At 72.9% G+C, this 113933-nt stretch carries 108 protein-coding genes and 1 pseudogene (2 of these 109 only partly in view); 36 read left to right on the top strand and 73 right to left on the bottom strand.

The window, feature by feature from the left end:
• A protein-coding gene (locus J2X64_RS14120) for a glycosyltransferase family 2 protein (RefSeq protein ID WP_310155671.1) crosses the window boundary here: on the top strand, nt 1-644 show its 3' portion. It extends 451 nt beyond the left edge of the window; the window shows 644 of its 1095 coding nt (coding positions 452-1095); its start codon lies off the left edge, out of view; the stop codon is at nt 642-644.
• On the opposite strand, the gene J2X64_RS14115 is transcribed toward J2X64_RS14120, so the two are convergent.
• Nucleotides 598-1293 carry a class I SAM-dependent methyltransferase gene (locus tag J2X64_RS14115; protein WP_310155668.1) on the bottom strand — a complete coding sequence of 232 codons (696 nt, stop codon included), beginning with the start codon at nt 1291-1293 and terminating at the stop codon, nt 598-600. The genes J2X64_RS14120 and J2X64_RS14115 overlap by 47 nt on opposite strands.
• Nucleotides 1294-1320: 27 nt before the next feature.
• Nucleotides 1321-2601 carry a glutamate-5-semialdehyde dehydrogenase gene (locus J2X64_RS14110; protein ID WP_310155666.1) on the bottom strand — a complete coding sequence of 427 codons (1281 nt, stop codon included), beginning with the start codon at nt 2599-2601 and terminating at the stop codon, nt 1321-1323.
• A 95-nt stretch (nt 2602-2696) separates the two neighbouring features.
• On the opposite strand from J2X64_RS14110, the gene pdxY reads away from it, so the two are divergent.
• Together pdxY and J2X64_RS14100 are read left to right on the top strand one after the other, a co-directional pair.
• Nucleotides 2697-3548, top strand: coding sequence for a pyridoxal kinase PdxY (pdxY, locus tag J2X64_RS14105; RefSeq protein WP_310155663.1), 852 nt, complete (start codon nt 2697-2699; stop codon nt 3546-3548).
• A 13-nt stretch (nt 3549-3561) separates the two neighbouring features.
• Complete coding sequence (locus J2X64_RS14100) at nt 3562-3987, top strand: hypothetical protein (protein ID WP_310155660.1); 426 nt, start codon at nt 3562-3564, stop codon at nt 3985-3987.
• A 21-nt stretch (nt 3988-4008) separates the two neighbouring features.
• Here the strand turns inward: J2X64_RS14100 and proB are convergent, their stop codons facing one another.
• The 6 genes from proB to J2X64_RS14070 form a co-directional block, all read right to left on the bottom strand.
• On the bottom strand, nt 4009-5136 hold the full coding sequence (proB, locus tag J2X64_RS14095) for a glutamate 5-kinase (protein ID WP_310155657.1): 1128 nt from the start codon (nt 5134-5136) through the stop codon (nt 4009-4011).
• Complete coding sequence (gene obgE / locus J2X64_RS14090; RefSeq protein ID WP_310155655.1) at nt 5133-6662, bottom strand: GTPase ObgE; 1530 nt, start codon at nt 6660-6662, stop codon at nt 5133-5135. Before obgE ends, proB begins: the two co-directional genes overlap by 4 nt.
• 130 nt (nt 6663-6792) lie before the next feature.
• Nucleotides 6793-7062 carry a 50S ribosomal protein L27 gene (gene rpmA, locus J2X64_RS14085; RefSeq protein ID WP_310155650.1) on the bottom strand — a complete coding sequence of 90 codons (270 nt, stop codon included), beginning with the start codon at nt 7060-7062 and terminating at the stop codon, nt 6793-6795.
• Between the two features lie 43 nt (nt 7063-7105).
• On the bottom strand, nt 7106-7414 hold the full coding sequence (gene rplU / locus J2X64_RS14080; protein ID WP_310155648.1) for a 50S ribosomal protein L21: 309 nt from the start codon (nt 7412-7414) through the stop codon (nt 7106-7108).
• Between the two features lie 211 nt (nt 7415-7625).
• Nucleotides 7626-10658: an Rne/Rng family ribonuclease gene (locus J2X64_RS14075; RefSeq protein WP_310155645.1), complete on the bottom strand. Its 3033-nt coding sequence runs from the start codon at nt 10656-10658 to the stop codon at nt 7626-7628.
• A 175-nt stretch (nt 10659-10833) separates the two neighbouring features.
• Nucleotides 10834-11586, bottom strand: a complete 753-nt coding sequence (locus J2X64_RS14070) for a TIGR03936 family radical SAM-associated protein (RefSeq protein ID WP_310155644.1) — start codon at nt 11584-11586, stop codon at nt 10834-10836.
• 178 nt (nt 11587-11764) lie between these two features.
• On the opposite strand from J2X64_RS14070, the gene J2X64_RS14065 reads away from it, so the two are divergent.
• Together J2X64_RS14065 and J2X64_RS14060 are read left to right on the top strand one after the other, a co-directional pair.
• Entirely contained in the window at nt 11765-13132 is a 1368-nt protein-coding gene (locus J2X64_RS14065; protein WP_310155641.1) for a transaminase, read from the top strand.
• Nucleotides 13133-13300: 168 nt separating this feature from the next.
• The gene (locus J2X64_RS14060; RefSeq protein WP_310155638.1) at nt 13301-13930 is read left to right on the top strand and encodes a hypothetical protein; all 630 of its coding nucleotides are present in this window, start codon (nt 13301-13303) and stop codon (nt 13928-13930) included.
• A 105-nt stretch (nt 13931-14035) separates the two neighbouring features.
• On the opposite strand, the gene J2X64_RS14055 is transcribed toward J2X64_RS14060, so the two are convergent.
• A complete protein-coding gene (locus J2X64_RS14055) occupies nt 14036-14527 on the bottom strand; it encodes a GNAT family N-acetyltransferase (RefSeq protein WP_310155635.1) in 492 nt (163 codons plus the stop codon).
• A 78-nt stretch (nt 14528-14605) separates the two neighbouring features.
• Complete coding sequence (locus J2X64_RS14050) at nt 14606-16561, bottom strand: S53 family peptidase (RefSeq protein WP_310155632.1); 1956 nt, start codon at nt 16559-16561, stop codon at nt 14606-14608.
• A 694-nt stretch (nt 16562-17255) separates the two neighbouring features.
• Between J2X64_RS14050 and J2X64_RS14045 the strand changes: the two genes are divergently transcribed.
• The gene (locus J2X64_RS14045) at nt 17256-19184 is read left to right on the top strand and encodes a hemagglutinin (protein WP_310155631.1); all 1929 of its coding nucleotides are present in this window, start codon (nt 17256-17258) and stop codon (nt 19182-19184) included.
• A gap of 97 nt (nt 19185-19281) precedes the next feature.
• On the opposite strand, the gene J2X64_RS14040 is transcribed toward J2X64_RS14045, so the two are convergent.
• Entirely contained in the window at nt 19282-21303 is a 2022-nt protein-coding gene (locus tag J2X64_RS14040) for a TIGR03960 family B12-binding radical SAM protein (RefSeq protein ID WP_310155628.1), read from the bottom strand.
• A gap of 155 nt (nt 21304-21458) precedes the next feature.
• On the opposite strand from J2X64_RS14040, the gene J2X64_RS14035 reads away from it, so the two are divergent.
• Nucleotides 21459-21599: a hypothetical protein gene (locus J2X64_RS14035; RefSeq protein WP_310155626.1), complete on the top strand. Its 141-nt coding sequence runs from the start codon at nt 21459-21461 to the stop codon at nt 21597-21599.
• Nucleotides 21600-21601: 2 nt separating this feature from the next.
• A complete protein-coding gene (locus J2X64_RS14030) occupies nt 21602-22477 on the top strand; it encodes an SGNH/GDSL hydrolase family protein (RefSeq protein ID WP_310155623.1) in 876 nt (291 codons plus the stop codon).
• A 42-nt stretch (nt 22478-22519) separates the two neighbouring features.
• On the opposite strand, the gene J2X64_RS14025 is transcribed toward J2X64_RS14030, so the two are convergent.
• Complete coding sequence (locus tag J2X64_RS14025; RefSeq protein ID WP_310155620.1) at nt 22520-23665, bottom strand: alpha/beta hydrolase-fold protein; 1146 nt, start codon at nt 23663-23665, stop codon at nt 22520-22522.
• On the opposite strand from J2X64_RS14025, the pseudogene J2X64_RS14020 reads away from it, so the two are divergent.
• Nucleotides 23607-24405 (top strand): annotated as a pseudogene (locus tag J2X64_RS14020) (protein-L-isoaspartate O-methyltransferase). The gene J2X64_RS14025 and the pseudogene J2X64_RS14020 overlap by 59 nt on opposite strands.
• Here J2X64_RS14020 and J2X64_RS14015 read toward each other — a convergent pair.
• From J2X64_RS14015 to rimP, 8 genes are all read right to left on the bottom strand, one after another.
• Nucleotides 24393-26249, bottom strand: a complete 1857-nt coding sequence (locus tag J2X64_RS14015) for a long-chain fatty acid--CoA ligase (protein ID WP_310155617.1) — start codon at nt 26247-26249, stop codon at nt 24393-24395. The pseudogene J2X64_RS14020 and the gene J2X64_RS14015 sit on opposite strands and share 13 nt — an antisense overlap.
• Before the next feature lie 167 nt (nt 26250-26416).
• A complete protein-coding gene (locus J2X64_RS14010; protein ID WP_310155614.1) occupies nt 26417-27376 on the bottom strand; it encodes a bifunctional riboflavin kinase/FAD synthetase in 960 nt (319 codons plus the stop codon).
• Between the two features lie 10 nt (nt 27377-27386).
• Complete coding sequence (gene truB / locus J2X64_RS14005; RefSeq protein ID WP_397444057.1) at nt 27387-28361, bottom strand: tRNA pseudouridine(55) synthase TruB; 975 nt, start codon at nt 28359-28361, stop codon at nt 27387-27389.
• Nucleotides 28300-28827 carry a 30S ribosome-binding factor RbfA gene (rbfA, locus tag J2X64_RS14000; RefSeq protein WP_310155611.1) on the bottom strand — a complete coding sequence of 176 codons (528 nt, stop codon included), beginning with the start codon at nt 28825-28827 and terminating at the stop codon, nt 28300-28302. The genes truB and rbfA overlap by 62 nt, the downstream gene beginning before the upstream one ends.
• 86 nt (nt 28828-28913) lie before the next feature.
• Nucleotides 28914-31781 (bottom strand): translation initiation factor IF-2, encoded by a 2868-nt coding sequence (gene infB / locus J2X64_RS13995; RefSeq protein WP_310155608.1) that lies wholly within the window; start codon nt 31779-31781, stop codon nt 28914-28916.
• 169 nt (nt 31782-31950) lie between these two features.
• Complete coding sequence (locus tag J2X64_RS13990) at nt 31951-32301, bottom strand: YlxR family protein (RefSeq protein WP_397444056.1); 351 nt, start codon at nt 32299-32301, stop codon at nt 31951-31953.
• A gap of 17 nt (nt 32302-32318) precedes the next feature.
• A complete protein-coding gene (gene nusA, locus J2X64_RS13985) occupies nt 32319-33431 on the bottom strand; it encodes a transcription termination factor NusA (RefSeq protein ID WP_310155602.1) in 1113 nt (370 codons plus the stop codon).
• Nucleotide 33432: 1 nt separating this feature from the next.
• Nucleotides 33433-33987 (bottom strand): ribosome maturation factor RimP, encoded by a 555-nt coding sequence (rimP, locus tag J2X64_RS13980; RefSeq protein ID WP_310155599.1) that lies wholly within the window; start codon nt 33985-33987, stop codon nt 33433-33435.
• Nucleotides 33988-34089: 102 nt separating this feature from the next.
• On the opposite strand from rimP, the gene J2X64_RS13975 reads away from it, so the two are divergent.
• The 3 genes from J2X64_RS13975 to J2X64_RS13965 all read left to right on the top strand — a co-directional run bounded on the left by J2X64_RS13975 (nt 34090) and on the right by J2X64_RS13965 (nt 37094).
• Nucleotides 34090-35094 carry a DUF4439 domain-containing protein gene (locus J2X64_RS13975; RefSeq protein WP_310155595.1) on the top strand — a complete coding sequence of 335 codons (1005 nt, stop codon included), beginning with the start codon at nt 34090-34092 and terminating at the stop codon, nt 35092-35094.
• A 73-nt stretch (nt 35095-35167) separates the two neighbouring features.
• A complete protein-coding gene (locus J2X64_RS13970) occupies nt 35168-36118 on the top strand; it encodes an aminoglycoside phosphotransferase family protein (RefSeq protein ID WP_310155592.1) in 951 nt (316 codons plus the stop codon).
• A gap of 100 nt (nt 36119-36218) precedes the next feature.
• Nucleotides 36219-37094, top strand: coding sequence for an LLM class F420-dependent oxidoreductase (locus J2X64_RS13965; protein ID WP_310155589.1), 876 nt, complete (start codon nt 36219-36221; stop codon nt 37092-37094).
• Between the two features lie 90 nt (nt 37095-37184).
• Here the strand turns inward: J2X64_RS13965 and J2X64_RS13960 are convergent, their stop codons facing one another.
• A complete protein-coding gene (locus J2X64_RS13960; protein WP_310155587.1) occupies nt 37185-37898 on the bottom strand; it encodes a response regulator in 714 nt (237 codons plus the stop codon).
• Nucleotides 37891-39501, bottom strand: coding sequence for a sensor histidine kinase (locus J2X64_RS13955; protein ID WP_310155584.1), 1611 nt, complete (start codon nt 39499-39501; stop codon nt 37891-37893). Before J2X64_RS13955 ends, J2X64_RS13960 begins: the two co-directional genes overlap by 8 nt.
• A gap of 119 nt (nt 39502-39620) precedes the next feature.
• Between J2X64_RS13955 and J2X64_RS13950 the strand changes: the two genes are divergently transcribed.
• Nucleotides 39621-41015 (top strand): cation:dicarboxylate symporter family transporter, encoded by a 1395-nt coding sequence (locus J2X64_RS13950; RefSeq protein WP_310155581.1) that lies wholly within the window; start codon nt 39621-39623, stop codon nt 41013-41015.
• 96 nt (nt 41016-41111) lie between these two features.
• Here the strand turns inward: J2X64_RS13950 and J2X64_RS13945 are convergent, their stop codons facing one another.
• Nucleotides 41112-42326 carry an NAD(P)/FAD-dependent oxidoreductase gene (locus J2X64_RS13945; RefSeq protein ID WP_310155578.1) on the bottom strand — a complete coding sequence of 405 codons (1215 nt, stop codon included), beginning with the start codon at nt 42324-42326 and terminating at the stop codon, nt 41112-41114.
• 86 nt (nt 42327-42412) lie between these two features.
• Here J2X64_RS13945 and J2X64_RS13940 point away from each other — a divergent pair, with 86 nt between their 5' ends.
• The 4 genes from J2X64_RS13940 (at nt 42413) to J2X64_RS13925 (ending at nt 46316) form a co-directional block, all read left to right on the top strand.
• Complete coding sequence (locus tag J2X64_RS13940) at nt 42413-43054, top strand: GNAT family N-acetyltransferase (RefSeq protein WP_310155575.1); 642 nt, start codon at nt 42413-42415, stop codon at nt 43052-43054.
• Complete coding sequence (locus J2X64_RS13935) at nt 43051-43770, top strand: transporter substrate-binding domain-containing protein (protein ID WP_310155572.1); 720 nt, start codon at nt 43051-43053, stop codon at nt 43768-43770. The genes J2X64_RS13940 and J2X64_RS13935 overlap by 4 nt, the downstream gene beginning before the upstream one ends.
• A 126-nt stretch (nt 43771-43896) precedes the next feature.
• The gene (locus tag J2X64_RS13930; RefSeq protein ID WP_310155570.1) at nt 43897-45672 is read left to right on the top strand and encodes a lamin tail domain-containing protein; all 1776 of its coding nucleotides are present in this window, start codon (nt 43897-43899) and stop codon (nt 45670-45672) included.
• Complete coding sequence (locus J2X64_RS13925; protein WP_310155567.1) at nt 45669-46316, top strand: hypothetical protein; 648 nt, start codon at nt 45669-45671, stop codon at nt 46314-46316. The genes J2X64_RS13930 and J2X64_RS13925 overlap by 4 nt, the downstream gene beginning before the upstream one ends.
• A gap of 100 nt (nt 46317-46416) precedes the next feature.
• Here J2X64_RS13925 and J2X64_RS13920 read toward each other — a convergent pair whose 3' ends face one another.
• Complete coding sequence (locus J2X64_RS13920) at nt 46417-48264, bottom strand: sialidase family protein (protein ID WP_310155564.1); 1848 nt, start codon at nt 48262-48264, stop codon at nt 46417-46419.
• A 346-nt stretch (nt 48265-48610) separates the two neighbouring features.
• Here J2X64_RS13920 and J2X64_RS13915 point away from each other — a divergent pair, with 346 nt between their 5' ends.
• The 3 genes from J2X64_RS13915 to J2X64_RS13905 are packed head-to-tail and all read left to right on the top strand — an operon-like array spanning nt 48611 to nt 50510.
• Nucleotides 48611-48874 (top strand): hypothetical protein, encoded by a 264-nt coding sequence (locus tag J2X64_RS13915; RefSeq protein ID WP_310155561.1) that lies wholly within the window; start codon nt 48611-48613, stop codon nt 48872-48874.
• On the top strand, nt 48871-49527 hold the full coding sequence (locus tag J2X64_RS13910; protein WP_310155559.1) for a cytochrome b N-terminal domain-containing protein: 657 nt from the start codon (nt 48871-48873) through the stop codon (nt 49525-49527). The genes J2X64_RS13915 and J2X64_RS13910 overlap by 4 nt, the downstream gene beginning before the upstream one ends.
• Nucleotides 49524-50510, top strand: coding sequence for a hypothetical protein (locus J2X64_RS13905; protein WP_310155556.1), 987 nt, complete (start codon nt 49524-49526; stop codon nt 50508-50510). The genes J2X64_RS13910 and J2X64_RS13905 overlap by 4 nt, the downstream gene beginning before the upstream one ends.
• 66 nt (nt 50511-50576) lie before the next feature.
• On the opposite strand, the gene J2X64_RS13900 is transcribed toward J2X64_RS13905, so the two are convergent.
• Entirely contained in the window at nt 50577-51818 is a 1242-nt protein-coding gene (locus J2X64_RS13900; RefSeq protein WP_310155554.1) for a hypothetical protein, read from the bottom strand.
• A gap of 212 nt (nt 51819-52030) precedes the next feature.
• Here J2X64_RS13900 and J2X64_RS13895 point away from each other — a divergent pair, with 212 nt between their 5' ends.
• Nucleotides 52031-54007, top strand: a complete 1977-nt coding sequence (locus J2X64_RS13895; protein WP_310155551.1) for a thioredoxin domain-containing protein — start codon at nt 52031-52033, stop codon at nt 54005-54007.
• Here the strand turns inward: J2X64_RS13895 and J2X64_RS13890 are convergent.
• From J2X64_RS13890 to J2X64_RS13855, 8 genes are read right to left on the bottom strand one after another with little or no spacing between them, the layout of a single operon-like run.
• On the bottom strand, nt 53985-54605 hold the full coding sequence (locus J2X64_RS13890; RefSeq protein WP_310155547.1) for a histone deacetylase: 621 nt from the start codon (nt 54603-54605) through the stop codon (nt 53985-53987). The genes J2X64_RS13895 and J2X64_RS13890 overlap by 23 nt on opposite strands.
• Before the next feature lie 24 nt (nt 54606-54629).
• Nucleotides 54630-55388: an FAD:protein FMN transferase gene (locus J2X64_RS13885; protein ID WP_310155545.1), complete on the bottom strand. Its 759-nt coding sequence runs from the start codon at nt 55386-55388 to the stop codon at nt 54630-54632.
• Nucleotides 55385-55954, bottom strand: a complete 570-nt coding sequence (locus tag J2X64_RS13880) for an FMN-binding protein (RefSeq protein WP_310155542.1) — start codon at nt 55952-55954, stop codon at nt 55385-55387. Before J2X64_RS13880 ends, J2X64_RS13885 begins: the two co-directional genes overlap by 4 nt.
• Nucleotides 55955-55962: 8 nt before the next feature.
• Nucleotides 55963-57393 (bottom strand): ferredoxin reductase family protein, encoded by a 1431-nt coding sequence (locus tag J2X64_RS13875; protein ID WP_310155540.1) that lies wholly within the window; start codon nt 57391-57393, stop codon nt 55963-55965.
• A gap of 56 nt (nt 57394-57449) precedes the next feature.
• Nucleotides 57450-58169 (bottom strand): nucleoside/nucleotide kinase family protein, encoded by a 720-nt coding sequence (locus J2X64_RS13870; protein ID WP_310155538.1) that lies wholly within the window; start codon nt 58167-58169, stop codon nt 57450-57452.
• The gene (locus tag J2X64_RS13865) at nt 58160-58909 is read right to left on the bottom strand and encodes a TSUP family transporter (protein WP_310155890.1); all 750 of its coding nucleotides are present in this window, start codon (nt 58907-58909) and stop codon (nt 58160-58162) included. Before J2X64_RS13865 ends, J2X64_RS13870 begins: the two co-directional genes overlap by 10 nt.
• Nucleotides 58910-58942: 33 nt before the next feature.
• Nucleotides 58943-59713 carry an HAD family hydrolase gene (locus J2X64_RS13860; protein ID WP_310155536.1) on the bottom strand — a complete coding sequence of 257 codons (771 nt, stop codon included), beginning with the start codon at nt 59711-59713 and terminating at the stop codon, nt 58943-58945.
• Nucleotides 59710-61494 carry a proline--tRNA ligase gene (locus J2X64_RS13855; protein ID WP_310155534.1) on the bottom strand — a complete coding sequence of 595 codons (1785 nt, stop codon included), beginning with the start codon at nt 61492-61494 and terminating at the stop codon, nt 59710-59712. Before J2X64_RS13855 ends, J2X64_RS13860 begins: the two co-directional genes overlap by 4 nt.
• A gap of 106 nt (nt 61495-61600) precedes the next feature.
• On the opposite strand from J2X64_RS13855, the gene J2X64_RS13850 reads away from it, so the two are divergent.
• Nucleotides 61601-62215: a pyridoxamine 5'-phosphate oxidase family protein gene (locus J2X64_RS13850; protein ID WP_310155531.1), complete on the top strand. Its 615-nt coding sequence runs from the start codon at nt 61601-61603 to the stop codon at nt 62213-62215.
• Here the strand turns inward: J2X64_RS13850 and J2X64_RS13845 are convergent.
• The 16 genes from J2X64_RS13845 to J2X64_RS13770 form a co-directional block, all read right to left on the bottom strand.
• Nucleotides 62209-62406 (bottom strand): hypothetical protein, encoded by a 198-nt coding sequence (locus J2X64_RS13845; protein WP_310155528.1) that lies wholly within the window; start codon nt 62404-62406, stop codon nt 62209-62211. The two genes, J2X64_RS13850 and J2X64_RS13845, sit on opposite strands and share 7 nt — an antisense overlap.
• Entirely contained in the window at nt 62403-63248 is an 846-nt protein-coding gene (locus J2X64_RS13840; protein WP_310155525.1) for a GNAT family N-acetyltransferase, read from the bottom strand. The genes J2X64_RS13845 and J2X64_RS13840 overlap by 4 nt, the downstream gene beginning before the upstream one ends.
• A gap of 126 nt (nt 63249-63374) precedes the next feature.
• On the bottom strand, nt 63375-64535 hold the full coding sequence (gene ispG / locus J2X64_RS13835; RefSeq protein ID WP_310155522.1) for a flavodoxin-dependent (E)-4-hydroxy-3-methylbut-2-enyl-diphosphate synthase: 1161 nt from the start codon (nt 64533-64535) through the stop codon (nt 63375-63377).
• 175 nt (nt 64536-64710) lie between these two features.
• Nucleotides 64711-66078: a site-2 protease family protein gene (locus J2X64_RS13830; RefSeq protein WP_310155519.1), complete on the bottom strand. Its 1368-nt coding sequence runs from the start codon at nt 66076-66078 to the stop codon at nt 64711-64713.
• Nucleotides 66075-67358: a 1-deoxy-D-xylulose-5-phosphate reductoisomerase gene (gene dxr, locus J2X64_RS13825; RefSeq protein WP_397444055.1), complete on the bottom strand. Its 1284-nt coding sequence runs from the start codon at nt 67356-67358 to the stop codon at nt 66075-66077. The genes J2X64_RS13830 and dxr overlap by 4 nt, the downstream gene beginning before the upstream one ends.
• Nucleotides 67355-68035, bottom strand: coding sequence for a Pr6Pr family membrane protein (locus tag J2X64_RS13820; protein WP_310155514.1), 681 nt, complete (start codon nt 68033-68035; stop codon nt 67355-67357). Before J2X64_RS13820 ends, dxr begins: the two co-directional genes overlap by 4 nt.
• A complete protein-coding gene (locus J2X64_RS13815) occupies nt 68032-68388 on the bottom strand; it encodes a barstar family protein (RefSeq protein WP_310155511.1) in 357 nt (118 codons plus the stop codon). Before J2X64_RS13815 ends, J2X64_RS13820 begins: the two co-directional genes overlap by 4 nt.
• Before the next feature lie 141 nt (nt 68389-68529).
• The gene (locus tag J2X64_RS13810) at nt 68530-69591 is read right to left on the bottom strand and encodes a DnaB-like helicase C-terminal domain-containing protein (protein ID WP_310155508.1); all 1062 of its coding nucleotides are present in this window, start codon (nt 69589-69591) and stop codon (nt 68530-68532) included.
• 134 nt (nt 69592-69725) lie between these two features.
• The gene (locus tag J2X64_RS13805) at nt 69726-71186 is read right to left on the bottom strand and encodes an NAD-dependent succinate-semialdehyde dehydrogenase (RefSeq protein WP_310155506.1); all 1461 of its coding nucleotides are present in this window, start codon (nt 71184-71186) and stop codon (nt 69726-69728) included.
• Nucleotides 71186-72304, bottom strand: coding sequence for an agmatinase (gene speB, locus J2X64_RS13800; protein ID WP_310155503.1), 1119 nt, complete (start codon nt 72302-72304; stop codon nt 71186-71188). The genes J2X64_RS13805 and speB overlap by 1 nt, the downstream gene beginning before the upstream one ends.
• An 82-nt stretch (nt 72305-72386) precedes the next feature.
• Entirely contained in the window at nt 72387-73664 is a 1278-nt protein-coding gene (locus tag J2X64_RS13795) for a saccharopine dehydrogenase C-terminal domain-containing protein (RefSeq protein WP_310155500.1), read from the bottom strand.
• A 6-nt stretch (nt 73665-73670) separates the two neighbouring features.
• Nucleotides 73671-74462: an ABC transporter permease gene (locus J2X64_RS13790; RefSeq protein WP_310155497.1), complete on the bottom strand. Its 792-nt coding sequence runs from the start codon at nt 74460-74462 to the stop codon at nt 73671-73673.
• Complete coding sequence (locus J2X64_RS13785; protein WP_310155494.1) at nt 74462-75373, bottom strand: ABC transporter permease; 912 nt, start codon at nt 75371-75373, stop codon at nt 74462-74464. Before J2X64_RS13785 ends, J2X64_RS13790 begins: the two co-directional genes overlap by 1 nt.
• Nucleotides 75366-76520, bottom strand: coding sequence for an ABC transporter ATP-binding protein (locus J2X64_RS13780; protein ID WP_397444054.1), 1155 nt, complete (start codon nt 76518-76520; stop codon nt 75366-75368). The genes J2X64_RS13785 and J2X64_RS13780 overlap by 8 nt, the downstream gene beginning before the upstream one ends.
• Nucleotides 76521-76523: 3 nt before the next feature.
• A complete protein-coding gene (locus J2X64_RS13775; RefSeq protein ID WP_310155491.1) occupies nt 76524-77747 on the bottom strand; it encodes a spermidine/putrescine ABC transporter substrate-binding protein in 1224 nt (407 codons plus the stop codon).
• Between the two features lie 102 nt (nt 77748-77849).
• Nucleotides 77850-79298: a gamma-aminobutyraldehyde dehydrogenase gene (locus J2X64_RS13770; RefSeq protein ID WP_397444053.1), complete on the bottom strand. Its 1449-nt coding sequence runs from the start codon at nt 79296-79298 to the stop codon at nt 77850-77852.
• A 171-nt stretch (nt 79299-79469) separates the two neighbouring features.
• Here J2X64_RS13770 and J2X64_RS13765 point away from each other — a divergent pair, with 171 nt between their 5' ends.
• The 5 genes from J2X64_RS13765 to J2X64_RS13745 all read left to right on the top strand — a co-directional run bounded on the left by J2X64_RS13765 (nt 79470) and on the right by J2X64_RS13745 (nt 84401).
• Nucleotides 79470-79955, top strand: coding sequence for an Lrp/AsnC family transcriptional regulator (locus J2X64_RS13765; RefSeq protein ID WP_397444052.1), 486 nt, complete (start codon nt 79470-79472; stop codon nt 79953-79955).
• Nucleotides 79952-81391 (top strand): aspartate aminotransferase family protein, encoded by a 1440-nt coding sequence (locus J2X64_RS13760; protein WP_310155486.1) that lies wholly within the window; start codon nt 79952-79954, stop codon nt 81389-81391. Before J2X64_RS13765 ends, J2X64_RS13760 begins: the two co-directional genes overlap by 4 nt.
• Before the next feature lie 175 nt (nt 81392-81566).
• Nucleotides 81567-82862: an FAD-dependent oxidoreductase gene (locus J2X64_RS13755; RefSeq protein WP_310155484.1), complete on the top strand. Its 1296-nt coding sequence runs from the start codon at nt 81567-81569 to the stop codon at nt 82860-82862.
• A gap of 14 nt (nt 82863-82876) precedes the next feature.
• Nucleotides 82877-83266, top strand: a complete 390-nt coding sequence (locus J2X64_RS13750) for a PPOX class F420-dependent oxidoreductase (RefSeq protein ID WP_310155481.1) — start codon at nt 82877-82879, stop codon at nt 83264-83266.
• Between the two features lie 22 nt (nt 83267-83288).
• Nucleotides 83289-84401, top strand: a complete 1113-nt coding sequence (locus tag J2X64_RS13745; RefSeq protein ID WP_310155479.1) for a Rossmann fold nucleotide-binding protein — start codon at nt 83289-83291, stop codon at nt 84399-84401.
• Nucleotides 84402-84513: 112 nt separating this feature from the next.
• Here J2X64_RS13745 and purU read toward each other — a convergent pair whose 3' ends face one another.
• Nucleotides 84514-85401: a formyltetrahydrofolate deformylase gene (gene purU / locus J2X64_RS13740; protein ID WP_310155476.1), complete on the bottom strand. Its 888-nt coding sequence runs from the start codon at nt 85399-85401 to the stop codon at nt 84514-84516.
• A gap of 126 nt (nt 85402-85527) precedes the next feature.
• Between purU and J2X64_RS13735 the strand changes: the two genes are divergently transcribed.
• Genes J2X64_RS13735 through J2X64_RS13725 form a run of 3 tightly spaced genes read left to right on the top strand, consistent with a single transcriptional unit; the run spans nt 85528 to nt 87117 of the window.
• A complete protein-coding gene (locus J2X64_RS13735; protein WP_310155473.1) occupies nt 85528-85875 on the top strand; it encodes a hypothetical protein in 348 nt (115 codons plus the stop codon).
• Between the two features lies 1 nt (nt 85876).
• A complete protein-coding gene (locus tag J2X64_RS13730; protein WP_310155472.1) occupies nt 85877-86629 on the top strand; it encodes a hypothetical protein in 753 nt (250 codons plus the stop codon).
• Entirely contained in the window at nt 86626-87117 is a 492-nt protein-coding gene (locus J2X64_RS13725) for a hypothetical protein (RefSeq protein WP_310155469.1), read from the top strand. Before J2X64_RS13730 ends, J2X64_RS13725 begins: the two co-directional genes overlap by 4 nt.
• Nucleotides 87118-87124: 7 nt before the next feature.
• Here J2X64_RS13725 and rlmN read toward each other — a convergent pair whose 3' ends face one another.
• From rlmN to J2X64_RS13700, 5 genes are all read right to left on the bottom strand, one after another.
• Complete coding sequence (rlmN, locus tag J2X64_RS13720; RefSeq protein ID WP_310155467.1) at nt 87125-88330, bottom strand: 23S rRNA (adenine(2503)-C(2))-methyltransferase RlmN; 1206 nt, start codon at nt 88328-88330, stop codon at nt 87125-87127.
• Nucleotides 88327-89247 carry a phosphatidate cytidylyltransferase gene (locus J2X64_RS13715; RefSeq protein ID WP_310155464.1) on the bottom strand — a complete coding sequence of 307 codons (921 nt, stop codon included), beginning with the start codon at nt 89245-89247 and terminating at the stop codon, nt 88327-88329. Before J2X64_RS13715 ends, rlmN begins: the two co-directional genes overlap by 4 nt.
• Before the next feature lie 31 nt (nt 89248-89278).
• A complete protein-coding gene (frr, locus tag J2X64_RS13710; RefSeq protein WP_310155461.1) occupies nt 89279-89836 on the bottom strand; it encodes a ribosome recycling factor in 558 nt (185 codons plus the stop codon).
• Between the two features lie 79 nt (nt 89837-89915).
• Entirely contained in the window at nt 89916-90668 is a 753-nt protein-coding gene (gene pyrH / locus J2X64_RS13705; RefSeq protein ID WP_310155459.1) for a UMP kinase, read from the bottom strand.
• Between the two features lie 56 nt (nt 90669-90724).
• Nucleotides 90725-91390 carry a maleylpyruvate isomerase N-terminal domain-containing protein gene (locus J2X64_RS13700; protein WP_310155454.1) on the bottom strand — a complete coding sequence of 222 codons (666 nt, stop codon included), beginning with the start codon at nt 91388-91390 and terminating at the stop codon, nt 90725-90727.
• A 51-nt stretch (nt 91391-91441) separates the two neighbouring features.
• Between J2X64_RS13700 and J2X64_RS13695 the strand changes: the two genes are divergently transcribed.
• Nucleotides 91442-93403: a M13-type metalloendopeptidase gene (locus tag J2X64_RS13695; RefSeq protein WP_310155451.1), complete on the top strand. Its 1962-nt coding sequence runs from the start codon at nt 91442-91444 to the stop codon at nt 93401-93403.
• 13 nt (nt 93404-93416) lie between these two features.
• Entirely contained in the window at nt 93417-93911 is a 495-nt protein-coding gene (locus J2X64_RS13690; protein ID WP_310155447.1) for a phosphoribosyltransferase family protein, read from the top strand.
• Between the two features lies 1 nt (nt 93912).
• On the opposite strand, the gene J2X64_RS13685 is transcribed toward J2X64_RS13690, so the two are convergent.
• The 3 genes from J2X64_RS13685 to rpsB form a co-directional block, all read right to left on the bottom strand.
• A complete protein-coding gene (locus J2X64_RS13685) occupies nt 93913-94098 on the bottom strand; it encodes a hypothetical protein (RefSeq protein WP_310155444.1) in 186 nt (61 codons plus the stop codon).
• A gap of 316 nt (nt 94099-94414) precedes the next feature.
• Nucleotides 94415-95245: a translation elongation factor Ts gene (tsf, locus tag J2X64_RS13680; protein ID WP_310155441.1), complete on the bottom strand. Its 831-nt coding sequence runs from the start codon at nt 95243-95245 to the stop codon at nt 94415-94417.
• A gap of 41 nt (nt 95246-95286) precedes the next feature.
• On the bottom strand, nt 95287-96213 hold the full coding sequence (gene rpsB / locus J2X64_RS13675; RefSeq protein WP_310155438.1) for a 30S ribosomal protein S2: 927 nt from the start codon (nt 96211-96213) through the stop codon (nt 95287-95289).
• 259 nt (nt 96214-96472) lie between these two features.
• Between rpsB and J2X64_RS13670 the strand changes: the two genes are divergently transcribed.
• The gene (locus J2X64_RS13670; protein WP_310155435.1) at nt 96473-97723 is read left to right on the top strand and encodes an MFS transporter; all 1251 of its coding nucleotides are present in this window, start codon (nt 96473-96475) and stop codon (nt 97721-97723) included.
• On the opposite strand, the gene J2X64_RS13665 is transcribed toward J2X64_RS13670, so the two are convergent.
• Both J2X64_RS13665 and J2X64_RS13660 read right to left on the bottom strand, forming a co-directional pair.
• Entirely contained in the window at nt 97720-98151 is a 432-nt protein-coding gene (locus J2X64_RS13665) for an SET domain-containing protein (RefSeq protein ID WP_310155432.1), read from the bottom strand. The two genes, J2X64_RS13670 and J2X64_RS13665, sit on opposite strands and share 4 nt — an antisense overlap.
• 17 nt (nt 98152-98168) lie before the next feature.
• Complete coding sequence (locus J2X64_RS13660; RefSeq protein WP_310155429.1) at nt 98169-99587, bottom strand: glycosyltransferase; 1419 nt, start codon at nt 99585-99587, stop codon at nt 98169-98171.
• 94 nt (nt 99588-99681) lie between these two features.
• Here J2X64_RS13660 and J2X64_RS13655 point away from each other — a divergent pair, with 94 nt between their 5' ends.
• Together J2X64_RS13655 and J2X64_RS13650 are read left to right on the top strand one after the other, a co-directional pair.
• A complete protein-coding gene (locus J2X64_RS13655; RefSeq protein WP_310155427.1) occupies nt 99682-100851 on the top strand; it encodes a pyridoxal phosphate-dependent aminotransferase in 1170 nt (389 codons plus the stop codon).
• A gap of 134 nt (nt 100852-100985) precedes the next feature.
• Complete coding sequence (locus J2X64_RS13650) at nt 100986-101720, top strand: M23 family metallopeptidase (protein WP_310155426.1); 735 nt, start codon at nt 100986-100988, stop codon at nt 101718-101720.
• A 31-nt stretch (nt 101721-101751) separates the two neighbouring features.
• Here J2X64_RS13650 and J2X64_RS13645 read toward each other — a convergent pair whose 3' ends face one another.
• From J2X64_RS13645 to J2X64_RS13590, 12 genes are all read right to left on the bottom strand, one after another.
• Nucleotides 101752-102522 carry a DUF3152 domain-containing protein gene (locus J2X64_RS13645; RefSeq protein WP_310155423.1) on the bottom strand — a complete coding sequence of 257 codons (771 nt, stop codon included), beginning with the start codon at nt 102520-102522 and terminating at the stop codon, nt 101752-101754.
• 228 nt (nt 102523-102750) lie between these two features.
• The gene (locus J2X64_RS13640) at nt 102751-103665 is read right to left on the bottom strand and encodes a tyrosine recombinase XerC (protein ID WP_310155421.1); all 915 of its coding nucleotides are present in this window, start codon (nt 103663-103665) and stop codon (nt 102751-102753) included.
• A 58-nt stretch (nt 103666-103723) separates the two neighbouring features.
• Entirely contained in the window at nt 103724-104866 is a 1143-nt protein-coding gene (gene dprA / locus J2X64_RS13635) for a DNA-processing protein DprA (RefSeq protein ID WP_310155419.1), read from the bottom strand.
• Nucleotides 104867-104988: 122 nt separating this feature from the next.
• Nucleotides 104989-106533, bottom strand: coding sequence for a YifB family Mg chelatase-like AAA ATPase (locus J2X64_RS13630; RefSeq protein WP_310155414.1), 1545 nt, complete (start codon nt 106531-106533; stop codon nt 104989-104991).
• A complete protein-coding gene (locus tag J2X64_RS13625) occupies nt 106530-106904 on the bottom strand; it encodes a YraN family protein (protein WP_310155411.1) in 375 nt (124 codons plus the stop codon). The genes J2X64_RS13630 and J2X64_RS13625 overlap by 4 nt, the downstream gene beginning before the upstream one ends.
• Nucleotides 106905-107001: 97 nt before the next feature.
• Nucleotides 107002-107319, bottom strand: a complete 318-nt coding sequence (locus J2X64_RS13620) for a DUF2469 domain-containing protein (protein WP_310155408.1) — start codon at nt 107317-107319, stop codon at nt 107002-107004.
• Nucleotides 107316-108131 (bottom strand): ribonuclease HII, encoded by an 816-nt coding sequence (locus J2X64_RS13615; RefSeq protein WP_310155407.1) that lies wholly within the window; start codon nt 108129-108131, stop codon nt 107316-107318. The genes J2X64_RS13620 and J2X64_RS13615 overlap by 4 nt, the downstream gene beginning before the upstream one ends.
• Nucleotide 108132: 1 nt before the next feature.
• Nucleotides 108133-109485, bottom strand: a complete 1353-nt coding sequence (lepB, locus tag J2X64_RS13610; protein ID WP_310155405.1) for a signal peptidase I — start codon at nt 109483-109485, stop codon at nt 108133-108135.
• Nucleotides 109482-110291: a signal peptidase I gene (gene lepB / locus J2X64_RS13605; RefSeq protein ID WP_310155401.1), complete on the bottom strand. Its 810-nt coding sequence runs from the start codon at nt 110289-110291 to the stop codon at nt 109482-109484. The genes lepB (J2X64_RS13610) and lepB (J2X64_RS13605) overlap by 4 nt, the downstream gene beginning before the upstream one ends.
• 80 nt (nt 110292-110371) lie before the next feature.
• Nucleotides 110372-110731, bottom strand: a complete 360-nt coding sequence (rplS, locus tag J2X64_RS13600) for a 50S ribosomal protein L19 (protein WP_310155398.1) — start codon at nt 110729-110731, stop codon at nt 110372-110374.
• Between the two features lie 210 nt (nt 110732-110941).
• A complete protein-coding gene (locus tag J2X64_RS13595; RefSeq protein WP_310155396.1) occupies nt 110942-111151 on the bottom strand; it encodes a hypothetical protein in 210 nt (69 codons plus the stop codon).
• 26 nt (nt 111152-111177) lie between these two features.
• Nucleotides 111178-112245 (bottom strand): LacI family DNA-binding transcriptional regulator, encoded by a 1068-nt coding sequence (locus tag J2X64_RS13590; protein WP_310155393.1) that lies wholly within the window; start codon nt 112243-112245, stop codon nt 111178-111180.
• 170 nt (nt 112246-112415) lie between these two features.
• On the opposite strand from J2X64_RS13590, the gene J2X64_RS13585 reads away from it, so the two are divergent.
• Entirely contained in the window at nt 112416-113174 is a 759-nt protein-coding gene (locus J2X64_RS13585; protein WP_310155389.1) for an ABC transporter permease, read from the top strand.
• 34 nt (nt 113175-113208) lie between these two features.
• Here J2X64_RS13585 and trmD read toward each other — a convergent pair whose 3' ends face one another.
• Nucleotides 113209-113933 carry the 3' portion of a tRNA (guanosine(37)-N1)-methyltransferase TrmD gene (gene trmD / locus J2X64_RS13580; protein WP_310155386.1) on the bottom strand. It continues 481 nt past the right edge of the window, so 725 of the gene's 1206 nt are visible here — the last part of the coding sequence; its start codon lies off the right edge, out of view; its stop codon occupies nt 113209-113211.

Below are 113933 nucleotides of genomic sequence, written 5' to 3'. Positions count from 1 at the left end.
ACGCGCAGGTCGACGCCGGCGACTACCGGCTCATGTCACGGGCCACCGTGGACGCGGTCAACGCCCTGCCCGAGCACCACCGGGTGCTGCGCTTCGTCGTCCCCGCGCTGGGCTTCCCCTCGGCCTCGGTCACCTACCGCCGCGACGAGCGGGCCGCGGGCCGGTCGAAGTACCCGCTGTCGAAGATGGTCCGGCTCTCGCTCGACAGCGTCACGGGCTTCTCGACCGCACCGCTGCGCGCGGCGACCTGGCTGGGGCTCGTGGGCGGCCTCGCGGCCTTCGTCCTGCTGGCGTACGCGCTGGTCGCCATGACGATGGGCGAGACGGTCCCCGGCTGGACGTCGACGGTGGTCGCCGTCGCGGGTGTGGGCGCCGTGCAGCTGGTCTGCGTCGGGATCCTCGGCGAGTACGTCGGCCGCATGTACGCCCAGCTCCAGGGCCGACCCGCGTACTACATCGCCTACGACTCGCTCACCGACGCGGCCCGGCGCGACGCGCTCCCCAGCGCCGACGCGCTCCCCAGCGCCGACGCGCTCGCGAGCGGCGATGGGCCCCCCAACGACGACGCGCTGCCCAGCGGCGACGGGGCCGCTCCCGTCAGTCGCGTCGACGAGCCTCGACCATCAGGGTCACCCCGGGCATAGCCTTCACGGGCAGGTAGCGCTCGACCGCGACGACCGCGCGCAGGCCGGCGTTCACCACCGGGTGGATCTCCTCGAGGTCCGACCCGCTCGACGTCCGTCGCCGCAGGGCCACCACGGGGCGCAGCAGGACGTTCCACGACGTCATCGACGTGACGTCGAAGCCGCCGCGCTCGAGCACGCCACGCAGGGTGGTGCGCGTGTAGCGGCGGACGTGGTCGACGGCGACGTCGTGCTCGGACCAGAGGTTGGGGTCCGCCGGCACGGCCACGAGGAAGCGTCCGCCCGGGGCCAGGACCCGGTGCACCTCCTGCACGGCCGCGTCGTGGTCGAGGATGTGCTCGAGGACGTCGAAGGCGACGACGAGGTCGAGCGCGCCGTCGGCGACGGGCAGCGCCGTGGCGTCCGCCCGCAGCACCGCCAGCCCGCGCTCGGCCGCGACCTGCGCACCGTCCTCGCCGTACTCCAGCGCGGCGACCGACCAGCCCGCGGACCGCAGCACGCGGGTGTTGCCCCCGCCGGCCGCACCGATGTCCAGCGCCCGGCCGGGGGCGACGCCGTCGATCATCCGGCCGAGCAGGTGCCGCCGCTCGCGGTACCACCAGTGGGTGTCCTCGAGCGCCGCCAGCTTGCGGACCTCAGTGCCTTCCATGGGCGGTCATCCTGCCATCGACGGCGCTCAGGCCCGCACCTGCCCGTCGCCCTCGACGATCCACTTGGTCGTCGTGAGCTCGGGGAGGGCCATCGGGCCCCGGGCGTGCAGCTTCTGGGTGGAGATGCCGATCTCGGCACCGAACCCGAACTCTCCCCCGTCGGTGAACCGGGTCGAGGCGTTCACCATCACGGCCGCCGCGTCCACCTCGGCGGTGAACCGCCGGGCCGCCGCGCGGTCCTCGGTCACGATCGCCTCTGTGTGCCCCGACCCGTGCGCCCGGATGTGCTCCATCGCGGCGTCGAGGTCCGGCACGACGCGGACGGCCATCTCGAGCGCGAGGTACTCGGTGTCCCAGTCCGCCTCGGTGGCGTCGGCGTGGGGCACGCCGGCGGTCTCGGCCGCGGCGCCCGCTGCGGCGTCGGTGTGCAGCGCCACCCCGGCCCCGGCGAGCTCGGCCAGCACCTTGGGCAGGAAGTCGGCCGCCACCGCCTCGTGCACGAGCAGGGTCTCGGCGGCGTTGCAGACGCTGGGGCGGTGGGTCTTGGCGTTGACGGTGATCGCGAGCGCCTTGTCGAGGTCGGCCGCCGCGTCGACGTAGACGTGGACGTTGCCGACCCCCGTCTCGATGACCGGCACGGTCGACTCGGTCACCACGGTCTGGATCAGGCCGGCGCCACCGCGCGGGATGATGAGGTCGACGAGGCCGCGGGCGGTGAGCAGGGCGCGGACGGCGTCACGGCCACCCTCGAGCAGGGTCACGGCGTCGGCGGGCAGGCCGCGGGACCCGAGGGTCCTGCGCATCACCCCGACGAGCGCCCGGTTGGTCGACTCGGCCGCGGAGCCGCCGCGCAGGATCACGGCGTTGCCGGACTTGAGCCCCAGGCCGGCTGCGTCCACGGTGACGTTGGGACGCGCCTCGTAGACCATGCCGACGACGCCCATGGGCACGCGGACCTGGCGGATCTGCAGCCCGTTGGCGAGCGTCGACCCGCGCACGACCTCACCCACGGGGTCCGGCAGGGCGGCGACGTCCCGCAGGGCCTGGGCGACGGCGTGGACGCGGGCCTCGTCGAGCGCGAGCCGGTCGAGCAGGCCCTGCGCCATGCCCGCGTCCCGGCCGCGGGCGAGGTCCTCGGCGTTGGCCGCCACGACGTCGGCCGCGGCGACCTCGAGCGCGTCCGCCATCGCGTGCAGCGCGGCGTCCTTGTCGGCGCGAGAGAGCAGCGCAAGGCGTCGCGACGCAGCACGGGCGGCGCGGGCAGCCGTCGCCACCTGCTCGACGGCGGTGGGGTCGATCTCGGCCATGCCCCCAAGCGTATGCCGCGTGCCCACCCCCGGACGCCGGCGTCCGCATGCGGGGCACGGGGTGAGGCGCTCCGGCGGCTGGTTGAATGGCTCGGGTGAGCATCCTGTCGATCCAGTCCTCGGTCGCCTACGGCCACGTCGGCAACTCGGCGGCCGTCTTCCCGCTCCAGCGGCTCGGCGTCGAGGTGTGGCCCGTGCACACCGTGCACTTCTCCAACCACACCGGCTACGGCGAGTGGCGCGGGCCGCTGCTGCCGGCCGACGACGTCCGCGCGGTGATCCGCGGGGTCGAGGAGCGCGGCGCGTTCCCGGCGGTGGACGCCGTGCTCTCGGGGTACCAGGGCGGCGAGGACATCGGCGACGTCATCCTCGAGGCGGTCGAGCGGGTCAAGGCGGCCAACCCCGACGCCATCTACGCGTGCGACCCCGTCATGGGCAACGCGAAGAGCGGCTGCTTCGTGCACCCGGCCATCCCGGTCCTGCTCCGCGAGAGGGTCGTGCCGCGGGCCGACCTCATCACGCCCAACCAGTTCGAGCTCGGCTTCCTCACCGGGACCGAGCCCCGGACGTTCGAGGAGACCCTGGCGTCGGTCGACCTCGCCCGGGACATGGGGCCCTCGACCGTCCTCGTCACGAGCGTCGAGCGCCCGGACGCCCCCGCGGACACCATCGAGATGATGGCGGTCACCGGCGACGGGGCCTGGGTCGTCCAGACGCCGCGGCTGCCGATGAAGGCCAACGGCTCCGGCGACGTCACCGCGGCGCTGTTCACCGCACACCTGCTCGAGACCGGTGACCCCGCCGTCGCGCTGGCCCGGACCGCGAGCAGCGTCTTCGACCTGCTCAGCACGACGCTGGAGTCCGGCGAGCGCGAGCTGCAGCTCGTGCAGTCGCAGGACGCGATCGCCAGCCCGCGCCTGCAGTTCGAGGTCACGCAGGTCCGCTGAGGGGACACGCGCGGTGACCGCTCGGCGGGCCACCCGGGCCGCAGCCACCGCGGCGAGCGCCGTCGTGGCCGCGGTCGTCCTGGCGGCCTGCTCCGGCGGCTCACCGGCCCCTGACGCGACGAGCCGGCTCCAGCCCTTCGACTCCTACCGGGTGCAGGGACGCCAGGTCGTCGTGTCGTTCAGCGGGGTCCCGGACCGGCCCGGCCCGTGCGGCGCCGACTACCGGGCGCAGGCGAGCGAGACCGTCGACCGTGTGTACATCCGGGTCCGGGAGTACCCGCACGCCGCCCCGGCCGGCGAGGTGGCCTGCCCGGCCATCGCCCAGCTGCGCACGGCCGCGGTCACCCTGGAGCAGCCGCTCGGCAGCCGTGCCGTGGTCGACGGCGCGACCGGCGAGATCGTCCTGCAGCCGCGACCGACGACGACGCCCTCCCCCTGACGACGCCCCCTCGCTGACGGCTCAGAGCACCACCAGGTCGTCGCGGTGGACGACCTCACGCTCGTACCCCGGCCCCAGGTCCTTGGCCAGCGCGTGGGTGGAACGGCCCAGCATCCCCGGCAGCTCGGCGGAGGTGTAGTTCACCAGCCCACGGGCCACCGGCTCGCCCTCGAGCGTGCACAGGTCCACGGGGTCGCCGTCGACGAACGTGCCCTCGACGGCGGAGATGCCGGCGGGCAGCAGGGACTTGCGGTGCTCGGTGATCGCCCGCACGGCTCCGGCGTCGAGCAGCAGGCGGCCTCGGGGGGTCGTGGCGTGCGCGAGCCAGAGCCGGCGCGAGGTGTGCCGCGAGCCACCGCCGGGGGCGAAGACGGTACCGACGTCCGCCCCCTCGAGGGCGTGCGCGGCCTGGGCGGCGCTGGTCAGGACGGTCGTGATGCCGGCGGCGTTCGCGATCGTGGCGGCCTCGACCTTGGTGACCATCCCGCCGCTGCCGACGGACGATCCGGTGCCCCCGATGGTGAGGTCCTCCAGCCCGCGGCCACCGACGACGGCAGGCACGCGCTGGGCGCCCGGGGCACTCGGCGGCCCGTCGTAGAGCGCGTCGACGTCGGTCAGCAGCAGCAGGCCGTCGGCCTGCACGAGGTGGGCCACCAGGGCCGCCAGCCGGTCGTTGTCGCCGAACCGGATCTCCTGGGTGGCCACCGTGTCGTTCTCGTTGACGATGGGCACGATGCCGAGCTCGAGCAGCCGGTCGAGCGTGCGCTTGGCGTTGGTGAAGTGGGTGCGCCGGGTCACGTCGTCGACGGTGAGGAGCACCTGCCCGACCGTGAGCCCGTGGGCACCGAAGGCGCGCTGGTATGCCGCGACGAGGGCGCCCTGCCCCACGCTCGCCGCCGCCTGCTGCGTGGCGAGGTCGCGGGGGCGGCGGGCCAGCCCCAGCGGTGCGATGCCGGCCGCGATCGCGCCCGAGGAGACCAGGACGACCTGCTGCCCGGCCAGCCGGCGGGCGGCCAGGACGTCGACCAGGGCCACGAGGCGCGACTCGTCGAGGGAGCCGCCCGAGGGATCGGTCAGCGAGGACGAGCCGATCTTGACCACGAGCCGGCGCGCCTCGGGCACGGCGCGCCGGTGGTCGACGCGGCTCATTCCTCGTCGTCCTCGTCCCGTGCAGTCGCCCAGTGGCCGGCCCGGCGCTCGGCCGCGAGCTCGTCCCGGGCGGCGGACTTGGCGGCCTTGCGCGCGGCATACTCCTCGCGCTTGGCGCCACGGGTCGGGCGCGAGGCCTCCTCGAGGCGCAGGTCGGTGCCACGGGCGCCGAGCAGCTCGGCACCGGCCGCCATGGTGGGCTCCCAGTCGAAGACGACGGCGTTGTCGGCGGGGCCGATGAGCACGGTCGCGCCGGCGACGGCGCCGGCCTTGAACAGCGCCTCCTCGACGCCGAGCCGGCCGAGCCGGTCGGCGAGGTACCCGACGGCCTCGTCGTTGCTGAAGTCGGTCTGGCGGACCCAGCGCGTGGGCCGCTCCCCCTCGATCCGGAACACCTCGCCGTCGGACGTCTGCTCGCGCACGACGCGGAACCCGCTGTCGTCGACCGCCTTCGGGCGCAGGACGATCCGCTGCGGCACGGCGGCCGCCTCCTCGATCTCCTTGCGCGCCGCGGCGACGTGGCGGGCCATGGCGAACGTCAGCTCGCGCAGGCCGGTGTGGGCCACCGCCGAGACGACGAACACCTCCAGGCCCCGCGCCTCGAGGTCGGGCCGGACCAGCTCGGCGAGCTCCTCGGCCTCGGGGACGTCGGCCTTGTTGAGCACGACGATGCGCGTGCGCTCGGCCAGCGGCCGACCGCCGAGGGTCTCGTCGGGCACGTACTGGGCGAGCTCCTCCTCGATGACGTCGAGGTCGGTCATCGGGTCGCGGCCCGGCTCGAGCGTGGCGCAGTCGATCACGTGCACGAGGACCGAGCAGCGCTCGACGTGGCGCAGGAACTCCAGGCCGAGGCCCTTGCCCTGGCTGGCGCCCGGGATGAGGCCGGGGACGTCGGCGACGGTGAAGCGCTGGTCGCCCGCCTGCACGACGCCGAGGTTGGGCACCAGCGTCGTGAACGGGTAGTCGGCGATCTTGGGCCGGGCCGCCGAGAGCACCGACACGAGCGAGGACTTGCCGGCCGACGGGAAGCCGATCAGTGCGACGTCGGCGAGCGACTTGAGCTCGAGCACGATGTCGAGGACCTCGCCGGGCTCGCCGAGCAGGGCGAAGCCGGGGGCCTTGCGCCGGGGCGACGCCAGCGCCTTGTTGCCCAGGCCGCCACGGCCACCGCGGGCCACGACGAACGAGGCGTCCGGGCCGACCAGGTCGGCCAGCACCCCGCCGGACCCGTCGGTCACGACGGTGCCCTCCGGTACGGGGAGCACGAGGTCGGGGCCGTCGGCGCCGTTGCGCTCGTCACCGGCACCGGGGCGGCCGTTGTCCGCCTTGCGGTGGGGGTGGTGGTGGTAGTCGAGCAGCGTGGTGGCCTGCGGGTCGACCCGCAGCACCACGTCTCCCCCGCTGCCGCCGTTGCCGCCGTCGGGGCCTCCGAGGGGCTTGAACTTCTCGCGCTTGACCGAGGCGACGCCGTGGCCACCGTCGCCCGCGGCGACGTGCAGCACGACGCGGTCGACGAACGTGGTCATGGGGCTCTTCTTCCTGGTCTGGTCGGTGCGTCCCCGAGTCTAGGAGGGGACGTGCGGAGGGGGCGGGCCCGTGTCGGGCCCGCCCCCTCCGGTGCGGTGCGCCGGGTGACGGGCACCCGGCATACCGAGGTCAGCTGGCGTCCGCGGTCTCCACCGGGACGATGTTGACGACGCGGCGGCGACGCTTGGTGCCGAACTCCACGTTGCCCGCGACGAGCGCGAACAGGGTGTCGTCGCTGCCACGGCCGACGCCGTCACCGGGGTGGAAGTGGGTGCCACGCTGGCGGACGATGATCTCGCCGGCGTTGACGAGCTGGCCGCCGAAGCGCTTGACGCCGAGTCGCTGTGCGTTCGAGTCGCGACCGTTGCGGGTCGAGGACGCACCCTTCTTGTGTGCCATGTCAGGTTCCTGCCTTCTGGAAGTCTGTGTCGGTCGCCGCGGCTCAGGCGTCGATCGCGGTGATCTTGACCTGGGTCAGGTGCTGACGGTGGCCCTGACGCTTCTTGTAGCCGGTCTTGTTCTTGTACTTCATGATCGTGATCTTGGGGCCCTTCGCGGGCTTGACCACCTCGGCCTTGACGGTGACCTTGGCGAGCTTGTCGGCGTCGCTGGTCACGGTCGAGCCGTCGACGACCAGGAGCGGGGTCAGCGCAATGCTGTCGCCGGCCTTGCCGGAGACCTTGTCGATGATGAGCACATCACCGACGGAGACCTTCTCCTGACGGCCACCTGCGCGAACGATCGCGTACACGGGTAACTCTCTTCCTACTTCGGGAGGCACGCGCTCTCTGTCTGGACCGGCCGGCAGCGACCCGCGTGCAGAACCCCGCGGACGGGGCTCTGGTTGCGGACGCCGGACGGTGGGCGCACCGAGGCACAAGATTACCGGGTGGGCGGTCCCCCGACCAAACCGGCAGCCGGGCGGCATCCCCGCAGGACGACCTGCAGGTATGCCGCCGGGCTCAGGACGCGTCCGGCGCCGGCTCCGCGGGTGCCTCGTCGGCCGCCGCGGCGGTCGGGCGGGGCGGCCCCGCGGGGGCCACGACGCGAGCGCGCTTGCGGCGCCGGGGCGCTGCGGTCGGCGCGGCCGCCGCTGCCGGACGGGCGGGCTCCGGCTGGGTCCTCTCGGGCTGGGCCGGCTCGGCCGCGGCCTGGCGGGCCGGTGCGGCCTCGCGCTCGGCGGGCTCGGGCTGGACCGGCTCGGCCTCGACGCGCTCGGGCTGCTCCTGGTCCGGGGTCTCGTGCACCTCGACCACGGGCTCGTCCTGCGCGGGCGCCTCGTCGACCAGCTCACCGGCCCCGAAGGGGTGCGCCTCGGAGGACTTCAGGGCGGCGGCGTGCGCGGCAGCCGCGATCTGCGCAGGCGTGGGGCCCCCGTGGTGGGCGGCCTGCTGCTGCTCGGCGGGCGCGGCGTTCGAGGCCGAGCCGGAACCCGAACCCGAGCGTCCGCGCCGGCCACGGGTGCTGCCGCTCGTGGAGGAGGCGCGCTCGGAGCCGGAGCCGCCGCGCGCACCGCCGGAACCGCCCTGGTCGCCGTTGGACGACTTCTCCACGGGGTGGTCGTGGACGATGATGCCCCGGCCGCCGCAGTGGTCACAGGTCTCGGAGAAGACCTCGATGAGGCCGGAGCCGACCCGCTTGCGGGTCATCTGGACCAGGCCCAGCGAGGTGACCTCGGCGACCTGGTGCTTGGTGCGGTCACGGCCGAGGCACTCGAGCAGGCGGCGCACGACGAGGTCGCGGTTGGACTCCAGCACCATGTCGATGAAGTCGATGACGATGATGCCGCCGATGTCGCGGAGCCGGAGCTGCCGGACGATCTCCTCGGCCGCCTCGATGTTGTTCTTGGTGACCGTCTCCTCGAGGTTGCCCCCCGAGCCGACGAACTTGCCGGTGTTGACGTCGACGACGGTCATGGCCTCGGTGCGGTCGATGACGAGCGAGCCGCCGGAGGGCAGCCAGACCTTGCGGTCCATGGCCTTGGCGATCTGCTCGTCCACGCGGTACCGGGTGAAGAGGTCCTCGGTGCCGGTCCACTTCTCCAGCCGCCCGGCAAGGTCGGGAGCGACGTCACCGATGTACTCGCTGACCTCCTCCCAGGCCCGGTCACCGGCGACGACGAGCTTGCCGAAGTCCTCGTTGAAGACGTCGCGGATGACCCGCACGGTGAGGTCGGGCTCGCCGTGGACGAGCGCGGGGGCGCCACCCTTGGCCTTGCCCTTGGAGTCGGCCTTGGCCCGGATCTTCTCCCACGTCTTGGTGAGCCGCTCGACGTCGGCGCGCAGCTCCTCCTCGCTCGCGCCCTCGGCCGCGGTGCGGACGATGACGCCGGCGCTGTCCGGGACGACCTCCTTGAGGATGCCCTTGAGCCGGGCGCGCTCGGTGTCGGGCAGCTTGCGGGAGATGCCGGTCATCGAGCCCTCGGGCACGTACACGAGGTACCGGCCGGGCAGGCTGATCTGGCTGGTGAGGCGCGCGCCCTTGTGCCCGATCGGGTCCTTGGTGACCTGGACCAGCACCGTGTCGCCGGACTTCAGGGCGTTCTCGATGCGCTTGGGCTGGTTGTTCTCCAGGCCCGCGGCGTCCCAGTTGACCTCACCGGCGTACAGGACGGCGTTGCGGCCCTTGCCGATGTCGACGAATGCCGCCTCCATCGAGGGCAGGACGTTCTGCACGCGGCCGAGGTAGACGTTCCCCGCCATCGAGGCGTTGGTCTCGCGGGAGACGTAGTGCTCCACGAGGACCTCGTCCTCGAGCACGCCGATCTGGGTCTTGCCCTCGCGCTCGCGCACGACCATGACGCGGTCGACGCTCTCGCGGCGCGCCAGGAACTCGGCCTCGGTGATGATCGTGCGGCGACGGCCGGCCTCGCGGCCCTCGCGGCGGCGCTGCTTCTTGGCCTCGAGGCGGGTCGAGCCCTTGACGCTCTGCGGCTCGTCGCGGCGCGGCTCGCGCACCTTGGTCACGGTGCCGGGCGGGTCCTCCCCGTCCGTGGCGGAGCCGCTGCGGCGGCGGCGCCGGCGCCGGCGGCTGCTCGAGCTGCCCTCACCCTCGGCCGAGTCCTCGGCGGGCCCGTTGCCGTCCGCCTGCTCGGCGTCGTCGGACCCGGCATCCTCGGCGCCCTGCGACTCGTCGCGGGCGTCGGAGTCCGAGCCCCGTCCGCGGCCGCGACCCTTGCCGCCACGGCGACGGCGGCGGCGGCCACCCGTGCCCTCGCCCGACTCGGCGGTCTCGCCGGCGTCGGCCGACGCCGCTGCCTCGGCCGCCTCGTCGTCCGCGGGGGCCTCGACGGCCTCGACCGGCTCCGCTGCCCGCTGCGCCGCGGGCTCGACCTCCTGGGCCGGGGCCGTGGCGCGCTTGCGGGTGGCCCGCTTGCGGGCGGGCTTGGCCGCGTCGGGGTCGGGCGCCTGGAACAGGACGCCGAAGCTCGGGACGGTCGCGGCCGACGCGGTGTCGGGCTCGGCAGCGCCCTCGGCCAGCCGCGCCTCCTCGGCGCGAGCGGCGGCCAGGGCCTCCTCGTCCTCCTCGTCGGGGGTCTCGGGGGCGGGCTCGACCGCGGGCTCGCCGGCGGGGGCCTTCGCGGCCTTCTTCGCACTCTTGCGGGGAGCCCGCTTGGCGGCCTTCTTCGCCCGCTCAGGGGCCTCGGTCGCCTCGGCCACGGGCTCGACCGCGGCCGACTCGGCGGCGGGCTCGACCGCCGGCTCACCTGCGGAGGCCTTCGCGGCCTTCTTCGCGCTCTTGCGCGGCGCGCGCTTGGCGGCCTTCTTCGCCGGCACCTCGCCGGTGGCCGGCTCGGCGGGCGCTCCGGCGTCGGCACCCTGGGCGCCGGCGGCCGACGTCGCATCCGCTGCCTCACCCGCGGGTGCTGCAGGCGCGGGAGCGGCGGCCTTCTTCGTGGCCCGTCGCGGGCGCCGGGCCGGAGCGGATGTCTCTGCGGCGCCGGCGGGCGCGCCGTCGGTGGTGGGGGTGGTGGGCTGGTCGTCCGTGGAAGCCATGGGAGGCGTCCTTCCGTCACCCACGGGCCGTGGCCACACCCGGGGCCCGCTGGCGGACCCTCCGCACGGCCGCGTGGTGCGCGGTCATGCCTCGTGCCGGTGGCGGGTTTGCCGCCGACACGGAAGTCGGTTTGGCTACGCCGTCTCCAGCTCGCGCAGGCCGCGCGGCACCGGGTCAGGCGCCGTCGCCGTCCAGGTCGGCAGCCAAGGGATCAGCCACCCTCGCGGTTGCGGTGCGCAGCGGGCCCTGCGCCAGCCGGGTCACCAGGGGTGGTGCCGGTGGCGAAAGCTCTGTCACTGCGCGCAGCGCGGTCAGGACGTCGTCGGGGCGTACGGCCGGTGTGGTGTGCCGTACGACCACTCGCAGTATCGCACAGTCGGGGCGCTCCGCCGCGGTGGCGCCCAGCGACACGACGGCGGAGCGCACGTCGAAGGTCCTCGGACCGGTCTTGAACATGCGGGTGACCTCGACCCGCTCGTGCGCCAGGAAGGTGTCGGCCGCCCGCTGGAGCTCCTCCACCGGCACGTCGCGGAACTCCAGCACCCAGTCGCTCGCCTGCAGCCGGTCCGCGAGCGCCCCCGGCGTGGCCTCGACCACCTCGAGCACGTCGAGCCCCTCGGGCAGCGCCTCGTCGAGCGCGGCCCGCAGCGACTCGGGGTCGACCCGCTCGGTCACCGAGATCTCGAAGTACTCCGCCTCGCTGGCCGTCCCGGTGGGGGCCGCGTTGGCGTAGCTGATCTTCGGGTGCGGGTGGAACCCGGCCGAGAACGCCATGGGCACGCCCGCACGCCGCAGCGCCCGCTCGAGCGCACGCTGGAAGTCCCGGGTCGAGGAGAAGCGCAGCCGCCCTCGCTTGGCGTACCGCACCCGCAGCTTCTGGACCGCCGGGACGGGGGGTGGTCCCTCGGGGACGCGCTGCCGTGCCATGGCGGTCAAGCCTAGGAGGTGCCCGCCCGGCCCGGCGCCCGGGGCGGCCGGCGACCCCGGCGCAGGGCGCCTCACGGTTGCCGGGCTGCGAATTTCGTGGCGATTCGCGGCCGAGAACGGCGAGATCGGTGGCGAGACGGCCCTTTCGCCGCCGACATCGTCACACTAGCCTGCCGCCATGGCGACCCTGGACCGCACCCGACTGACCGCGCTGCTCGAGGCCGAGCAGGCGGCATACACCGACTCCCACCCGCGCAGCCGCGCGCTCTTCGCACAGGCGGACAACCTCTTCGGCCGCGTGCCGATGACGTGGATGAACATGTGGTCCGGTGGGTTCCCCCTCTACCTCGACCGCGCCGCCGGCAACCGGGTGACCGACGTCGACGGGCACACCTACGTCGACTTCGCGCTCGGGGACACCGGCGCGATGGCCGGGCACTCCCCCGCCCCCACGGTCGCCGCCGTGCAGCGCCGGATGGGCGAGCTGGGCGGTGTGACGACGATGCTGCCGACCGCGGAGGCCCAGGACGTGGGAGCGGAGCTCAGCCGCCGGTTCGGTATGCCGTCGTGGAGCTTCACGCTCTCGGCGACCGACGCCAACCGCTGGGCCATCCGCCTGGCCCGGCTGGCCACGGGCCGGCCGAAGGTGCTCGTCTTCGCGTACTGCTACCACGGCTCGGTGGACGAGGCGTTCGCGCTGCCCGGCCCCGAGGGCAAGGCCCAGAGCCGGCCCGGCAACGTCGCCCCGCCCGTCCCGCTCGACCTGACCACCCGGGCCGCGACGTGGAACGACCTGGAGTCGGTCGAGCGCGAGCTCGCCCACGGCGACGTCGCCGCGATCCTCACCGAGCCCGCCCTGACCAACATCGGCATCGTGCTGCCCGAGCCGGGTTTCATGGAGGGCCTGCGCGAGCTCGCCACCAGGTACGGGTCGCTGCTCATGATCGACGAGACCCACACCTTCTCGACGGGCTGGGGCGGCGCGACCCGGGCGTGGGGGCTGCAGCCCGACATCTTCGTGATCGGCAAGTCCATCGGCGGCGGCATCCCGTGCGGCGCGTACGGCATCAGCGCCGAGGTCGCCGCCGCGGTGACCCGCCACACCGAGGCCGGGGACGCCGACATCGTCGACGTCGGCGGCGTCGGCGGGACCCTCGCCGGCAACGCCCTGTCGGTCGCCGCGATGCGGGCCACCCTCGGCGAGGTGCTCACCGAGGACGCGTTCGCCCACATGACCGAGCTCGCGACGGCGTTCACGGCCGGGGTGCAGCAGACCCTCGACGAGCTCGACGTGCCCTGGAGCATCAGCCAGCTCGGCGCCCGCGCGGAGTACCGCTTCGCCCGCCCCGCCCCGCGCACCGGCGAGGAGTCGGCGGCCGCCGCGGACGACGGTCTCGACGCGTACCTGCACCTGGCGATGTGCAACCGCGGGATCCTCATGACGCCGTTCCACAACATGGCGCTCATGTGCCCGGACACGAGCCGCGAGGACGTCGACCGGCACACCGAGGCGTTCCGCGAGGTCGTGGGCGCGCTCTTCGGCTGAGGCGGGCCCCGCGCGCGCAGCACGGCGGCAGCCTGCCCGCCGAGCACCCCGGCATACCGCTCGGCGCACCGCCCGGATTGTCCGGTGACCCCGCGGGAGCTCCGGCGTACGGTCGAGAGCTGGACCACTTCACGGTGGAGCGGCCCCCAGCGAGATCGGAGGGTTGAGGTGTTCATCCAGATCATCCAGGGAAGGTGCCGGGACACCGACGGCGTGCACCGGCTGCTCGACGAGTGGCGCGACACCATGGGAGGTACCGCGCCCGGCTGGCTCGGCGGGACCTACGGCATCACCGACGACGGGCAGTTCGTGGGCGTCGTGAGGTTCGAGAGCCGCGAGGCCGCGGCCCGGAACTCCGCCCGCCCCGAGCAGGGTGAGTGGTGGAGCCGGATGGAGCAGTGCTTCGACGGCGACGTCACCTTCCACGACTGCGACGACGCCATGGTGTTCCTCGACGGCGGCTCCGACGAGGCCGGCTTCGTCCAGGTCGTCCAGGGCAGGGTGGGCGACCCGGAGCGCTTCCGCCACTTCATGGGCGAGCCGATGGACATGCTGCACGAGCAGCGGCCGGAGATCATCGGCGGCACGATCGCGATCGAGCCGGACGGCTGGTTCACCGAGACCGTGTCGTTCCGCAGCGAGGACGAGGCGCGCACGGGCGAGGCCCGGGAGATGCCCGAGCCGATGCGGGGCCAGTGGGCCGAGCAGATGGCCGCGATGAGGGACGTCAGCTACCTCGACCTGCACCACCCGTGGTTCGCCAGCGCGCCGGTGCGTATGCCGTCCAGCGGCCGGTAGTCGCGCCCACCAGTCGCCGGGGCGCGACCTCCGGCGCGACTTCCGGCGCGACTTCCGGCGCGACTTCCGGCGCGACCTCCGACGACCGCCCGGCCGGGGCGGACGTCAGAGGTCGACGCGCATGAGGTCGTCGGCCGGGCGGAAGCCGAGCGAGGTGTAGAGCGGGACGGACATCTCGCTGGGGTTCAGCACCACCCGCACGAGGCCCTGGGCGCGGCACCAGTCCAGCGCGGTGGTCACGAGCAGCCGACCCACGCCGCGGCTGCGGTGGCCGGGGTCGACCCACACGTTGGCGACGTACGCCCAGCGCCCGGCGTCACGGCCCGGCCGCGGCATCCGCTCGAACAGCATGAGGTTGGCCATGCCGACCGCATCACGGTGCGGCCCGGTCGGTGCCGGCTCGCCGTCGCCGGCCGCGAGGGCGACCCACGCCCGGCGGTGCGCCGACTCACGGGCCCACCAGTCGCGCAGCTCCTCCTCGAACCCCGGGTCGGGCGACCCGCCCTGGGCGACGGTCCAGTCGGAGCGCATCCTCGCGACGTCGGCCAGGCGCGCCTCCCCCACCTCCACACATGCGTATGCCGCCCGCTCGCCCATGGCCCGGGAGCCTAGGCGAGCGGACGGCACACCTGCGTCCGCTGGTGCGGTTGCTGCGCGGCGACTACTGCGCGGCGACTACTGCGCGGCGACCGCGTCCAGCCAGGACTGCCCGTTCGGCACACCGACGCCGGTGACGTCGTCGTAGCCGGGGCGGACGTGGATCGTCAGCTGCTCGTCCGCGTCGAAGTACCGGGCCGTGTAGGAGTAGCCGTTGCTGGCGTCGACACCGTTGACGTAGTCGGACCGGACGTCACCGGGGTAGGCGGCGCGGTCGTCCTTGGTGATGTCGATGCTGGCGGCCCGGGTGCCGTAGAGCACCGGGTTGGCCAGGCCGTACTCGTGGCCGGCCTTCTGCTCGGCGAGGGCGAACATGCCCGCGTAGAGCGGCGAGGCGAGCGAGGTGCCGCCGATGCGGTACTCGTCGTAGACCTGCGAGCCGTCCGGCGCGCTCTGCGTCTCGCCCACGAGCATGCCGGTGTTGGGGTCACCGAGCGCCGACACGTCCGGGACCGCGCGCATCGCCGCGCCACCGTACGTCTGCGAGATCGAGCCCGGCACCACGCCGGTCTGGTACGACGGCTGGGCGAAGAGGCGGGAGGTGCCGCCGCCGGAGCCGTAGAGCCAGGTGGACGGCTTCCACGTCGTGGTCGTCTTGTCCAGCGAGCTGCGACGGGTCTCCCAGCCGAGCTCGAAGACCCGGCCGTCCGACTGGCTGACACCGGCGCTGGTGCCGCCGACGGCGGTCACGTACGGGCTCGAGGCGGGCCAGTCCGGCGTGGGCGTGGCGCCCGCGACGGCGTCGGTCTCGTCGGCGTTGTCGCCCGAGGAGTAGAACAGCGAGATGCCCTCGGCCGCGGCCTGCACCTGCGTGTCCAGCGACGGCTTGATCGTGCCGGCCGGGAGGGCCTCGCCGCCGTACCCGTAGGAGTTGCTGACGATGTCGGCCAGGTGCTCGTCGACGACGCGGTTCATGATCGCGTCCATGTCGCGGCCGTTGTTGGGCGACCCGATGTAGGTGATGTGGGCGCCGGGGGCCATGGTGTGGACCGCCTCGACGTCGAGGGTCTCCTCGCCCGCCCACCCGGCCGGGTCCTGCTTGCGGTTGCCCGGCTGGTTGTAGGTGCCGGGGGCGACCACCTGGGAGAACTGCCCGGGCGTGAAGGTCGGCAGGCCGTGCCGCGCGAAGTAGGTGTTGGCGTCCTTCTCGATGGTGTTGGAGGCGAACGCGTCGATGATCCCGACGGTGACTCCCCTGCCGTCGTTGCCGGAGGCGATCGCGCCGCTCATGCCGTAGAGGCCCTGGAGCTGGGCGCCGCTGTAGCCGCACGGTGCGTACGCGCTCGGCGAGGCCGGGAGCGGCGTGCCGTCCGGGGTGGGCGTGTTCTGCACCGTCTTCTGTCCCCAGTAGGCCGAGCACGGCTGGGCGTTGCGGAACAGCCCCGGCGCCGGGGCTGCCTTGTCCGCGCGCACCAGGGTCTGCGACTCGTCGAGCCCGACGACGCCCTCCACGGCGGAGAGCGAGTCCGGGACCTGCAGCGGCGTGGTGTTGGAGCGGACCTGCCTGCCCTCGGTGCGGTACTCGGCGAAGGAGGTGCCGAACGCCGCTGCCGCCTCGGCGAGGGTGCCGGTGGCCTCGACGTACTTGCGGTTCGCCGGCGTGGTGCCGAGCGTGAGGCCCTGGCCCTTGAGCCACGAGGACACGGCTGCGACGTCGGAGGTCGCCGGTGCGAAGCGGGCCCGGAACTGGGCCGGGGTGAGGAAGTGGCCGAAGTCGGCGTTGCCCGGCGTGGAGACGGCCCGCGCGTATGCCGCGGCCGCGTCCCCTCCGCGGTAGGACAGGTACACGCGGAAGGTGACCTGCTGGGAGGGCGCTGCGGCGCCCACCTTGTTCCTCGGCGCCGCCCAGGACGGGACGCTGCCGTCCAGGGCATGGCGCCCGCCGGGTGCGGCGAGCGCGGTTCCGGCTGCGGCGACGGTGACCAGGGCGGCAGCCCCCACCGCGGCGCAGGCGGTTCTCGACAGTCGTGACATGAGACCTCCGGGAGAAGTGGGCCCCGCGACGCGGAGGTGACCGCTCGGGGGCAGTGCCCCCTCATCCGACATGACAGTTGCCCCCCACAACCATGACGGATGTCACCGGTTGCACGGGGGTGCGCAGGTCACGGCCCGGCACGCGACGCCCGCACCGGGCTGCACCCGGGGCGCGACATGAATGTGCCGCCCGCGCCCTCGGCTGGACCGAGGCGCGGGCGGCACGTTTCCCGAAGGCTCTCCGCACGAGCGTCCGGGGGTTCCGGTGAGGTGAAGGGGTCCGCACCGGAGCGGTCAGGAGGAGACGACCGCCTTCGTCAATTGGACACTGCCGGGCCACCTCACCCCCATGACATGTGTCATCCCCACCATGTGAGTTCCCTGAGAGTCGTCTCAGCCCGCTCTCAAGACGGTGCCGCCGCCCGAGTCAGGGCCGCCACTGATCGTGCGGGGGAACGGCTCCGCCGCGCCAGTTGCTTCGGTCCGTTCGCATTCGCCCCAAAGATCCTGCGCGTTTCGGCGGTCACGCCCGGACGAGCCCGTCCCCCTACCGTGGGACCACGGCACACGCCGACCCTGCAACCGCCTCCCCCTCGTCCCGCCTCCGGGCGCCCGGCGACCGGTGCCGAGCACCGCCGACGCGCTGCCCCTCCCGGCCCGCTCCGGGTCGGGAGCCACGTTCAGAGGAGGAGTCATGGCATCACGCCTGACCAGTGCCCCGGGCACCCGTCGTGGACGCCTGAAGGCAGCGCTGGCGATCACCGGTCTGGTCGTCGGCGGCGCGGTCGTCGCCCCGCTGGTGGCCTACGCCGCCGACGGCCCGTACACCATCGACGGCACCGTCCCCGACGCCGGCGTCACGAACATCCCCGACCAGTTCGGCAACGTCAAGGAGCTCGGGCCGATCAACTCCAACACCACCAAGATCGGTGTCATCAACACAGCTCCGCTCCCCATGCTCGGCCTGACCAACCCCAACGCTCAGGTGGACCTGCGCCAGGCGTGGCTGGGCACGGCGAAGGACACCAGCACCACGCACGACTGGCTCTACTTCGCCTGGGAGCGCGACTCCAACAGCGGGAGCGGCTTCATCGCCTACGAGTTCATGAAGAACAAGGCGCCGGCCGCCTGCGCGTACGACACGGCGACCGACAGCCAGCTCATCGCCAGCTGCAACCCGTGGGCGAACCGCACCTCGGGCGACTTCATGATCCTCTGGGACCAGCAGGGCGGCAGCAAGGACCTCTACCTGCGGACGTGGTCGGGCACAGCCCCCAACCTCACGCTCGGTGCACCCCAGCTGCTCGACTCGACCGTCTCGCAGGCTGCCTACAGCTCCGACGGGTTCCGCGGTGAGGCAGCGGTCGACCTCACGGACACGATCTTCAAGGGCAGCACGGCGTGCCTGTCCTTCGCCAACACGATCCCGAGCACGGTGACCGGCAACTCCGACACCGCCGACTACAAGGACACGATCCTCAAGACCACGCCGCCGATCAGCAACTGCAAGTCGACCACGGTCACCACGCCGCAGGCCGGAGACGGCGGGAGCATCTCGGCCACCGGGCTGTCGATCGGGACAGGTGTCGTGTCGGTCAAGGACTCCGCCGTCGTCAGCATCCAGGGTGGCACCGCAACCCCGGCCGGCTCCGTCGCCTTCTCGCTGTGCAAGGTCGACTCCCCCGCGCTGTGTGACACCGGAGGGACCACCGTCGGCACGACCAACCTGACGGGCACGGCTTACCCAGCCACCGTCGTCTCCCCGCTGGCGTACGTCACATCAGTCGGGCGTTACTGCTGGAGGGCGGTCTTCAGTGGGGACAGCGCCAACGGCATCCCGGGATCGAGTGACTCCAGTGACGGCGAGTGCTTCACCGTCGTCCCAGCGACGCCCGACCTGAGCACGAGTGCCGGACCCAGCGTCCTGCTGGGGCAGGCCGTCACCGACACTGCGACGCTGTCCAAGCTGGCGACCGACCCGGCCACACCGGTCATCAACCTGACCGGTACCTCGGGCCCGGCAGCCGGCGGTTCACTGACGTTCAAGCTGTACGGACCCAGCAGCTCCGGCTGTGGCACGCTCGTCTACGACAGCTCGGCCACGAGTCCGTCGCAGAACGTGCCCGTGAGCGGCAACGGCACCTATGGCCCCGTGTCCTTCACGCCCACCGCTGCCGGGAACTACCACTGGGTCGCCTCCTACAGCGGGAGCACGAACAACAACGCGACGTCGCACAACACCGCCTGTGACGACACCGCCGAGGACGTCGCCGTGACGACCCTGCCGTCGTCACTGGTCAGCGCCCAGACGTGGGTGCCGAGTGACTCGGTGACGATCTCGGCGACCGGTGGCGGCAACCTGGCCGGCACCGTGACGTTCGAGTTCTTCACCAATGCCACCTGCTCGGGCACCAGCGTCTACGCGCCGGCAGCCAAGTCGGTCTCCGGAGCGTCGCCACAGACGGTCCTGTCCGGCAACGCCCCGGCACAGACCGTGTCCGGCTCGTTCTCGTGGCGCGTCAGCTACGACAGCACCAACCCCGCCCAGCGGGACATCCCGGGGAGCTGCCAGGAGACGTCGGCCCTGACCGTCACGAACGGAGGCACCGTCCAGAGCCCGTGAACCGCATGACCCAGCCGCGTTGAACGGCTGACGCGGTGCCGCCGGGGACCTTCCCGGCGGCACCGCCACGTGGAGCCCGGGATGCCCGAGCGCGCCCTCAGTGGGTGTGTGACGGCTGGCTGCTCGCGAGCATCGCCTCGCGGCCCGACCCCAGCACGGTGAGGGGCAGCAGCGTCTTTCCGGTGGGGCCGACCTCGATCTCGGTGCCCATCTGGGGGCAGACGCCGCAGTCGAAGCACGGGGTCCAGCGGCAGTCGTCGACCTCGGTCTCGTCGAGGGCGTCCTGCCAGTCGGCCCAGAGCCACTCCTTGTCCAGGCCCGAGTCGATGTGGTCCCAGGGCAGGACCTCGGTCTCGCCGCGCTCCCGCGTGGTGTACCAGGCGACGTCGAGGTCCCACGGCAGGTCCGCGAAGGCGGTCTGCGCCGCCGTCATCCAGCGCTCGTAGGAGAAGTGCTCGCTCCAGCCGTCGAACCGGCCGCCGTCGCGCCAGACCTGCTCGATGACCCGGCCGACGCGGCGGTCGCCGCGGGACAGCAGTCCCTCGACGATGCCGGGCTTGCCGTCGTGGTACCGGAAGCCGATCGAGCTGCCGTAGCGCTTGTCGGACCGGATGGCGTCGCGCAGCTTCTCGAGCCGGGCGTCGGTCTCCTCGGCACCGAGCTGGCCGCACCACTGGAACGGGGTGTGCGGCTTGGGCACGAAGCCGCCGATGGAGACGGTGCAGCGGATGTCGCGTCGTCCGCTGACCCGCCGGCCGGTCTCGATGACCCGCTTGGCGAGCTCGGCGATCTGGAGCACGTCCTCGTCGGTCTCGGTCGGCAGGCCGCACATGAAGTACAGCTTCACCTGACGCCAGCCGGCGCCATAGGCCGCGGCGACCGTGTTGATGAGGTCGTCCTCGGTCACCATCTTGTTGATGACCTTGCGGATCCGCTCGCTGCCGCCCTCCGGCGCGAAGGTCAGGCCCGATCGCCGGCCGTTGCGGGTCAGCTCGTTGGCGAGGTCGATGTTGAACGCGTCGACCCGGGTCGAGGGCAGCGACAGCCCGGTCTGCGTGCCGTCGTACCGGTCGGCGAGGCCCTTGGTGATGTCGGCGATCTCGGAGTGGTCCGCCGAGCTCAGGGACAGCAGCCCGACCTCCTCGAACCCGGTCGCGGCCAGCCCGCGCTCGACCATCTCGCCGATGCCGGTGATCGACCGCTCGCGCACCGGGCGCGTGATCATGCCTGCCTGGCAGAAGCGGCAGCCGCGGGTGCAGCCGCGGAAGATCTCGACCGACATCCGCTCGTGCACCGACTCGGCCAGCGGCACCAGCGGCTGCTTGGGGTACGGCCACGCGTCGAGGTCCATGACGGTGTGCTTCGAGACGCGCCACGGCACGCCGGTGACGTCCGCGCGCGGCGCGACCCGCTGGATCCGCCCGTCCGGCAGGTAGGACACGTCGTAGAGCGAGGGCACGTAGACGCCGCCGGTACGGGCCAGGCGCAGGAGCAGCTCGTGCCGGCCGCCCGGCATACCCTCGGCCTTCCAGTCGCCGATGATGTCGGTGACGGCCAGGACGGCCTCCTCCCCGTCACCGACGATGGCGGCGTCGAGGAAGTCGGCGATGGGCTCGGGGTTGAATGCCGCGTGCCCGCCGGCGACGACGAGGGGGTCCTCGTCCGTGCGGTCCTGGGCGTGCAGCGGGATGCCGGCCAGGTCGAGCGCGGTGAGCATGTTGGTGTAGCCGAGCTCGGTGGAGAACGAGAGGCCGAGCACGTCGAAGTCGCGCACCGAGCGGTGGCCGTCGACGGTGAACTGCGGGACGTCGTGCTCGCGCATGAGGCGCTCGAGGTCGGGCCACACGGCATACGTGCGCTCGGCGAGGGCGTCCTCGCGCTCGTTGAGCACTTCGTAGAGGATCATGACGCCCTGGTTGGGGACGCCGACCTCGTACGCGTCGGGGTACATCAGCGCCCAGCGCGTGGTGAGCTCCTCGCCGCCGGGGCCGTGACCGCCGACGTTCCAGTCCTTGACCGTGGAGTTGAGCTCCCCGCCGACGTACTGGATGGGCTTGCTGACCTGCTCGAGCAGCGGCTCGAGCTGGGGGAAGACGGAGGCACCGGGGGTCGAAGTCATGGTCCGACAAGGGTAACCGGGGGCGGCGCCTCCCCCGAAACGCCGCATCCGGACCCGAGGGCGTGCCGTCGCACGCAGGAGCGCACGCCCGGGCCCACCGCGCCCTGATCGACCTCACAGAGAAGCCTCAGCAAGCGGCACTACCCTCGACGCCCGTGCGCCAGTCAACCGTCCGCCTCGTCGTCGCCCTGGGCCTGCTGCTCGCGCTCGCGGTCGCCACCCACGCGGTGGGGCCCGGTCCCGACCCCACGCCGATGACCCACCACGCCCGGTCCACCACCCCGGCAGGCACCTGAGCGTGGGCCTGCGGACCCGCCGCCCCGGCGCCCTGTACGCGCTCCTCGGTGTCCTGCTCGCCGTCGTCCTGGCGGGCTGCAGCAGCGATGCGGTCGGTGCGGCGGCGCCACCCCCGCCCAGCACGGCGAGCACGGGCACCACCTCGGCTGCCCCCAGCCAGAGCGCCGCGCCGTCCCCCACGACGAGCACGGCGACCCCGCTTCCGACCCTGCGACTGGTCGGCCTCGGCGACTCGGTCATGTCCGGGGCGGCCTGCGGGTGCCAGCCGTTCCTCGCGCAGTACGCCACCATGCTGGCGTCCCGCGACCATCGGGTCGTCTCGCCGGCGAACCTCGGGTCCGGCGGCCTCACTGCGGCCCAGCTCGCCGACCAGCTCACCGACCCCGGGACGGCCGCCGAGGTCGCGAGCGCCGGGACCGTCGTGGTCACCATCGGCGCCAACGACCTCGTGCCGCTCGTGTCGACCTGGGAGAACGGGCCGTGCGGGTCCTCGTGCTTCGAGCCGGCGGTCGCAGCCATGCGCAGGTCGGTCGCGCTGGTGCTCTCCCGGATCAACTCGCTCGTGCCCGACGGCACGCAGGTCCTGGTCACCAACTACTGGAACGTCTTCGAGGACGGGGACGTCGCCGACTCCAAGGAGGGTCCCGGCTTCGCCGACTGGAGCGACCGCGTGACGGTGGCGGCCAACGCCGCGATCTGCTCCGAGGCCCAGGCGGCGGGTGACGCGTGCGTGGACACCTACCACCCGTTCCTCGGCGCCGACGGCACGAAGAACCCCACGCCGCTGCTGGCCGAGGACGGCGACCACCCCGACGCCGCCGGGCACACCCTCATCGCCAAGGCCCTGCTCTCCGAGACGCCCTCCCCCGCCACCTGACCGCCCGTTCCGTGTCCCTCGTGCGGGGCCCGGGACGCGGGCTCAGGGGATGAGGTGGTGGGAGAGGAAGTCGAGGGCGGCGGGCATGACCTGTGCCCACGACTTGAAGTTGTGACCACCTCCGGCGAGCACGACCGTGGTCATCGACATCGGCGCCCGGACCAGCGAGGCGAAGGTCTTCGTGTCGCCGAGCCCGGTGTGGGTGTGCTCGTCGGCCCCGATCGTGGCGTAGACCGACACCGGCGGCGCGGGCTGGTGGCGCAGCAGCCACTCCAGGTCGTTGAGCTCGCGCACCTGGGCCGAGCCGCCCCAGAGGTCGCCCGTCGTCCCGTCCCGCAGCGTGTGGTAGTACCCGGACAGCGAGGCGGCCGCGGGGAAGACGCTCGAGTGGGTCATCGCGAGCTTGGTCGCGCAGTACCCGCCGGTCGAGTCACCCATCGCGCCCCAGCCGGTCGGGTCGACGCGCAGCGAGGACGAGATCGCCCGCGGGACGTCCTCGGCGAAGTAGGTGAGCGTCTGCGGTCCGGCCGGCACGTCCGTGCACTCGGTGTCGCGCGGGGGCACGACGGTGGGCCGCAGCATGACGAGCACCATCGGCCGGGACCGCCCCGCCGAGATCTCCTTGAGCAGGACGTCGGGGTAGTGCATGCGCCGGACGAGGTTGCTCGTCGTGCCGGGGTACCCCGTGAACACCTCCACCGCGGGGAACCGGCTGCGCGCGAAGGCCGCCTGGAAGTACTGCGGCGGGAGGTAGACGAGGGCCTGCTCGCTGAGCCGGCTGTGGGCGCCGTAGATGGTCAGGGACTCGATCCGCCCCTTCGTCCGCCACTGGGCCGGTGCCGACCACGTCGACTCCCCCGCGACGGCCGCGTCCCTGGTGACCGCCAACGGCGCACCGGTACGACCGTGGGCAGCGAGCGCCCGGGAGATCGTCGTCGAGCTCGGGGCCCCCGCCGACGAGGTGCCGAACAGGTCGGACCACGACCCGTAGAAGTAGCCGTAGTTGTTGAGGGCCGCCGCCACGAGGAGCACCGTGGTGACCTGGGTCAGGCCGAGCAGGCCCACCCGCTGGGCCAGGCGGACCGGCCGCGGACCGTGGACGCGCGACCACAGCAGGACCGCGAGCGCCATGGCCACCCCCACCACGACGGTCAGGGTCACCAGCAGCGGCCAGCCGAGAAGCGGCACGACGTTCCTCCTCCCAGGACCACCGTGGCGGCAGCCCTGTCCACTGCGAGGATCGCGCGCCAGCCTGCAGGCCTGCTGCACCGACGCTGGGAGTTCGTTGAGGACGTGGCGCAGGGGCGCCCGGCGGCATACTGACCGTGTGTCCGGTGCGCGCACGCGCGTCGCGGCGGCGCTCGAGCCGGCGCCCCGCCGGCTGTTCCTGCCCCGGGACCAGGTGCCCCACGCGGACCGGGACGAGCCGCTCCCGATCGGCCACGGGCAGACCAACAGCCAGCCGACCACGGTCCGACAGATGCTCGAGCTGCTCGACGTGCAGCCCGGTGACCGGGTGCTCGACGTGGGCTGCGGGTCGGGGTGGACGACGGCGCTGCTGGCGCACCTTGCCGGGCCGTCCGGCTCGGTGGACGGGGTCGAGCTCGTGCCGCAGCTCGTCGACTTCGGCGCTGCAGCGGGCGGGCGTCGGCACCGCACGCGTCCACCAGGCCCACCGGGACCGGCTGGGCTGGCCCGAGGGGGCGCCCTACGACCGGGTTCTCGTGTCGGCGCAGGCGGTCGAGCTGCCGCGCGACCTCCTCGCCCAGCTCGCACCCGGCGCCGTCATGGTCGTCCCGGTCGCGGGTCGGATGCTGCGCGTGCGGGCGGACGACGACGGGCCGGTGGTCGAGGAGCACGGGTGGTACCGCTTCGTGCCCCTGGTCACCGGCCCGTCGGCCGACGGCAGGTGGGGTCAGCCGGTGTAGAGCGCGTCGAGGACGTCGCCGTACTTCTCGTTGACGACCTTGCGCCGCACCTTCAGGCTCGGGGTGAGCTCGCCGGCCTCGACGGTGAGGTCGTGGTCGAGGACGACGAACTTCTTGATCTGCTCCCACCGGTTGAGGTTCACGTTGAGGGTGTCCACGTACATCTGCACCATGTCGCGGGCCTGCTGCGACGTGACGATCGTCCGGTAGTCGCCGGAGATGCCGTGCCCGTCCGCCCAGTCGGCGATCGCGTCGGCGTCCAGGGTGACCAGGGCCGTCACGAAGTTGTGCTCGGCGCCGTAGACGACGAACTGGCTGACGTACGGGCACAGGCCCTTGAAGGTCGACTCGATGAGCGAGGGCGCGACGTACTTGCCGCCCGAGGTCTTGAAGAAGTCCTTCTTGCGGTCGGTGATCTTCAGGTACCCGTTGGCGTCGAGCTCGCCGATGTCGCCGGTGTGCAGCCAGCCATCGGCGTCCTTGGCCTCGGCCGTGTCCTCGGGCTTGTTGTGGTAGCCCTCCATGACGCCGGGGCCGCGCAGCAGCACCTCGCCGTCCTCGGCGATCCGCGCCTCGGTGCCGGGGAGCGCCCAGCCGACCGTGCCGATCCGGTTGCTGCCGGGGCGGTTCACGAAGGAGGCGGCGCTGGTCTCGGTGAGGCCGTAGCCCTCGAGGATCGTCAGGCCGATCGAGTCGAACCAGTGGGCGACGTCGGTGTTGAGCGCGGCGGACCCCGAGATGAAGAAGCGGATGCGTCCGCCGAAGCGCTCGCGCACCTTGTGCAGGACCAGCTTGTCGGCCAAGCCGATCTTCGTGGCGAGCATGCCGGTCGGCTCCTCGCCACGGGCCCGCATGGCGGCGACGTCGCGGCCGACGCTGACCGACCACTGGAACAGCTTCTCCTTCAGGCCGCCCTCGGCCTTCATCATCATCGTGATGCGGGCGTACGCCTTCTCGAAGATCCGGGGGGCCGCACCCATGAAGGTGGGCTGAACCACGGCCAGGTTGTCGACGATCTTGTCGATCCGGCCGTCGATCGCGGTCGGGAAGCCGCACTGCAGCGGCAGCGTCAGCAGGAACTTGCCGAAGACGTGGGCCAGCGGCAGCCAGAGGTACTGCAGGTCGGACGGGCTGAGGATGCCGATCGCGTCGGTGGCGGCCGCCTGGTAGGTCCACGCGTTGTGGTCCAGCCGCACGCCCTTGGGCCGGCCGGTGGTGCCGGAGGTGTAGATGATGGTGGCGAGCTGGTCGGGAGTGAGGGCGTCGATCCGGTCGTCGACCGCGCCGGGGTTCGTCGCGAGGAGCTCGGCCCCCATCTGCTCGAGCTGGCGCAGGCTGAGGACCCACTCGCCGTCGGAGGCGCCGTCGAAGGTGATGACGCGGCTGATGCCCGGGAGGTCGACGCGGCGCTCCCACAGCTTGGTGACCTGCTCGTCGTCCTCGGCGAAGACGACGACGCTGCCGGAGTTGGCGAGGATGTACGCCACGTCGGGGGCGATCGTCGTCGGGTAGATCGTCGTGGTCGCGCCACCGGAGCACATCACCGCCAGGTCGGCCAGCGCCCACTCGTAGCGGGTGGAGGAGGCGATCGCGACGCGGTCCTCCGGGCCGACGCCGAGGGCGATGAGGCCCGCGGCCAGCCGGTAGGCCGTCTGCTGCACCTCGGCCCAGGTGACGCCCTCCCAGGTCTCGCCGACGGCGAACCGGAACGCCTCCGCGTCCGGCGTCGCGGCCACGCGGTCGCGGAAGAGGTGGCCGACCGACCGCGCACGGTTCTCGATCGGGCGTGCGTCGATCGTCTCCGTGGAGGCGGACGGGGTGTGGTGCAGGGTGGGAGTCGACATGACCGTCCTCGGCTCGGGAACTGCGGCTCGTCGCTGCGGGGGAGGCAGCGTCCGACGGATAGTGCCATGGTCGCGCACCCCGAGTGCGAAATCACGGGTGAATGTGACCGAACGGCCATTCCGCGCTGCCCGAAGGCATTCCCCGGGCCGGGACGGGGTGCAGCAGGTCAGGAGGGGACGATCGTGCCCAGCACCCGGCGGCACGTCTCGACGTCGCCGGCCATCGCCTCGAGCAGCGCCTCGACCGAGTCGAACCGCAGGGTCGGGCGGATCCGCTCGACGAACTCGAGGGTGACCACCTCGCCGTAGAGGTCGAGGTCGGTGCGGTCGAGGACGTACGCCTCCACGGTCCGGACGACCCCGTCGAACGTGGGGTTGGTGCCGACCGAGATCGCCGCCGGCAGGGTGCGCTCCGGGTCCTCGGGCGACCGGCCCACCCGGGTGAGCCACCCGGCATACACGCCGTCGGCGGGCACGAGGCCCAGCGAGTCGTCCGAGAGGTTGGCGGTCGGGTAGCCCAGCTCGCGGCCGCGGTGCGCGCCGTGGACGACGGTCCCGGTCATGCGGTGCGGCCGCCCGAGGACCGACGCGGCCTGCGCGACCTCACCGGCGTCGAGGTGGCGGCGCACGGCGCTGGAGGACCAGCGCTCCCCCTCGCCCAGGTCCTCCAGGACGACGACGTCGAACCCGTGCTGGCGGCCGAGCTCGGCCAGCAGGTCGACGTCGCCGGTGTAGCCCTTGCCGAAGCCGCGCGCGTCCGCACCGACGACGAGGGCCTTGACGCCCAGCGTCTGCACGAAGGTCGAGACGATGAACTCCTCGGCCGTCTGGTCGGCGAACTCGCGCGTGAAGTCGAGGACGAGCAGCCCGTCGATCCCGGTGGTCGCGAGCAGCTCGTCGCGCACCCGGCCCGGTGCGATCAGCTCGACCGAGTCGGGGTGGAAGATCGTCGCCGGGTGCGGGTCGAAGGTCACCACGACGCTGGGCACGCCCCGGGCGGCACCCTCCTCGACGAGCCGGCCGAGCACGGCGCGGTGCCCGAGGTGGACCCCGTCGAAGTTGCCGAACGTGGCGACGGAGGGCCGCAGGTGCGCGGGGGTCTGGGCGGGGTCGGTCCAGCGGTGCACGGGGGACACTCTACGAACCGGCCGGTGCGAACACGACGTGTGGGCGTGCTTTGTGACCCGACTCATCGAGCATGGCCACCAGTCGGCCGTCGGGTCCGAACGCCGCGACCGGCTCCGAGCGCAGCGGTGTCTCCGAGTCGACCCGCTGGCCGTAGCCCAGCGCGCGGGCCTCGGCCTCGGTGAGCTCGTGCACCGCGAACTGCGCGCGGGCGGCCTCGCCCAGCGGCAGCACCGGCACCCGCTCGGGGTCCCCGAGCGCGGTGAGCGACTCGAGGTCGTGCGCCTGGCCGAGCTCGAACGCCCCGACCCGCGTGCGGCGCAGCGCGGTGAGGTGCCCACCCACGCCGAGCGCGGAGCCGAGGTCGCGGGCCAGGGCGCGCACGTAGGTGCCCGAGCTGACGGTCACCTCGACGTCGAGGTCGAGCACCGGCGTCCCGTCCTCGGCGACCGCAGCACGCCGCGCCAGGACCTCGAACCGGGAGACGGTGACGGGACGCGCCGCCAGCTCGACGTCCTCCCCCGCGCGGACGCGGTGGTACGCGCGCTCGCCCTTGACCTTGATGGCCGAGACGGCGCTCGGGACCTGCTCGATGTCACCGGTGAGCCGCGCGACCGCGGCGTCCACCGCGGCCTCGTCGAGCGCCGACGCGGCGTCCACCGGCGTCGAGGCGGTGACCTCCCCCTCGGCGTCGTCGGTGAGCGTCGACTGCCCCAGGCGGATCGTCGCGGCGTAGTCCTTGTCGCACCCGACGAGGAAGGTCAGCAGGCGGGTGGCCCGGCCGATGCCCAGCACGAGCACACCCGTGGCCATCGGGTCCAGGGTGCCCGCGTGGCCGACCTTGCGGGTGCCGCAGATGCGCCGGGCCCGCCCGACGACGTCGTGGCTCGTCCAGCCCTGCGGCTTGTCGACGACCAGCAGGCCGTCAGGCGCGGGCATCCGCGCCGTCGCCCCGATCGCCGACGGGCTCGTCGTCACCGTCGTCATCGTCGTCGAGGTCGTCCGCCTCGTCGCCGACCTCGCCCATGACGTCGTCCTCGTCGTGCTTGTAGGGGTCGGCCTCCCCGGCGTACGTCGCGCCGGCAGCAGCGGCCGCCACGGCGGCGTCGCGCTCCCTGGCCTCGCGCAGCAGGTCCTCGAGGTGGGCCGCGGTCTCCGGGATCGCGTCGGCGATGAACTCCAGCGTCGGCGTGAGCCGGATCTGGATCTGCTTGCCGACGAACGAGCGCAGGCGGCCCTTGTTCTTCTCCAGCAGCTCCGCGGTGCGCGTGCGCTGCGCCTCGTCACCGAAGACGGTGTAGAAGACCGACGCGTGCTGGAGGTCGCCCGTGACCCGCACGTCGGTGATGGTGACGAAGCCGAGGTCGGGGTCCTTGACGATGGACTCGACGTTCGCCGCGACCAGCGTCTTGATCCGGTCGGCGATCCTGCGGGCACGCCCGGCGTCGGCCATGGCTCCTCCTGGTCAGTGGGGTCGTGGGTGACGGTATGCCGCCGGCGCGAGCCGGCGGCATACCGTCACCTGGTGCGGGACCGCGCTCAGGCGCGCGGCTTCTCCCGCATCTCGTACGTGGCGATGAGGTCGCCGAGCTGGAGGTCGTTGAACGACCCGAGGTTGATACCGCACTCGAAGCCCTCGCGGACCTCGGTGACGTCGTCCTTGAACCGCCGCAGGCCGGCGATCTCGACGTTCTCCGCGATCACGACACCGTTGCGGGTGATCCGGGCGCGGGTGCCGCGCTTGATCTCGCCGCTGCGGACGATGGAGCCGGCGATGTTGCCGAACTTGCTCGACCGGAAGATCTCGCGGATCTCGGCGGTGCCGAGCTCCACCTCCTCGAACTCCGGCTTGAGCATGCCCTTGAGCGCCTGCTCGATCTCCTCGATGGCGTTGTAGATCACCGAGTAGTAGCGGATCTCCACGCCCTCACGCTCGGCGTAGTCGGCGTTCTGGCCCTCGGCCCGCACGTTGTAGCCGATGATGATCGCGTCGGACGCCATCGCGAGGTTGATGTTGTTCATCGTGATCGCACCGACGCCGCGGTCGATGATCCGCAGGTCGACCTCGTCGCCCACGTCGATCTGCAGCAGCGCGTCCTCGAGCGCCTCGACCGAACCCGACACGTCACCCTTGAGGATGAGGTTGAGGGTCTCGACCTTGCCCGCGGCCAGGGCCTCGTTGAGGTCCTCGAGCGAGATGCGCTTGCGCGCCTTGGCCAGGGACGCCTGGCGGTCGGCAGCCTCGCGCTTCTCGGCGATCTGGCGCGCGGTGCGGTCGTCCGGGGCCACCACGAAGGTGTCACCGGCGCGGGGCACCGAGGAGAGGCCGAGCACCTGCACCGGACGCGACGGGGTCGCCTCCTGCACGTTGTCGCCGTGCTCGTCGAGCATGGCGCGCACGCGGCCGTATGCCGAGCCGGTGACGATCGCGTCACCGACGTGCAGCGTGCCGGACTGGACCAGGACCGTCGCGGTGGCACCGCGGCCACGGTCGAGGTTGGCCTCGATCGCGACACCGCGGGCGTCCTTGTCGGGGTTGGCCCGCAGGTCCAGGGCCGCGTCGGCGGTCAGCAGGACGGCCTCGAGGAGGGCGTCGATGTTCTGCCCGGCCTTGGCCGAGACGTCGACGAACATCGTGTCGCCGCCGTACTCCTCGGCGACGAGGTTGTACTCGGTCAGCTGCTGGCGGACCTTCGACGGGTTCGCACCCTCGACGTCGATCTTGTTGACGGCCACCACGATCGGCACGTCGGCCGCCTGCATGTGGTTGAGCGCCTCGATGGTCTGCGGCATCACGCCGTCGTCGGCGGCGACGACGAGGATCGCGATGTCGGTGACCTTGGCACCGCGGGCACGCATGGCGGTGAACGCCTCGTGACCCGGGGTGTCGATGAAGGTGATGGCGCGGTCCTGGCCCTCGTGCTCACGGTGGACCTGGTAGGCACCGATGTGCTGGGTGATGCCACCAGCCTCGCCGGCCACGACGTCCTCGTTGCGGATCGCGTCGAGCAGGCGGGTCTTTCCGTGGTCGACGTGGCCGACGACGGTGACGACCGGCGGACGCGGGAACAGGTCCTCGTCGTCCTCGCCCTCGATACCCGTCTCCAGGTCGATGTTGAAGGAGTCGAAGAGCTCCTTCTCCTCCTCCTCGGGGGAGACGACCTCGATGTTGTAGCCGAGCTCGGCACCGAGCAGCTTGAACGTGTCCTCGTCCAGCGACTGGGTGGCCGTGGCCATCTCGCCGAGGTGGAAGAGCACCGTGACGAGGGCGCCGGGGTTGGCGTTGATCTTGTCCGCGAAGTCGCTCAGCGACGAGCCGCGACGCACCCGGATGAGGGTGTCGCCGTTGCCACGGGGCACGGTGACGCCGCCGAGCGACGGCGCCTGCATCTGCTCGAACTCCTGGCGCTTCGCACGCTTGGACTTGCGACCACGGACCGGACGGCCGCCACCGCGGCCGAAGGCACCGGCGGTCGAGCCGCGGCCCGCACCGCCACGGAAGCCACCGCGGCCGGCGAAGCCGCCACCACCGGCACCGGGACCACCGGGGCCACGGCCGGCGCCGCCGCCGGGACCACCGGGACCACGCCCGCCCGGACGGGCCGGGCGCTCACCGGGACGGCCGACCGCCGAGCGGTCGGGCATCATGCCCGGGCTCGGCCGCGGCCCACCGGGACGCGGCCCACCGGGGCCGGACGCACCACCGGGGCGCGGGCCACCGGGCCGCGACTGCGGCCGGGGCATGCCCTGGGAGGGCGCGAAGGGGTTGTTGCCCGGACGCGGGGAACCCTCTCGGGCGGCCGGGCGCTGGGTGCCCATGCCCTGCGACGGTGCGAACGGGTTGTTGCCCGGGCGCGGGGCGCCGGGACGCGGGGCGCCACCGGGACGCGGCGCCGAGGGGGCCGCACCCGGACGGGGGCCGGCGCTGCCGGGACGGGCGGACGGGGGCACACCGGGACCCGGCTTGCCGCCGTCGCGCGCCGGCGACACCTCGGACCGGGCCGCGGGGGCGGCAGGGGCCGCCGGAGCGGCCGGTGCTGCCTTGGCGGCGGGCGACGCGGGCTCGGGCCGGGGGGCGGGAGCCGCCGGAGCGGGGGCCGGGGCGGCGGGTGCGGCCGGGGCAGACTGCGCCGCGGGGGCCGACGGAGCGGCCTCGGCGGGGGCCTGCGGGGCGGCCGGGGCCGGCTGCGCGGGCCTGGCCGGGGCCGGCTTGCCTGCGGCAGCCTTCTTGGCCGGGGACTTCCTCAGCTCGTCGGGGAACGTCTCCGTCGCCTTGCGGACGACGGGCGCCTCGATCGTCGAGCTGGCGGTCTTGACGTACTCGCCGATGCTGTTGAGGTGGGCGATCAGCGTCTTGCTGTCGGTGCCCAGCTCCTTGGCGAGCGCACTTACACGGACCTTTGCCACGTTTCTCCTGTTCCTGGTCCGTGTGTCAGGTGACAGGCGCGGACCGTCGTTACTGCTGGGGGGAGCTCATTGCTGAGTACTCATCGGGTGCTCATCAGCGGTCTAACCCACTCTCTGGTTCAGAGTTCTGGTCGGTTCCCTACGGACGGTTCTCGTACTGCGGATGCTGCTACTGCTGCGCGTGGCCGGTGGCCACCGCCTCGACGTGGCCCCGGACCGCTGCCGGGTCGGGAGCGGCGCTGGTACGCAGCGCACGCCCGAACGCCCGCCGGCGGAGGGCCTGCTCGAGGCAGTCGCCCGTCGGGTGCAGCCATGCGCCACGTCCCGGCAGGCAGTGCCGCGGGTCGGGGGTCAGCCGGATCGCTCCGGCCTCGTCCGTCTCCGCGACCACTCGCAGGAGTGCCGACCAGCTATCCGTCCTGCGGCAGCCCACACACGTGCGGGTGGGTGACCCGTGCGTGTCGTGGGGAGTCGAACCTGCTGCCGAAGGCCGGGGTCCAGTCCGGTCGGTCCCCACCATCCTATCCCCTATCGCCCTCAGGCTGTGTCACCCGTGCTCCGGGGGCCCCCGGAGGCCGGGTTCCGGGCCCCTCCGGCGCGGCCGGTGGCCGCACCACCGGAGGTGTGACCGACGCCACCGGCGGCGGGAGCCGCGGCGGTGTCAGGACGGATGTCGATGCGCCAGCCGGTCAGCTTGGCGGCGAGGCGGGCGTTCTGCCCCTCCTTGCCGATGGCGAGCGAGAGCTGGTAGTCGGGAACGACGACCCGGGCCGAGCGCAGCTGCGGGTCGACGATCTCGACCGACTCCACGCGCGACGGGGACAGCGCAGCCGCCACGAACGTCCTGGGGTCGTCCGAGTAGTCGACGATGTCGATCTTCTCCCCGTGCAGCTCGGTCATCACCGCACGCACGCGGGCGCCCATGGGGCCGATGCAGGCGCCCTTGGCGTTGAGCCCCGGCACCTTGGAGTGCACGGCGATCTTCGTGCGGTGGCCGGCCTCGCGGGCCAGGGCTGCGATCTCCACCGAGCCGTCGGCGATCTCGGGCACCTCGAGGGCGAACAGCTTGCGCACGAGGTTCGGGTGGGTGCGGGACAGCCCGATCTGCGGGCCCTTGGGTCCGCGGCGGACCGAGACCACGAAGCAGCGGATGCGCTCGCCGTGGACGTAGCGCTCCCCCGGCACCTGCTCGGCCAGCGGCAGGATGCCCTCGACCGTGCCGAAGTCGACCGTGACGTGGCGCGGGTCGGGGCTCTGCTGGATGACGCCGGCGACGACGTCGCCCTCGCGGCCCTTGAAGTCGCCGAGGATCGCCTCGTCCTCGAGGTCGCGCAGCCGCTGGACGATGACCTGGCGGGCCGTGGCCGCCGCGATCCGGCCGAAACCGGTCGGGGTGTCGTCGAACTCGGGACCGTACTCGCGCGGCGGGCGCTCCTCGCCCTCGGCGACCGGCTCCTGCTCGATCTCCTCGCGGGCCCACACGATGACGTGGCCCGTCTTGCGGTCGAGCTCGACGCGGGCGTTGCGGTACGCGCCGTCGGTGCGGTGGTAGGCGACGAGCAGTGCCTGCTCGATCGCCGGGATCAGGATGTCGAGCGAGATGTCGCGCTCGCGTTCCAGCGCCCTCAGTGCGGCGAGGTCGATGTCCATGTCAGTCCTCCTCGTGGATGTCGGCGTCGTCCCCGTCGGCGCCGGCGTGGTCGGCAGGCCTCGAGAACTCGACCTGGACCACCGCCCTGGACACCTCGGCATACCGGACGCTGGTGGTCCGGGCAGGTGTCTTCTTCGTCGCGGGGACCTCGAGGGTGACCTCGTCGGGTCCGGCGCTGACGATGCGACCGGTCACGGGCTCGCCCTCGGTGGGCGTCACGGTGACCAGGCGGGAGACGTTGCGGCGGAAGTGCCGCGGAAGGGTGAGGGGGCGGTCGACCCCCGGGCTCGTCACCTCGAGCGTGTACGGCTGCTCACCCATGACGTCGCTGTCGTCGAGCGCGTCGCTCACAGCGCGGGTCGCGTCCGAGACCTCGTCGAGGCTGAGCGGCGGCACCACGTCGGTGGCATCGCCCTCGGCGGACAGGGCGCGGTCGATCCAGACCCGGACGAGGCGGCGCTTGCCGGTGGGCGTGACGGCGACGTCCTCCACCAGGAGGCCGAGGTCCCCGAGCGGGCCCTCGACGACGGGACGAATCTGGTCCTTGACGCTCACTGACTCGTCCTCTCTGAAGTTCTGGGGTGGTGCAAAGCGCCACTCTATCCACGCCGTCGTGGTGCCGCATGCGCGCCCTCCTGCCCGTGCCAGAATCGCGTCATGCCGATGGACCGAGCCGGGGCCCCGGTGCACCCGACCCGGCGCCAGGCCCTCGGCCTCGGCCTCGCCGTCGCTGCGGCGACCTCCCTGTCCGCGTGCGGCATCCGGTTCGAGGACGGCAGCCCCGGGGCGCGCCCGGCGGCCCGCAAGCCCGTGCCCGGCGAGGCGTTCATGGTCGCGCTGTGGAGGCACACCGAGGACCTGGCGACCCGCGCCGCCGCTGCCGGCGGAACCGGCCTGCCGGCCAGGCTCGCCGCGCTGCACCGGCAGCAGGCGACCGTGCTGCGTGCCGAGCTGCTCCGGCTCGGCGTCCCCGACGCGGAGCTGACCCGCTCCGGCGCGACGACAGGCACCGGCACGGCCACGGCGGCGGCCGCAAGCGCCTCCGGCACCAGCCCGACCGCGTCGTCCACGACCGGCGGGCGCACCACCGCGGCCGAGCTCGCGGCGGCCGAGGCCGGCGACCTGGGCCCGACCGCCGTCACCTCCCTGTCGCGGGTGATGGCGGGGTCCGTGCCCCTCGTGGGCTCCGTGCTGGCCCAGCGCTCGGCGGCCGCCACCCTCCTCGGCCGGCCGGCGACCTGGCCGGACGAGGCGTGGAAGGGCCAGTCGCTCGCGGCGACGTTCCTCACCACGACCCGGGCGGCGGTGTACGCCTTCGAGGTCGTGGCGGCGCAGTCGCCGTCGGGGGCGCAGCGCACGCTCGCCACCTCCACCCTGTCGGCCCTGCGGGCCCGGGCGGCAGCCCAGGAGGCCATGGCCGGCTCCAGCGCCGGCCCGCCGGACCTCGCGCACCCCCTGCCCTTCCCCGTCACCACCCCGGCCGCGGCCCGCCGGCTCGCGGTGGACGTGCTGACCCGGCTGCGCGCGGCGGGTGCCCGCGACCTCGGCACCGCCGGCACGGACACGGCCGCCCTCGGCCTGCTGGTGCGCTGGCTGGGCGAGACCGAGGTGCTGGCCTCCCGGTGGGGAGTGCCGCTCGCGCCCTTCCCCGGGCTCTCGTGACGCCCGCACCCGCCCATGCGCCCGCCGCCGTGGCTGCGTCCACCGACCCCGCCACGACCGCGGTGACGACCGGATGAGGACCGAGGACGCGGCCGCCCTCGTCCCGCCGGACTTCGCGGCGTTCGTGGGGCGGCACACCGCGCAGGCCGGCGCCGTCGGCGGCCCGTCGGGAGCCGAGTGGGCGGCGGGGCTGCCCCGCCTGCTGGCCGCGACGTGCGACGACTGGTCGCTCGAGCCGTCCGCGCCGGTGGGCACGGGGTGGACGTCGCTGGTCGTGCCGGTCACGCGTGAGGGCAGCAGGCTGGCCCTCAAGCTGGTGTGGCCGCACGTCGAGGGCCGCGACGAGGCCCTCGCGCTGCGGCACTGGGACGGTCGCGGCGCAGTCCGGCTCGTGCAGGCCGACCCGTCCCGCTGGGCGATGCTGCTGGAGGCGCTCGACCCCGCCCGGGACCTGCGCACCCTCGATGTCGACAGCGCCTGCGAGGTGGCGGGGCAGGTCCTCGCCCGCCTGCACCGGCCCGCTCCCCCGGGGCTGCGCCCGCTGTCGGAGTTCGCGCGCGCCCAGGTCGAGAAGCTGGCCGCCACGGAGGGCGTGCTGCCGCGGCGCATGGTCGAGCGCGCCCAGGGCCGTGTCCGCGACCTGACCGCGGACCCCGCGTGCGACGCCACCCTCGTCCACACCGACCTGCACTACGAGAACGTCCTGCACGCCCTGGCCGGGAGCCCGCGGCCGCCGGACGACCGGTGGGTGGCCATCGACCCGCACGCCATGGCCGGGCACCCCGGCTTCGAGGTGCAGCCGCTGCTGCGCAACCGCGCGGACGAGCTCGGCTCGGGGTCCGCCTTCCGCTGGCTCGTGCGGCGGCGCGTCGAGGTGGTCTGCGAGGCCGCCGGCATCGACGAGGACGAGGCGCTCGCCTGGTCCTACGTCGCGACGGCCATGCAGGCCCGCTGGGCGGCCGAGGACGACGACCGCGACGGGGTCTCCTTCTGCGTGGCGCTCCTCAAGGCCCTCGACGGCTGAGACCGCTGCGAGCCGCGGGCCCGCGGGACGACGGTCCGACGGAGCTGCGGGTGGGACGCCCCGACGAGCCGTCCGCCGGGAGGAGTTGCAGACTGAAACCATGCGCTTCGGATTCCACTTCCTCGACTTCAACCTGCCCGACGGGCCCGCCTCGTACGCCCCGGCCCTCCGCTCCGCCGCTGCTGCTGCGGACGAGGCCGGCGCCTCCTGGTTCACGGTGATGGACCACTACTTCCAGATGGAGTTCTTCCGCACCGCCCACGACCCGATGCTCGAGGCGTACACGACCCTCGGCTTCCTGGCCGCGGTCACCGAGCGGGTCAGGCTCGGCACGGTCGTCACGGGCGTCACCTACCGGCACCCCGGCCTGCTCGCCAAGATCGGCACCACGCTCGACGTGCTCAGCGGCGGCCGCGCCTTCATGGGCATCGGCGCCGCCTGGTACGAGCGCGAGCACAAGGCGCTCGGGGTGCCGTACCCGCCCCTCGCCGAGCGGTTCGAGCGGCTCGAGGAGGCGCTGCAGATCATCCGCCAGATGTGGAGCGAGGACGAGGGCCCCTTCGAGGGCAAGCACTACCAGCTCGCCGAGACCATCAACGTGCCCGCGACCCTGAGCCGGCCCCACCCGCCGATCGTCATCGGCGGCAGCGGCGAGAAGAAGACGCTGCGGCTCGTGGCGCAGTACGCCGACGCCACCAACCTCATCGTCTCCGACACCGACCAGGCCGCGCACAAGCTGGACGTCCTGCGCCGCCACTGCGAGGACCTGGGCCGCGACTACGACAGCATCGAGAAGACGGTCATGGGGCCGCCGTCGAACCCGCTCGAGGACGTCGACGGGTTCCTGCGGCTGGCCGAGACGTATGCCGGGATGGGCATCGAGCACATCCACCTGCGTGCGCTCACGCCCGACCCCGCCGCGCACATCACGGCCTTCGGCGAGAAGGTCGCCCCGCGGCTGGCCGAGATCGGCTGACGGGAGAGTCCTCGTCGGGCCGCCCGGGCCGCCCGGGCCGCCCGGGCCGCCCGGGCCGCGCGGGCTCCCGGGCGGGCCCGGGCGGACCGGTCACCCCGCCCAGCGGTACTCGATCTCGGGTCGCCCCGCCCCGGCATACCGCTGCCTGCGCACCGCCTGCCGCGTGTCGCACAGGTACTCGGCGTACCGGCGCGCGGTGACCCGGCTGACCCCGACCGCCTCGGCGAGCTCGCTGGCCGACAGCGACCCGCTGTCGCGCAACGCCCGGGTGACCCGGGCCAGCAGCTCCTCCCCCATTCCCTTGGGCAGGGCGGCGGCCCGCGTCGGGCGCACCCCGGCGAGCACCTCGTCGACCTCCGCCTGGGTCGCGACCTCGTCGGTGCTCGACAGCCCGTCCCGGTAGGCCCGGTAGGACTCGAGCCGGTCGCGCAGCGTCGCGAAGACGAACGGCTTGAGGATGTACTGCACCACGCCCAGCGAGACGGCCGCCCGGACCACGTCGAGCTCGCGCGCCGAGGTGACCGCGATGACGTCGGCGCGGTGACCGGCGGCCCGCATGGCGCGGATGACGTCGAGCCCGTGCCGGTCCGGCAGGTGCATGTCGAGCAGCACGACGTCGACCGCCGTGGACTGCAGGGCCTGCAGCGCCTCCTGGGAGGTGGCGGCGGTGGCGGCCACCTCGAAGCCGGGGACGCGCGTGACGTATGCCGCGTGGGCCTCGAGCGCGACCGGCTCGTCCTCGACGACGAGGACCCGGAGCACGGGCGGCTGGTGGTCGGGCACCCCTGGCCGGCGGTCAGGCACGGGCGTGCTCCTGCTCCTGCACCGGCAGCCGGACGACGAACCGGGCGCCGGGCGGCCCGGAGACCTCGAGCCGTCCGCCGAGCCGGGACACCGACTGGGCCACGAGGGCCAGGCCGATGCCCCGCCGGCCGGCGCTGCCCTCGGCCTTGGTGGTGAAGCCGCGCCGGAACGCGTCGTCGACCGATCCGGGCGGCAGGCCGGGCCCGGTGTCCTCCACGACGAGGACGACCTCGTCGCCCTCGTCCCGGCAGTCGACGGTGACGCGCCGCGGCCCGTCGGCGCCCGCGACCGCCTCGAACGCGTTGTCGATGAGGTTGCCGACGATCGTGACGAGGTCGCGGTCGGGCGCGGCCTGGGCCGGCCACTGGGCGCCGTCGGCGATGACCAGCTCGATGCCGCTCTGGCTCGCCTGGGCCACCTTGCCGAGCAGCAGCGCCGTCAGCACCGGCTCGGACACGGCGCCGACGACGGCGTCCGTGAGCCCTTGGGAGAGGCGCAGCTCGTCGGTCGCGAACGCGAGCGCGCGCTCGGGGTGGCCGAGCTCGATGAGGCTGACGATGGCGTGCAGCCGGTTCGCCGACTCGTGCGCCTGCGAGCGCAGCGCCTCGGTGAGCCCGCGGGCGGAGTCGAGCTCACCGGTGAGGTGCTCGAGGTCGGTGCGGTCGCGCAGGGTCACGACGAAGCCGAGCAGCCGGCCGTCCCACTGGGCCCGGGCCTTGTTGAGCACGAGCACGCGCGCGTCGGTCACGTGCAGCTCGTCCTCGCGGGCCCGGTCGTCGGTGAGCGCGGCGACCAGGGTGTCGGGCAGCCCCAGCTCCGGTACGCGGCGGCCCACCGCGTCCGGCGGCAGGCCCAGCAGCCGCCCCGCCTCGTCGTTGGCCAGCCGCAGGGTGCCGTCGAGGTCGACGAGCAGGAGCCCCTCGGTGACCGCGTGCAGGACCGCGTCGTAGTACTCGACCATCTGGCGCAGCTGCCGCTCGCCCAGCCCGTGGGTCTGGCGGCGGACCCGGCGTGACACCAGGGCGGTGCCCAGGCCGGTGAGCAGCGCCGCGGCGAGGCCCGCGAGCAGGATGCCGGGCAGCTGGCTGCGCAGCTCGGCGCTGACCGCGGACTTGCGGATGCCGACGGCCACCAGCCCGACGACCGTGCCGCCGTCCTCGACGGGCACGACGACGCGGCGCGACGGGCCGAGGGTGCCGGTGTAGTCCTCCACGACCACGCCGCCCCGCTGGGCGGCCTCGATGTGCCCGATGAACCGGCGGCCGATCTGGCTGGTGTCGGGGTGGGTGAAGCGGATGCCGTCGGGGCTCATCACGACGACGAAGTCGGTGCGGGTCTCGACCCGCGCCTCCTCGGCGAACCGCTGCAGGCTCGAGGAGTCGCCCGCCCGCACGCCGGCGACGACGTCCGGGCTGCTCGCCACCGTCTCGGCGACCGCGCGGGCGCGGGCGGTGGCCTCCTGCGTGCTCGCCCGTCCGGCCTGGACGTACCCGGCCGCGACACCGACGACCACGACCAGCAGCCCGACGAGGACCTGCAGCACGAACACCTGCCGGGCCACGCTCCACCGTGCCGGCGCGCGCAGCAGGCGGGTCAGCGGCATACTCCACCACCGCCGGGGAACTCAATGAACACAATCGTGACCCTAGCCACTCGGCGGGGCCACCATCGTCGCTGTTCGCCATCCCGGGACGACCCGGGATCCACAGCTGGGAGAACGCCGTGAGCACAAGAGCCGACACCGTCGTCGACCGACCCGCACCGAAGCGGGACCGCACGCACTACCTCTACCTCGCGGTCATCGCCGCGATGGTCCTGGGCATCATCGTCGGGTTCGCCTTCCCCGAGTTCGGCATCAAGCTGAAGTGGTTGGGCACCGGCTTCGTCAGCCTCATCAAGATGATGATCACGCCCATCATCTTCTGCACGATCGTCCTGGGCATCGGCTCCGTGCGCCGCGCCGCGCAGGTCGGCAAGGTCGGGGGCCTGGCCCTCGGCTACTTCCTCACCATGTCGACCTTCGCGCTGGCGATCGGCCTCGTGGTCGGCAACATCGTCAAGCCCGGTTCGGGCCTGCACCTCACCGCCGAGCTGGCCAAGGCCGGCCAGGCGCAGGTGGGCGACAAGAGCGAGTCGACGGTCGACTTCATCCTCGGCCTCATCCCCGACACCCTCGTGTCGTCGCTGACGGCCGGGTCGGTCCTCCAGGCGCTGTTCGTGGCCCTGCTCGTCGGCTTCGCGCTGCAGAAGATGGGCCGCGCCGGGGAGCCGATCCTGGTGGGCATCAAGCACTTCGAGCGGCTCGTCTTCCGCCTCATGGCGATGGTCATGTATGCCGCGCCGATCGGTGCGTTCGGCGCGATGGCCGCGCTCGTGGGCGCCACCGGCACCAAGGGCCTGACCAGCGTGCTGAAGATGATGTTCGGGTTCTACGTGACGTGCGCCGTGTTCGTCTTCGTGGTCCTCGGCGCGGTGCTCTACCTCGTCGCCCGGGTCAACATCTTCAAGCTGCTCAAGTACCTGGCCCGCGAGTTCCTGCTCATCCTGTCGACGTCCTCGTCGGAGTCGGCCCTGCCGCGGCTCATCGCGAAGATGGAGCACGCCGGCGTCTCGCGGCCCGTGGTCGGCATCACCGTCCCGACCGGGTACTCGTTCAACCTCGACGGGACGGCCATCTACCTGACGATGGCGTCGCTGTTCGTCGCCGAGGCGCTGGACAAGCCGTTCACGTTCGGCCAGCAGATCTCGCTGCTGGTGTTCATGATCATCGCGTCCAAGGGTGCGGCCGGCGTCAGCGGCGCCGGGCTGGCGACCCTGGCCGGCGGCCTGCAGGCGCACCGCCCCGACCTGGTCCCCGGCGTGGGCATCATCGTCGGCATCGACCGGATGATGAGCGAGGCGCGGGCGCTGACGAACTTCGCCGGCAACTCCGTCGCCACGGTCCTCATCGGCCACTGGGTCGGCGAGCTCGACCGGCAGCGCCTGGACCGCGTCCTCGCCGGCGACCTGCCGTTCGACGAGCGGACCATGGTCGACCACGAGGACGAGGAGCCGGTCACCGACGTCGCGCAGGAGCGCACGGCGGCGCTGCCGGAGCCGGTGGGCCCGGCCCGCTGAGCCGCCCCTCCCCCTGACCCGCGGGCCCGTCCCCTCCTCGAGAGGTGGCGGGTCCGCGGCACGTCCGGGGCCGGGACAGCCGACGCGGCGGTCGGCTCAGCGCACCCCGAGGCTGGTCGCCACGACCCGGGCGACGCGCCGGCCGGACACGAGCGCCCCCTGGATGGACGAGGTGTCGCGGTGGTCGCCGGCGACGAACCGGCCGCCGCCGAGGTCGACGGGGCGGCGCTCCACCAGCGGTGGGGCCACGAGCGGCAGGGCCTCCCGGACGTCGTGCCTCGCCAGCAGGTCCCAGCCGGCGGTCGACATGGACCACAGGCGGTCCAGCTCGGCCCGTACCACGCCCTCGTCGTCCGGCGCCCCGGACAGCGTCGTGGCCTGCACGAGGCGCCGGCCGGGCGGGGCGTACGACGGCGCGGCGTCGGACACGACGGCGGTGTTCACGACCGGTCCCCGGTCGCCGTCCACCCGCAGCCAGCGGCTCGTCGGCACCGGGTCGGTCGTCGAGAACCACCACGTCCGCAACCCGTTGACCCGCGCCTGCGGCACGACGCCCATGCGGGCGGCGGAGGTCAGGTCGGTGGCGACCACCACGGCCCGGGCGGCGACCTCGCCGTCGGGGGTACGGACCGTCGTCCCCTCCCCGAGCTCGGCCCGGGCACCGAGCCGGACGGGACGGCGCAGCCGCGCCGCGAGCTGGTCGGGCAGGGCGCGCATGCCGTCGCGCGGCAGGCCCGGCGTGCCGAGCAGGAAGGAGCGCACGAGCAGGCGCACGTACTGCGCCGAGGTGGCGCCCTGGTCCTCGGCCAGCACCCCGGCCAGGAACGGCTCGAGCACCTCGTGCCGCAGCGGCCCGTGCACACCGGCTGCGTCGAGCGACGCGGCCAGCGACGTGTCCGGGCCGCGCAGGAGCCAGCGCACGGGTCCGAGTGACGGAGCCGCCCACCGGGCGAGGCGGGCCACCGCCCCCGGCGTGACCAGCCCGGTGGCGAGGGTCGTCACCACCGAGCCGGGCTCGCGGCGCGGGTCGGCCAGCAGCGCGGTCACGCCGTCCCGGCGGACCTGCACCCCCGCGCCGAACGACTGCAGTCCGAGCGCGGGCACGTCCACGGCGCTGCGCACCGCGGGGTAGGACGGGTTGAGCAGCTGGAAGCCGACGTCGCACAGGTGCCCGTCGACGACGTCGGTGCGCACCCGTCCGCCGACGCGGTCCGAGGCCTCGAGGACGAGCACGTCGAGCCCGCGACGCTCCAGCTCGAGGGCGCACCGCAGCCCCGCCAGACCGGCTCCCACCACCACGACGTCGTGCACGGGAACACCGTCGCACGAGCGGTGCCGCACCGCTCGCCACACGCGGTCCCGCCCCGGGACGGGCGCCGACGGCATACGGTCGGCACGTGACCGAGCTGCGCACCGACCGACTGCTCCTGCGGCACTGGCGGGAGGAGGATCGCGAGCCGTTCGCGGCCCTCAACGACGACCCCGCCGTCATGGAGCACTTCCCGCACCACCTGACCCGCGAGCAGAGCGACGCGATGGCCGACCGCATCGCGACCTTCCTCGACGAGCACGGGTGGGGCCTGTGGGCCGTCGAGGCGCTCGACACGGGGCGGTTCCTCGGCTTCACCGGACTGGCGGTGCCGCGCTTCGAGGAGCACTTCACCCCGTGCGTCGAGGTGGGGTGGCGGCTCGCGCGCGCCGGCTGGGGACACGGGTATGCCACGGAGGCGGCCCGCGCCAGCCTTGCCCACGGCTTCACCGAGCTCGGGCTCGAGGAGGTCGTGGCCATGGTCGTCCCGGCCAACGACCGCTCGCAGTCCGTGATGCGCAAGCTGGGGATGACCCGCGACGAGGGCGCCGACTTCGACCACCCGCTGGTCGAGGAGGGCAGTCCCGTCCGGCGGCACCGCCTCTACCGGCTGAGCCGCGAGGACTGGGCCCGCGGCACCCCCACGGGCACCGGCGCGGGCGCGGGCACGGGCGCTGCCACGGGCACGGGCACGAGCACGAGCACGAGCACGGACGGTGGGTCGCGATGACCTCCTCCCCCGACCCTGTCGTCGGCGAGCTCGCCCCCACGGGCACGCTGCGCGTGTCGATCAACCTCGGCAACCCGGTCCTCGCCCAGGGCGACCCCGACGCGCCCCGCGGCGTCACCGTCGACATCGCCCACGAGCTGGGTGGGCGGCTCGGGGTGCCGGTGGAGACGATGTGCTTCGACGCGGCCAGGAAGTCGTACGAGGCGATGGCCGACGGCCGGGCCGACCTCTGCTTCCTCGCCGTCGACCCCGCCCGCGAGGAGCAGGTCGCGTTCACCCGGCCCTACGTCGCGATCGAGGGCGTCTACGTCGTGCGCGAGGACTCCCCGGTGCGGACGGCGCAGGACGTCGATCGGGAGGGCGTGCGCGTCGGCGTGAAGGAGGGCTCGGCGTACGACCTGCACCTCACGCGCGAGCTCACCGGCGCCGAGCTGGTGCGCGGTGCCGAGGGCGTCGACGTGTTCGTCGCACAGGGGCTCGAGGTCGGTGCCGGGATCCGCCAACCGGTGCAGGCGTTCGTGGACTCGCACCCGGGGTACCGGGTCGTCGAGCCGGCGTTCATGCAGATCCGGCAGGCGGTCGGCACACCCCGCGGCCGGTCCGCAGCAGCCGTGGCACACCTCGACGCCCTGGTGGGTCACCTCGTCGCCGAGGGCCTGGTCGCGCGCTCGCTCGAGCGTTCCGGCCAGTCCCCGAGCCTGGTCGCCACGGACTGATCCTCGGGGAACCATGACGGATGTCATGGGGCAGGAAATTCCCTGACCGAACGCAGACCAAACCGGCACGAGACTGCACCCTGCGCTTCACCTGCGAGCACGCCGGCTCGGCTTTGATCCCGAGCCATGCGAACCCCCTCCCCCACGCGCCGCACCCGGCGCCTGCTGCCGCCCGCCCTGGCCGGCCTGCTCACCGCCGTCCTCGGCGCCGCCGGACTGGCCGTCGGCACCGCCCCGGCCCACGCCGTCACCGACGCGCCGCACTGCTCGACCTCGGGCACCTGGACCCCCGGCGAGTTCAACATCTACTGGTTCGACGTCGACCAGGGCGACAGCCAGCTCGTCGTCGGCCCGACCGGCCGCACCCTGCTCGTCGACCTCGGCGAGACCTCGTTCAACACCACCGGCACGAACACCAACGCCACCAAGGTCGCCGCGCAGATCCGCTCCATCTGCGGCATCGCCTCCGGCCCCGTCCACCTCGACTACGTCATGGCCTCCCACCACCACCTCGACCACATCGGGTACCCGCGCGTCCCGGGCGACACCACGGCATACGGCAACGGCCTGTGGCAGCTCCTCGCCCCCGCGGCCAGCGGCGGGTTCGGCTTCACGGTCGGCCAGCTCCTCGACCACGACGGCGGCACCTGGCAGGACAGCAACGGCGACGGGACGTGCGAACCAGGCACCTCCACCGCCCCCTCGACCGAGATCAGGTACGACAACGCCGGCACGACCTCGGGCACCGGCGCCCGCTTCATCTGCTGGCTCTACGGCCCGGCGACGCAGGCCGACCGCGCCGACATCAACGGCAAGGTCGTCCAGCTGACGAACACCTCGACGTGGCCCTCGCTCGACCTGGGCACCGGCGTCACGTCCACGATCGTGGAGGCCAACGCCAAGGGCGTCATGCAGGCCGACGGCACCACCCCGGTCAGTGGTGACCACCACCTCGACGCCTCGCCGCCGAGCGAGAACGACTACTCGATCGGGGTGCGGTTCGCGTTCGGGCCGTTCGCCTACGCCACAGCCGGCGACAGCGACGGCGAGTACGCCACGAGCGCGAACAGCTACACCTACAACGACGTCGAGTCGCTGCTGAAGACGAAGATGGGCACGGTCAACGCGCTGCGGGCCAACCACCACGGCTCGGCGCACTCGTCCTCCGACGGCTACGTCACCTCGACCGACCCGCAGGTCGCCTTCATCTCCTGTGGCGTGAACTCCTACGGCCACCCCGGCAACCGTACGCTCGACGCGTTCCGCAAGGTCGGGGCGGACATCTTCCTGGCCAACGACCCGTGCGACACCACGGACACGACCGGGGCCGCGATCGACTACACCGGCACCTACAACCACAACGGGACCGTGCACCTGACGACCTCGGGCTCGGGCGCCGGGTTCACCGTCGCGTACGACGCGGGCACGCGCAGCTACACGACCCGCGCCAGCAGCGGAACCGGTGGCACCGGGGGCACCGGCGGCTCGCCGTCCGCCGTCAAGGTCAACGAGGTCCTCATGGCCCCGAGCGGTACGGGCACCGAGTGGGTCGAGCTCTACAACACCGGCACCTCGGCGGTCGACCTGAGCGGCCTGTACATCGACGACGCCGCCGGGGGTGGCGGCTCGCCGCGGCAGATCCCGGCGGGCACGACGATCGCGGCCGGCGGGCACTGGGTCATGGACATCCCGTCGGGCTACCTCAACAACACCGGCGCGGAGTCGGCGCGGTTCCTGGCCATCAGCGGCGGTGTCGAGACGGTCTACGACAGCTACAGCTGGAGCCTGGGCTCGACGCAGTACGACAAGGTGTTCCACCGCAGCGGCGACGGCGGCGCCTGGTGCGGCACCATCTCGACCGCGGTGACCAAGGGCACCGCCAACCCCACGACGTGCCCGTGAGCCGGCGGCGCGGCGGCGTCGTCGCGGCCGGCCTGGGTGCCGTGCTGCTGCTCGGGTATGCCGGGCACGCCCTCACCGGGGTGGCGCCCGCCACCGCCGCGGTGCCGTCCGCCGCCCTGGCGGTGGCGCCCGCGGTCGGCCCGGCAGCGACGGACGGGGCGGCCGCCGGGGCTGCGGGCTCGACCAGGCCGGCCACGGACCGGCTGGTGCTGGTCAGCGGCCGGGACGACCACGGCCTGGTCGAGCTGGCCTCGGTGCCCCTGACCGACCGGGCGGGCGGCGGCTCGGTGGTCGGCACGGTGCCCGACGGCACGCTGGCGCGTCCGACCCGGGTGCTCGGCACGCAGGTCGAGGTCACCGGCCTCGACGGGACGGGCGTCACCGGGTGGGTCGACGACTACCGGCTGCGCGGCGTGCTCCGGGCGGCCCGCGCGGGCGACCCGTGCGCCGGTGACCAGGTCGTCGCCACGCGCGTCGCCGGGTCGCGGGTGCTCGTGCACGCCCTCGACGGCACCGCGACCCGGTGGGTGGCCCGCACGGCCCTGGGCGAGGTGGTCTCGGCGGCCACGTGCGCGCAGGGCTCGGCCGGGTCGGGTCACGGCCCGGCAACGTCCGGGCACGGCTCCGCGGGGCACCACCACTAGGCGGCCGGGCGAACTCGCCACGACAGCCGCACCACACAGGACGGCCCGGAGCCGGGGGCGCCGTACCGCCCCCGGCTCCTGCTGTGGTGACGGCCCCGGCTCAGCCGGTGGTCGCCGCCCCGTAGATGTCCTGGTCGAGGCCGCCCGCGTTGGGGCAGGTGTCGGCGGACCAGGCCCCGGACGCGTCCTGCGTGCGGCACTGCAGGACGTCGAAGCCCGTGCCCCCGGCGTACCGCGGGTCGTCGCCACCGACGACCTGCCGCGTGTCGGTCCAGGTGTTGTAGGCGTTCGCGCCCACGGACGACACGTAGTTGTAGTCGCCGTGGAACGGCACGCGCCGGTCACCGAACATCTCGTAGTTCGGCATCTGGCTGGTCGCGCTCAGCCGCACCACCGACCAGGTGGCACCACCGTCACGTGAGGAGGCGGCATACGTGTCCAGCCCGCGCGTGGCGGCGGCGAAGCCCGCGGAGTCGCGGACGGCACCGTTGTTGCCGGGCGGGTACTGGACGCTGTAGGCCGGGTCGTTGCGGCTGTCGTGCCAGACCGCGTGGAGCACTCCCCCGTCGGCGTTGACGTCGGGGAACAGCTGGTGGCCGCGGTCGGTCGGGGCGAGGCGCGTCGGCGCCGACCACCGGCCGTTGTCGAGGACCGAGAAGTAGATCGCGCCCTGGCCGACCCGCAGCGTCGACCCGGACGGGTCGGCGGTGTTGTAGGTCGTGGCCGAGGGCACCTCGGACCCCGGGACCGTGGCGTCGTAGACGAGGTAGACCCGCTGGTCGGCGGCCTTGGGGTCGGCCGTGATCCGCGGCTGGCTGTCGTGCCGGAAGAACACGAAGCCGCTCGTGCAGGCGAACGGGCCCGAGCCGCAGTCGCGGCTGTCGCCCACCGACGCCTCGCCGGCCTCGGCGGCCGGCCCGTCGGCGTGCTGGTAGGCCTGCTCGTGCGCCGAGGCTGCCGCGGTGGGGTTGCCCGCGGTGTCGGCCGCGTCGAAGGACTCGAACGGCGTGGCGACCTGCGGCTTGCCGAAGGTGGCGCCGCCGTCGGTCGAGACGACGTAGGCGACGGCGTTCTCCTGGTGCCCGCGGAAGCTGTCGAACTGGCGGTAGGCGATGTAGACCGTCCCGTTGCTCGTCACGGCGATGTCGGCGAACTGGACGTTCTTCGAGCCGACGGACAGCTTGGCCGGCTGGGTGAAGGTGGCGCCGTGGTCGGTGCTGCGGGTGAAGTAGATGGCGTTGTTGCCGTTGATGCCCTGGAAGAGCGACCACGCGGCGTAGACGTTCCCGTGGTGCGGCGAGGAGACCCCGCGGTCGACCTCGATCGACGTCTTGTCGTTGAACCGGCCGTTGAGGGCGGGGCCGGCCTTGCCGACGACGACGGTGCGCACGTAGTGCGCGGCATCCTGGTCGTAGGTGGCCACCCACACCGAGCCGTCCTGCGGCGAGACGCGGTTGAACGCGTTGCCCATGTAGAACAGCCGGCCCGAGGTGTCCCACGCCTGCACCGGGTCGCCCGCGTTGGTGATGCCGCGCTGCTGCAGCGGGCTGGCCTTGCCCTCGGGCGAGGAGTCCGTCGGGTAGCCCGGCAGGAGGCTGTCGGTCCACGTGCGGCCGGAGTCGGTGCTGCGGTAGAAGCCGGCCCACGTGCCGCCCGCCAGCTCCACGGTGCAGTAGTCGTTGGAGCCGGCCACGACGACGTTCGGCATGCGCGCGTCGATGGCGGTCGAGGGCTCGTTCTGCTGGCGCCGGTTGGCACCGCAGGCGGTGATCGCGTCGCCGGGCGTGGGTGCCCGGCCGTTCGCCTTGACGTATGCCGTGTCCACCGTGACGGGAACGTCCGTGACCGTCACGGTGGACGCCGACGCGGCGAGGAACGACGACGCCCCGGCGAGGGCGGCGACCGTCAGCCCTGCGGCGGCGGCTGCTCGGGTGCGGTGGTGGCGCATGCGCCTCTCCCTTCCGCGCGGAGTCGCGCGGCCCTGCGCCGCCAGGTGTGGCGGCGCGTCCGGAAGCGGCCGACGGTTGCGGCCGCCATCGTCAGATCGACGGCTCGCGCGCGGGAGGGGTACGGCCCTGCGGGTGCGTGGGCAAGCGGTCCGGCGGGCCCACCCTGCCACCGGGGCCCGGGGACGCACAACCCCCATACGTGGACGAAACCGCAGGTCAGGCGCGCCCCGCGGACGGGCCCTTGGTCCCTGTTCTGCGTCACAACGGTGCCTCACCGTTGGCGCAGAAGGGGCGAGCCGGTCAGGGGCGTGCGGCCCCGGGCGCTCGCCAGGAAAGGAGCGCCCCATGGTCCACCTCGTCCCGGCCGGCTCCGGAGCGGGCACCTACCTCGACTGGGGAGTGGTGCACGTGTCCGCGACCAACGCCCTGATCATCGTCCTGATGCTCGTGGTGTTCGCCGCAGCCCTGCTGCTGCCCTTCCCCGGTGCGGCTCCACGCACCCACGACACCAGTGCCGGCGCGCGCACCGGGCCACCGACGACGGCGCCGGACGCGGCACCGCCGTCGGCACCGGGCTCCCCCGACGACGGGACGGGGGCACGGCGATGAGCTCCACCAGCTGGACCGTGTGGCTGCGCGACCGGGTCAGCCGCACCGTGCCGGAGGGCCAGGTCCTGCCCGACCGGCAGCCGGCGTACGTCGCCTCGTGGATCTACGTCTTCGGCGTCCTCACCCTCGCCTCCCTGCTGGTCGTCGTGCTCACCGGGATGGCCCTGAGCCTCGGTGGCGTCGGCTGGTGGCACACCTCGTCGCTCGGCCGTTACGTCAACAGCCTGCACCTGTGGTCGGTCGAGCTCTTCTTCGTCGTCATGGTCATCCACCTGTGGGGCAAGTTCTGGATGGCCGCGTGGCGCGGCGGCCGGGCCCTGACGTGGATCACCGGCGTCGTCGCCTTCCTGGCCTCGATCGGCACGGCCTTCACCGGCTACCTCGTCCAGACCAACTTCGACAGCCAGTGGATCAGCACCCAGGCCAAGGACGGCCTCAACTCCGTCGGCATCGGGGCGTTCTTCAACGTGCTCGACACGGGCCAGATGATCCTGTTCCACGTCGTCCTGCTGCCCTTCGCGGTCGGCCTCATCGCCGTCGCGCACGTCATCCTCGTCCGGCGTCACGGGGTCGTCCCGCCGCTGGACGAGGTCGCCACCGGGACGGCGACAGGGACCGCCTCGGGGGCCGCGGCCGAGGAGGTGCGGCGATGACGACGCTCACCCGGCCGCGGGCGCACCGCGTCACGCCGGACTCCCACGGCTTCCCCACCCGGCCGTACGACCTCGTCAAGGAGTTCGTGCTCGCCCTGGCGGCGATCGTCGTCCTCACGGCCGTGCTGGCGGCGGTCTTCGGCTCACCCGACGAGAAGGCGCTGACCCTGCAGGACTGGGCGAAGGCCGCACCCAACGACGTGGTGGCGACCGCCGTCGCCGAGCTGTCGGGCGACTCCACGAGCGCCTCCTACGGGCCCCCGTACAACTCCGCCGCCACCGGCCAGACGCTGGTCGGTGTCCCCCTCCAGAAGTGGGCCGGCGTGCGGTACCCCGTCGACTCCGCGCACGACCTCGTGCTCACCCCGCTGCAGCGGGCGAGCACCGACCCGGCCGTCGTCAAGGCGCTGGGCGAGTGGTCGGTCGCCACGACCGCGCAGCGGGCGCAGTGGGCGACCACCTACGAGGCCGCGCTCGGCAAGGCACAGGGCGGCGACCCGGCCAAGGTGGCGTCCGGGCAGTACGGACCGGTGCCTGCAATCGCGAGCGGCTTCGAGCGCCTCGCGGCGTCGGGCGGGCTCGAGCAGCAGCTCGGCGGCAGCACCTTCTACCGCAGCGACCCCAGCCGCCAGCTGCTGCTGCTCGCCGACGGCACGTACCTCGAGGACCAGGCCCGCGCCCGCAGCCTGGGCGGCGACCAGTGGGGGATGATGAACGAGACCGGCAACTACCCGGGTCAGCCGTGGCTGTGGCTGTACACCTTCTGGTACCAGGTGCCGCCGTTCTCCACCTCCGACAACGCCGACGCGCTGGTGTGGGGGCTCATGATGCTGCTGACCCTCGGGCTGGTCCTCGTGCCGTTCATCCCCGGCCTGCGCGACCTGCCCCGCTGGATCCCGGTCCACCGGCTCGTCTGGCGCGACTGGTACCGCCGCAACGCCGGGGTGCCGTCGTCCCGCGGGCCGGGGGCACCGGCGCCCTGACCTCGTCCCTGCGGGGACGTCCGATCCGGGGTGGCACGGCGGGGGCCGTGCCACCCCGGCCTGCGGTCACTTCAGCGACATCACCGGCTCGCCGGAGGCGGTCAGCCCCGTCGAGCCGCGGGTGCAGGTGCCCGACTTCGGGGCCCCGCCGTTGTACGCCTGGCGCAGGCAGCTGCGCAGCGCGAGCTCACCCCAGTAGTTGGGGTGCAGCGACTCCTGGATGTAGTAGTCGCTGGTCGCGGTGGAGACGGTCCGGATCTGGTTGACCCACTCCGTCTTGTCGACCGCGCCCGTCCCGGTCCAGCTGGACAGTCCCTCCTCCTCGAGCAGGCCGACCGTGTTCTCGCACAGGCGCCGGCTGTTGAAGGCCGTGGCCAGCTCGAGCACGCGGGTGTTGCTGAGTCCGGTCGCCGACACGGCGTTCTTGACGCTGCTGTTGATCGTCGACAGCGCGGTGGAGTTGGCCCAGTCGGCGTCCTTGTTCCAGAAGCCGCACCCGCCGGTGTTCTGCCGCGTGTACCCGCTCTGGGAGTAGCGGATCCCGGAACCACCCGGCAGTGGCGACATGTAGTCCTGCACCATCAGCGTCCACTGCGAGTCGGCGTAGCCGGCGTTGCGCATGGCGGTCGCGACGTTGAGCAGGGCGTTCTTGATGGCCGTGGTCCGGGCGCTGACGTTGCTGCTGGTGAAGTTGGCCGTGACCGACGAGTCGTCGTTGCAGTAGTTGGGCCACAGCGACGACGACGTCAGGAAGTCCGAGACGCAGGACTGCACGATCGAGCCGAAGTTGAAGTCGTTGCCCCCGATGGAGACCGCGACCATCGTCACGTTGTGGCTGCTGGCGTAGGCCTGGAGCATCGTCGCCTGGCCCTGGTTGCCCGCGCCGTTGTCGTAGAAGTCCAGGCCGGGCTTGAAGTAGCCGTTGGAGTCCGTGTACGTCGCCGTCTTGGCGCCGGAACAGGCGAGGTTCATCCCGTTGACGCCACCACCGAGGTGGACCTCCGACGCGTGCGAGCGGTGACACCGCGGGATCGTCTCGGCGGTGTTCGACGCGTTGTCGTAGTAGGCGGTCGAGCCGAGCGCGTCGACGTACTGCGACCCGGTGTTGGTGTTGCCGGCCCATCGGCCGGCCTCTCCCGAGATGTACGAGTCGCCGATCGTGACGACCGTGGGGGTGCCGGTGCCGGGGCCGTCGGCGAGCGCCGGTGCCGGCAGGGCCACCACGAGGGTGGCCGTCGCCAGGGCGGCACCGGCGGCGAGCGCGGCCGGGGTGCGCCGGCGGCGCGGAGTGGGGGATGAAGCAGGCACTGCATCTCCGATCCGCCGGGTCGCGCCATTGCGACCCGGCTGTTGGTGAGCCTGGCCCCGCGGCGGCGTGCGGACCGGTGCGTGTCCAGTTGACGACGCCCATGAAAGCGCGTTTCTGACCCTCGGTAAGGCAAATCCGGGTCAAGCGTTGGTCCGGTTTCCGGCACGGGGCCCTGCCGACGCGGCGCGCGCACCCGGCATACGGTGGGCGCATGCCCAACCGGCTCGCCGACTCGACCTCCCCCTACCTGCTCCAGCACGCCGACAACCCCGTCGACTGGCAGGAGTGGGGTGAGGAGGCGTTCGCGGAGGCGCGCCGCCGCGACGTGCCCGTCCTGCTGAGCGTCGGGTATGCCGCGTGCCACTGGTGCCACGTGATGGCGCACGAGACCTTCGAGGACGAGGAGGTCGCGGCCGCGCTCAACCCGTACTTCGTGGCGGTCAAGGTCGACCGCGAGGAGCGGCCCGACGTCGACGCGGTCTACATGAGCGCCACGACGGCGCTGACCGGGCACGGCGGATGGCCCATGACGTGCGTCCTCACGCCGGACGGCGAGCCGTTCTTCGCGGGCACGTACTTCCCGAAGGCGCAGTTCCTCCAGCTGCTGGCGCAGGTGCGCACGGTCTGGGCGGAGCAGCGCGAGCGGGTGCTGGAGAGCAGCGCCCACATCGCCGGACGGCTGCGTGAGATGACCACGGCGGCGGCTCCGACGAGCCTGGACGACCAGGCGCTGGCGCAGGCGGCGGCCGGTCTGCGCCGCCAGTTCGACGACGCCCGTGGCGGTTTCGGCGGTGCGCCGAAGTTCCCGCCGTCGATGGTGCTGGAGTTCCTGCTGCGCCACCACGCGCGCACCGGGTCGGCGGACGCGCTCGCGATGGTCGAGCGCACGTGCACCGCGATGGCCCGCGGCGGCATGTACGACCAGCTCGGCGGCGGCTTCGCCCGTTACTCCGTCGACGCCGACTGGGTCGTGCCCCACTTCGAGAAGATGCTCTACGACAACGCCCAGCTGCTGCGGGTCCACGCCCACTGGCTGCGCGCCACCGGAAACCCGCTGGCGCGACGGGTGGCGGCCGAGACGGCCGAGTTCCTGCGTCGCGACCTCCTCACGGGCACAGGCGGGTTCGCGTCCGCGCTCGACGCGGACACCGACGGCGTCGAGGGCCTCACCTACGCCTGGACGCCGCAGCAGCTCGTCGAGGTCCTCGGCGAGCCGGACGGCACCCGCGCCGCGGAGCTGCTGTCCGTGACACAGGCGGGCACGTTCGAGCACGGCTCCTCGACCCTCCAGCTGCGCACCGACCCCGACGACCCTCGGTGGTGGGCCGGCGCGCGCTCCCGCCTGCTGGCGGCCCGCGACGAGCGCCCGCAGCCCGCCCGGGACGACAAGGTCGTCACCTCCTGGAACGGCCTGGCGGTCGCCGCCCTGGCGGACGCCTCCGTCGCCCTGGCGGACCCGTCACTGCTCGAGCTGGCCCGCGGCTGCGCCGAGTTCGTCGTGCGGACCCACCTCGTCGACGGGCGCCTGCGCCGCTCCTCGCGCGACGGCCGGGTCGGCGCCGCCGCTGCCGTCGCCGACGACCACGGGAACCTGGCGGAGGGCCTGCTCGCGCTGCACCAGGCCACGGGCGAGGCGCGCTGGCTGGACGCCGCCCGGAAGCTGCTCGAGGTCGCGGTCGACCAGTTCGGCGCGGACGACGGCGGCTTCCACGACACGGCTGCCGACGCCGAGCCGCTCGTGCTCCGGCCACGCAGCGCTGCCGACAACGCCGAGCCGAGCGGCCAGTCCGCCATCGCCGGCGCCCTGCTCACGTGCTCGGCCCTCACCGGCGACACCGCGATGCGCGAGCGCGCCGAGGCGGCGCTCGCCTCCTCCGGCTTCCTCGCTGCCCGCGACCCGCGGTTCGCGGGGTGGGCGCTGGCGGTGGCCGAGGCGGCCGTGGCCGGGCCGCTGCAGGTGGCCGTCGTCGGCGACGGCCCGGACGCGGAGGAGCTGCTCGGGGTGGCCCGGGCGTCGTCGTCGCCGGGACTGGTCCTGGCGCACGGCGAGCCCGACTCCCCCGGAGTGCCGCTGCTGGCGGACCGGCCGCTCGTGGGAGGTGCCGCCGCGGCATACGTCTGTCGCGGGTTCGTGTGCGACGCGCCCGTGACCGACGCCGCCGCGCTCAGCGCCGCGCTGGCCCGGTGACCTCCGCCGCGAGCCGGTCGGCGTCCCAGCCGGGGACCGCCCCCGGGCACGACAGCAGGTAGTCCACGACCTGCTCGTCGTCGAGGCCGTGCGCCTCGCGCAGCCCTTCGGCCATGGTGCGCAGGTATGCCGGTGCGGGCGAGTTGCGTTGCACCGCAGCAGCATCGGGCGTGGTGAAGGTCAGGACGGGGTGGCCGTCGAGCTCACCGACGAGCAGCAGGGACTCGTAGCGCCCCGGGCCGACGTCGTGGCGGGCGTGCTCGAGGACGTGGGCGAGGTCCAGGTCACTGCCGGGCTCACGGTGCATCTCCTGCGCCGCGACGTCGGCGAACTGCTGGTCGCTGACCAGGTACGCCCGCGCCAGGGTGGTGCCGTCCGCGGCCGCGTCGTAGAACGCGATCCCCCCGCCCCAGGTGGGCGACTCCCAGCCGAAGAGGACGCTGCCCGGCAGCGTCATCGGCCGGTCGTCGGCCGGCGCGGCGGCGTTGCGGGCGCCGGGGTAGCTGCGCCGGGCCCCCGGCGGCCGGCCGCCCTGCACGTAGCAGAGGAAGCGGTCACGTCGGAGGTTGCTGCCGTAGCACGCGTACCAGACCTGCACGGGCTCCACCGTGCCACAGCCGGGTCAGAGCACGAGGTGCCGGTATGCCGGCTCGGCGAGCTCCAGCGCCTCGACGCCGGCCACCGGGTCGACGAAGAGCGCCGTCGCCCAGACGTCGGCCCACAGCAGGGTCGGCCCCCAGACGGTCGCGGAGCCCGACCGCTCCACGGCGGCGCCGGAGCGCGGGTCGAGGATGTGCGCCCCCCGGGCGGCGGTGCCGGAGGTGGCCAGGCCGCCACGGGTCAGGTCCACGGTCGCCGCGACGCGACTGCGGTCGCGGGGGTCCTCGATGCCGACGCGCCAGGAGGTGGGGGCGGCGCCGTAGCCGGTCCCGGCCACCAGGTCACCACCGGCGTTGAGGCAGAACGAGATGCCGGGGACGTGCGCCAGGTGGGCCGCCGCACCCTCGACCGCCCAGCCCTTGACCAGGCCGGTGGGGTCGTAGCCGCCGTCGGCGGTGTGCGCGCTGAACAGCCCGCCGGTGCGCAGCTCGGCGACCGTGCACAGCTCGCGCACCTCCGCCAGCCACGGGTGGGCGACCCGCGGGTCCAGCCCGCCGCGCAGCATCCGGGACAGCTCACTGTCGTCGCGCCACGTGCTGAACACCTCGTCGACCTTGCGCAGGTGCGCGAAGACCTGCGCGACGGCGGCGTCCGCGGCCTGCGAGTCCACGTCGCCCCGCAGGTGGACGGACACGGGCATGCCCATGACCTGCTCGACGAAGGCGCGCCGAGGGGTGTCGGTCACCGCGTCCTCCCGGCCCGTGGCCACGGCGGCGGTCACAGGTGCGCCTGGTCGATCGCCGACTGCAGTGACTGCAGGTAGCCGTCGGACGTCACCGTCGCACCGGACACCATGTCGATGCTCGCGCTCTGGGCCTGCACGACCTCCTGGTTGAGGACGGGCAGGGCGTAGGAGTTGATCTCGACGTCGCGACCGTTGTTGTTCGGGTAGACGATCGCCTCGGCGTTGGTGATCTTGCCGCCCTGGACGGTGATCCGGACCTGCACCGGACCCCATCGCGTCTGCGCGGTGTCACCGTCGTAGGTCTTGGTGGCGGAGGAGCTGCTCGAGCCGCTGGAGGACGAGCCCGACGACCCGGAGCTGCCGGAGGATGACCCGGAGCTGCCCGACGAGCTGCTGCCGGAGGTCCCGCTGGAGCCGCTGCCCGTCGAGCTGCTCGAGCCGGAGGAGGACCCCGAGGACGAGCCGGAGCTGCCGGAGGCGGAGCCCGACTGGGCCACCACGGGCGCGGCGAGCGAGGTCCCTGCGCCGGTGGACGTGTGGTAGCTGAACAGCAGGACGAGGGTGGTGAGGGTGGACAGTCCCCACAGGGTGATGCGTCGCACGGGTGCTCCTAGTACGTGAACCGCTCGAGGTGGATGCGCTCGCCCGGGGTGCCGCAGGCCAGCGCGGCGCGGCGCGCGGCCTCCATCCAGCCGGGCGAACCGCACAGGAACACGTCCCGCTCGGCCACGTCGGGCACGAGCTGGGCGAGGGCCTGGGCGTCGGTCAGGTGGGCCGCCGAGCGCGGCAGCCAGGTCTCCCGCCCCGGGACCCGGGGCCCCTCGACGGTGAAGTACCGCGCGCCGCGCTGGGTCGCGAGCTCGTGCAGCTCGTCGGCGTGGACGAGGTCCTGCCCGGTGCGGGCGCGGTGGATGACGGTGACGTCGCCGGGAGCCTGCCGGAAGCCCTCGAGCAGCGCCCGCATCGGGGTGATACCGATGCCCGAGCCCATGAGCAGGACCTTGCGCCGGGTGCGCACCCCCTCGTGCAGGCGGCCGTAGGGTCCCTCGACCAGGACCCGCGTGCCCGGGCGCAGCCGCGCCAGCCGGGCGGTGCCGTCACCGACGTGGGCGGCCGTGATGCGCAGGTGGCGCCCGTCGGGTGCCGCGGAGAGCGAGTACGGGTTGGCGCGGGTCCAGCCGGGTCCGTCCAGGAAGCGCCACTGGAAGAACTGGCCGGGCAGCGCGTCGAGCCGCTCCACCCCGGGGCCACCGACGACGACAGACGTGACGCCGGGCGCCTCCTGCCGCACCGAGACCACGCGGATGGGCGAGCGCAGCGAGCGCCAGGCGGGCAGCCCGAGGCGGTAGACGAGCACGGCACCGGCGCAGACGGCATACAGGGTCCACCAGAAGACGGTCGAGACGCGGGAGGTGAGGAACTCCTGACCGGTCCACAGCTGGTGGGGCAGCGCCAGCCCGGCACCGAGGTAGCCGTAGAGGTGGATGAGGTGCCACGACTCGTACCGCAGCCGCGCCCGGGCCTTCTTCACGGAGGTGACGACGACCATGCACAGCGCCACGGTGCCGGCAACGGCCAGCAGCATGCCGGGGTAGTTGACGACGAAGTCGACGATCGTGCCCCACAGCCCCTTGGGTCCGGTGGCGGCGTAGCCGAGGGTGATCAGGACGATGTGCGCCCAGAGGAGGTTGAAGGAGGTGAAGCCGACGTACCGGTGGGTCCGGGCCAGGGCGTCCTGGCCCCACGCGTGCTCGAACCACGGGATCCGCGCCATGAGGAAGACCTGCACGAGCAGCAGGGCCGAGGCCACGAGCCCGGTGAGCCGCCCGAGCGAGGTCATGGCGGTGCCGAGGCTGCCGAGGTCCTGCACGCCGCCGTTCGCGACCCACAGCGTCACGACGAAGAGCACGACGAACCAGAACAGCGCGACCGAGGCGTCCCGCCACCAGTGCGGCACGGGCCGCACGGTGCGGGGACGCCGGGCGGTCCGGGCGGAGGCGGCTGCCGGCGCCATGGCGTCGGCGAGGTCGGTCGAGGTCACGGGAAGACTCTGCGGCCGCCGTCTGTGAGGTTGCTGTGGAGGGCCCGTGACGGGGGTCAGTCTTCGTCCGGCCCCTCGTCGGGGCGCGCCCCGACGACCCGCCCGTCGACCACCACGACGTCGGCCCGCGCTGCCGTCGGCCCGACCAGGGCGGCGTTGGACTCGTCCGAGCGCAGCACCCAGGCGCGCGCGTCCTGCGTCCCCCGGCCCGCGGCAACGTGCCGGTGCACCAGCCGCTCGACGCGCACGTCGTCCGCGAGCGCGCAGAACCACACCTCGTCGAGCCGGTCGCGCACGGGCTGCCACGCCGGGTCGTCGAGCAGCAGGTAGTTGCCCTCGGTGACGACGACGTCCGCCTGCACCGGCACGACCAGCGCGCCGGCCTCCGGCTCCCCCACCGCGTGGTCGAACGCGGGCGCGGCGACCTCGTGGCGCGGCACCTCGCGCACCGACCCGAGCACCACGGCGTATGCCGCGGCGTCGAACGTGTCGGGCGCTCCCTTGCGGTCACGGCGGCCGAGGCGCACGAGGTCGGCGTCGGGGAGGTGGAAGCCGTCCATGGGCACGTGGGCGAGGTGCCCGGCCACGCCGGGGTCGCGGGTGGTCGCTGCCAGCAGCGCCGCGACCAGCGTCGTCTTGCCCGAGCCTGGTGGACCGGCGATGCCCAGGACGCGCCGTCGGCCGTCGGCCCTGGCCGCGGCGGCCAGCGCACGGACCCGGACGAGGAGACGCTCGTCCGGCGCCACGGCTGCCGACGAGTCGCCGGTCAGGTCCACCACCCCAGGAGCTGGCCGCCGATGCGGACGATGAAGGCCACCAGGACGAGCACGAACACGACGCGCACGAACCGGCTCCCCCGGGCCACGGCGGTGCGGGCGCCGGTGTAGCCGCCGAGCAGGTTGGCCGCGGCCATGACCAGGCCGATCCCCCACATGACATGCCCGCCCGGCGCGAAGACCGCCAGCGCGCCGAGGTTGGTGGCCAGGTTGGCGATCTTGGCCTTGGCGCTGGCCTCGAGGAAGGCGTAGCCCATCAGCCCCACGAGCGCGAAGACGAGGAAGCTGCCGGTGCCCGGCCCCAGTGCCCCGTCGTAGACGCCGATGCAGAACCCCGTGAGCATCGCCACGACGGTGTGCCGGTGGCCGTCGAACCGCAGCGCCGTCTCCTGCCCCAGCGAGGGCCGGGCGACGGTGTAGGCGCCCACGACGACGAGCATGACCAGGATGATCGGGTTGAACGCCGACTTCGGGATGTGCAGCCCGATGAGCGCACCGCCGGCCGACCCGACGAACGCGACCGCCGCCATCGGCAGGGCCGTGCGCAGGTCGGGCCGCACGCGACGCCAGTAGGTCAGCGAGCTCGTCGCCGTCCCGAAGACCGACGACACCTTGTTCGTGGCGAGCAGCTGCGCCGGCGTCGCGCCCGGGAAGCCCAGCAGCAGGGCGGGCAGCTGCACGAGCCCGCCACCGCCGACCACGGCGTCGACCCAGCCGGCGGCGAAACCGGCCAACGCCATGAGCAGCAGCGTGCTCGTCGCGATGTCGCCCACTCAGTGCCCGGCGATCCAGCGGTCGACGATGCCGACGATGTCCGAGAGCTGGTGCGCCTCGGCGTCCGGCGTGACGTCGACCTCGACCCGCTGCTCGACCGGGATGTCGCTGTGCGGCACCCAGATCGCGCGCATGCCGACCTGCTGCGGCCCGTGCACGTCCTCGAAGAGCCGGTCGCCGACGTAGACCGCACGCTCGGGCTGCACCGACACGGCCGCACACGCCGCGAGGAACGCCTCGGCGTGCGGCTTCACGACGTGGATCTCGGAGGAGTACACGTCGCCGTCGACGAGGTCGAGCACGCCGTCGCGCTGGAACAGCTCGCGGTGGTAGGCGCGCGACCAGATCGTGTTGGACAGGACGCCGACGCGGATCCCCCTGTCGTGCAACGCCTCCCAGAGCGGGCGGACCTGCGGGTCCGTGTGGGTGTGCGGCTCCCAGAAGCGCTGGTATGCCGCGAGCGCCAGGTGGTGCCGGTCGTGCTCGGGGTCGACGCCGGCCTCCGCCAGCACCTCCTGGAGCGAGGCGCTGGAGTGGTCGGTACGACCGCGCTTCCACGCGGCCTCCTCGGCCACGAGGATGCGGTGGGCCAGCGAGTCCGCCTCGGCGAGGTCCTCGGGGTCCATGTCGCGGGACTCCACGGGGATGCCGTGGACCTCACGGGCGAAGACGCGCCACTGCGCCGGCAGGTCGACCTCGTGCCAGGGCGTCAGGGTCCCGCCCCAGTCGAAGATGACCGCCTCGACGGGTCCGTGGGTCGAGGTCGTCACGAGTCGCTGCCGCGGACCTCGCGGACCACCTCGGCCACGACGTCGCCGACCGGCACCTCGCGGCGCTCGCCGGTCGCGCGGTCCTTGATCTCGACCACGCCGTTCTCCAGTGACTTGCCGATGACGACGATCGTGGGCACGCCGAGCAGCTCGGAGTCCTTGAACTTCACGCCGGGGCTGACCTTCTGGCGGTCGTCGTAGAGCACCGAGATGCCCTGCGCCTCGAGGGCGCGAGTGACGTCCTCGGCGGTCGTGAACACCTCGGGGTCGCGCGTGACGTCCTTGCCGGTGGCGACGACGTGCACGTCGACGGGGCTGATCTCGCGCGGCCAGCGCAGGCCCAGCTCGTCGTGGTTGCCCTCGGCGACGCACGCCACGGCGCGCGAAACGCCGACGCCGTAGGAGCCCATGATGACGGTCTGCAGCTTGCCGTTCTGGTCCAGCACCTTGAGGTCGAGGGCCTCGGCGTACTTCGTGCCGAGCTGGAAGATGTGGCCCATCTCGATGCCGCGCGCCGACTCCAGGCCGTGCCCGCACGACGGGCAGGCGTCACCGGGCCGCACGTCGGCGGCCTCGATGGTGCCGTCGGCGGTGAAGTCACGGCCCGCGACGAGGTCGATGACGTGCTTTCCGGACTCGTCGGCGCCGGTCACCCAGCGGGTGCCCTCCGAGACGCGGGGGTCGAGCAGGTAGCGGATGCCGGAGGCGTTCTCGGTGCCGAGCGCGCCGGGCCCGATGTAGCCCTTGACCAGCGCGGGATTCGCGGCGAAGTCCTTCTCGTCGAACGCCTCGACGCTCGCGGGCTCGACCTGCGCGCCGAGGCGCTTCTCGTCGATCTCGCGGTCGCCGGGCACGCCGATGGCCAGCGGCTCGCGGGTGCCGTCGGGGTGCGCGAGCACGACCAGCACGTTCTTCAGGGTGTCGCTCGCCGCCCAGGGCCGGTCCTCGCGGGGGAAGGCGGCGTTGAGGTGGTCGACCAGCGTCTCGATGGTCGGGGTGTCGGGGGTGTCCTCGGCATGCGCGGCCGGGACGCCGTCCCACGGCACGGGGTCGGGCGCGGGCACCCGCACGGCCTCGACGTTCGCGGCATACCCGCAGTGGGGGCAGTGGACGTAGGTGTCCTCGCCGTTCTCGGCGGTGGCGAGGAACTCCTCGCTCTTGGACCCGCCCATGGCGCCGGCCATGGCCTGGACGATGACGTAGTGGAAGCCGAGCCGGTCGAAGATCCGGATGTAGGCGTCGCGATGCAGCTGGTAGGCCTTGTCGAGGCCGGCCTCGTCGATGTCGAAGGAGTAGCTGTCCTTCATGACGAACTCGCGACCGCGGAGCAGGCCGGCGCGCGGACGGGCCTCGTCGCGGTACTTCGTCTGGATCTGGTAGATCGACAGCGGCAGGTCCTTGTACGAGGAGAACAGGTCCTTCACCGCGAGGGTGAACATCTCCTCGTGCGTGGGCCCGAGCAGGAAGTCCGCGTCCTTGCGGTCCTTGAGCCGGAAGATGTTGTCGCCGTACTCCTCCCAGCGCCCGGTCGCCTCGAACGGCTCCTTGGGCAGCAGGGCGGGGAACAGCAGCTCCTGCGCGCCGATGGCGTCCATCTCCTCGCGGACGATGTCCTCCACCTTGCGCAGCACCTTGAGGCCGAGCGGCAGCCAGGTGTAGATGCCGGGGCTGACGCGGCGGATGTAGCCGGCGCGGACGAGCAGCTTGTGGCTCGGCACCTCTGCGTCCGCTGGGTCCTCGCGCAGGGTCCGCAGGAACAGGGTCGACATGCGCAGGGCCACTTCGGTCTCCTTCGGGTGGGGGGCCACCGGGAAGGATATCTGTCCGTGTGCCGCGTGCTCACCGCGGTTTCGAAGCGCCCTCCAGGGTTCCTGCCACACTGGCGGCATGACGACGCGGATCGAGACGCCCGAACAGCTCACGGCACTGCTGGGCGAGCCGCTTCCCCGCGCTCGCGACAAGGTCCGCCCGGCCCTGCACGAGCTCGACCGCGAGTGGCTGGCCGCCTCGCCGTTCTGCCTCGTCGCGACCTCGGCCGCGGACGGCAGCTGCGACGTCTCGCCCAAGGGAGACCCGCCCGGCTTCGTCCGGGTCCTCGACGACACGACCGTGGCCGTGCCCGAACGGCTGGGCAACAAGCGCGCCGACGGCTACCGCAACGTGCTCTCCAACCCCCACGTCGGGCTGATCTCGATCGTCCCCGGCCGGGGAGACACGCTGCGCATCAACGGGCGCGCCCACCTCGTGGGCGACGCCCCCTGGTTCGACGACATGGTCGTCAAGGGCCACCGACCGGTGCTGGCACTCGTGGTCGAGGTCGACGAGGCGTTCCACCACTGCGCGAAGGCCTTCATGCGCAGCCGACTCTGGCACCCGGAGACCTGGGACCCGATGGCCGTCGGCTCCCGCCCGCAGATCGCCAAGGCCCTCGAGCGGCCGGAGGACTCCATCGAGGAGCTCGAGCGCTACTACGGCACGCAGTACTCGACCGGCCTCTACTGACGTCGGAGCAGCACGCGCACCAGGCCGACGGACGAGGCGGCTGCGAGGACGATCCCGGCAACGAGCCAGAACCGGGCACGGGGGTCGCGCCCCGGCACCACCACGAGGAACGCGCCGAAGGCCAGGAGCGATCCCCAGAACCAGTACCCGATCGTCCCGGGTCCGACGTCCTCGTCCTCGACGCCGGTCACAGCAGGACCGTCGAGAACGTCCCCACGTCGGTGAAGCCGACAGCCCGGTAGGTCGCCCGGGCGCTGGCGTTGAAGTCGTTGACGTACAGCGTCACCCAGCGGGCCCGGGTCTGCATGACCTGCTCGACGACCGACGCCATCAGGGCGGTCGCGAGGCCCTGGCCGCGCAGGTGCGGCGCCAGCCAGACGCCCTGGATCTGCGCGCACCCCAGGGCCACCGACCCCACGTCGGCCTTGAAGACGACCGCGCCGTCCTCGACCACCACGAAGGTGTGCCCCCGCTCGATCAGGGCGAGCAGCGCCTGGCGGTAGGCCGCGCCGGAGCCGGTGTAGGGCTTGTACCCGATCTCCCCCTCGAACATGTGGGCCGCGGCGGGCATCACGAGGTCGACCTCGTCGAGGCGCGCGGGCCGCACCCGCGGGTCGAGCTCGACCCCGATGGAGGAGGGCAGCTCCATCATGCTCATGAGCGGCTGGGCGGTGCGCACGGCCCGGGCGGGGCCCCACGTCGGCTGGAGCAGCCGCCACAGCTCGGTGACCTGGTCGGCGGGTCCGAGGATCGAGGCGCAGTGCCGGCGCCACCGGCGGACGCGGTCGGCGAACCAGGCCAGGCTCTGGTCGTCGGCCTCGACGGGGACCAGGTTGGCACTGGACCAGCACAGGGACTGCAGGCGCCCGTCGACCTTGTGGCCGAGCACCGTCCCCGGCTGCGTCGTCAGGACCCCCTCGAGCAGCCGCGCCGCTACGAAGACGTTCGCCGCGAGGTCGCGGGAGCAGACCTCGAGGGCGGCGTCGCGGTCCGACGCCGACAGGGCGTGGACCGGGTTGCGGGTGCGCAGCACGGTGTCAGCCTAGGCCCCACCGGGGTACACCGCGCCGCAACGAGGTCGCCGCTCCCCGCTGCTGCCCTCGGGACGCGGCGCCCGCGAGGTGGGCAGCCCTTGGCGGGCGCCCGGCAGCCCCCCCGGTCAGCCGACGGTGACGGAGGGCGAGCCGGCGTCGGCCTCGTCGACGGGCTCGCCCATCTCCTCGGCGATGCGCATGGCCTCCTCGATGAGGGTCTCGACGATGGCCGACTCGGGCACCGTCTTGATGACCTCGCCCTTGACGAAGATCTGGCCCTTGCCGTTGCCGGAGGCGACCCCGAGGTCGGCCTCGCGGGCCTCTCCGGGACCGTTGACGACGCAGCCCATCACGGCGACGCGCAGCGGGACGGTCATGCCCTCGAGGCCCGCGGTGACCTCGTCGGCGAGCTTGTAGACGTCGACCTGCGCGCGCCCGCACGACGGGCACGAGACGATCTCCAGCTTGCGCGGCTTGAGGTTGAGGGACTGCAGGATCTGGTTGCCGACCTTGACCTCCTCGACCGGCGGGGCCGAGAGGGAGACGCGGATCGTGTCGCCGATGCCCTTGGACAGCAGCGCGCCGAAGGCGGTGGCCGACTTGATCGTGCCCTGGAACGCCGGCCCGGCCTCGGTGACGCCGAGGTGCAGCGGCCAGTCGCCCCGCTCGGAGAGCAGCTCGTAGGCGCGCACCATGACCACGGGGTCGTTGTGCTTGACCGAGATCTTGAAGTCGTGGAAGTCGTGCTCCTCGAACAGCGACGCCTCCCAGACGGCCGACTCCACGAGGGCCTCAGCGGTCGGCTTGCCGTACTTCTCGAGCAGCCGCTTGTCGAGCGACCCGGCGTTGACGCCGATCCGGATCGAGACGCCCGCGTCCTTGGCGGCCTGCGCGATCTGCTTGACCTGGTCGTCGAACTGGCGGATGTTGCCCGGGTTGACGCGGACAGCCGCGCACCCGGCGTCGATCGCGGCATACACGTACTTGGGCTGGAAGTGGATGTCGGCGATCACCGGGATCTGCGACTTGCGCGCGATCGCGGGCAGCGCGTCGGCGTCGTCCTGCGACGGGCACGCCACCCGGACGATGTCGCAGCCCGCGGCGGTCAGCTCGGCGATCTGCTGCAGGGTCGCGTTGATGTCCGTCGTCGGGGTCGTGCACATCGACTGCACGGAGATCGGGGCGTCGCCGCCGACCTCGACCTTGCCGACCTTGATCTTGCGCGTCTTGCGCCGCGGCGCGAGGACGGGCGGAGGGAGGGCCGGCATACCGAGACCAACAGTCATGTGTCCATTATCCGGTATGCCGCGCACCTCGCCCTCCGCAGGGTCCGGCCCGTCCCCGCGCACGGCTGCGGACGCCGCTCGTGCGTCAGCCGCCGAGCTCGTGCGGCGGCTGCCTGCTCGCTCCCCCGGGCCGCGTGCCTCGTTCCTCGGCCCGCAACCCTCCTCCGCTCGTGCGTCAGCCGCCGAGGTTGACCGGCTTCACGACGTCGGCGTAGATGAGCAGCGCCGACATCACGATGAGCACGGTCGACACGGCATACGCCACCGGCAGCGCCTTGGCGACGTCGACGTGACCGGGGTCCGGGCGGTGCAGCAGGCGCGCCACCGACCGCTTCAGGCCCTCCCAGAGCGCCCCCGCCACGTGGCCACCGTCGAGCGGCAGCAGCGGGATGAGGTTGAAGACGAACAGCGCGAAGTTGAGCGAGGCCATGAGGCTCAGGAGGAAGACGAACGGGCTGATGCCGTCGCGGCCACCGATCCACGGCACGCCGCCCGAGGCCGCCTCGCCCGCCATGCGGCCCACGCCGACCACGGACACCGGCCCGTTGGGGTCGCGCTGGCCGGAGCCGAACGCCGCCTCCGCGACGCCCTTCATCTTCTGCGGGATCTTCAGGACGATCCCCGCGGTGGCCTTGAGCTGCTCGCCGACGATCCCGGGGACCTCGGTCACCGGCTGCGGCACGTAGGCCACGGGCGTCTGGCTGCTGACGCCGATGAAGCCGGCGTCGACGGTCACCGGCTTGCCCTGGGCGTCGACCTTGGGCCGGCCCTGGTCGTCGACCTGCTGGACGGTGTTGCGGATCGGCGTCACGGTGAGCGTCACCTGGCGGCCGTCGCGCTCCACGACGACCGGCGTGGGCTGGCCGACCCGCGGGCGCACCAGGCGGCCCACGTCGGTGGTGGAGGTGATCGGCTGACCGGCGATGGACACGAACCGGTCCCCCGGCCGCACGCCCGCCTGGTAGGCCGGCGTCTTCGGGTCCGACGGGGTGCAGGTGGTCTTGGTGGTGGCCTGCTCCGCGGCGACGACGCACTCGCTCACCGCGGCGACGTCGGCGCCCTTCTGCGGGGTGGCGACGCCGTACAGCGAGACGATGCCCCCGAGCAGGACGACGCCGATCAGCAGGTTCATCACCGGGCCGCCGAGCATGACGACGACCTTCTTCGGGACCGACAGCTTGTAGAAGACGCGGTCCTCGTCGCCCGGCTTGACCTCCTCGAGGCTGAGCTGGCGAGCCTCGTCGGCGAGCTGGGAGAACCGGCCCGTGGACGACACGCGCAGCATCCCCGGCCGGTCGCCGGGACGGGGCGGGAACATGCCGATCATGCGGATGTAGCCGCCCAGCGGGATGGCCTTGATGCCGTACTCGGTCTCGCCGCGACGGGTCGACCAGACCGTCGGCCCGAACCCGACCATGTACTGGGTGACCTTGACCCCGAACTTCTTGGCGGGGACGAGGTGGCCGATCTCGTGCAGGCCGATGGACAGGCCCACGCCGAGCGCCACGAAGAGCACCCCGAGGATGTACAGCAGGACGGTCACGCGCGAGCCCCCTGGGCGCTTGTGGTGGTGTCACCGGCGGTGCCGTCGGTGGCGTCGGTGACGAGGTCGGGACCGGGCAGACCCAGCACCTTCCGCGCCCGGCTGCGAGCCCAGTCGTCGGCCCGCAACACGTCCTCAACGGACAGCGCCGCGGAATCGATCCCCGACCCGGCGTGCTCCTGCACGACCCGCTCGACCGTGTCGACGATGTCGGGGAACCGGATGTGACCGTCGTGGAACGCATCGACGGCGACCTCGTTGGCCGCGTTGTAGACGGCCGGGTAGGTGCCCCCGGACTCCCCGACCTGCCGCGCCAGCCGCACCGCCGGGAACGCCTCGTCGTCGAGCGGCTCGAACTCCCACGACTGCGCCCTGGTCCAGTCGACCGGGACGTCGACGTCCGCGAGCCGCTCGGGCCAGGACAGCCCGAGCGCGATCGGCACGAGCATGCGCGGCGGACCGGCCTGCGCGATGGTCGAGCCGTCGACGAACTCCACCATCGAGTGGATCATCTGCTGCGGGTGGACGACGACCTCGATCGCGTCGAACGGGATGTCGAAGAGCAGGTGCGCCTCGATGACCTCGAGGCCCTTGTTGACCAGGGTGGCCGAGTTCGTGGTGATGACCCGGCCCATCGAGAAGTTCGGGTGCGCGAGCGCGTCGGCCGGGGTGACGTCGCGCAGCGACGCGCGGCTGCGCCCGCGGAACGGGCCGCCGCTGGCCGTCACGACCAGTCGCCGCACCTCCTCCGCGCGCCCGCCGCGCAGGCTCTGCGCGATCGCGGAGTGCTCGGAGTCGACGGGCACGATCTGGTCGGGAGCGGCGGCGGCCTTGACGAGGGGTCCGCCGACGATCAGCGACTCCTTGTTGGCCAGGGCCAGCCGTGACCCTGCGGCTAGGGCCGCCAGCGTCGGCCGGAGCCCGATCGAGCCCGTGATGCCGTTGAGGACGACGTCCGCTCCCGACCCCGCGGCCGTGACCGCCGCGTCGTCCCCCACGACGACCTGCGGGCGGTATGCCGGGCGGCCGGCGCGGCGTGCGTGCGCGGCGACGGCCTCGGCCACCGCCTCGTGGGTCCCGCGGGCGACGGCCAGCAGCTCGACCTCGAAGGCGACGGCCTGCTCGGCCACGAGGTCGAGGTTCGATCCCGCGGACAGCGCCGTCACCCGGAAGCGGTCGGGGTTGCGCGCGATGACGTCGAGGGCCTGGGTCCCGATGGACCCGGTCGAGCCGAGGACGGCGACGCTGCGCGGTGGTGTCACCCCGCCATTGTCCCTCATCCGGTGGCGGGAGCCCGACGCCGCAGGGCCCGGTCCACGGCCACGAGCACCAGCCCCACCGCGGCATACAGCACCCCGACACCGGCGACGGCGACGAGCACCGGTCCCCAACCGAGGCGGTCGACGTCGATGAAGGGGTACGGCCACCAGTGGGTCGCCAGGCCGTGCACGAGGGTCCAGGCGGCCCACACGGCCGGCCACACGAGCGCCCGGAGCACGTCCCCGGGGCCGAGCCTGCCGCGCGGGCCGGCCGCCAGCCAGGCGGCCAGGGCGAGCACCGGCACCACCACGTGCAGCAGCTTGTCGACCGCCCAGCTCGGGCCGGTCAGGTCGAGGATCGGCCGCAGCAGGAACCAGTGGACGAGGCCCGTGACGGCGATCCCGACCAGGCTCGCCGCGCGCACCACCCGCCACACCGGCCCGTCGCGGCCCGGGTCGCGCGCGAGCAGCACGGAGGTGACGAGGACCAGCAGGTTGGACAGGACCGTGAAGTAGCAGAAGAACCGGACCACCCGTGTCGCCAGTGGTGGCACGTTCGTCTCGTCGAGCACCGCCGCCCCCTGGACGACCAGGACCAGCTGCCAGAGCACCGCGAGGACTGCCACCAGCGCTACCACGAGGTGCAGCGCCCGGGCCCGCGCGACGGGGCTGGCGGTCTCGGCGGCCGCCCCGGTCACCGGTCCACCACCACGACGGCCAGCGAGGGGTGCTCGTCCTCGACCTCGAGCAGGACCGAGCGGATGCCGTCGTACCCCTCCGGGTCCACGACCTTGAAGAGGGCGACCCGGTCCCAGACCAGCACCCGGCCCTCGGTGCCCTCCTGCGCCTCCTCCTCGGCGAAGTCGTGCAGGCAGTCCGCCAGCGCGTCGAGGTTGCGGCCGAACCACTCCGGCAGGTCCAGGCTCTCGGCGAACCAGTCCAGGCTCTGCCCGACGGTGGCGCCGGCGGTGACGACGACCACGTCCCGGCCGTCGGCGCGCGCCCCGCTGACGAGCTCGGTCATCGAGGCACCGGCCCCGAGGTCACGCACCACGGCCCGCTCCCGGGCAGCACGTCGCGACGGCTCGGTGCGGGAGCGACTCGGGGCGCCACGGCATACGGCCCAAACTAGGCCAGTCCGCGCCTGCCCACTGCCAGAACGGCCGGTCTGGTGTCACAGGACCCCAGGGCCTCACTCGCGGAAGACACGCTCCTCGATGAGCTGCTCCTCGACGACCCGCCCCTCCGTCTCGAAGCGGCCCTGGTCGAACCGCTTCTGGAACTCCAGCTCGAGGTGGTCGACGCCGTTGCGGTTCTTCTCGATCGACAGCACGACCCACTGGCGGAACCGCTCGGCGTTGCCGAGGTGGTAGACGAGGTGGTGCTTGGCCACGACGTCGTACTTCTCGTTGATGATCAGGACGATGTCGGACTCGTACGCCAGCGCCGACGACCCGCGCAGGTCGTGCACGCGCATGCGGCGGCCGCCGACGAGGCTGCCCTTCTCCGCTGCCACGATCGACACGACGGGCACGGCGAACTCGAGCGCGAAGTCCTTCAGCCGCTCCACGACCGTGGCCACCCGCTCCTCCTCGCCGAGGCTGGAGCCGGGCACCGGGATCTTCTGCAGGTAGTCGACGAGCACCATGGGTGCCCGGCCGTCGCGCTGCGCGAGCTCGGCGATGGTGTCGTGGATGGTCTCCAGCGTGGTGTGCAGGCCACTGCTCGTGTGGATGTGCAGGCGGTCGGCGTATGCCTCGAGCGACCGGACCGCCTCCGGCCCACCGGGGGCGTTGGCGAACCGCGAGGCCAGGTTGTTGGCGGTGCTGTGCCGCGCCTCGAAGGCGGCCCGGATCTTGGTGAGGTTGACCCCGTCGGTGCCGGCCACCTCGGCCGCCTCGATCGCGAGCAGCCGCTCCAGGATGCTGTGCGCCCCGTGCTCGTAGGAGAAGAACACGGCGGTGCGGTTGGCCGCGACGGCGTTGCGCAGGACCTGCAGCATCATCGCGGTCTTGCCCAGCCCCTGGGGTCCGCCGAGCAGGACGAGCTCGCCGGAGCGGAACCCGCCGGACAGCGCGAGGTCCAGGGCGCCGAACCCCGTCGGCCACACGCGGGCCCCGGCCGTGTGCCCCAGCCTGAGCTTCTCGTCGGTCTCGCTCATGACGTCCGACAGTGACTTCAGCCGTCCGGCCGTGCGCGAGGCGTCCTCACCCGGACGCAGGGAGGTGACGACCCCGATGTCTTCCACGCTCATGGCGCGAATTGAACAACCAAACTCGACCCCCCGGAGGCAGATCGGCCCAGACACCTCCAGTCGGCCGATGGGCAACCGGCACGTATGGGGCGATTGGGACGCGACGACCGGCCGCGCCGCGTCCCGTCCCGGGACTAGGGGGCGATGCCGACGTAGGTGGTCTCGAGGTACTCCTCGATGCCTTCGAACCCGCCCTCGCGGCCGAAGCCGGAGGCCTTGACGCCGCCGAAGGGGGCGGCGGGGTTGGAGATGATGCCCTGGTTGACGCCGATCATGCCGTACTGCAGGCCCTCGGCCACCCGGATCATGCGGCCGAGGTCGTTGGTGAAGACGTAGGACGCGAGCCCGTACTCGGTGTCATTGGCCAGGGCGACGGCCTCGGCCTCGGTGCGGAAGGAGGCGATCGGGGCCACGGGGCCGAAGATCTCCTCGGTCATCATCCGGGCGTCCTTGGCCACCCCGGTGATCACGGTCGGCTCGTAGAAGTACCCGCGGCCGGGCACGGCCCTGCCGCCGGTGACGACGGTGGCGCCCTGGGCGCGGGCGTGCTCGACCAGCTCGGCGACCCCGTCGCGGGCCTTGGCGTCGATGAGCGGGCCGACGTCGACACCCTTCTTGGTGCCCTTGCCCAGGGTGAGCGCACCCATCCGCTTGGCCAGCTTCTCGGCGAACTCGTCCACCACGTCCTCGTGGGCGTAGAACCGGTTGGCGGCGGTGCACGCCTCACCGATGTTGCGCATCTTGGCCAGCATCGCCCCCTCCACGGCCCGGTCCAGGTCGGCGTCGTCGAAGACCAGGAACGGGGCGTTGCCGCCCAGCTCCATCGACACCCGCAGCAGCTGCTGCGCGGACTGCTCGACCAGCCGGCGGCCCACGGCCGTGGAACCGGTGAAGGTCAGCTTGCGCAGCCGGGGGTCGCGGATGATCGGCTCGATGACGTCACCGGTGCGGGTGGTGGTGATGACGTTCAGGACCCCGTCGGGCAGCCCGCACTCGCGCAGAAGCTCGGCCAGGGCCAGCATCGTCAACGGGGTCTGGGAGGCCGGCTTGACCACCATCGTGCACCCCGCCGCGATCGCCGGGCCGATCTTGCGGGTCCCCATCGCCAGCGGGAAGTTCCACGGCGTGATCATCAACGTCGGCCCGACCGGCTTCTTCATCGTCAACAACCGGGTGGCACCGTTCGGGGCCGTCGACCAGCGCCCACTGATCCGCACCGCCTCCTCGGAGAACCACCGGAAGAACTCAGCCCCGTACGTCACCTCACCGCGCGACTCGGCCAGCGTCTTGCCCATCTCCAGGGTCATCAACGTGGCGAACTCCTCCGCCCGCTTCGTGATCGCCTCGAACGCCGACCGCAGGATCTCCCCCCGGTCCCGCGGCGCCGTCGCCGCCCACTCCGCCTGCGCCGCAACAGCCGCGTCCAACGCCTCCCGACCGTCAGCCACCGTCGCATCCGCCACCTGCGTGATCGTCGACCCGCTCGACGGGTCCTCCACCGCGATCGTCCGACCATCGCCGCCCTCACGCCACCGCCCACCGATGAGCAGGCCCTTCGGGACGGACTCGATCAGGGACTTCTGGTTCACAGCCATCAGCGCGTGCCTCCGTCGGTGTCGTGCCCGGTGGTGCCGGGCGTCGCGGTGTCGTGGGTCTCGTGGGTGTGGTGGTGCGGGATGTGGCCCTGCGGGATGGCCGCGTTGCGGCCCGAGAGCAGCGGGAGCGAGGGGTCCCAGCGGGTGCCGTCGCGCTCGTCCTGGCGCCGGCGGGCGATCGCCGACAGCGCCTCGAGGACGACCCGGTTGGCCAGGGCCGCGGTGATGTCGGCGTGGTCGTAGGGCGGGCTGACCTCGACGACGTCCATCCCGACGACGGGCAGCTCGAGGCAGATCCGGCGCACCGAGTCGAGCAGCTCGCGGGCGCTCAGACCTCCGGGCTCCGGGGTGCCCGTGCCGGGCGCGTGCCCGGGGTCGCACACGTCGATGTCCACGGACAGGAAGACGCCCTCGCACTCATCGGTGGCGATCGTGAACGCCTCGCTGAGGCACTCCTGCAGCCCGCGGTGGACGATCTCGGTCATCTCGAACGAGCGCATCCTCTGGCCGGCCATCCAGTCGAGCGTCTCCGGCGGCGGCCAGTAGCCGCGCAGGCCGACCTGCAGGAAGCGGTCGCCGCGCAGCGCGCCGGACTCGATCAGGCGGCGCATCGGCTGCCCGTGGCCCCAGAGCGACCCGAACTCGATGTCACCGGTGTCGGCATGGGCGTCGAAGTGGATCATCGACACGCGCCCGTGGCCCAGGACGTTCGCGACGCCCTTGGCGTCCGGGTAGGCGATCGAGTGGTCGCCACCGAGGACGACCGGGATCGCGCCGGCGCGGGCCACCTTCTCGACGGCCGCCTCGAGCGCCGGCAGCGCGACCTCGATGTCGCCGGAGTACATCTCCACGTCCCCGGCGTCGACGACCCTGAGGTCGACGAGGCCGTCGGTGCGCAGGGCCAGCGAGGGCCGCGAGCCGTCGTGCGGAAGGTAGTCGGTCATCCGGATGGCCTGGGGGCCGAACCGGGTCCCGGGCCGGTGGGAGGTGCCGCCGTCGAACGGTGCACCGAGGACGACGACGTCGGCGCCGGCATACGTGCTCTCGTCGTCGAGGTCGCAGCGGTCCACGCCCAGGAAGGTGAAGTCGGGGCCGTACTGCTGCCCGTAGCGCGTCATGGTGACGACCCTATGCCTGCCCCGCGGCGCCTGCCCCGGGCGGCCGCCCGCACCGCGGGTGTGCCGTGGGGGGCAGGCACGGTCAGCGGTCCTCCATGCCCCAGGGCGACCCGTAGCCCTCGGGCTTGGGTCGCGCGAGCAGGTCGAGGAAGGGCTGCGCGTCGAACGCCTCGGGGCCCTTGACGCCGGTGCCCGACCACACGCCGGTCGCGAGCAGCTCGAGGGCCACGACGGGGTTGACGGCGGTCTGCCACACGACGCACTGGGCGCCGTACTCGCGCATCGTCTCCTCGTTGTCGGACACGTGGTAGAGGTACGTGCGCCGGGGCTGCCCGTCCTTGCCGGTGCCGGTCACGAGCACCCCCGCGCAGGTCCTGCCCCTCATTCGCGGCCCGATGGTCGCGGGGTCGGGCAGCACAGCCGCGACGACGTCCCGCGGCGAGACATCGACGCCCTTGACCCGGACCGGGTCGGTGCGGTCCAGGCCGAGGGTGTGCAGGGTCCGCAGGATGGTGATGAGCTCCTCGCCGAGGCCGTACTTGAACGTCACACGCTCGGCGTCGAGCCAGCGCGGCATGAGGAGCACCTCCTCGTGCTCCACGTGGACGCACTCCACGGGGCCGATGCCTTCGGGGAAGTCGAAGACCTCCGGCTCGCTGAACGCGGGGAGGGTGAAGAACCCTGCCTCGAGGTCACCACCGGCGGCCTCGGCCCGCGCCCGCTCCCAGACGACCGGCGGGTTGAGGCACTCCTCGATGATGGTCCACATCGAGAAGCCCGGTGCGAAGGTCTCGTTGCCGTCCTCGTCGTAGACGGCGAGGTTGGCGCCGTCGCGCGTCCCGAGCTCCTCGATCCGCGAGAACAGGTGGTCGGAGGCGTAGCGGGCGAACACGTCGGACAGGCCGGGCTCGACCCCCATGCCGAGCAGTGCCAGCTGCCCGGCGGACTCCCACTCCCCCGCCGTCGCGAGCTGCTCGTCACCCAGCTTCACGTGCGCCTTGGCATACGGCTCCTGCGGGTGCCGCTGCGACAGGCTCATGGCCATGTCGAGGTAGTCGGCACCGGCTGCCAGCGCGCCCCGGAAGATCGGCATGACGAACCGCGGGTCGACGGCGTTGAACACGTGCGTCGCACCGTGCTCCCGCGCCAGGGCCGCGACGGCACCGTCGTCGGACGCGTCCACCCGGGCTGCCACGAGGCGGTTCTCACCGGCCCGGCGTGCCGACGCCTCGGCCACGGTGCGCTGCGCCCGCGACAGGTCGTAGTCGGCGACCACGAGGAGCTCGAAGAAGTCGCGCTCGACCGCGATGCGCGCGGCGGCGTCACCGACGCCACCGGCGCCGATCATGAGGATGCGCACGGGTTCCTATGCCTTCCTGGCCCTGCGGCGGGAGATCATCTGCGCGGTCAGGACGATCCCGACCGACAGCACGAACATGACCGTGCCGACGACGTTGATCTGCACCGGCGTGCCGCGCTGTGCCGCACCCCAGACGTACATCGGGAAGGTCACCGAGCTCGGGCTCGCGTTGAAGTTGGTGATGATGTAGTCGTCGAAGCTGAGCGAGAACGCCAGCAGGGCGCCGGCCGCGATGCCGGGGGCGACCAGCGGCAGCGTCACCTTCATGAAGGTCGCCACCGGGGTCGCGCCGAGGTCGGCCGCCGCCTCCTCCAGCCGGGGGTCGAGCGAGGCGACCCTGGCCTTGACCGCCACGACGACGAAGCTGACGCAGAACATGATGTGCGCGATGAGGATGGCCAGCGCACCGGTCGACAGCCCCATCATCACGAACAGGGTCAGCAGGCTCGAGCCCATGACCACCTCGGGGGTGGCCATCGGCATGAAGATGAGCAGGTTCGTCGTCGCCCGGCCGCGGAAGCGGAACCGGCCGAGCGCGAACGCGACCATCGTGCCGAGGATCGTCGCCACGACCGACGCGGTGATCCCGATGCGCAGGCTGAGCCCGAGCGAGTCGCAGATCCCCGGCGTGCCACACGGGTTCGCCCAGGCATCGGTGGAGAACCGCACCCACTGGTAGTTGTAGCGCCCGTTCGGCTTGTTGAACGAGAACAGCGCGACGACCACGTTGGGCAGCAGCAGGATGAACAGCGTGACCATCGCCGCGAAGGTCAGCAGGTTGCGTCGGAGCCAGGCCATCAGACGAGCTCCTCGGTTCCGGCCCGCCGCACGTACGCGGTCACGAGCGTCAGGATGAGGACGAGCAGGACGAACGACAACGCCGCCGCCAGCGGGTAGTTGAGCACCCGCAGGAACTGCGCGTCGATGACCTGGCCGATCATCACCGTCTGGGTGTTCCCGAGCAGCTTGGAGTTGATGTAGTCGCCCGCCGCCGGGATGAAGGTGAGCAGGGTGCCCGCCACCACGCCGGGAAGCGACAGCGGCCAGGTGACGTACCGGAAGGTCTCGCGCGGCGTGGCGTACAGGTCCCTCGCCGCCTCGAGCAGACGGCCGTCGAGCCGGTCGAGCGAGGTGAACAGCGGCAGGATCATGAACGGCAGGAAGTTGTACGTCAGGCCGCAGATCACCGCGAACTTGCTCGACAGCAGCGAGGAGTTCTCCGACAGGTTGAGCAGCTGCAGCAGGTCGGTGAAGTGGATGGCCCGCGCGATCCGGGCCGGCAGGTAGTCGTCCGCGAGGATCGTCTGCCAGGCCAGCGTGCGGATGAGGAAGCTGGTGAAGAACGGTGCGATCACCAGGACCAGCAGGATGTTCTTCCACGCGCTGCGGCGGCTGGCGATGAAGTAGGCCAGCGGGTAGCCGAGCAGCAGGGCCAGCACGGTCGCCGTCGCGGAGTAGCCGATCGACCGGAGCAGCTGGGGCCAGTAGTCCTGCAGCGCCTGCCCGTAGATCGCGACGTTGCCCGTGAAGGTGTAGCCGTTGTCGACGTCGCCCTCCTGGAGCGACTGCGACGCCAGCGTGATCATGGGCACGACGAAGAAGACGAACAGCCACAGCAGCCCGGGCAGCAGCAGCGCGTAGGGCACCCAGTTGAGGCGCGCCCGGCGGGCCGGGGGCGGGCCCGCCGACGGCAGGGCCGCGCTACTCATCGTCGATGTCCGCGCCGGCGGTGTCGGACTGCCGCTGGTCGAGGACGAACTCGTGCCCCGGGTCCCAGGACACGGTCACCGTCTCGCCGACGTGCGCCCGCGCCGACCCGTCGTTCTGCTGCACGACCATGAGCTCGAAGTCCCACGGCATACGCACCAGGTACTGCGTCGACACCCCGGTGAAGGACGCGTCGGTCACCATGCCGCGCAGGGTGTTGCGACCGCGGTCGCCGAGACGCAGCTTCTCGGGGCGCACCCCGACCCAGACGTCGCGTATGCCGTCCGGCACGCGGTCCGCCCGGACGACCAGCTCCTGGTCGTGGGTGCGCGCGCGGAGAAGGCCGTCGCCGGCCTCGCCCTCGATCTGCGCCCGGAGCAGGTTGGACTGCCCGAGGAAGTTCGCGACGAAGGTGGAGGCCGGGTTCTCGTACAGCGTCGCGGGGTCCGCGAGCTGCTCGACGACGCCCTGGTTCATGACCGCGATGGAGTCCGCCATGGTCATGGCCTCCTCCTGGTCGTGGGTCACGTGGATGAAGGTCAGGCCGACCTCCTGCTGGATCCGCTTGAGCTCGATCTGCATCTGCCGGCGGAGCTTGAGGTCGAGGGCGCCGAGCGGCTCGTCGAGCAGCAGGACGTCCGGGCGGTTGACGATGGCGCGGGCCAGGGCGACGCGCTGCTGCATGCCGCCGGAGAGCTGGGCGGGCTTCTTGCCGGCCACCGCCTGCAGCTGCACCAGCTCGAGCGCCTCCTGCGACTTGCGCCTGGCGTCCTTGTCACCGCGGCGCTTGAGGCCGAAGGCCACGTTCTCCGCCACGGTCATGTGGGGGAAGAGCGCGTAGGACTGGAAGACCGTGTTGACGTTGCGCTTGTAGGCCCTGAGGTCGGTGATGTCCCGGTCACCGATGAGGATCTTCCCGGTCGTCGGGTCCTCCAGACCCGCGACCATGCGCAGGGTCGTCGTCTTGCCGCAGCCGGAGGGGCCGAGCAGGGCGAAGAAGCTGCCCGCCGGGACGGTCAGGTCCATCGGCTGCACCGCCGTGAACGTGTCGAACACCTTGCTCACGCCGACGAGGCGCAGGTCCTCGACGCTGTCCCGCGGCACCGACCGCGGCCGGGCGGAGTCGGGGCTCCGGAGCGTCTCGACCACGGCTCAGCCCGCCGTGAGCTCGGCGAAGGCCGCGCTGTACTTGGTCTCCTCCGCGGCCGTGAGCCCCCGGAACACGTGGGCGTTGGCGAGCGTCGCGGCGTCGGGGATGATGAGCGGGTTGTCGGCCACGCTCGGGTCCTCCTTCTGCAGCACCGCCTTGGTGCCCTGGACCGGCGAGATGTAGTTGACGTAGTCCACGACCTTCGCCATGACGGCGGGGTCGTAGTAGTAGTTGATGAGCATCTCGGCGTTCTTCTTGTGCTTGGCCATCGCCGGGATCACGAAGTTGTCCGACCAGAGGGTGCACCCGGTCTTGGGCAGCACGTAGCCGAGCTTGGGGTTGTCCGCCTGGAGCTGGACGACGTCGCCGGTCCAGGCGATGCACGCGGCCGTGTCGCCCGACGCCAGCGGCTTGGTGTACTCGTTGCCGGTGAATCCCTTGATCTGGCCGGCGTCCTTGGCCTTCTTCAGCTCGTCCATCGCGGCGTTGAAGTCGGCGTCGGTGAAGCTCTCGAGCTTCTTGCCCATCGCGAGGAGCACGAGGCCGACGGTGTCGCGCATCTCGGTGAGCAGGGTGACCTTGCCCTTGAGCGCCGGGTCCGTGAGGAGCTGGTCGACCGACTCGACCTTCTTGCCGCCGGTCGCCGCCGGGTTGTAGGCGATGCCGGCGAACCCGCTCTGCCAGGGCAGGGAGTACAGACGACCCTTGTCGAACTCGACGTCCAGGAGCGAGGGATCGACGTTCTTGTGGTTCGGGATGTTGGCGAGGTCGAGCTTCTGGACGTAGCCCTGGCGGATGAGGCGGGCCACCATCCAGTCCGTGCTGCACCAGACGTCGCGGCCGGTGTCCTTGCCGTCGGCGAGGAGCGGCCGGACCTTGGCGTAGAACTCGTCGTTGTCGTTGTAGTCCTCGGTGTAGTTGACCTTGATCCCGGTCTGCTTGGTGAACGCCACGAGGCTCGGCCGGGCCTGCGTCTTGTCGTCGACGTCGATGTACTCGGGCCAGTTCGACCAGTTGACGAGCTTCTCGGTCGCAGACATGTCCTGCGCCGCCTTGGCTGTCGGCGCGGCCGAGCCGGAGCCGGAGGCCGTCGGGTTCTTGCCCTTGCTGCCACAGGCGGCCAGCGCCAGCGCGATCGCACCGGCACCGCCGGCCATGGCCGTGCGCCGGGTGACCATCCCGCGGGCGAGGGCGGCCCGCAGGGCCAGGTTGTCGAGTTCGGTCATCGGGACCTCCGAGGGTCTACCGGCCTGGGTGAACCGGCCGGGTGGGGGGGACGGGTCGGACGGTGCGTCCGGGGCGGGGTGGGCCGGGGGCCGTGGTTGCGGTCAGCTCTCGATGTTGGCCATGACGTGCTTGAGGCGCGTGTAGTCCTCGAAGCCGTACATGGACAGGTCCTTGCCGTAGCCGCTGCGCTTGAAGCCGCCGTGCGGCATCTCGGCCACGATCGGGATGTGGGTGTTGATCCACACCGCGCCGAAGTCCAGGCGCTTGGACATGCGCATCGCGCGCCCGAAGTCGCGGGTCCAGACGCTGGAGGCCAGGCCGTAGTCGACGCCGTTGGCCCAGCGCACGGCCTCGTCCTCGTCGGTGAACTGCTGGACGGTGATGACCGGCCCGAAGATCTCGTTCTGGATCGCCTCGTCGTCCTGCTTCAGGCCCGACAGCACCGTGGGCTCGAGGAAGAAGCCGTCGCCGAGGGAGGCGACCCGGTGGCCGCCGGCCGAGACGGTGGCGTGGTCGGGCAGCCGGTCGAGGAAGCCCTGCACCCGCTGCAGCTGGTTGGCGTTGTTGACCGGCCCGAGGGCGGCGTCCTCGTCGTCGGGCATGCCGACCTTGGTGGAGGTGCTGGCGAACTCGGCCAGGGCGGCCACGAAGTCGTCGTGGATCCGGGGGGCGGCCAGCACGCGGGTCGCCGCCGTGCAGTCCTGGCCGGCGTTGAAGTAGCCGGCTCCCGCGATGCCCTCGACCGCCGCCTCGATGTCGGCGTCGTCGAAGACCACGACCGGCGCCTTCCCGCCGAGCTCGAGGTGGACGCGCTTGACGTCGTGCGAGGCGGCCTCGGCGACCTGCATGCCGGCACGCACCGAGCCGGTGATGGCCACGAGGGCCGGCGTCCGGTGCGACACCACCGCACGGCCCGTGGAGGCGTCACCGGTGACGACGTTGAACGTCCCCGCCGGCAGGAACTCCGAGGCGATCTCTGCCATGAGCAGGGTGGTCTCGGGGGTGGTGTCCGAGGGCTTGAGGACGATGGTGTTGCCCGCGGCGAGCGCGGGCCCGATCTTCCAGACCGCCATCATCATCGGGTAGTTCCACGGGGTCACCTGGCCGACGACGCCGATGGGCTCCCGGCGGATCCACGAGGTGTGGCCCTTCATGTACTCACCGGCCGACTTGCCCTCGAGCACACGGGCGGCCCCGGCGAAGAACCGCAGCTGGTCCACCATCGGCGGGACCTCCTCGCTGGCGGTCAGCGCGTGCGGCTTGCCGGTGTTCTCGCCCTCGAGGCGGACGAACTCGTCTGCGCGACGCTCGATGGCGTCCGCGAATCCGAGCAGTGCCTTCTGGCGCTCGCTCGGCGTCGTCTGGCCCCACTCGGCGAAGGCGGCGTCGGCGGCGGCATACGCCCGGTCGACGTCCGCCTGGGACGACACCGGGGCGGTGGCGACGACCTGTGCCGTCGCGGGGTTGACGATGTCCGTCGTCGCGTCCGACTCGGCGTCGACGTACTCGCCGTTGATGAAGTTGCGCAGGACGCGGGGCGTCGAGGTCACAGAGCACTCCCGAGGGTTGGGTGCGGATTCCGGTGTCTGGAACTGTAGCCACATCACGCGTGATTTCAATAGGTTCGGACGACCGGATCGCTGAAATCAACACGGATTTAACAATTCGACGACGGAATCCGTTGTCAGGGGACTTGCGGACCGTCCCCTTGAGACGCAACTATGTCGGGCGTGACCCGCTCCCCCAACCACTCCCACGAGGCGCGCCTCGATGACGTCGCGAAGGCGATCATCGAGCACCTCCAGGAGGACGGGCGGCAGCCGTACGCGACCATCGCCAAGGCCGTCGGGCTGTCCGAGGCGGCGGTGCGCCAGCGCGTGCAGCGTCTCCTCGACTCCGGCGTCATGCAGATCGTCGCGGTGACCGATCCCCTCCAGGTGGGCTTCCGCCGCCAGGCGATGATCGGCATCCGCGTCGACGGCGACCTCACCGGGGTGGGTGACGCCCTGACCCGGATGCCCGAGGTCGACTACGTCGTCACCACCGCCGGCAGCTTCGACCTGCTGGCGGAGGTCGTCTGCGAGGACGACGACCAGCTCCTGGAGCTGCTCACCAAGCGGGTGCGGACCCTTCCCGGGGTCCAGTCCACCGAGACGTTCGTCTACCTGAAACTCAACAAGCAGCACTACAACTGGGGTACCCGATGACCACTGAGCCCACTGCCGCCTACGAACCCTCGTCCGACCTGCGCACGCCGTCCGGCGCCCTCTACTCCGAGGCCGCTCGCGACCACCTGTGGATGCACTTCACGCGGCACTCGGTGTTCGAGGACCGCAGCGAGGGCGGCCTGGCCCACAGCGTGCCCATCATCGTGCGCGGTGAGGGCCACAAGATCTGGGACGACCGGGGCAACGAGTACATCGACGGCCTCGCCGGGCTGTTCGTCGTCCAGGTCGGCCACGGCCGCACCGAGCTCGCCGAGGCGGCCGCCCGCCAGGCCAAGGACCTCGCGTTCTTCCCGCTCTGGTCCTACGCCCACCCCAAGGCCATCGAGCTCGCCGAGCGCCTCGCCGCCGGCGCCCCCGGCGACCTCAACCGCGTCTTCTTCACCACCGGTGGCGGCGAGGCGGTCGAGACCGCCTGGAAGCTCGCCAAGCAGTACTGGAAGCTCGTCGGCAAGCCGACCAAGCACAAGGTCATCTCCCGCTCGGTGGCCTACCACGGCACGCCCCAGGGGGCGCTGTCGATCACCGGCATCCCGGCGGCCAAGGAGATGTTCGAACCGCTGGTCCCGGGCGCCTTCAAGGTCCCGAACACCAACTCCTACCGGGCTCCCGAGCACCTGCGCGACGACGACAAGGCGTTCGGGCGCTGGGCCGCCGACCGGATCGCGGAGGCCATCGAGTTCGAGGGCCCCGACACGGTCGCCGCCGTCTTCCTCGAGCCGGTGCAGAACTCCGGTGGCTGCTTCCCGCCGCCGCCCGGGTACTTCGAGCGGGTGCGCGAGATCTGCGACGAGTACGACGTGCTGCTCGTGTCCGACGAGGTCATCTGCGCATTCGGCCGGATCGGCTCGATGTTCGCGTGCGACGACTTCAACTACGTGCCGGACATCATCACCTGCGCCAAGGGCATGACCTCCGGCTACTCCCCCATCGGCGCGATGATCGCCAGCGACCGGCTGTTCGAGCCGTTCAAGAAGGGCACGACCTACTTCCCGCACGGATACACCTTCGGTGGCCACCCGGTGTCGGCCGCGGTCGCGATGGAGAACCTCGACATCTTCGAGCGCGAGGGCCTCAACGACCACGTCAAGGACAACGCCCCGCGGTTCCGCGCCACCCTGGAGAAGCTGCTCGACCTGCCGATCGTCGGCGACGTGCGCGGCGCCGGGTACTTCTACGGCATCGAGCTCGTCAAGGACAAGGAGACCCGCGAGACGTTCAACGACGAGGAGTCCGAGCGGCTCCTGCGCGGCTACCTGTCGAAGGCGCTCTTCGACGCCGGCATCTACTGCCGTGCCGACGACCGCGGCGACCCGGTGATCCAGCTCGCCCCGCCGCTGATCATCGGGCAGGCGGAGTTCGACGACATCGAGAGCCGTCTCCGGTCGGTCCTCAAGGACGCCGAGAAGCACCTCTGACGAGCCCCCTTCCCCCGACACCGGGAACCACGTGACCGAGCCCTTGTGGTGGGCGACCGCCACACCGGATCCGTATGCCGCGCAGCCGGTTCCGTCGTCCGCGACGGGACCGGCCGCTGCGGCCGTGCCCGCTCCCGCGACGGCCGGCTCCCCGGCGGTGTCGACCCCAGCCGACGTGCCCCCCTCAGCGGACGTCGTCGTCGTGGGCGGCGGCTTCACCGGCCTGTGGACGGCGTTCTACCTCCTGGCGGCCGAGCCCTCGCTCGACGTCGTGGTGCTCGAGGCCGAGCACGTCGGCTTCGGCGCGAGCGGGCGCAACGGCGGCTGGGTGTCGGCGCTGTGGCCGGTGTCGCCGGAGACCCTCGCCCGCCGGTCGGGTCGCGCTGCGGCCTCGGCCATGCTGGACGCCCTGCGCGACACCGTCGACGAGGTCGGTCGCGCCACGGAATCCGTCGGGGTCGACTGCGGATTCCGCAAGGGCGGCACCCTCGCGCTGGCCCGGTCCTCCGCGCAGGCCGAGCGCGGCCGTGCCGAGGTGCGGCACTCCGACGAGTGGGGCATGGGCACTCGATGGCTCGACGCGGGCGAGGCAGCCGAACGGCTGGCCGCCACCGACGTCCACGGCGCCACGTTCAACCCGCACTGTGCCCGCGTGCACCCGCGCTGGCTGGCCGACGGCCTCGCCCGCGCCGTCCGCGAGCGCGGAGGACGGGTGCTGGAGCGCTCCCGCGTCGCCGACCTCGCCCCCGGCGGGGTGGTCCTCGAGGACGGCCGCACCGTCACCGCCCGGCACGTCATCCGCGCCACCGAGGCGTGGACGGCACGACTGCCCGGCCAGCGCCGCGTGGTGGCCCCGGTCTACTCGCTCATGGTGGCGACCGAGCCGCTGGCGCCCGGGGTGTGGGACTCGATCGGCCTCGCCGGGCACGAGGTCTTCAGCGACCACCGGCACGTCATCGTCTACGGGCAGCGCACCGTCGACGACCGGATCGCGTTCGGTGGCAGGGGCGCCCCGTACCACTTCGGTTCCCGCATCCGACCCGGGTACGACCACGAGGAGCGGGTGTTCGCCGACCTGCACGCCACCCTCACCGGAATGCTGCCGCAGCTCACCGGCGTGAACTTCACCCACGCATGGGGCGGCCCGCTGGGCATCGCGCGCGACTGGCACCCCTCGGTCGGGTACGACCCCGCCACGGGCCTGGGCTGGGCCGGCGGCTACGTCGGTGACGGGGTCGCCGCGACCAACCTCGCCGGCCGCACCCTGGCCGACCTCGTCCTGGGGCGGCGGACCCCGGTGACCGAGCTGCCCTGGGTCGGGCACCGCAGCCGCCGCTGGGAGCCCGAGCCGCTGCGCTGGCTCGGCGTCAACGCCGGGCTCCGGCTCGCCTCCGCGGCAGACGCCGAGGAGTCGCGCACGGGCCGGCCGGCGCGCCTGGGGCGGGCGCTGTCGGCGCTGACCGGGCACTAGGACACACTGACCGCGTGGCCCTCGACCCCGCAGCCCTGTCCCCAGCCGCGCTCGACTTCCTCACCGAGCGCCACCTGGCGACGCTGACGACGCTGCGCCCGGACGGCTCGCCCCACGTGGTCCCGGTCGGCTTCACCTGGGACGGCGAGCGGCGCCTGGTCCGGGTCATCACGAGCGGGGAGTCCCGCAAGGCGCGCAACGCCGCCCTCGGGGGCCGGGCCGTCGTCTGCCAGGTGGAGGGGCGCCACTGGATCGCGCTGGAGGGCGTGGCAACCGTGCGCACCGAGCCAGAGGCCGTCGCCGACGCCGTGCAGCGGTATGCCGCCCGCTACCGGACGCCCCGCGAGAACCCCGCCCGCGTCGTGGTCGAGATCGCCGTCGACCGCATCCTCGGCAACGTCTGAGCCGGCGCCCTACAGTCGCCCCGTGGAGCCGGAGGAGATCGAGACCCTCACCGACCTCGAGTCGGCCCTCGACTCCGGCGCGCCGTTGTCCGGCCTGCGGCTGCAGGACCTGGACCTCACGGCATACGAGGACCGGCTGCTCGCACGCACGGACGTCGCCGGGCTCGTGGTCCTCGGCGGACGCCTGTCCCCCGCCCTCAACGCGCACCTGGGCAAGCACCACGCCCTCGTCTTCCCCACCGACCCCCGGGCGCCCGTCGACCCCTACCGCTCGCGGCTGTACAGCCCGCAGGAGCTGTATGCCGGCCTCGACGAGGGCGGCTACGACGTCACCCCCGACGCCCGCGCCTACCGGTGGACCCGCCGCGGCTCGCTGCGGCACGACGCGTTCGTCACCCTGCTGCGCGCGATCCACGACGACTCGGTCACGGACGCCCTCACCGAGTTCATCGCGGGCCGGCCGGTCGTGGGCGTCATGGGCGGGCACGCCCTCGCGCGGGGCTCCACCTCGTACGCCCGGGCGGCAGCCTGCGGCCACGCGCTGGCGACCGCGGGGCTCATGGTCGCCACCGGCGGAGGGCCGGGCGCCATGGAGGCCGCGAACCTCGGCGCCCTGGCGACCGACGGAGCCGCCCTCGCGGAGGCGCTGGAGCGGCTCGGGGCCGTCCCGTCCTTCCGTCCCTCGATCACCGAGTGGGCCCGGCTGGCGCTGCAGGTGCGTGACGGCCTGGCCCGCCGCGACACCCCGGCCAGCATCGGCATCCCCACGTGGTTCTACGGGCACGAGCCGCCGAACGTGTTCTGCGACGCCGTCGCGAAGTACTTCTCGAACGCGATCCGCGAGGACGGCCTGCTCGCCCGGTGCACCGCGGGGCTCGTCGTCCTCGAGGGTGCGGCCGGCACGGTGCAGGAGGTGTTCCAGGCGGTGACTCCGCTGTACTACGCCACCGGGGAGGTCGTCCTCCCTCGGCTCGTGCTCGTCGGCCACGAGTACTGGACCGACACGGTGCCGGTCTGGTCGGCCGTGCAGGCCCTCGGGCGTGGCCGCGGGCTCGGGGCCGCCGTCCACCTGGTCGACACCGTCGAGGAGGCCGCCGCCGTCATCGTCGACGGGATGGCTCCCCCGACCTCCTGACGCCGTGGCTGCGATCCTCGGGCTGTCGTCGTCAGTCGAACCCATGCGACCGACTCCTCCGCCCTCCGGTCCTCGCTCGCTGGCGCTCGCTGCGATCCTCGGGCTGTCGTCGTCAGTCGAAGACGATGGTGCGGCGGCCGCGCAGCACCACCCGGTGCTCGGCGTGCCAGCGCAGGGCACGCGCGAACGCCATCGCCTCCAGCTCCTGCCCGACCGACGCCAGCTCCGCGGGCGTCATCCGGTGGTCGACCCGGCGGAAGTCCTGCTCGATGATCGGGCCCTCGTCCAGGTCCTCGGTGACGTAGTGGGCCGTCGCGCCGATCACCTTCACGCCGCGGTCGTGCGCCTGGGTGTACGGCTTGGCGCCCTTGAAGCTCGGCAGCAGCGAGTGGTGGATGTTGATGACCCGGCCCGGGAAGTCCGCGCACAGCTGCGGCGACAGGACCTGCATGTACCGTGCCAGCGCGATCGTGTCGGCGTCGTGCTCGCGGACCAGCCGGCGCAGCTCGTCCTCCGCAGCCGGCTTCGTCGCAGGCGTGACGGGCACGTGGTGGAACGGCACCCCGTGCCACGCGGCGAGCTCGCGGAAGTCCTCGTGGTTCGACACGATCGCCGGCACCTCGATCGGCAGCGACCCGGTCTGGACGCGGAACAGCACGTCGTTGAGGCAGTGCCCCTGCCGGCTCACCAGGACCAGCACCCGCGGGCGGCGGGCGAGGTCGTGGACGGCGGCCGTCATCGCGAACCGCTGCGCCAGGGGCGCCACGGCCGCCTCCACCTCCGCGACGTCGAGGGGCTCCCCCTCGCGGGCCAGGTGCATCCGCAGGTGGAACTCCCCCGACGACGCGTCGGCGAACTGCTGGCTGTCGACGATCGTCATCGCCAGGTCGAGGGCCACCCCGGTGACGGCGTGGACGATGCCGCGCTGGTCGGGGCAGGAGACCGTGAGGACGAACTCGCGGCCGGCGTCGGGACCTGCGGGGACGGGCTGGTGCTGCACGGCCACAGCGTAGGGCGCGCCCACGCCCGCCCGGCCGGTCCGTCCACGCCCGGGGAGGCCTCCCCATTGTCGGGCGTCGGAGGTGGTGCGAGGGTTCGACGCAGACACGCAGGGGAGGAGCAGGGCATGCAGACCAACGACGGACATGGCGGGGGCGGGCACTCCGAGCGGTTCAGGGTCGAGCCCGAGGTGGTGCGCGCCATGGGCTCGAAGCTGGTCGACTACGGGACCCAGTGCGGCGAGGCGCGGTCGTATGCCGCGGCCAACCTCAAGCTCGAGGGGGACGGCGGGGCGGTGATGACCAGCTTCATCGGCTGGATCTACGACCTCGACGGCGCCCTGTCGGAGTTCTTCACCGACCTCGAGCGCGTGGTCGGCGACTCCGGGACGGGCCTGCGCCAGGCGGCCAGGCTCTACCGGCAGCTCGACCACGACGCCGCCGTCCGCCTCGACCGCGCGTACTGGAGCCACTGACATGCGGGCGGCCCTCGACGGAGGCGGAGGCGGCTACCCTGCGGCGAACCTCATCACGCCCTACCCCTCGCAGCCCATCGGCGAGGAGTGGGACACCATCACCGGATTCGTCGGCCGGATCCCCTCGCTCGGCCACTTCGGCTGGAAGGCCTTCGAGCTCGTGAGCGGCGAGGACATCCCGGCGTACTGGGCCGACAAGCTGGCCGGCAACTGGGACGAGGTGGCGACGTGCGCCGCCGCGGCCCGCAACCTGGGTGACTTCTGCGGCTCGCTGGCCACCGGGATCAGCGGGCAGGTCCAGGTGGCCCGCCAGGACTGGACCGGCGAGGCGGCCGAGGCCATGGAGGTCTACTTCGCCGGCCTGACCGCCCAGCTCGACACGATGAAGGACAACCTGCAGTCCCTCGCCGACGACTGTGACACGACGGCCTTCGGCATCCGCCACTGCTACACGGCCGTCGAGAACATCGTCGAGTCGCTCATGGACGCCCTCATCGGCATCTGCATCGCCCTCGCCGCCGCAGCCGCGGGCAGCTGGACCGGGATCGGCGGCCTGCTCGGGGCCGCCGGGGTCGGCGCCGGCGTGACCTTCGCGATCTCGCTCGTCAACGACGCGATCGGCGCGATGGAGACGGCCTTCCAGCTGGCCGACGGCATCATGGCCGTCTTCCCGGCGACCCTGGGCCTGGTGAAGTCGACCCAGGTGGTGCAGATCGCGTCCCACGGGTACATCAACAACCTGGTGGACGGGTGAGCGCCGACGGCACGGCGCCCGGACCCGGCAGCGGCAGCACCCCCGACCCTGCCGGGTCCGGGCGGCCGCCGCTGCTGCCCCACGCGGGGGCGGCGAACCCCGCGCTAGACCGGCTGGTCCGGGAGAACCTGCGCCGGCTGGCCGAGGTCACCGAGGACCCGGGGCTGCGGCGCCGCATGGCGGAGGTCGTCGACGGGCGGGCCTCCCTGCGTGAGCTCGCCTTCAGCGGCGACTTCCAGGCCTTCCTCGAGCCCCTCGTGGAGTCCGGCCTGGAGCACTGGCAGTCCCTGCCCGAGTCCGAGCGCGAGGCGTATGCCGAGCAGGGCCTGCACGGGCACCTGCCGGTGCAGGACGACGCAGCCACCGACCCACCCGCCGGCAGCGCGGGCCCTGACGTCGGGGACCCTGATGGCGCGGGCGGTGACGACCGGGGTCGACGGCCCGACGGTCGGGGCGGCGACGGTCGGGGGCCGGCCGGGACCTGGTGAGGCCCGCCTAGGCGGTGGCGGCAGCCAGCTGGCCGCAGGCCCCGTCGATGTCCTGCCCGCGGGTGTCGCGGATCGTCGTCGGGACGCCGTGGGCACGCAGCCGCTCGACGAACTGCTGCTCCACGCCGGGACGCGATGCCGTCCACTTCGACCCGGGTGTCGGGTTGAGCGGGATCGGGTTGACGTGCACCCAGCCGCGGCCCCGGGCGGCGAGCTTCTCGCCGAGCAGGTCCGCGCGCCACGCCTGGTCGTTGATGTCGCGGATCAGGGCGTACTCGATGCTGACGCGGCGCCCGGTGGTCTCGTAGTAGCGGTGGGCGGCGTCGAGGGCCTCGTCCACCTTCCACCGGGTGTTGATCGGCACGAGCTCGTTGCGCAGCTCGTCGTCGGGGGCGTGCAGCGACAGGGCCAGCGTGACCGGGATGCCCTCGCCGGCCAGCTTGTCGATGGCCGGCACGAGCCCGACCGTCGACATCGTGATCCCGCGGGCCGACATGCCGAGCCCGTCGGGGGCGGGGTCGGTCATGCGGCGGATCGCGCCGATGGCGGCCTTGTAGTTGGCCAGCGCCTCGCCCATGCCCATGAAGACGACGTTCGAGATCCGGGTGGGGCCGGCGACCTCGGCCGGTCCGTCCTCGTCGCCGAGCTCGGCGCCCTCGGAGGCGCCCACGCTGGGGGCCAGGTCGCCGCGGCGCAGCTGCCGCGCGGCATACACCACCTGCTCGACGATCTCGGCGGCGGACATGTTGCGGGTGAGGCCGGCCTGGCCCGTCGCGCAGAACGGGCAGTTCATGCCGCAGCCGGCCTGGCTGGAGATGCAGATGGTCACCCGGCGCGGGTACCGCATGAGCACCGACTCGACGATCGCACCGTCGTGCAGCCGCCAGGCCGACTTGATGGTGGCGCCGTCGTCGGCCGTGCGCTGGACGAGCGGGGTGAGCAGTGGCGGCAGCAGGTCGCGGACGAGGTCGTCGCGGATCGCCTTGGGCAGGTCGGTCATCTCCTCCGGCGACTCCACGAGCCGCTCGAAGTAGTGGGTCGACAGCTGCTTGGCGCGGAAGCCCTTGTGGCCGAGGGCCTCGACGGCCTCCTTGCGCTCGGCCGGCGTGAGGTCGGCGAGGTGGCGCGGAGGCTTGCCCCGGCGGGGCGCCGAGAAGGTCAGCTGGCCCGGGCGCGGGCGCCCGGTCGTGGGCTCGGGCAGGTCGGTGGTCACGGGACCGCCACCACGAGCACGGCCCACGCGAGCGGTGCGACGAGCAGGAGGGAGTCGAGGCGGTCCATGATGCCGCCGTGGCCGGGGAGGATGTTGCTCATGTCCTTGATGCCGAGGTCTCGCTTGATGGTGGACTCCGTGAGGTCGCCGACGGTGGCGGCGACGGCGGCAGCCGCCCCCAGTGCCGCCCCGGCCCACCAGGGCCCGTCGAGCAGGAGGACGACGGCCGCGGCGCCGCCGACCACGCAGGTGAGCACCGAGCCGGCGAAGCCCTCCCAGGACTTCTTGGGGCTGACCGACGGTGCCATCGGGTGGCGACCGAACAGGACGCCGAACGCGTAGCCGCCGACGTCGCTGAGCACCGTCACGAGGATGAACACGACGACCCGCTGCGCCCCCTTGTCGGCGGCGAGCAGCAGCCCGGCGAAGCCCGCGAGGAAGCCCGGGTAGACCGCGACGAGGAACCCGCCGGCGATGTCGCGCACAGCGCCCTGGACGCCGTCGGCGACGCGCCACAGCAGGATCCCGACGCAGGTGAGGCCCAGCGTGACCACGAGCGCCTGCCCGCCGCCGATGTAGGCGGACAGCACCATGCTCACGCCGCCCACGAGGGTGGGCACGAGCGGCAGGTGGATCGCCGCGCGGGTCAGGGCCCGGCGCAGCTCCCACACGCCGACCGCGATCGCGGCCGCGACGACGACGAGCATCAGCTCCTTGCGGAAGACCAGCGAGGCGATGACGACCGCCCCCAGGCTGACGCCGACCCCGACGGCAGCGGGGAGGTTGCGCCCGGCCCGTGACGGCGCAGGCCCCGGGGCCGAGCGCGACGACGCGCGGCGACCCGGCTCCGGCGCGGGCGCGGGGTCGTCGCCCCGGCCCGCGTCGCGGCGGGTGCTGCGGGACTCGGGGGTGGTCACGGTCGGCTCCACGTCGGGCGGGTGAGCTTCCTCAGACCTCGAGGAGCTCGGCCTCCTTGCCCTTGAGCAGCTCGTCGACGTGGTCGACGTACTTCTTGGTCGTGGCGTCGAGCTCCTTCTCGCCACGCGTGCCGTCGTCCTCGCCGACCTCGCCGTCCTTGACGAGCTTGTCCAGCTCGTCCTTGGCCTTGCGACGGATGTTGCGGATGGAGACCTTGGCCTCCTCGCCCTTGTGGCGCGCGAGCTTGATGTAGTCCCTGCGGCGCTCCTCGGTGAGCTGGGGCAGCACACAGCGGATGACGTTGCCGTCGTTGCTGGGGTTCACGCCGAGGTCGGAGTCCCGGAGGGTCTTCTCGATCTCGTGCATCGCCGACTTGTCGAACGGCGTGATGAGGATCGTGCGCGCCTCGGGCGTCTGGAAGGACGCGAGCTGCTGCAGCGGGGTCGGGGCGCCGTAGTAGTCGACGGTGAGCTTGTTGAACATGCCGGGGGTGGCCCGGCCGGTGCGGATGCCCGCGAAGTCCTCCTTGGCGACCTCGACGGCCTTCTCCATCTTCTCCTCGGCCTCGAGAAGGGTTTCCTCGATCATGTCCATGCTCCTTGTCGGGCACCGCGCTGGTGGGCGGCGCCGGGATGTGGTCGGTGTGCCAGGGGGCGGGCTCGGCACGTCACCCGGGGGTGACCAGCGTTCCGATCTTCTCACCACGCAGCGCCCGCACGACGTTGCCCTCACCCTCCATGCCGAACACGACCATGGGCAGCTTGTTGTCCATGCAGAGGCTGAAGGCGGCGGCGTCCACGACGCGCAGGCCCCGCTGGAGGGCCTCCTCGTACGTGATCTCGTCGTACTTGGTGGCGTCGGGGTTCGTCCGCGGGTCGGAGTCGTAGACCCCGTCGACGCCGTTCTTGCTCATGAGCACGGCGTCGCACTTGATCTCCAGCGCACGCTGGGCGGAGACGGTGTCGGTGGAGAAGTACGGCATGCCGGCGCCGGCACCGAAGATGACCACGCGGCCCTTCTCGAGGTGGCGGATCGCCCGGCGCGGGATGTACGGCTCGGCGACCTGACCCATCGTGATCGCGGTCTGGACCCGCGTCTCGATGCCCTCCTTCTCGAGGAAGTCCTGCAGGGCCAGGCAGTTCATGACCGTGCCCAGCATGCCCATGTAGTCGGCGCGGGTGCGGTCCAGGCCCTGCTGCTGCAGCTCGGCGCCGCGGAAGAAGTTGCCACCGCCGATGACGACGGCCACCTCGATGCCCTCGCGCACGGACTGGGCGATCTGGCGGGCGACGGCCCGGACGACGTCGGGGGCCAGGCCGATCTTGCCGCCTCCGAACACCTCACCCGAGAGCTTGAGGAGCACCCGGCGGGAGTGCCCAGAGTGCGCGGCGGGTGTGGTCTGCTCGGGCGCAGCGGTCACGGCAGCTCCTTGGAAGTCGTCGGGCGGTCACCGCATGATTCCACACTCGACCGGCCTCAGCCGAACAGCGGGAACCGCGCAGCGTCCGCCCCGAGCAGGGCGCGCTCCCCCGCGTCGAGGGCCGTGCGCCCCGTGCCCTTGCGGGCGTACGTGGCGTCGTCCCACTCGACGGGGACGGGGTGGCCGAGCAGGCCGTCGAGCACCTCCCGCACGCAGCGCAGCGGCACCGGGGGCGGGCTCGGCGCCTGCGGCAGCCGGGCAGCGAGGTCGAGCCGGTGGACGGCCGCCTCGACCACGAGGGTGTGGACGAAGTCGGGCACCGCCAGCACGTGCCCCTGGGTGGCCACGTGGTCGGCGGGGTCGGCGTGCCGCACCGCCGCCAGCGCCCCCTGCACGGTGTCGTCCCAGTGCCGCAGGAGCCCGGTCGGGGACGCGTATGCGGCGGCCGCCCTCCGCACGTAGGCCGCGTGGTCATCGGCGCCCGGCAGCCCCGGCTGCTGGCCGGACCAGTACGTCACCCGGTCGGTGTCCGCGGGGCCCGGCCCGGGGTCCGCGAGGACGACCAGGGCCCGCTGCGCGTCGAGCATGAGGTGGAAGGACAGGTCGAGGACGGTCCAGCCGGGCAGGTCGGTGGCGGTCCGCAGGCCTGTGGGGTCCAGGCTCCCCACCAGGTCGAGGGTCTCCAGCCACGCCTGTGCCAGCACGTCCCCCAGGTCCTCCATCCGGGCGAGTCTGGCAGAGTGGCAGCCCACCCACCTGCGAAGGAGCCTTGGATGAGGTCTGGAATCCTGCCCGGTCACCGCGACGAGTCCGTCCGCCCCCAGGACGACCTGTTCCGGCACGCCAACGGCACCTGGGTCGCCCAGACCGAGATCCCCGGAGACCGCGGCCGGTACGGCACCTTCGACATGCTCCGCGAGCAGTCCGACGAGCGCGTGCGCCGGCTCATCGAGCGTGCCGCCGCCGACACGACTGCCGAGCCCGGCTCGGCGACGCGCAAGGTGGGCGACCTCTACAACTCCTTCATGGACGAGGCGCGCGTCGAGCAGCTCGGCCTCGAGCCGATCCGCGAGCACCTCGCGCTCATCGGCAGGACCACGGCGACCGACGAGCTGTTCCGCACCATGGGCCGCCTCCAGCGCATCGGCGTCCCCGGCCTGCTCAACATGGGTGTCGCACCCGACGCCAAGAACCCCGACGAGTACATCGTCTACCTCGGCCAGGGCGGCCTGGGGCTGCCGGACGAGTCGTACTACCGCGAGGAGCGGCACGCGGCGGTCCGCGAGGCGTACCTGCCGTTCGTCGCCAAGCTCCTGTCGATGGCGGGCATCGGCGACGGCTCGACCGCCGAGGGCTCCCCCGCAGCCGCGGTGGTGGCGCTGGAGACCAAGATCGCGAAGCACCACTGGGACAACGTGGCCACCCGCGACGCGGTCAAGACGTACAACCCGTACAACTTCTACGACCTCGAGGAACTCGCCCCCGACGTCATGTGGGTCGACTGGGCCCGTGGCCTGAAGGCCCGCGACGCGGTCGAGGACGTCATCGTCGGCGAGCCCAGCTTCCTCGAGGGTGTCTCGGTGCTGCTCGACGAGGAGCTCATCGACCACTGGGTGTGGTGGCAGAGCTTCCACCTCCTGCGCTGGGCCGCCCCGCTGCTGAGCAAGGAGTGGGTCGACACCGAGTTCGACTTCACCGGCCGCGTCATCTCCGGCCTGCCGCAGAACCGCGAGCGGTGGAAGCGCGGCGTCTCCCTCGTCGAGGGCGCGATCGGCGAGGCCGTGGGCCAGCTGTATGCCGCGGAGTTCTTCCCGCCCGCTGCCAAGGAGCGGATGCTCGAGCTCGTCGGCAACCTCGTCGAGGCGTTCCGCCGCTCCTTCGAGGGCCTCGACTGGATGGGCCCGGAGACCCGCGCCCAGGCCCTGGAGAAGCTGGCGGCCTTCACCCCGAAGGTCGGCTACCCCGACCGCTGGCGCGACTACTCCTCGCTCGTCATCGATGACGACCTGTTCGGGAACGTGCGCCGCGCGGCGGAGTTCGAGTTCCAACGCCAGCTCGACAAGCTCGGCGGCCCCATCGACCGGGACGAGTGGCTGATGCTGCCGCAGACGGTCAACGCGTACTACCACCCGCTCATGAACGAGATCGTCTTCCCCGCGGGGATCCTCCAGCCGCCGTTCTTCGACCTCGAGGCCGACGACGCCGTGAACTACGGCGGCATCGGCGCGGTGATCGGGCACGAGATCGGCCACGGCTTCGACGACCAGGGCTCGCGCTACGACGCCAAGGGCGCCCTGCGCGACTGGTGGACCGAGGAGGACCGCAAGCGGTTCGACGAGCGGACCCAGGCGCTGATCGCCCAGTTCGACGAGCTGTCCCCGCTGGCCGCCCCCGATGAGAAGGTCAACGGTGCGCTCACGGTCGGCGAGAACATCGGCGACCTCGGCGGCCTCGCGATCGGCTACGCGGCATACTGCATCGCCACCGAGGGCCAGGAGGTGCCGGAGCTCGACGGGTACACCGGGGCCCAGCGGTTCTTCCTCGGCTGGGCGCAGGTCTGGTCGGGCAAGGCCCGGCCGGAGGAGGCCAAGCGGCTGCTCGCGGTCGACCCGCACTCCCCCACGGAGGTGCGCGCCAACGCCGTGCGGAACTGCGACGAGTTCCACGAGGCGTTCGGCGTCAGCGAGGGCGACGGGATGTGGCTGGCGCCGCAGGACCGCGTCCACATCTTCTGAGGCGGGAGCGCCGATGAGCGAGGAGCGTGAGGTCCTCACCTGGGAGCTGTTCGGGACGGCGGTGCGCGAGCTGGCGACGGCGGTCGCGACTGACTACCGGCCCGACATGGTCCTGTCGATCGCCCGCGGCGGCCTGCTCATCGGCGGTGGCCTCGGCTACGCCCTCGGGGTGAAGAACACGTACACCATGAACGTGGAGTTCTACACCGGTGTCGACGAGCGCCTCGAGGTACCGCGGATCCTCCCGCCCGCACCCGACTTCGTGGACCTGCACGACGCCCGGATCCTCATCGCCGACGACGTCGCCGACACCGGGCACACGCTCCGGTCGGTGCAGGAGTTCTGCGCCGGCAAGGTGGGCGAGGTGCGCACGGCGGTCATCTACGAGAAGCCGCACTCGGTCGTGAAGTGCGACTACGTCTGGCGGCGCACCGACCGCTGGATCAACTTCCCGTGGAGCGACAAGCCGCCCGTGACGCAGGACCCAGACACCGTGCTCGACGCCTGAGTCAGAACCCGGCGTTCCGGAGCACGAACTCCGTCTCGGTGTCGCGCCCGCCCTGCGGGTCGGGGGCCTCCGAGGCGGGCTGGGTCGTCACCAGCGCCTCAGGCGGCACCCGGGCGGGCAGCTTCGTGAAGTCCGGCAGCTCGCGGCGCTGCGGCGCCGCCGCCGGCGTGCGGGTCCTCTTCCCCATGACGCGAGTATGCCGGGTGTCCGGCACTCGTAGGGCCACGAACCTCTGCTAGCAGAGGTTCGTGCACTCAGCGCAGGTTGGAGCCTGTGCTGGGCGCACCAGGGTCTGCTAGCAGAGGTTCGTGCACCCAGCGCAGGTTCAACCCTCTGCTGGGCGGGCCAAGGTCTGCTAGCAGAGGTTCGCGCCGCCACAGCCAGCACCCGGGAGCACCCCGGCCTCCGCTCGGCCTCACCAGGCCCCGCGGCATACCGACAACGCGAGCGGGGCCCCTCACCGCGGACGGTGAGGGGCCCCGCTGGGGTGTCGCTGGAGGGCGTCAGTTGTTGCCGACGCGGTAGCGCGCGAAGGACGACACGGACGCGCCGGCCTCCTCGAGCACCTTGGCGACGGTCTTCTTGGCGTCCTTGGCGAACGCCTGCTCGAGCAGGACGTTCTCCTTGAAGAAGCCGTTGACGCGGCCCTCGACGATCTTCGGGAGGGCGGCCTCGGGCTTGCCCTCCTCCTTCGCGGTGGCCTCGGCGACGCGACGCTCGTTCTCGACCGTCTCGGCCGGGACCTCGTCGCGGGTCAGCACGGTGGGGCTGAACGCGGCGATGTGCATCGCGACGTCGCGGATGACGGCCTCGTCACCCTCGCCACCGACCAGGACGCCGATCTGCGCAGGCAGGTCGGGGCTGGTCTTGTGCAGGTAGGACACGACGACCGGGGCCTCGACGCGGGCAACGCGCTTGACCTCGATCTTCTCGCCGATGGTGGCGTTGGCGCCGTCGAGCAGGTCCTGGACGGTCGAGCCGTCCTCGAGGGTGCTCTTGAGCAGGGCGTCGGCGTCGGCCGCGCCGGAGGCGACGGCCTGGGCCAGGACCTGGTCGGCGAGCGCGATGAACGGCGCGCTCTTGGCGACGAAGTCGGTCTCGCAGAGGACCTCGACGAGGGTGCCCGTGCCATCCGCGGCCTGGGCGGCGACCAGGCCGTTGGAGGTGGTGCGGCCCTCGCGCTTGGTGACGCCCTTGAGGCCCTTGACGCGCAGGATCTCGGTCGCCTTGGCGCGGTCGCCGTCGGCCTCGTCGAGCGCCTTCTTGACGTCGAGCATGCCGGCGCCGGTGGACTCGCGCAGGGCCTTGATGTCAGCGGCGGTGTAGTTCGCCATGGATGTACTCAGCTCTTTTCGTTCGCTGCGGACAGGTGGGCTCAGGCGTTGGCGGAGTCCGCGTCGGCCGCGGGGGCCTCGGCAGCAGCAGCCTCGGGCGCGTCGACGGCGGCAGCCTCGGGCGCGTCGGCGGCGGCGGTCTCGCCGGCCTCCGGAGCGACCGTCTCGGCGGCCTGGGCGGCGTCGCCACCGAGGAGCTCGCGCTCCCACTCGGCCAGCGGCTCGTCGCCGCCCACGTTGCCGTCACCCTCGCCGGCGGCGGCGGACTTGCCGCCCTGGCTGCGGGCGATGAGCCCGTCGGCCACGGCGTCGGCGATCACGCGGGTCAGCAGGGTGACCGAGCGGATGGCGTCGTCGTTGCCGGGGATCTTGTAGTCGACCTCATCGGGGTCGCAGTTGGTGTCGAGGATCGCGATGACCGGCAGGCCGAGCTTGCGGGCCTCGTCGACGGCCAGGTGCTCCTTCTTGGTGTCCACGATCCACACGGCCGAGGGGACCTTGGCCATGTCGCGGATGCCACCGAGGGTCTTCTCGAGCTTGTCCTTCTCCCGCTTGAGGATGAGGAGCTCCTTCTTCGTGCGGCCCGAGCCGGCCACGTCGTCGAAGTTGATCTCCTCGAGCTCCTTGAGGCGGGTCAGCCGCTTGGAGATCGTCTGGAAGTTGGTGAGCATGCCACCGAGCCAGCGGTGGTTGACGTACGGCATGCCGACCCGGGTCGCCTGCTCGGCGATGGGCTCCTGCGCCTGCTTCTTGGTGCCGACGAACAGGATCGAGCCACCGTGCGCGACGGTCTCGCGGACGAACTCGTAAGCGTTGTTGATGTACGTCAGCGACTGCTGCAGGTCGATGATGTAGATGCCGTTGCGCTCGGTCATGATGAAGCGCTTCATCTTCGGGTTCCAGCGACGGGTCTGGTGCCCGAAGTGGACGCCGCTCTCGAGGAGCTGGCGCATGGTGACGACGGCCATGCCGTGTTCTCCCTTGTGTCGTTGTCAGTTGCGTCGGCGGCCGAGGTCCGGCCACCTGCCTGGCGCCTGCACGCACCCCGCCGGCCTGCTCGGCCGGACTGCCGTGGTGCGCCCCTGATCGGAGGAGACCTCGTCACAGGTGGGAAGACGCGCGAATTCGACCGGCTCACACCGGTCGTCCGTCCATCGTACGGCCTGCGCGCCCCCACCCGGAAATCGCGTGCCCGGGCCCGTGCCGCGCGGGTAGGGTCGCGTCCTTGTGACCGCCCTGCCCCGCCTCCTCGACCGTGCCACGGAGTGGGCGGTCCCCGCGCGGATGGGGACGGCGTTCCGGTGGAACCTCGCCTCCTCGTGGGTGGGCCAGCTCGGCGACGGGATCGCCCTCGCGGCCGGTCCCCTGCTGGTCGCCTCCCTCACCCGCGACCCCACCCTCATCGCTGCCGCCGCGATGGTCCAGAACGTTCCGACCCTCCTGTTCGGCCTGTATGCCGGCGCCGTCGCCGACCGGGTCGACCGCCGCCGCCTCGTGCTCGCGGCCAACCTCGTGCGCGTCGCCGTCCTGGCGGTGCTGGTCGCCACCATCGTCACGGGGACGGTGTCGATCGGCCTGCTGCTCGGGACGCTGTTCGCGGTGGGGGTGGCCGAGCTGTTCGCCGACACCGGCTGGCGGGCCGTGCTGCCGATGATCGTGCCGAAGGACGACCTCGGGGTCGGCAACGCCCGGCAGATGTCGGGGTTCCTCGTGGCCAACCAGTTCGTGGGGCCGGCGGTCGGGGCGAGCCTGTTCGCGCTCGGGTCGGCGGTGCCGTTCGGGGTCCAGGGGGCCGCCCTGCTGCTGGCGGCGGCGCTGTTCGCCAAGGTGCGGCTGCCGGGCCGGGAGGACGCCGCGCGCCCGGAGCAGCACATCGGGCACGACATCCTCGACGGCCTGCGCTGGATCGCGGGCAATGCGCCGATCCGCACGCTCACCCTCGTGATCTTCATCTTCAACGTGACGTGGGGTGCCCCGTGGGGCGTGCTCGTCTACTGGGCGCAGGAGCGGCTGGACGTCGACGCGGTCGGGTTCGGCCTGCTCACCACGTGCTCGGCCGTCGGCGGTGTGACGTCGGTGCTGCTCTACGACCGGCTCGAGCGGAAGGTGCCGCTCGCCCGGCTCATGCGGATCTGCCTGTCGCTGGAGGTGCTGACCCACCTGGCGCTCGCCCTGACGACGGTGCCGTGGGTCGCGATGGCGATCATGGTCGTGTTCGGCGGGTACGCGTTCGTGTGGGGGTCGCTGTCCTCCGCGGTCCGGCAGCGCGCGACGCCGGACGAGTTCCAGGGGCGGGTCGGCAGCGTCTACTGGGTCGGCCTCATCGTCGGGCTGCTGGTGGGCCAGTTCCTCGGTGGCCAGATCGCCGACCGGTTCGGGGCGGCGGCGCCGTTCTGGTTCGCGTTCGGCGGGGCCGGGCTCACGCTGGTCGTGGTCTGGCGCCAGCTCGACCACATCGCCCACGCCGAGGCGGCCTAGCTCCGGCGCCCCAGATCCCGCACCCTGGCCGTCGCGCCCTGGCTCCCGCGCCCGGCGTCGCTCCCCTGCCCGGCCTCACCGTCGAGGGCGGCCTGGACCTCGGGGGCGAGGTGCCCGGCATACCGGCGCTGGAGCTCGGGGATCCGCCAGTCCTCGCCGGTGACCATCTGGCGGCACCGGTAGGTCTCGCAGTGGCACCGCACGAGCATGTCGGGGTCGGTGGTCGTCGTGGCGTAGTCGACGGTGAGCTCCTCCCCCGCCGCGACGTCACGGAACGCGACCAGCCGCGTGCCGGACCAGGCGAGGGTGGGGTCGCAGGAGTGGTTGAGCAGCGCGGTGTCCACCTCGAGGACCGCGCCGTCCGACAGCGGCCGCGTCGTGAACAGCCCGCGACCGGCGATCGCGGAGGCACGGCGCTCGACGGGCATGGCGGGAAGCGTACGGGTCAGAGCCGCTCGAACAGGTCCCCGTACTGCACGAGGTGGCGGTCGCCGAGGAACAGGTCGCGCACCCGCTCGCGTGCGCCCGTGCCCAGCCGCCGGGCGTACTCCTCGTCGACGAGCAGGTCCCGCACCGCTGCGGCGAAGGCGTCGAGGTCGGTGGGGTCGCGGACGAGCAGGCCGCTGCGCCCGTGCACGACCTGGTCGTTGATGCCGCCGACGGCCGAGGCCACGACCGGGCGCGCCTTCCACATGGGCTCGGTGACGGTGAGCCCGAAGCCCTCCACGAGGCTCTTCTGGACCACGACGGCGGCCCGTCGCTGCAGGGCGTTGACGAGGTGGGCGTTCTCGTCGATGTCGTCCATGGGCAGGCACACGAGGTGCGCCCGGCGCCGCGCCTCCGCGGGCAGGCAGCCCCACTGGGCTCGGCACTCGGCGAGCACCTGGGCGCCTTCCGGGTCGTCCCCCACCCCCGTGACGTCCGGCCCGGCCAGGACGAGGTGGGTGTCTCGCGGGAGGTCGGGGAGGTGGTCGGCGAACGCCCGCAGCACGCCGCCCATGTCCTTGAGGTGGTCCCACCGGCTGATCTGGAGCACGAGGCGTGACTCGGCGTCGACCGGGCCCGTGTCGAGGGTGAGGTCGCGGTGTGGGCGCACCGTCCCCCACGAGCCGTCGCGCCGACGGAACCGCAGCGAGCCGTGGTCCTTGGGTGCGAGCACCAGGGCGGCCCGGCGCAGGGCGGCGTCGACGTCCGCGGGCGAGAGCTCGGCGTTCTTGGCGGTGAAGGGGTCGAGCGAGGGCGGGATCACGGCGAGGCGCTCGGCGGGCACCCAGTCCGGGGCGTACTGGCGCCGGGAGAAGACGAGCGCGTCCACGTCGCCGAGGTGCGGCCGGAGGAACTCCCAGCCGCTGCGGGTCAGGTCGTCCTGCTCGTCCCGGCCGATGTGGCAGCGCCAGATGACGCAGGCCGCCCGCGCCTCCCGTGCGGCGGGCACGAGCCCGGCCGTCTGGGGGTCGTGGAGCAGCACGAAGTCTCCGGGGCGCACGAGGGCACGGAGGCTCTCGGCGTTGTGGGCAAGGGCTTCCCGGTAGTGGGCCGCCTCGGCCGGGCCGAGGGGGCCACCGTCGCCCGGGCTGCCGTGCAGGACGTTGTGCAGGCGCTTGGTGATCGCGAAGAACTCGGGGTCGGCGTCGAGAACCAGCCACCGGGCGTCGACGCCCGCGCCCCGGCTGTACGCGAGGAGGGCGAGGAGCATCTCCGCGACACCGCCTCCGGTCGCCGTGGCGTTGACGTTCCACAGCGTGCGGCCGGCGAACAGGGACCGGGCGCGGTCGGCTGCCCCCGCAAGCCGTTGTGCCCGCTGGGGGTCGAGCAACGCGCCGAGCCGGTCCAGTGGCACCGGCGCGATCGCCACCTCGCGCACACCTCATGCTGGCACGGCTGGGCCGTGGCGGGAACCTGCAGCGGCCATGCACCGTGTCGGGCGCCGCAGGGGGCACGGCGGCTAGCCTGCGCAGATGGGTAGTCCGCTGGTGGCGCGCATGCAGGGGTTCGGCTCGACGATCTTCGCGGAGATGACCGCGCTGGCCACCGAGCACGGTGCGGTCAACCTCGGCCAGGGCTTCCCGGACACCGACGGTCCGCGCGTGATGCTCGACGCCGCCAAGGCCGCGATCGACGCCGGACGCAACCAGTACCCACCCGGCCCCGGGGTGCCCGAGCTGCTCGATGCCGTTGCGGCACACCAGAAGCGCTTCTACGGCATCGACCTCGACCCGCGCCGCGAGGTGCTCGTCACCGTGGGCGCGACCGAGGCGATCGCCGCGACGATCCTCGCCCTGTGCGAGCCGGGCGACGAGGTCGTGACGTTCGAGCCCTACTACGACTCGTATGCCGCGTCGATCGCCCTGGCGGGCGCGTCCCGGCGGACGTCGGTGCTGCGTTTCCCCGACTTCACGGTCGACGAGGCGTCCCTGCGGGCGGCGTTCTCGCCGCGCACGCGGCTGGTGCTGCTCAACACGCCGCACAACCCGACCGGCAAGGTGTTCAGCCGCGAGGAGCTCGAGCTCGTCTGCGCCCTGGCCCGCGAGCACGACGCGTGGGTCGTCACCGACGAGGTCTACGAGCACCTCGTGTTCGACGGGGTCGAGCACGTGCCGGTCGCGACGCTGCCGGGCATGTGGGACCGGACGCTGACGATCTCCTCGGCCGGCAAGACGTTCTCGGCGACCGGGTGGAAGGTCGGCTGGGTGAGCGGGCCGGCCGAGGCGGTGGCCGCGGTGCGGGCGGTGAAGCAGTTCCTCACGTTCGTCGGCTCGGGACCGTTCCAGCCTGCCGTCGCCGTGGCGCTGAGCCTCGGTGACGACGTGTATGCCGGGCTGTCCTCGTCGCTGCAGGCCAAGCGCGACCTGCTCGTGGCCGGGCTGCGCGGGGCCGGACTCGAGGTGTCGGTGCCGGCGGGCACCTACTTCGTCGTGGCGGACGCGGCGCCGCTGGGGGCGGTCGACGCCCTGGAGTTCTGCCGCGAGCTGCCGGGCCGGGCCGGGGTCGTGGGGGTACCGGTGTCGGTGTTCCACGACGACGTCGACGCCGCGCGGACGCTGGTGCGGTTCGCGTTCTGCAAACGCGACGAGGTGCTGCACGACGCGGTCGCCCGGCTGGGCGCCGTGCGCAACCCCACCGGCTGACCGGCCGGGGCCGAACCAGCCGGGTCGGGTCGTCTCGGACGACGTCCTCCACACGCTCGTGGGTGCGGCGAGGTCGTCCACAGGCACTCACGACGGTGGTGGGGTCGTCAGCCGTTGCCCACCACGCTGGTCGGATGAGCATCGCGCGCAGCATGGTCCCGGTCGTGGCCTCGGCCCTCGGGGCTTCGGTCCTCGTGGCCGGGGTAGCCGTGACCGGGGCAGCCGTGACCGGAGCCAGGTCCACGTCCGCACCGTCTCCGGGTGCCGGCGTGCCGGGCTCCGCCGTCGCGCCCGATCCGGTGGCGCCCGCCGCTGGGCTCGCGCCGGTGGGGCCGGCTGCCTCCGTCGAGGGTGGCGCAGGCAGTCGTGCCGCTGTCGGGAGTGCCCGGGCCGGGCGCACGGACATCGGGGGGCCGCGGGTCGGGCTGGTCGCTCCAGCTCCGCGGGGGAGGTGGCAGTGGCCGTTGACCCCACGACCGCGCGTTGCCCGTCCCTTCGCCGCGCCGCGGTCGACGTGGGGTGCCGGCCACCGCGGGGTGGACCTGGCGTCCGCGATTGGGCAGCCGGTCCGTGCCGTGGCGGCCGGCACGGTCACCCACGTGGGCGTCATCGCCGGTCGACCCACCGTGACGGTGGCCCACCCGGACGGCCTGCGGTCGACCTACGAACCGGTGGACGCCACGGTCCGGACCGGGGACACGGTCACTGCCGGTCAGGTCCTCGGCACGGTCGTGGTCGCCGGCTCGCACTGCTCCCCCAGCCCGTGCCTGCACCTCGGCGCGCTGCGGGGACGCGAGTACCTCGACCCGATGACGCTGCTCGGGCCCGTGCGGGTACGGCTGCTGCCGCTCTGGCGCGACGGTCCCTGAGCCACTGCCGGCATCCCTGGCGCGGAGCGGCTCAGGCGCCCGTCGGGTAGGGCCAGGGCTTGCAGCCGCCGAGGGACAGCGTCTGCTGGACCATGACCGGAGCACGCTCGCCCCTGCCCGGGCAGCTGCGGTGCTGGTGGCCGAGCCCGTGCCCGACCTCGTGGTTCACCTGGTACACCCGGTACCGGGCGACGTCCTTGCCGTAGCTGTCGTCGCCGAGCGCCCAGCGGCGGAAGTTCAGGACCGAGCGCTGGCCGTTCCAGCACGAGACCTGCGACAGCGTGCGCATCGGGGCGCACAGCTTGTCGGTCAGGCCCGGGCTGGCGAGCGTGACCCGGATGTCGACGCGCGCACCGGCAGCAGCCTGGGCTGGGGTGACGTTGACGAACCGGATGCCGTCGACCTTCTGCCAGCCGCGGGGGTCGAGCAGCACGGACTGCACGGTGCGCGCGACGTCGGACTCCTCGACGTCGAGGCCGCCCTCGATCTCGACGGTGTAGCGCACCGTGCGCCCGGCGGCCTCGTTGGCCACGGCCGGCACGGCGACCACGCGGATCTTCCCGGTGCCGTTCTGGGGCACCCCTGCCGGTTCGCCGGACGTGGCCTGCGCGCTGGGCTCCCCGTCGTCGTTGCCGGGCGCCACTGTCGGTGCAGGCGTGGTGGCGCGTGCCGTCGGGCTGCTGGTCGAGGACGACCGCGCTGCCGTCGGCGTCTCCGGCTCACCTCGACCCACGAGGCGCACCGTCACCACGGTGAGCAGGGCGAGGACCAGCGCGCCGGCGAGCGTGCGGCGCAGCCTCACGCGGCGGCTCGGACCCCGCCTGCGGCGCCGGACGGGAGCGGGATGGTGGGGATGGTCGCCCACGCCGCGTCACCCCTCCCTGCGTCCCGGTGCACGACGCCCTCCGTCGCACGGTCCGGCGCCATTGTGCTCCCAGCCCGCCGGGAGGCGGCCCGCGCCACGCCCACGGGCGGGGGGGCTCTGCGCGAGACCCGCCCGCCGGTGGCCCGCCCGCTCTTGACCCGGCCCTCAGGCGCGCGGGTGGGCCTGGCGGTACGACTGCTTGAGCCGGTCGACCGAGACGTGCGTGTAGATCTGGGTCGTCGCGAGCGAGGCGTGGCCGAGCAGCTCCTGGACCAGGCGCAGGTCCGCGCCACCCTCGAGCAGGTGGGTGGCCGCGCTGTGCCTCAGCCCGTGCGGTCCGAGGTCGGGGGCGTCCGGGACGTGCCGGAGCAGCTCGTGCAGCGCGGCCCGGACCTGCCTGGGGTCGGCCCGCCGGCCGCGACGGCCCAGGAGCAGCGCGGGACCGCTCGCGGGTGTCACCACCTGGGGTCGTCCGCGGACGAGCCACGCCTCCACCGCCTCCCGGGCAGGAGCCCCGAACGGCACCGTGCGCTCCTTGCCGCCCTTGCCCATGACGCGCGCGACTCCCGTGGCGAGGTCGACGTCGTCGACGTCCAGGGCGGTGAGCTCCCCGACGCGGATGCCGCTCGCGTACAGCAGCTCGAGCGCGGCACGGTTCCGCAGGTGCATGGGGTCCTCGTCGTCGCTGGCCACGGCGGCGACGTCGAGCAGGGCCGTGGCCTGCGCCGGCTTGAGGACCTCCGGCAGCCGCGAGCTGCGGGACGGCGACGCCAGCCGCAGGGACGGGTCGGCCGGGATGCGTCCGGTACGGGTGGCCCAGCCCAGGAAGCCCCGGGCCGACGCCGCCCGTCGGGCCACCGTCGAGCGCGCCGCCCCGGACTGCGCCTGACGAGCGAGCCAGGACCGCAGGTCCGCCAGCCGGACCTCTCCCAGGGACGTGACGCCGCACTCGTCCTCGAGGAACTGCACGAGGTGGCGGAGGTCGCCGAGGTAGGCGCGGATCGTGTGCTCGGACCGGCCGCGCTCGCTGCGCAGGTGCCGCTCGTACGCCGTCACCGCCTCGGCGCTCTGCCCGTCCACCGGCCCACCGTCGCAGGACCGCCGTCCCGGGACAAGCCGCCGCACCGCGCAGCAGCACCTACTCGGGCGCGGTCGTCGGTGCCTTGCGCCACCCACCGCGCTGTCGCTGGCACAGCCCCTCGAGCTCCAGCACGCCGAGCGCGGCGAGTGCCTGCGCGGCGCTGAGCCCGGCCCGGGCCGCGAGCGCCTCGACCCCGAGGGCGCCACGATGCGGCAGCGCGTCCAATGCCCGCCGGTGCACCGGGTCGAGCAGGTCGGCCGGGTCGACCGCAGCGCGCTTCACGGGGGCCAGCTCACCGACCCTTCCTACGAGCTCGACCACCTCGCCGACGTCGGTCACGAGCTCGGCACCGTCGCGGATCAGCACGTGGCACCCGGCCGACGCCGCAGAGGTCACGGGACCCGGCACGGCCCCCACCACGCGGCGGGCCTCCCGCGCGTGCCGCGCGGTGTTGCCAGACCCCGACCGGAGCCCGGCCTCCACGACCACCGTGCCACGCGCGAGCGTCGCGATCAGCCGGTTGCGGCTCAGGAACCGCCAGCGCGTGGGTGCGCTCCCCGGCGGCACCTCGCTGACCACCGCACCAGCACGGGCGATGCGGTCGAGCAGCCCGGCGTGACCAGCCGGGTAGGCGCGGTCGATGCCTCCAGCCAACACGGCGACCGTGGTTCCCCCAGCGACGAGGGCGCCCTCGTGGGCCGCCGCGTCGATCCCGTACGCCGCGCCGGACACGACGGCGAAGCCGCGCTCGGCCAGGCCTGCCCCGAGCTCACGGGCCATGTGCAGCCCGTACCCGGTCGCGTGCAGCCCGTACCCGGTCGCGGCGCGTGCCCCCACGAGGGCGACGCTCCGCTCGCCCACGGTCGCGAGGTCGGCCGGGCCGCGCACCCACAGGCACAGCGGCGGGACGAGGTCCTCGACGCCGGGGGGCCACTCGTCGTCCCCCGGCACGACGACCCGCGCGGAGAGGGCCGCCAGGATCCGCGGCTCGCAGGTCAGGTCCAGCTCGGCGAGCCGGGGATGGAGCCGGCGTGCCAGCTCGCCGTCCGGGTCGAGGCCGTGCAGCGCGCCGAGGGCCCCGCCGCCCGCCACCAGCTGGGCGACCACCGGGTCCTCCGGCTCCGACAGTCGAGCCCACGCGATCCGGGCCGTGCGCTCGTCGTCGACCTGCCGCAGGACACGCTCGAGGCAATGTCGCACCTCGGCAGGCGAGGCGTCGGCACGCGACGCACCGTCCGCCGTGGGGCGTTCCGACGCACGCGGCCACCGCCCACCGGGCGGGACGGCACCGCGAACGGGCCCGTCGGGACCCGGCTGCCGGCTCATGCGGCCACCGCACCCTGGCTGCGGAACGTCAGCGCCTGGCCGAGGTCGTCACGCCCCGGCCGGGACCGGCCGGCGAGGTCGGCCATCGTCCAGCCCACGCGGAGCACCCGGTCGTACCCGCGCAGGGTGAGGGCACCACGGTCCAGGGCGCGGTCGATGTCGACCGTGGTCGAGCTCGGGAGCCGCCACGGCGTGCGGCGCAGGCGTGCGCCCGGGACGTGGCTGTTGAGGCGCCACGGCGTCGCGGCCCACCGCTCGGTCTGCGCCGCCCGCGCCCGGGCGACGCGCTCGGCCACGGCGGCGCTCGGCTCCCCGCCGCCGGTCACCATCGAGGACCGGGTGATGGCAGGTACCTGGACCTGCAGGTCGACGCGGTCGAGGAGCGGTCCCGACAGCCGCGCGAGGTAGCCGCGCTTGGCCTTCGGCGAGCAGGAGCAGCCGACGCCCTTGCCGAAGCCCAGCCCGCACGGGCAGGGGTTCGCCGCCATCACGAGCTGGAAGCGCGCCGGGAACCGGACCGCAGACCGGGCCCTGGCCACGACGACGTGACCGGACTCGAGCGGCTGGCGCAGCGCCTGCAGCGCCCCGACCTTGAACTCGGGAGCCTCGTCGAGGAAGAGCACACCGTGGTGGGCCTGGCTGATCGCCCCGGGACGCACGACCCCGCTGCCCCCGCCGATCACGGCGGCCTGGGTGGCGCTGTGGTGCGGCGCGACGAACGGCGGCACGCCGGCCAGGTCCAGCTCGGCGGCCGTCACACCGAGCAGCGAGCGCACGGCCAGCACGTCGATCGACTGCTCGCGCGTGAGCCTCGGCATGATCGTGACGAGACGCTCGGCGAGCATCGTCTTGCCCGACCCGGGTGGTCCCAGCAGGAACAGGTGGTGACCGCCGGCGGCTGCCAGCTCGAGCGCCCTCCGCGGCTCCTCCTGGCCGACCACGTCGGCCAGGTCCGGCGGGGCCACGGGACCGCCCACCTCCTGCGCAGCCGGGACCGCCACGCCGACCTGGAGCGGGTCGCCCGGCGAGCACGCGGCATACGCGGCGATGAGGTCGGCGAGGTGTCGCACGGCGTGCACGCGCACGTCGGGCACCAGGGCCGCCTCGGCGGCGTTCGCGACGGGGACGACGACGTCGGTGCACCCCGCCCGGGCAGCGGCCAACACCGCCGGCAGCACTCCCCGGACGGCCCGCACCGACCCGTCGAGGCCGAGCTCACCCAGGTGGACGACGGGTCGCACGACCTCGGCGGGGACCAGGTCGAGGGCCGCCGCGACGCTGACGGCGATGGGCAGGTCGAAGCCGCTGCCGTTCTTGGGGATGGACGCCGGCGACAGGTTGACCGTGATGCGGTCCTGCTGCAGCGACCGGCCGATGCTGGCCGCGGCGGCCTTGACCCTGCTCGGCGCCTGCGAGCACGCCGTGTCGGGCAGCCCGCTGAGCAGGAACGCCGGGAGCCCGCCGGACAGGTGCGCCTCCACCTCCACCACGGCACCCGTCAGGCCCTCGAGCGTCACCGACCGGGTCGACCCGAACGTCACGACCCCACCCCCTGCAGGTGGCGCACGACCGCCGGGCCGACCCTCGGTCGCAGGATCCCGATGACGTCGATGCGCACCCGGTCGGCATGCTCGTCGTGGGCCTGCAGCCACGCCGCGGCGAGCCGCCGCAACCGCGCGGCCTTGCGCCGGTCGACCGCCTCCACCGGCGCACCGAAGCGCTGCGAGCGCCGGGTCTTGACCTCGCAGAACACGAGACAGTCGCCGTCGCGCGCCACGAGGTCGATCTCGCCGTGGGCGCACCGCCAGTTGCGGTCGAGCACCGTGAGCCCGCGCTCCCCCAGGTACCGCGCCGCCAGCTGCTCGCCGTACCTGCCGAGCGCTCGTCGCGGGTCGTCCGCACCGTCCGTCATGCCGCCCAGCGTCCGGCCCGCAGGGGCCACCACGACAGCCCGGGCCGCACGCCCTGTGGACGGCGCCGACGGTTCCGCCGGCCTGTGGACGAAGGAGCTAGAAGCCCTCGCCCTTGGGCAGCTCGAGGTCGGACTTGGCGAGCTCCTCGACGTTGACGTCCTTGAACGTCACGACCCGCACCTGCTTCGCGAACCGGGCCGGACGGTAGATGTCCCACACCCACGCGTCCTGCATGGTGACGTCGAAGTAGACCTCGCCCCCGTCCGAGCGCACCTTCACGTCCACGGAGTTGCACAGGTAGAACCGGCGCTCGGTCTCCACGACGTGGCTGAACAGCCCCACGACGTCCCGGTACTCGCGGTAGAGCTGCAGCTCCATCTCGGACTCGTACTTCTCGAGGTCCTCGGCACTCATCTCGCGATCATCTCCGCGCTCGTCTCGGGGGTCGCCCCTGCGGCCGTCCCCGCACCCGTCTCGTCGTCGTCCACCGGCAGTCCCGCCGGTGCCGCACCCTCATTCTCGCCCGCCACCCCGGGCAGCCGCCACGACCGCCGGTGCAGGTCGGTCGCGCCGTACGCCTCGAGCGCCGCGAGGTGCTCCGGCGCGGCATACCCCTTGTTCTCCTCCCACGCGTATGCCGGGTGCTCGGGGGCGGCGGCCACCATCAGGGCGTCACGCTCCACCTTCGCCAGCACGGACGCCGCAGCGACGGAGGAGCACTTGAGGTCGGCCTTGATCATCGTGGTCACCGGTGGCGTGGCCGGTCCCGACTCGTCGGCGAAGGCGAACAGCCCCACCTCGTCGGGCGCGGTGAGCCAGTCGTGGTTGCCGTCGAGGATGACGAGGTCCGGGACGGTGCCGACGGCGGCGAGGGCGCGCATCCCGGCGAGGCGCAGCGCCGCGATGATGCCGATCTCGTCTATCTCGGCGGGCGAGGCGTGCCCCACCGCGAAGTCCAGGGCCCAGCGCCGGATCCTCGGCACCATCGCCACCCGGGCTGCGGGCGTCAGCAGCTTGGAGTCCTTGACCCCGGTGGGGGCGCTGCGGGACGTCTCGTCGATGAGCACCACGCCGACCGTCACCGGCCCCGCCAGGGCACCACGGCCGACCTCGTCCATCCCCGCCAGGACGCGGTGGCCGTCGCGCTGGAGCTGGCGCTCGACGCGCAGGCTGGGCTTGCGGCTCGTCGCGGGCTTGCGGGTCGCGGGCCGGCGTGAGGTGCTCACGTCAGCCACCCGTCCCGCCGTCCACCGTCCCGCCTCCGGTCGTGGGCGCCTCGGTGCCGGTCCCGCCGGTGCCGTCCGAGCCCCCGGGGTCGCCGAACCGGCTGGAGTCGGCGGCCGGCGCCGGGACCTTGCGGAACGTGGACGAGGGGTTGGACAGCCAGGTCATGTGGTCCAGCGGCCAGACGAGCGCCACGGCCCGGCCCACGATCAGCCGCTCGTCGACCGAGCCGAGGCTGCCGTCGTCGGTGGGGGCGTCGTGGAAGCGCGAGTCCGACGATCCGGAGCGGTTGTCGCCCATGACCCAGACGCGCCCGCGCGGGACGGTGATGTCGAAGTTCTGGTCGCTCGGGGCCACGCCCGGCTTGAGGTACGGCTCCTTGACCGGCTGGCCGTTGACCGTGAGGCGGCCGCCGGCGTCGCAGCAGACCACGTGGTCGCCGGGCAGGCCGATCACGCGCTTGATGAGGTGGTTCTCGGCGTCGTCGGGCAGCAGGCCGATGAACATCATGGTGTCCCGGACCAGCGTCACGACCTTGCCGTGCTGCTGCTCGACCGGCGCCTCGACCCAGTTCCCCGGGTCGCCGAAGACGACGATGTCGCCCCGGCGCAGGTCGAACGGCCCGGGGGTCAGCTTGCTGACGATGACGCGGTCGTTGACCTGCAGGGTGTTCTCCATCGACCCCGAGGGGATGTAGAACGCCTGCAGCAGCCAGGTCTTGACGACGAAGGAGAGGACGAGCGCCATCCCGACGACGATGGCGAACTCCTTGACCGCTGCCCCCAGCACGGCCAGGCCGCCGGCGGGCGTGTCCGCACCTTCGTCGTCCCCGTGCCTGCGGTGGCGCCGCGAGGGGCCGGTGGCCGCCTCTGCCGCGTCCTCCGCGGCCCCTGAGGACGGGTCGGTGTCGGCGACCCGGACCGGCTGGGTGTGCGCAGCCGGCAGCGTCTGCGTTGCCGGGGGTGCCGTCGGCGGTGGCGTCCAGCGCCGTGGGGAGCTCCCCCCGGTGGTCGGCACCGACGACTGGCCGGCATTCGCCACGGACGACTGGCCGCCGGCCATCGCGGGAGGCACGGCGGTGTCGGGCGCCGCCTCCCGGGCGGCCGCGTGATCGGGGACATCGAGCTCGGGCGCCAGCCACGGGGACCCCTCACGCGCGCTGCCGCCCTGGTCGGACCGCGCGGAGGACAGGTCGTGGCGCAGCCACGGGCCGGTCGTCTCGTCGGCCTGGTCCTGGCTCGTCGGGTCGACGTCCGCGGGCTCGGAGCCTCGCTCCCACCCCAGCCAGCCGTCGCCCTCGCCGTGTCCGTGCCGGCGTCCCCGGCCCTCGTCACGTGCGCCGTCGCCGGCGCTCACCGGGTGCTCCCCCGCGGGATCCGCGACAGCTGCGAGGGGGGCGGGAAGGTCCCGAGCCGCGAGAGCGGCCAGTACGTCGCCACGGCCCGGCCGATGACGTCGTCGGTGCTCACGGTGCCGCCACCCGGGTCGCCGAGGTGGGCCCGCGAGTCGGCGCTGTCGCCGCGGTGGTCACCCATGACCCAGAGACGACCCCGGGGCACGGTGACGTCGAAGGTCAGCTCGCTCGGCTTGTCGCCGGGGTAGACGTACGGCTCGGTGACGGCGACGCCGTTGACGGTGAGCCGCCCCTCGTCGTCGCAGCACACGACCCTGTCGCCGGGCAGCCCCACGACCCGCTTGACGAAGTCCTGCTCGCCCACGTCGACACCGACGAGCCGGGCGGCGGAGGCCAGGGTGCGACCGATCAGGCCGTCGTCCTGGTGGGGGGTCCGGTCGGCGGCCGCGAAGGTCGTCGTGCCGTCGAAGACGACGACGTCCCCGCGCTCGAGCGAGCTGCCGCCCACGAGCTTGTTGACCAGGATCCGGTCACCGGGCTCGATGGTGGGCTCCATCGACCCCGAGGGGACGAAGAAGGACTGGACGAGGAGCCCTCGCACCAGCACCATCACGACGAGGGCGATGCCGACCAGCAGCAGCCACGAGGGACCACGAGTGCCTCGTCCGGCAGGGCGCTCGGAGTCGCTCGCCTCCTGCGCCGAGGTGCCGGCGGAGCGTGCCGGGACATGACCGGACGACGCCGCCGCGTCAGACGGGGCTGACGCGGCGGCCGGGTCCTGCTGGAGTGGTTCCGGTTCGGGGTTCATCGCACCCGGAGCCTAACCCCCGACTCTGTGCCGGCGGACGGCGGACACGAGGCGGGGAGGGAGTGGGAGATCGCAGCGCCTTACTTGGCGGGCGTGGTCTCGCGCTTCTCCTTGATCTTGGCGGCCTTGCCGCGCAGGTCGCGCAGGTAGTACAGCTTGGCGCGACGGACGTCACCGCGGGTCACGACCTCGATCTTGTCGATGATCGGGGTGTGCAGCGGGAAGGTGCGCTCGACACCGACGCCGAAGGACACCTTGCGGACGGTGAAGGTCTCGCCCACGCCGCCGCCGTGGCGACGGATGACGACACCCTGGAACACCTGGATGCGGGAGCGGGTGCCCTCGACGACCTTCACGTGCACCTTGACGGTGTCACCGGCGCGGAAGGCGGGGACGTCCTCGCGGAGGGAGGCCTTGTCGAGCTCGTCGAAACGCTGCATGGCGGAATCGCTTTCTTCTCGGCGCCACAGGTCGCCCAGGGTTGTCGGTGGTGCGTGGTGTACGGAGTGCGCCCGGCGTGCGGAGACGGCCACGTGCCGAGAGGTCGGCACTCCCCCTGTGGCAGGGGCCGTGGGTTTCCGCGGACGCGAGGAGCCATTCTGCCACGGGCCGGGCCCCCGCCAGAAATCGGCGGGGACCCGGCCGTCGGCTCAGCCGCAGGCCGGGTCGAGGCGGTCCGCCCAGCGGCGCTCGACCGATGCGGCGGCCCGCAGGGTTGCCGCGACCGAGCGCCGGACGGGTCGGGCCGTCGCCAGCGGGGCCGGGCGCCAGCCGTCGTCGACGACGGGCGCGCCCGGGAGGGCCGAGGCGGCCTCGGACCGGTGGCGGCGGATGGTGGTGAGGGCGAGGTAGTCGCTCATGGGGGTCTCCTTCCGGGAGGTGGTGGTCAGGGAGTGGCGGGCCCGGTGCTGGACCGCACCACGAGCTCGGTGTCGAGCACCAGGCGGCGCTCGGTGAACGTGGGGTCGAGGAGCATCCGCCCCAGCAGGCGGCCCTTCTCGGCGATGGGCTGGCGGACCGTGGTGAGGCCCACCTGGGCAGCGGCGGGGACGTCGTCGAAGCCGGTGACCGACAGGTCGCGGCCGATGACCAGCCCCCGCTGCGTCGCGGCCTCGATGGCGCCGAAGGCCATGACGTCGCTCACGGCCGCGATGGCGGTGGGGCGCTCGCGCCGGTCCAGCAGGAAGGCGGCCGAGCGCACGCCCGCGTCGCGGGAGTTGTGACCGGCGTAGACGGCCGTCACGACCGCATCGTCGCCCAGCGCGTCGCGGATGCCGCGCAGGCGCGGGCGGCTGTCGACGTAGAGGTCGCCCTCGTCCTCGGGTCGCACGACCTCCGGCCGCTCGGTGTGGTGCCGGCTGTCGACGATGATGCCGACGCGGCGGTGGCCCAGGTCGGCCAGGTGGCGTCCGAGGGCGTGTGCCGCGCCGTACTCGTCGATGAGGACGAACCCGTGGCGCTCGTCCCCGGACCCGATGTCGATCGTCGACACCATCGGCAGCCCGCGCTCGAGGGCGACGGCGCGGGCCGGGTGGTCCTCGTCGACGCAGTAGGCGACGACCCCGTCGACGACCGCCTGGCGCATGGTGTCGGCGGCCAGCCGGGCCTCCTCCTCGTCCTGGGGGTCGGCCAGCGACGGGAGCGGGATGAGCAGGAGCCCCGTGCGGTGCTCCTCGGCGACCTCCGCGAGGCCGGCGAGCATGCCGACCGAGTACGGGTCGGAGAAGGCGTAGGAGAGCCGCTCGGTGAGCAGCAGCCCGATCGCGCCGGCGCGTTGCGAGCGCAGGCTGCGGGCTGCCGGGTTGGGCCCCGGGTAGCCCAGCCGCTTCGCGGTCTCGAGCACCCGGGTGCGCACCTCGGCCGAGAGCTGGTCGGGCTTGTTGTACGCGTTGGACACGGTCGAGACGGACACGCCCGCCTCGTCGGCCACGGTCTTGAGGGTCACCCCACCCATCGCGCTCCCTCCTTCTGCTCGCGCCGCCATCGACGCCGTCTGCATCGATCTACTAAATCGTTCAAGTAGAACGATACAGAAGACTATTCCCGCCGACAACCCGACATCCGCTCGCAGCGCTCGCCCCCGCCTGCGCGGAGCCCCTTGCCTCCCCGGCATACGGTGACCCGGTGACCATCAACCCCGGGTGGCCCGTCGCGCTCGCGCTCGTGCTGCTCCTCGCGGTGACCCTCGCCGCCCACCGCGTCAGCCGCTACGGGCTCGAGCGCCCCGTCGTCGTGGCCGCCCTGCGCGCGGTGGCCCAGCTGGCGGTGGCCGCCCTCGTCATCGCCGCGGTCGTGCGCAGCCTCGCCCTGTCCGCGCTTCTGCTCGTCGTCATGTTCGCGATCGGCGTCCTCACCACGACCCGCCGGGTGGGCGCGCCGCAGGCGTGGCCGTGGGCGGCGGCGGCCATGGCGGCGGGCGTGCTCCCCGTGCTCGCGGTGGTCCTCGCCACCGGCACGATCCCGCCCGAGGGCATCGCAGTCATCCCCGTCGGCGGGATCATCGTCGGCAACGCGATGACGGCGCACACGCTGCTGGGGCGCCGGGCGTTCGCCGCGCTGGAGGAGGAGCACCAGCAGTACGAGGCGTGCCTGAGCCTGGGCCTGCTGCCCGCGCAGGCCATCGAGGAGATCGTCCACCGGCGCGCCCCCGAGGCGCTGCTGCCCGGGCTCGACCAGGTCAAGACGACCGGCGTGGTGACGCTGCCGGGCGCCTTCATCGGCGTCATGCTCGGCGGCGGCTCACCGGTGCAGGCCGCGACCGCCCAGGTGCTCGTGCTCTTCGGGATCATGGCGGCGCAGACGGTGACGGTCAGCGTCGGCGAGCGCCTCATCGCCGGCCGCCGCCTCCTGACCCCCGTGCTCGTCGGGCGGCTGGTGGACTGACCGCCCCCCTCGCCGAGCCTCTCGAGGGAGACGCTCAGCGCCGGCGCTTGGTGAGGTCGACGGTCCCCGGGAAGGAGCCCTCACCGGGGCGCACCCGGTAGCCCGCCTTGCGGTAGATGCGAAGGTTGCGGTCGCTGCCCGCCCCCGTGTTGAGCCAGTATGCCGTCGCGCCCGCCGGCGCCTGCGCCTCCGCGAAGGCGAGCAGCTCACGGCCGATCCCCCGGTGCTGCAGGTCGGGCGCCACCATGAGGCGGCCGATCTGCCAGGTGGCGGGGTCCTGCGGGTCGAGCCGGCCACGGACCGAGGCCACCAGGCGACCGCCGGAGCGGAAGACCCAGGTCTGCCAGCGGGTGAGGTCGTCGGCGACCTGTTCCACCGACTCCTCCCCGGCCCCGAACATGCCGTACCGCGCGATCTCGCCCACCCAACAGGCCCGGGTCAGCACCATGAGCTCGGGGGCGTCGGCGGCGGTCGCGAGCGCGAGGTCGAGGTCGGCGAGCGCTCCGACGGGCTGCGAGGCGTGGAGCAGGTCGGGGCGGCGAGCGGCCGTGCGCTCGAGCCGCTGCTGGTGGCGCCACTGCGCGATCGCCCGGTGGTCGCCGGACAGCAGCACGCGCGGGACGTCGCGGGTGGTGCCGGGAGCGGACTCCCAGGACGCGGGCTTGGTGTAGACGGGGTACTCGAGCAGGCCGTCCTCGTGCGACTCCTCGACCAGCGACTCGGCGTTGCCGATCACGCCCGGCAGCAGCCGGGCCACGG

The organism is Phycicoccus sp. 3266 (assembly GCF_031456495.1).
In the GTDB taxonomy this organism is placed as follows: Bacteria; Actinomycetota; Actinomycetes; order Actinomycetales; family Dermatophilaceae; genus Pedococcus.
Note: the sequence above shows the minus strand (reverse complement) of the source record. Positions and strands in the feature narration are given on the sequence as shown.

What these genes read in the sequence shown, in the direction of transcription:
- J2X64_RS14115 (WP_310155668.1), bottom strand. Translation starts at nt 1,293, where the DNA reads ATGGAAGGCACTGAGGTCCGCAAGCTGGCGGCGCTCGAGGACACCCAC.
- J2X64_RS14110 (WP_310155666.1), bottom strand. Translation starts at nt 2,601, where the DNA reads ATGGCCGAGATCGACCCCACCGCCGTCGAGCAGGTGGCGACGGCTGCC.
- proB (WP_310155657.1), bottom strand. Translation starts at nt 5,136, where the DNA reads ATGAGCCGCGTCGACCACCGGCGCGCCGTGCCCGAGGCGCGCCGGCTC.
- obgE (WP_310155655.1), bottom strand. Translation starts at nt 6,662, where the DNA reads ATGACCACGTTCGTCGACCGCGTCGTGCTGCACGTCGCCGCGGGCGAC.
- rpmA (WP_310155650.1), bottom strand. Translation starts at nt 7,062, where the DNA reads ATGGCACACAAGAAGGGTGCGTCCTCGACCCGCAACGGTCGCGACTCG.
- J2X64_RS14075 (WP_310155645.1), bottom strand. Translation starts at nt 10,658, where the DNA reads ATGGCTTCCACGGACGACCAGCCCACCACCCCCACCACCGACGGCGCG.
- J2X64_RS14070 (WP_310155644.1), bottom strand. Translation starts at nt 11,586, where the DNA reads ATGGCACGGCAGCGCGTCCCCGAGGGACCACCCCCCGTCCCGGCGGTC.
- J2X64_RS14065 (WP_310155641.1), top strand. Translation starts at nt 11,765, where the DNA reads ATGGCGACCCTGGACCGCACCCGACTGACCGCGCTGCTCGAGGCCGAG.
- J2X64_RS14055 (WP_310155635.1), bottom strand. Translation starts at nt 14,527, where the DNA reads ATGGGCGAGCGGGCGGCATACGCATGTGTGGAGGTGGGGGAGGCGCGC.
- J2X64_RS14050 (WP_310155632.1), bottom strand. Translation starts at nt 16,561, where the DNA reads ATGTCACGACTGTCGAGAACCGCCTGCGCCGCGGTGGGGGCTGCCGCC.
- J2X64_RS14045 (WP_310155631.1), top strand. Translation starts at nt 17,256, where the DNA reads ATGGCATCACGCCTGACCAGTGCCCCGGGCACCCGTCGTGGACGCCTG.
- J2X64_RS14040 (WP_310155628.1), bottom strand. Translation starts at nt 21,303, where the DNA reads ATGACTTCGACCCCCGGTGCCTCCGTCTTCCCCCAGCTCGAGCCGCTG.
- J2X64_RS14015 (WP_310155617.1), bottom strand. Translation starts at nt 26,249, where the DNA reads ATGTCGACTCCCACCCTGCACCACACCCCGTCCGCCTCCACGGAGACG.
- truB (WP_397444057.1), bottom strand. Translation starts at nt 28,361, where the DNA reads ATGACGACGGTGACGACGAGCCCGTCGGCGATCGGGGCGACGGCGCGG.
- rbfA (WP_310155611.1), bottom strand. Translation starts at nt 28,827, where the DNA reads ATGGCCGACGCCGGGCGTGCCCGCAGGATCGCCGACCGGATCAAGACG.
- J2X64_RS13990 (WP_397444056.1), bottom strand. Translation starts at nt 32,301, where the DNA reads ATGGTGGGGACCGACCGGACTGGACCCCGGCCTTCGGCAGCAGGTTCG.
- nusA (WP_310155602.1), bottom strand. Translation starts at nt 33,431, where the DNA reads ATGGACATCGACCTCGCCGCACTGAGGGCGCTGGAACGCGAGCGCGAC.
- J2X64_RS13975 (WP_310155595.1), top strand. Translation starts at nt 34,090, where the DNA reads ATGCCGATGGACCGAGCCGGGGCCCCGGTGCACCCGACCCGGCGCCAG.
- J2X64_RS13970 (WP_310155592.1), top strand. Translation starts at nt 35,168, where the DNA reads ATGAGGACCGAGGACGCGGCCGCCCTCGTCCCGCCGGACTTCGCGGCG.
- J2X64_RS13965 (WP_310155589.1), top strand. Translation starts at nt 36,219, where the DNA reads ATGCGCTTCGGATTCCACTTCCTCGACTTCAACCTGCCCGACGGGCCC.
- J2X64_RS13955 (WP_310155584.1), bottom strand. Translation starts at nt 39,501, where the DNA reads ATGCCGCTGACCCGCCTGCTGCGCGCGCCGGCACGGTGGAGCGTGGCC.
- J2X64_RS13935 (WP_310155572.1), top strand. Translation starts at nt 43,051, where the DNA reads ATGACCTCCTCCCCCGACCCTGTCGTCGGCGAGCTCGCCCCCACGGGC.
- J2X64_RS13930 (WP_310155570.1), top strand. Translation starts at nt 43,897, where the DNA reads ATGCGAACCCCCTCCCCCACGCGCCGCACCCGGCGCCTGCTGCCGCCC.
- J2X64_RS13920 (WP_310155564.1), bottom strand. Translation starts at nt 48,264, where the DNA reads ATGCGCCACCACCGCACCCGAGCAGCCGCCGCCGCAGGGCTGACGGTC.
- J2X64_RS13915 (WP_310155561.1), top strand. Translation starts at nt 48,611, where the DNA reads ATGGTCCACCTCGTCCCGGCCGGCTCCGGAGCGGGCACCTACCTCGAC.
- J2X64_RS13910 (WP_310155559.1), top strand. Translation starts at nt 48,871, where the DNA reads ATGAGCTCCACCAGCTGGACCGTGTGGCTGCGCGACCGGGTCAGCCGC.
- J2X64_RS13905 (WP_310155556.1), top strand. Translation starts at nt 49,524, where the DNA reads ATGACGACGCTCACCCGGCCGCGGGCGCACCGCGTCACGCCGGACTCC.
- J2X64_RS13895 (WP_310155551.1), top strand. Translation starts at nt 52,031, where the DNA reads ATGCCCAACCGGCTCGCCGACTCGACCTCCCCCTACCTGCTCCAGCAC.
- J2X64_RS13865 (WP_310155890.1), bottom strand. Translation starts at nt 58,909, where the DNA reads ATGGCGTTGGCCGGTTTCGCCGCCGGCTGGGTCGACGCCGTGGTCGGC.
- J2X64_RS13850 (WP_310155531.1), top strand. Translation starts at nt 61,601, where the DNA reads ATGACGACGCGGATCGAGACGCCCGAACAGCTCACGGCACTGCTGGGC.
- ispG (WP_310155522.1), bottom strand. Translation starts at nt 64,535, where the DNA reads ATGACTGTTGGTCTCGGTATGCCGGCCCTCCCTCCGCCCGTCCTCGCG.
- dxr (WP_397444055.1), bottom strand. Translation starts at nt 67,358, where the DNA reads ATGAGGGACAATGGCGGGGTGACACCACCGCGCAGCGTCGCCGTCCTC.
- J2X64_RS13810 (WP_310155508.1), bottom strand. Translation starts at nt 69,591, where the DNA reads ATGAGCGTGGAAGACATCGGGGTCGTCACCTCCCTGCGTCCGGGTGAG.
- J2X64_RS13805 (WP_310155506.1), bottom strand. Translation starts at nt 71,186, where the DNA reads ATGGCTGTGAACCAGAAGTCCCTGATCGAGTCCGTCCCGAAGGGCCTG.
- speB (WP_310155503.1), bottom strand. Translation starts at nt 72,304, where the DNA reads ATGACGCGCTACGGGCAGCAGTACGGCCCCGACTTCACCTTCCTGGGC.
- J2X64_RS13790 (WP_310155497.1), bottom strand. Translation starts at nt 74,462, where the DNA reads ATGGCCTGGCTCCGACGCAACCTGCTGACCTTCGCGGCGATGGTCACG.
- J2X64_RS13785 (WP_310155494.1), bottom strand. Translation starts at nt 75,373, where the DNA reads ATGAGTAGCGCGGCCCTGCCGTCGGCGGGCCCGCCCCCGGCCCGCCGG.
- J2X64_RS13775 (WP_310155491.1), bottom strand. Translation starts at nt 77,747, where the DNA reads ATGACCGAACTCGACAACCTGGCCCTGCGGGCCGCCCTCGCCCGCGGG.
- J2X64_RS13765 (WP_397444052.1), top strand. Translation starts at nt 79,470, where the DNA reads ATGTCGGGCGTGACCCGCTCCCCCAACCACTCCCACGAGGCGCGCCTC.
- J2X64_RS13760 (WP_310155486.1), top strand. Translation starts at nt 79,952, where the DNA reads ATGACCACTGAGCCCACTGCCGCCTACGAACCCTCGTCCGACCTGCGC.
- J2X64_RS13735 (WP_310155473.1), top strand. Translation starts at nt 85,528, where the DNA reads ATGCAGACCAACGACGGACATGGCGGGGGCGGGCACTCCGAGCGGTTC.
- J2X64_RS13730 (WP_310155472.1), top strand. Translation starts at nt 85,877, where the DNA reads ATGCGGGCGGCCCTCGACGGAGGCGGAGGCGGCTACCCTGCGGCGAAC.
- frr (WP_310155461.1), bottom strand. Translation starts at nt 89,836, where the DNA reads ATGATCGAGGAAACCCTTCTCGAGGCCGAGGAGAAGATGGAGAAGGCC.
- J2X64_RS13700 (WP_310155454.1), bottom strand. Translation starts at nt 91,390, where the DNA reads ATGGAGGACCTGGGGGACGTGCTGGCACAGGCGTGGCTGGAGACCCTC.
- J2X64_RS13695 (WP_310155451.1), top strand. Translation starts at nt 91,442, where the DNA reads ATGAGGTCTGGAATCCTGCCCGGTCACCGCGACGAGTCCGTCCGCCCC.
- J2X64_RS13690 (WP_310155447.1), top strand. Translation starts at nt 93,417, where the DNA reads ATGAGCGAGGAGCGTGAGGTCCTCACCTGGGAGCTGTTCGGGACGGCG.
- J2X64_RS13685 (WP_310155444.1), bottom strand. Translation starts at nt 94,098, where the DNA reads ATGGGGAAGAGGACCCGCACGCCGGCGGCGGCGCCGCAGCGCCGCGAG.
- tsf (WP_310155441.1), bottom strand. Translation starts at nt 95,245, where the DNA reads ATGGCGAACTACACCGCCGCTGACATCAAGGCCCTGCGCGAGTCCACC.
- rpsB (WP_310155438.1), bottom strand. Translation starts at nt 96,213, where the DNA reads ATGGCCGTCGTCACCATGCGCCAGCTCCTCGAGAGCGGCGTCCACTTC.
- J2X64_RS13665 (WP_310155432.1), bottom strand. Translation starts at nt 98,151, where the DNA reads ATGCCCGTCGAGCGCCGTGCCTCCGCGATCGCCGGTCGCGGGCTGTTC.
- J2X64_RS13655 (WP_310155427.1), top strand. Translation starts at nt 99,682, where the DNA reads ATGGGTAGTCCGCTGGTGGCGCGCATGCAGGGGTTCGGCTCGACGATC.
- J2X64_RS13650 (WP_310155426.1), top strand. Translation starts at nt 100,986, where the DNA reads ATGAGCATCGCGCGCAGCATGGTCCCGGTCGTGGCCTCGGCCCTCGGG.
- J2X64_RS13625 (WP_310155411.1), bottom strand. Translation starts at nt 106,904, where the DNA reads ATGACGGACGGTGCGGACGACCCGCGACGAGCGCTCGGCAGGTACGGC.
- J2X64_RS13620 (WP_310155408.1), bottom strand. Translation starts at nt 107,319, where the DNA reads ATGAGTGCCGAGGACCTCGAGAAGTACGAGTCCGAGATGGAGCTGCAG.
- lepB (WP_310155401.1), bottom strand. Translation starts at nt 110,291, where the DNA reads ATGAACCCCGAACCGGAACCACTCCAGCAGGACCCGGCCGCCGCGTCA.
- rplS (WP_310155398.1), bottom strand. Translation starts at nt 110,731, where the DNA reads ATGCAGCGTTTCGACGAGCTCGACAAGGCCTCCCTCCGCGAGGACGTC.
- J2X64_RS13595 (WP_310155396.1), bottom strand. Translation starts at nt 111,151, where the DNA reads ATGAGCGACTACCTCGCCCTCACCACCATCCGCCGCCACCGGTCCGAG.
- J2X64_RS13590 (WP_310155393.1), bottom strand. Translation starts at nt 112,245, where the DNA reads ATGGGTGGGGTGACCCTCAAGACCGTGGCCGACGAGGCGGGCGTGTCC.